The organism is Variovorax durovernensis, from assembly GCF_977011995.1.
This window is the reverse complement of record NZ_CDRNCW010000001.1, coordinates 1853117-1964499: the sequence shown is the minus strand read 5'-3', so window position 1 is coordinate 1964499 and position 111383 is coordinate 1853117. Positions and strand designations below refer to the sequence as shown.

The window sequence follows — 111383 nt, the reverse complement described above, 5'->3', positions numbered from 1 at the left end:
CCTCACATGACCACTGCCTTGCACAAAGCCCCCGCCCGTCCCTTGCTCACGCTGGCCGGCCACGGGCACACCCAGTCGGAATCCGACGCGCACGCACGCCGCTCGTTTTCCATCGACGACGCGCAAGCGAACAACACGGCGACCATGCTGGCCGTGCAGCAGCTCACCAGTGCATTCGGGCCGGCGTTCAGCCGCTTGCACGTGCGGCAGGACCTCGTCATTCCCATGTACGAAGGCAGCGCCGTGCCCACCGCCCGCTTCGACGTGACCCTGGTTTGCGAGGCCGGCATTTACCTGTTCGAGGTGAAGGGCTGGCGCAACGCGGTGGTCTACCGCAAGACATCGGCGCGTGCGCTGCCGCGCTGGTTCCTGCGCCAGCACGACCACTCGCTGGCACGCGAGGTGAAAGACCCCGCCTGGCAGTGCGGCCGCAAGACCACGCACCTGCGCAACCTGCTGCCGCCCGACCTGAGGGTGCAGTACTTCGTGCTGCTGCCCTGCGAGGGCGTCGAGCTCCAGGGCGTGATGCCGACCGCGGTGATCACACCGCAAGACCTGCCGTACATCGCCCGCGTGGCGCGCAACAACGGGCACAACGACCATGGCTATCCGCTGCTGGACGATGCCGCGATCAACCGCACGCTGCGGCTGCTGGACGGCCTGCAGGGCGACCTGACGCTCGACGACCACATGCGCAACAGCCGCGAGAAGAGCGCGCGCGTGCACGTGCGCCCCGCGCACCCCGGCGCGCTGAATCTGCAATGACACGATGAGCCGTATCCTGTTGGTGGAGGATGGGCGCGAGGCCGCGTCGGTGCTGCACGAAGAGCTGCACCATGCCGGCCATGAGATCGAGCACATCGAGGACGGCGCCGTCGCGCTGCATCGGATCCTGACCGAGCCGCCCGCACTCACGCTGCTCGACGTGGCGCTGCCGCATGTCAGCGGGCTGCAGATACTGGAGAAGGTCCGCGCGCGCAGCGACCACCCCATCATCATGCTGACGGCGCGCAGCGAAGAGGCCGACCGGCTGCGCGGCTTCGAGCTGGGCGCGGACGACTACGTGTGCAAGCCTTTTTCGCCGCGCGAGGTGGCGGTGCGCATCCACGTGGTGCTGCGCCGCTATGCGCAGCGCCAGCGCGTGACGCGTCCGGTGGTGCCGATCACCTTTGGCGCCGTGCGCGGCTGCGCGATCCTCGACGGGCACTACCTGCCGCTGACGCGCCGCGAATCGCTGCTGCTGCGCGCGCTGTCGCAGGAGCCTGGGCGCGTGCTCACCCGCTCGAAGCTGCTGGAAGCAGCCTTCCCCGAGGCACTGGACGTGAACGAGCGCGTGGTCGACACGCACATCAAGAACCTGCGCAAGAAGCTCGCCACCGTCTCGGCGGCGCACGACTGGATCCGCTCGGTCTATGGCGTCGGCTTCGCATGGGAATCCCGCACCCGGCAGGACGCCTGAACCACACCGGCTTCCTGGAACGCTCTTGCTCATGAAATCACGCTGGCGCGGCTGGCCGCTGCCGTCGATGGCGCTTTCGCTCATGCTCTTGCTGCACGCCCGCAGCGCCGCCGCGCAGGAAAGCTGGATCGACGCCCCCATGACGCTGCGGCGCACGCCGCAGCTGACAGAAAGCATCCCGCCAGCCGAACGCGGCGTGCGACCGAGCCTGGTGGACGGCGACCGCCTCTCCGGCCGGCCCGACCTCGAGGTGGTGGTGGAAGGCGACGCCTCGCTGCGGCGCGGCGAAACCCGCATCACCGCCGACCGGCTCACCTACCAGCCGCCCGGCGACCTGGCCACGGCCACCGGCAACGTGCACCTGAACCAGGCCGGCAATGTGTACGAAGGCCCGGAGCTGCAACTGAAGGTCGAGAGCTTCGAGGGCTTCTTCAATCATGTGCGCTACACGCTGCTGGAGACCGGCGCGCACGGCGACGCCGAGCGCATCGACTTCGTGGACCCGAACGTGTCGGTGGCGCGGCATGCCACCTACACCACCTGCCTGCGTGAGAACTATGCCGGCTGGGTGCCAGCGTGGATGCTGAGCGCCGTGACGCTGACCACCGACAACCAGACCAACCTGGCCACCGCCACAGACGCGCAGATCAGCTTCCTGGGCGTGACCACGCCTTCGCTGCCGTCGGTGAGCTTTCCGCTGAACAACGCACGCCAGAGCGGCCTGCTGCCGCCGGTGATCGGCTTCGACACCACCAACGGCTTCGAGTACCTGCAGCCGTACTACTGGAACATCGCGCCCAACCGCGACCTCACGCTCTACCCCGAGATCATGAGCAACCGCGGCGTGAACCTGGGCACCGAGTTCCGCTATCTCGAGAAAGACTACAGCGGCCAGATCCGCATCGACGAGATGCCCTCCGACAGCCTGCGCGACCGCAACCGATGGGGCCTGTGGGCCAGGCACGACCAGAAGCCGGACCCCAAGCCTTTCGGACTCGATTCGCTGAGCACCTCGTTCAACATCAACCGCGTGAGCGACGACGACTACTGGCGCGACTTCTCGCACACGCCCACGCTGACCTCGCGCCAGCTCACGAACGAGGCCGACCTCAACTGGACCAAGGGCGACTGGAGCGGGCAGGCGCGCACCCTGTCCTACCAGACGCTGCAGTACGCGGCCTCGCCGATCACGCCGTCATACAACCGGGTGCCGCAGGTCACGGCCAACTACACCAAGTACGACTGGCACGGGCTGGACGTGTCGGGCACGCTGGACTACACGCGCTTCCAGGTCGACTCGGCCTATGCGCCCACGCTCAACGGCATCAAGCAGCCCGACGGCGAGCGCGTGGTGGGCAACCTGCAGATCAGCCGGCCATGGGTCACGCCGGGCGGCTACGTGATCCCGAAGCTGCTGCTGCACACGGCCTCGTACCAGCTCGCATCGCCGCTGGCAGATGGCCGCACCAGCATCACCAGCGTGGTGCCGACCGTGAGCCTGGACAGCGGCCTGGTGTTCGAGCGCGACGCCAGCCTCTTCGGCAGCGCCTGGCGCCAGACGCTCGAGCCCCGCGCGTTCTACGTGCACACGCCCTACCGCGACCAGAGCCAGCTGCCGGTGTACGACACGGCCGCCAACGACATCAGCTTTGCCACGCTCTACACGGAGAACGCGTTCTCGGGCAACGACCGCGTGTCGGACACCAACACGCTCACCACCGGCGTGACCACGCGACTGATCGATCCGGTCACCGGCGCGGAGTCGGCGCGCTTCGGCATCGCGCAGCGCTTTCGCTTCAGCGACCAGAACGTCACGCTGCCGGGCGGTACGGCCGTGACCGATCACTCGGGTGACTTCATCTTCGGCGGGCAGGTGCACTGGAACCCGAAGTGGAGCATCGACGGCCTGGCGCAATACAACATGGACACGGGCAAGTCGACGCGCGACGCGCTCACGCTGCGCTACACGCCGGCGCAGTACCACACGCTCACCGCGGCCTTCCGCTACCAGGCGGACAGCACCGCCACGGCGAACGACGGCACGAAGACGGTCGACTTCAACTGGCAGTGGCCGCTGAGCGACCTGACGGGCGGGCTGATGGGGGGCAAGTCGGCCGGGGACCCGGGGCGCTGGTATGCGGTGGGCCGGTTGAGCTACAGCCTGCACGACCGTGCGTTGTCGGACAGCCTGGTGGGCGCGGAGTACAACGCCTGCTGTTGGGTGGGCCGCATCGTGCTCGAGCGGCTGGTGACGGGGCGTGCCACGCCGGACACGCGGCTGATGTTCCAGATCCAGTTCAATGGCTTCGGCAACATCGGCTCCAACCCGACCAGCACGTTGCTGCAGAACATCCAGGGCTATCAGCCGCTGAACCAGTCTACGCAGCAGCCTAGCCGGTTCACCAACTACGACTGAGGGCTCTTGTTTGGGCTCTTGTTCAGGGCGCGTTCGATCAACCGGTGCTCTGAACGATCACGACGGCGGGGTGCCTTGCGCAGCGAAATAAAGGAGGAGGGGCGCAGCCCCGGGGGACATTCGCGGAGCAAGGTACCCCGTCGGCGTGAGCGCGCCCCGGACCACCCGCCCAAGAAACAGCAATCAGGGCAGCAGTTCGAACTTCAGGTCAGCAAGCGGCATGACCTTTTCTTCGCGCACCATCTTGTACTCGGTGTTCGGACCCAGCCACTTGGCCCAGATGCGGTCGAGCTCGCCCGACTTCTCCAGCGCATAGAGCGCACCGTTCACCTTGGCCAGCAGCGCCGGCTCATCCTTCTTCATGCCGATGCCGATGGGCTGGAGCACCATCGGGTCCTTGATCATCTTCAGCGCCACGCCTTCGGTCTTCGACTGGTTGACCAGCTTGGTGATGGTCATGGTGTTGGCCACCATGCCGACCGACTTGTTCTGCTGCACCGCCATGAAGGCCGAGCCCGTGTCCTGGAAAGTGACCGGGTCGGAGCCGTTCATCTTGATCGACATCTCCGAAGTGGAGCCCTTGGTCGAGCTCAGGCGCTTGCCCTTGAAATCGGCCTTGGTCGTGCCGGGGTCGGAGGCCTTCACGGCCAGCATCTCCTTGGCCACGTAGTACGGGTCGCTGAACTGGATCTGCTCGCCGCGGCTCTTGGTGTAGGCCAGGTTGGCAATGGTCACGTCGACGCGGCCGAGCTTGACTTCGGGCACGCGCGCTTCCACCGACAGCGGCGTGACCTTGGCGGTGAGACCCAGTTCCTTCGCCACGGCGTTGCACAGGTCGACGTCGTGGCCCACCATCTCGCGCGTCTTGGGGTCGGGCGCGGCGAACGGGGGCACGTCTGCGAAGGTGCCGCACTTGAGCTCCTTGCGCTGGCTGATGTCGCTCCACTGGTCGGCGTGCGCGAGCAGCGAGGCCGCGCTGAGACAGGTGCCGAGAATGGCAAGGCGGAAGACGGTCTTGTTCGACATGGTGAGCTCCTGGGAGATTGCGAAAAGTGAACGACGGGGAATGGACTCAGTGCGCGCGCAAATCCGACAGGAAGCGCTGCGCACGCGGATGCTGCGGACTGCGGAAAAAGGTCTCGGGGTCGGCCTTCTCCAGGATTCGGCCCGCATCCATGAACCAGATGCGGTCGGCCACCTCGCGGGCGAAGTTCATCTCGTGGGTGACGCACATCATGGTCATGCCGTCATTGGCAAGCCCGCGCATCACCGACAGCACCTCGCCGACCATCTCGGGGTCGAGCGCGCTGGTGGGTTCGTCGAAGAGCATGGCCGGCGGCTCCATGGCCAGAGCGCGGGCAATGGCCACGCGCTGCTGCTGGCCACCCGACAGCTGCGCCGGGTATGCACCCGCCTTGTTCGACAGGCCCACGCGTTCGAGCAACTGCCCGGCCTTGGCCTTGGCGTCGGCACGCTTCACGCCGAGCACGCGCATCGGCGACAACATGATGTTCTCCAGCACCGACAGGTGCGGGAACAGGTTGAAGCTCTGGAACACGAAACCGATGCGGCTGCGCAGCTTGTTCAGCGCACCACTGCCCATGGGCGCATGGATGTCGTGGCCGTCGAACAGCAACTGGCCCGACTTCACTTCTTCCAGCCGGTTCACCGTGCGGATCAGCGTGGACTTGCCGGAGCCGGATGGCCCGCAGACCACCACGACCTCGCCCTTCTTCACCTCGGCATTGATGTCGGCCAGCGCCTGGTAGTCGCCGTACCACTTGTTGATTTCGGAAAACAGGATCATGGTGTCGTCCTTGACGGCCGCGGGCCGCCCTGCGGGGTGTGGAACGGGCGCGGTCATGATTGCGTCGCCACGGGGGTCGGGAGCGGCACCTCGTCTTCGGCGGCCTTCACCGGCGCGGCGCCGAGCCGCTTGTGCGCGATGCGCCGCTCCAGCCATTGCGCCAGTTGCGTGAGGCTGAAGCACACGACGTAATACGTCAGCGCCAGGATGAAGAACACCTGGAACGGCTTGGTCAGCAGCTGGTTGTTGATCTGGTTGGCCGCGAAGGTGAGTTCCTGCACGTTGATCACGTAGCCCAGCGTGGTCTCCTTGATGGTGGAGATGAACTGGCTCAGCATGCTCGGCAGCATGTTGTAGAGCGCCTGCGGCAGGATCACGAACCACATGGTGCCCAGGTGGCTGTGGCCGAGCGCACGCGCCGCCTCGCTCTGCCCCTTGGGCAGCGAGAGAATGCCGGCGCGCACCACCTCAGACAGGTAGGCGCCTTCGTAGATCACCAGCGTGCACAGCATGGTGGTGAAGCCCGACACCTCGCGCCCGATGAGGATAGGCACAAGAAAGTAGACCCACAAAATCACCATGAGCAGCGGCACGCCGCGCACCACGTACACCAGCACGGTGGCGGGCCAGCGCAGCAGCCGCCAGGGCGACAGCCGCGCCAGCGCCAGCAGCACCGACAGCGGAAAGGCCAGCACGATGCCCAGCACCGAAAGAATCAGGGTGGCGACGATGCCGCCGAGCGGGCCGGTGGGATACTGGCCGACCAGCAGCAGAAGCCAGTTGTCGCGAAGAATTTCGTAGACGCTGTACATCGCTTGCCTCGCTTACCTTGCACCGACGATGCGGTAGCGCCGCGACAGCCAGCCGCCCACGGCCATGATGAGCAGCGAGCACACCAGGTACAGCACGGTGGCCACGCTGTAGGCCTCGAAGGTGCGAAAGCTCTGGCTCTCGATTTCCTTCACCGCATGCGTGAGCTCGGCCACGCCGATGGCCATGGCCAGGCTGCTGTTCTTGAAGAGCGACACGCTGTGGTTCACCAGCGCCGGTACCGCGTTGCGGATGGCCTGCGGCAGCATCACGAATCGCATGGAGCCGATGTAGCCGTGGCCGAGCGCACGTGCGGCCTCGGCCTGTCCGGCCGGAATGGCGCGCAGGCCCGAGCGCATGTCTTCGCTGAAGTAGGCAGCCTGGCACAGCCCGAGTGCGACGATGGACAGCCACCTCTCGGCGTTGTTGACCGACAGCCAGCCCTGCAGCGCATCTGGCAGCAGGCTGAAGATGCCGAAGTACCAGAACATGAGCTGCACCAGCGTGGGCACGTTGCGGTGATAGGAAACATAGCCGGCCACCACGCGCTCGGCGATGCGGTTCGGCGTGAGCCGCACCACCAGCAGCACCACGGCCATGGCCATGGCCAGCAGCCAGGAGCCGGCCGCGATCTTCAGCGTCTCCAGCAGGCCGTGCAGCAGCATGGCGCCGAACTCCGGCTTCAGCAGGATCGCCAGCAGGTCGAAGTCCTTCATGCGCTGTTCCTTTGTTGCTTGGCGTGCATCGGCCGGTGGCTCAGTCGCGCGGGGTTTCCGGCCGCGTGGTCGACAGGCCGCCCGGCACTTGCAGCGTGGGCGTGATTTCCATGTGGCCCACGTTCACCGCGATGGGCGCGGCAATGGCGAAGGCGATGGCGTTGGCGATGTCTTCGGCCTGCGGCAGTTCGAAGCCTTCGACGAAGCGCTTGTAGGTGTCTTCGGAGTCGCCGTGCACGTGCGCGAAGATGTCGGTCGCCACGCGCCCCGGGCAGATTTCAGTAACGCGCACGCGCTTGCCGAAGCAGTCGATGCGCAACTGGCGCGACAGCATGCTCACCGCCGCCTTGGTCGCGTGGTAGGTGCTGTTGCCGCCGAAGTTGTAGGCCGCGGCAATGGAGCTGATATTGACCACGTGCCCGCGATCGCGCGCCACCATGCCGGGCACCACGAGCCGGCAAAGGTGCAGCACGGCGCGCAGGTTGACGTCCACCAGCAGGTCGATGCCTTCGGCGTCGGCCTTGAGGATGGAACCGGGGCGGTCGACGCCGGCGTTGTTGACCAGCACGTCGAACTCGACTTCCTTCGCAAGCTGGGTGATGCCCGCGAGGTCGCTCACGTCGATGGCGTGCGGAATGCAGCCGGTGCGCGCGGCCAGGTCGGCCAGCTTGTCGGCGCTGCGTGCCAGCGCATGGACCTTCAGGCCTTCCTTGCTGAGGCGTTCGACGACGGCGGCGCCGATGCCCGAGGAGGCTCCGGTCACCAGCGCGGTCTTGTAGTCGGAAAAAGGCATGTCGGGTTCTTTCGTTGAGTGGCAGATGACTGCCTGGAATTCACTGTAGCCAGCGCCTGCAGACGGCGCCAAGACGGATTGACTGTGGAGCGATAAGCCCCCCTTATGTCGCCCGCGATCCGTGCATATGACTAAGGGTTAGCACCATGTTCGTGCCCCGATGCATCAGATCGTTTGCCTGGAGATGGGCACCACGCGCCCCGCCTGCTCCACCACGCCACGCACGGCGCGGGCCAGGTCCACGGCGCCGGGCGTGTCGCCGTGCAGCAGGATGGAATGCACCCGCATCGCGATCTTCTTGCCGGTGCTGCTGGTGACGGTGCCTTCCTCCAGAAGCTGCCGCACCCGCGCCAGAACCGCGTCGCGCTCGTGGATGACCGCGCCGGGCAGCTTGCGCGGCACCAGCAGGCCGTCGTCGCCGCAGGCGCGGTCGGCCAGGAAGGTGGTGCGCACGCGCAGGCCGCAGCGTTCGGCCGCGTCTTCGATGGCGCGGCTGGCGGAGGTGCTGATGGTGAGCGAGGGATCGAAATCGGCCACGGCACGCACCAGCGGCTCGGCCAGCGAGGCATCGGCCGCGGCCATGTTGCCGAGCGCGCCGTGGAAGCTCATGTGCGTCATGCGGTGGCCGGCGGTGCGCGCCATGCCTTCCAGGGCGCTGAGCTGATAGAGCACGTACGCCACCAGTTCCTTGGTCTCGATCTGCATCTGCCGGCGGCCGAAGCCCATCAGGTCGGGAAAGCCCACGTGCGCACCGACGTCGACGCCGCGCTGGCGCGCCATGCGCACGGTGCGGTCCATGATGACGGGGTCGCCGGCGTGGAAGCCGCAGGCGACGTTGGCGGAGGAAACGATGTCGAGCAGGGCTTCGTCCTCGCCCATGCGCCAGGGGCCGAAGCCTTCGCCGAGGTCCGCGTTCAGGTCGATGTCCATCGTGAATCCTTGTCTCGAGCGTCAGAGGGGGTGCAGGTCGAACAGTTGGGCGCCGTAGCCGACTGCGAGGCCGTCGGCCGCGTGGATGCTGTCGACGATGCCGGCTTGCGGTGCGGTCACGGGCAGCAGCAGCGGGCCGATCTTCAGCAGCCCGATGGTCTGGCCGACTTCGACGCGCAGGCCGATGCGGACCATCGGTACAGCAGCCAGTGGATGGCTTTGCAGGAATACGCCGAGCGAAGGGGCGCGGATCGACAGGATTTCGGGTTCGGCTTCTTCATCCGGCAGTTCGATGATTTCGTCGCCCTGCCGGCCAAGGCGCAGGGTGCCGTTTGGCGTGCGAAGTTCGAGCAGGCCGATGTCTGTGTTGGCCAGCCAGGCGGCTAGCTGGGAGGCGCGCAGTGCTGTGTCCTGCATTTTTCAGGCCTTCGCTTTTTGGTGCTCTTGTTCGGGGTGGTGCGCAGGCCGGGGGACATTCGCGGAGCAAGCTACCCCGTCGGCGTGATCGCGCCCCGAACGACAACAACGCTCAAACACGAGGAGCCCCCCGATGAAGAGCCACCACACGCGCCACCTTGTCGAGCCACGCACGCACTTCGTCGAGCGCGGCCAGCGCCTCGTCCCATGTGGTTTCGATGAAGCGCATGCGGCTGCCGATGGGTGCCTGGCCGAGGCGCCACATGTCGGCCTCGATCACGGTGCCGAACTTGGGGTAGCCGCCGGAGGGTTGGGCGTCGCGCATCTGGATGATGGGTTGGCCGCTGTGCGGTACCTGGATGACGCCGGGCACGATGCCGTGCGAGCGCAGCTCCATCGGGGCGATTGGGCGCAGCGCCTCGCCTTCGAGGCGGTAGCCGTAGCGGTCGCTTTGTGGCGTGATCTTCCATTCGCCGGACCAGAAGGCCTCTCTCGAAGCGGGCTCGAAGGCCATGTATTCGGCTGCGGGCAGCACCCGCACGGCGGCCACGCCGTCGCGCGCCAGCGGCAGTGCGAGCGCGGGTGGCACGAGGCCGAAGCCGGTGCGGCAGGCGGTGCCGGCTCCGGCGGCGCGAAGCACGTCGCCGCGTTGCAGCGCGCGTCCTTCATGCCCGCCGAATGCGCCGCGCAACTGGGTGCTGCGCGAGCCCAGCACCTCCGGAACGTCGATGCCACCTGCCACGCACAGCACGGCACGGCTGCCGCGTTGCGCGCCGCCTTGCGGCAGGCCGAGCGTGAGCACCTGGCCGGCGCGTGCCTGGTGCACCCACCAGGGAAGCAGGGGCTGTTCGTCGAGCCTGGCGGCGCAGTCGACGCCGGTCAGCGCGAAGGCGCAGTCCTCGCCGAAACGCACCTTGAACGGGAACACCGGCACCTCGATGGCTGCCGCGCCCAGCGCATTGCCCAGCAGCAGGTTGCCGGCGGCCAGCGCCAGGTTGTCCATGGCGCCCGAGGTGCCCACACCCCAGCGCAGGCTGCCGGTGCGGCCCAGGTCCTGCACGGTGGCGAGCGCGGCGGACGAAAGGATTTCGATCATCGGACGATGCCCTCCACGCGGAAACGGATCATGTCGCCCGGCTGCAGCATTGCGGGCGGGTCTTGCGCGGGGTCGAAGAACACCATCGACGTGCTGCCGATGGTGTTCCAGCCGCTGGGGCCGGCCGAGGCCGACACGCCCGTCTGCGCGCCGCCGATCGACACCGCGCCGCCCGGAATGCTCAGCACCGGCACCTTGCGCCGCGGCGTGGCGATGCGCGGGTCCATGCCGCCCAGGTAGCAGTAGCCGGGATGGCTGCCGAGCGCGTACACCGGATAGAGCGGCGCGCTGTGCAGCTCGACGATGGCCTCGATGCTCAGGCCCGTGTGCGCCATCACGTCGGCCATGTGCGGGCCGCCCTCGCCGCCGTAGACCACGGGGAGTTCGACCACGCGGCCTTCGCGCGGCACGGCGGTGGCCGCGTTCCAGGCCTCGCACAGGCGCTCGCACAGCGCATCGAGATGGCGCGGCGCGCGCGTGAAGGTGAGCATCAGGTTGTTCATGCCCGGCACGGCCTCGCGCACTTCGGGCCAGCTCTCGGCTTCATGCGCCAGCGCCCAGATGCGCTGCTGCGACGGCAGGTTCATGTCGCCGGGCGCTTCGAACAGCAACGCCGTGGTGCCCAGAAGGCTGATGGACGGTTCGGTACGGGATGCCTGTGCGCTCACGCCGCGCTCCTTTGCTGCAGCCAGCGTTCGAGGTGATGGATGTCGACACCGCCGGCGGCAAAGCCGTCGTCCTGCAGAAGCGCGCGGTGCAGCGGCACGTTGGTGGCAATGCCTTCCACGCGCGTCTCGGCCAGCGCCAGGCGCATGCGGTCGAGTGCATCGGCACGGGTATCTCCGTGCACGATGAGCTTGGCGATCATCGAGTCGTAGTACGGCGGCACGCGGTAGCCGGCGCCGACGTGCGAATCGACGCGCACGCCGAAGCCGCCGGGCACCTGCCAGCCGGTGATGCGGCCCGGCGCGGGCGCGAAGGTGTCGGGGTTCTCGGCATTGATGCGGCACTCGATGGCGTGGCCCTGGCAGCGCACGTCGGCCTGCGCCAGCGACAGGCGCTCGCCGAGCGCCATGCGCAACTGCTGCTGCACGATGTCGATGCCGGTGGTCATCTCGGTCACCGGGTGTTCCACCTGCAGGCGGGTGTTCATCTCGATGAAATAGAAGGCACCCTTTTCGTACAGGAACTCGAAGGTGCCCACGCCGCAGTAGCCGATCTGCCGGCACGCGGCCGCGCAGCGCTCGCCCACCTCGGCCATCAGTGCGTCGTCGATGCCGGGCGCGGGCGCCTCTTCGATCACCTTCTGGTGGCGCCGCTGAAGCGAGCAGTCGCGGCTGCCCAGCCACACCGCGTTGCCGTGGCTGTCGGCCAGCACCTGGATCTCGACATGGCGCGGATGCAGCAGGAATTTCTCGATGTAGACCTCGGGGTTGCCGAAAGCCTGGCGCGCTTCCTCGCGCGTGAGGGCCATGGCGTCGAGCAGCACGGCTTCTTCGTGCACCACGCGCATGCCGCGCCCGCCGCCACCGCCTGCCGCCTTCACGATCACCGGATAGCCGATGTCGCGCGCCAGGGCCAGCACGGCGGCCGGGTCGTCCGGCAGCGGCTCGTCGGGGCCGGGCACGCAGGGCACGCCGGCCTTGCGCATCGCGCGCTTGGCCGAGACCTTGTCGCCCATGGTGCGGATGCACGCGGCGCTGGGCCCGACGAACACGAGGCCGGCCTGCTCGACACGATCCGCGAAGCCCGCGTTCTCCGAGAGAAAACCATAGCCCGGATGGATCGCCTGCGCGCCGCTCACTTCGGCGGCGAACAGGATGGCCGATTGGTTCAGGTAGCTCAGGCCCGGCGCGGCAGGCCCGATGCACAGCGCCTGGTCGGCCTGCGCGACGTACATGGCGTCGCGGTCCGCCTCGGAATGCACGGCCACCGTGCGCAGGCCCAGGCCCCGGCAGGCGCGCTGGATGCGCAGGGCGATCTCGCCCCGGTTGGCAATGAGCACGGTGTCGAACATTGCGCGGGCCTCCTCAGTCGAAGCGGAACAGGGGCTGGCCTGCTTCCACTTCCTGGCCCGATTGCACGAGCACCTGCAGCACGGTGCCTGTGCGGTCGGCGCGGACCTCGTTGAACATCTTCATCGCCTCGATCACGCACAAAAGCTGGCCGGCTTCCACGGCCTGAGCCGGTTGCACGAAGGGCGGCTCGCCAGGCGCGGGCTGAAGGTGCACCACGCCGAACAGCGGCGCAAGGCACTCGGCACTGGCACCCGCCGGTGCCGCTGTTTCTTCCAGCGCTTGCCGTGGCGCCTTGCGTATGCCGGACGGGCTTCGTGCAGCGGGCGCGGCGGATGCGGCCCCCAGCGCGGCCAGCTTCACCAGCCGCAGCGTGCTGCCGTTCTCGCTGTACTCCAGTTCCGCCAGGTCCGATGCGGTCAAAGCGTCGATGAGCGTCTTGATCTGTTCCTGCTTCATGCCGATGGCTGTGGTGGCCGACGCGTTCCGCGAACGCGTGACGGCATGCATGAAAGGTAACGGGCCGCGAGCCTGAAGCCAAAGACGGAATGGCTGTGCCGGGATAAGGGCGCCTTATGACGCCCGGCTCAAGACAGTGCGGCGATCTCGGGTTCGGGCGTCGATGCGACGGTATTGGCCAGGTCGGCCACGAGTTCGAGCAGGATGTCCTTCACCGCCTGCGCGGGCTCCGACAGCGGCAGGTGGTCGGACTGGCACAGCGCCAGCGGCGCCTCGATGACCGGGTCGACGATGGGGAATTGCCAGGCGCCGCAGCTCGCGACCACCTCGCGCGCCATCGACGCCGGCAGGATGGTGGCGCCCAGCCCGTCGGCAATGGCCGCCGTGAGGGTGAAGGCGGATTCGATCTCCGCCACCACGCGCGGCACCATGCCCGCGCGCACGAAGGCCGCATCGACCAGCTTGCGCACCACGTTGTAGGGGCGCGGCAGGAAGAGCTCGATGTCGCGCAGGTCGGCCAGCTTCACCGGCTGCGAGGGCGCCGGCATCGACGCCGGCCCGACCAGGAACAGCGGCTCCTTGAGCAGCGGCAGGAAGGTCAGCCCGTGGATGGCCTTGTCGCCGTACAGCACGGCCAGGTCCATGCGGCCGTTCATGATGAGTTCGCTCAGCGTGGTGCCGTAGTTCTCGTTCAGGTAAAGCAGGATGCCCGGGTGCCGAGCGCGCACGGTGCGCAGCAGCGGCAGAGAGAGCGCCGAAGCGGCCGTGCCGGGCGCGAGCCCCACGGAAACCTGGCCGGAGAGCCCTTCGCCGGCAGCCTCCATGTCGACGCGGGCCTGTTCGCACTGGCGCAGGATGATCTGCGCGTGGCGGTACAGCACCTTGCCGGCCTCGGTGGGCGTCACCCCGCGCTTGGTGCGCACGAGCAATTGCTGGCGCACTTCGCCCTCGAGCGTGGCCAGTTGCTGGCTCAGCGCGGGCTGGGCAATGAAAAGGACCTCGGCCGCCTGTGTCAGGCTGCCGATGTCCACGATCTTCACGAAATATTTGAGGCGTCGCAGGTTCACGCCTTGTCCCCAAGCAAAAGCCAAGCCTAGCATCGCGGTCGCGCGGCGGATATCGGGGCTCACCATGAGTCATAAGCTGCGCCTATACGACCAGTGCAATCTCGTCTTGGCCTGGCGAGGTCGATGTGCGTACCGTTCGGTCCATGCCATCTCCAACCCAGGAAGCCGCGTGACCACCTCCCGCATTGCCGCCCGCGTGCGGCGCATCAAGCCCTCGCCCAGCACCTCGGCCGCCGACCGCGCCAACGAACTGCGCAGGCAGGGCAAGTCGATCGTCAACCTCGTGGTGGGCGAGCCCGACTTCGACACGCCGCTCCACATCCGCCAGGCCGCGGCCGCGGCCATCGAGCGCGGCGCCACCCGCTACACGCTGATGGCGGGCACGGTGGAACTGCGCGAAGCCATCGTCGCCAAGCTGGAGCGCGAGAACGGCCTGCGCTACGCGATGAACGAGATCATCGCCACCAGCGGCGCCAAGAGCGCCATCTACAACGCTTTCGCGATCACGCTGGAGCCGGGCGACGAGGTGATCATTCCCGCGCCCTATTGGGTGTCGTACCCCGACATGGTGCTGGCCTGCGAGGGCACGCCCGTCACCGTGGCCTGCCCCGAGGCGAACGGCTTCAAGCTGACGCCGGCCCAGCTCGAGGCCGCCATCACGCCGCGCACGCGCTGGCTGCTGATCAATTCGCCGAGCAACCCGACCGGCGCGAGCTACACCGCCGCCGAATACCGCGCGCTGGCCGAAGTGCTGGAACGCCATCCGCACGTGATGGTGATGACCGACGAGATCTACGAGCACATCCGCTTCGGCGGCGAGCCGCTGCCGCACATCCTTTCGGTGGCGCCGGCCCTGCGCGATCGCACGCTGATAGTGAACGGAGTCTCCAAGACCTATGCGATGACCGGCTGGCGCATCGGCTATGCGGCCGGGCCCGTGGACCTGATCAAGGCGCTGGACACGCTGCTGTCGCAGTCCACCGGCAACTGCTGCTCGGTGAGCCAGGCTGCGGCCGCCGCCGCGCTGAACGGCGACCAGAGCTTCGTGGCCGAGAGCGTGGCCGTGTACAGGCAGCGCCGCGACCGCACGCTGGCGCTCGTCAACGACATTCCCGGCCTGAGCTGCGCCACGCCGCCCGGCGCTTTCTACCTGTACATCAACTGCGGCGGCCTCATCGGCAAGACCACGCCCGAAGGCAAGCGCCTGAACGAGGACGGCGACGTAGTGATGTACCTGCTCGAAAGCGAAGGCGTGGCCGTGGTCGCGGGAACCGCGTACGGCCTGTCGCCCTACTTCCGTCTTTCCATAGCCACGTCGATCGAGACGCTGGAAGAAGGCTGCAAGCGCATCGCGCGTGCCGTGGCCGCACTGCGCTGAAGCGCACCGAAGAACTCACGAGGACCAGTCATGCCTTACAAAGCCATCCGCAAGAACCCGTCGGCCCCGCAAGTGGCGCCGGCCATCCTCGCCGCGCTGCAAGACATCCCGGTGGCCGCGCTCAGCGACAACCTGCACCGCAACATCGGCAGCGTCGGCCTGCAGCCGTACCACCGCCCCGGGCACAAGACCATGGCGGGCACGGCCGTCACCGTGAAGACGCGCGGCGGCGACAACCTCACGCCGATGCGCGCCTTCGAGTTCTGCCGGCCCGGCGACGTGCTGGTGATCGATGCGGGCGGCGACATCACGAACGCCGTGATCGGCGGCATCCTGTCGTTCTATACCGCGACCATCGGGACCGCGGGCCTGGTGCTCGACGGCGCCATCCGCGACGTGGCCGAGATCCGCGAGCGCGACTACCCGGTGTACGCGCGCGGCGTGAACCATCGCGGCCCCTACAAGGACGGCCCCGGCGAGATCAACGTGCCGGTGTCGGTCGGCGGCATGGTCGTGAACCCGGGCGACATCGTGGTGGGCGACCAGGACGGACTGCTGGCCTTCTCGCCCGACGAGGCCGAATTGCTGATCGAGAAGGCCCGCGCGCACCTGGAGACGGAAGCGCGCACGATCCAGGCGATGAAGGAAGGCCGCTGGGACCGCTCCTTCCTCGACGCGCTGGAAGCTCGCTGCGCCAATTGAAGCGGTCAGGCGCCTGAGGCACCTTCGCTGACCAGCGCCCACAGCGCCTCGGCCACCGGCGCCATGTGCGCCTGCTGGCGATACAGCCGGATGTCCACCGGCACGCGCCATCCGCCCGCGCCGGCATCGACCAGCGTGCCGCTGCGCAGGTCGTCGGCCACCAGGCTCATCGGCAGCCATGCGAGGCCACGGCCTTCGAGCGCCATGGTGCGCAGCAGCGCGGCATGGTGGGCCGTGAAGACGATCGACAGCGACGCGGCGAAGTCCTTGCCGAACTCGCTGCCCTGCATGGCCCGCATGATCCGGCCCAGCCCCGAAGCATCGCTGTAGGCCAGCACGGAAGGCGACTGGCCTGCGCCCAGCGCATGCAGCGGCGCACCGTTCGCATCGGGTGTGCTCACAGGCACCAACACGTCTTCGCTCAATCGTTGAACCGGATACCCGGTGTCGTCGAGCCGCCCCGGCGCACCCGCGTGCCCGTGGCACAGCACGAACTGCACGCGGCGCTGCAGCATCAGGTCTTCGCAGGCGTACGAGCTGTCGGAGATGGTCTGGATGGGCCCCATGCTCAGGCGCGACTCCACGCCGGCGAGCCAGCGCGGAAAGAAGGTCAGCGACAGCACGTGCGTGGCGGCGAAGCTCAGGCTTGCCGCGTCGAGATCGTGCGCGGCGCGGGCCTTGATGCGGGCGGCCTCCAGATCGGCCAACACCTCCTGCAGCAGCGGCTGGAAGCGCTTGCCCGCCGCCGTGAGCGCCGTGGGGTGCGCGCTGCGGTCGAACAGGTCGACGCCCACCCACTCCTCCAGTGAACGGATGTGGCGGCTGAACGCCGGCTGCGCAATGGAGCGCGCCTGCGCGGCGCGCGAGAAATTGCCGGACTCGGCCAGGGCCAGGAAATCTTCCAGCCATTCCAGGTCGAGCGGTCGGTTGCCAGGGCCCATGCGCAGCGCGGTTGAATAGTTGTATGCGATTCGAGTATTGGACGGCTCGTCCTCCGCCGGCAAAAGATGCACCCATTCCTGCACCTTGAACCACAACGGAGACACAGCATGCCTTCCATCGCGAATTATCGCGGGATCATTCCCGCCATTTCCTGCCCCTTCACGGCCGACCACCGCATCGACGAGCCGGCGCTGCGCAAGCTGGCCTCATGGCTCGCCGGCCATGACGGCGTGGTGGCGATCATGACCAACGGCCACACCGGCGAAGTGTTCTCGCTCACGCCTTCGGAGCGCGCCGAGGTGACGCGCATCGTGGCCGACGAGCTGCGCGGCCGCATGCCGGTGATTTCGTCGATCGTGTGCGAAGGCCTGGCCGAGGCCGCCGAGCATGCGCGCGCCGCACAGGCCGCCGGCGCGGTGGCGCTCGACGTGATGCCGCCGCATCACTGGCTGCGCTTCGGATTCACGCCCGGCCATGCGCTGCAGTACTTCGAGGCCATCCACCGTGCCGCGCCGGAGCTGGACCTGGTCTGCCACGTGTACCCGGCATGGACGCGCGCCTCTTACTCGTCGCAGCTGCTGGCCGAGCTGGCGCGCCTGCCCTACCTGCAGGCCTTCAAGGTGGGCCAGCGCGACATGAACAAATACGCCCGCGACATCCAGGCGATCCGCGAAGCCGATGCGTCGAAGGCCATCCTGACCTGCCACGACGAATACCTGCTGGCCTCGATGGTGCAGGGCGTGGACGGCGCGCTGGTCGGCTTCGCGACCTTCATTCCGCAACTGATCATCGACCTGTGGAACGCGGTGAAGGCCGGCGACCTGAAGAAGGCAATGGCAGTGCAGGCGCTCATCACGCCGCTGAAAGACGCGGTGTACGGCGGCGGCGAGCCGACCGGCGAGGCGCATGCGCGCATGAAGGGCGGCATGTTCCTGGCCGGCGTGCTCGAAAACGCCACCGTGCGCCCGCCGACCGAAGCGCCGAACGCGCGCGAGATGGACGCGCTGCGCGCGGCCGTCGAGCAGGCCGGGCTGTCGAAGCGCTGAGCCCACGGGGCCGCGACACCCGCGATGCCCCGATGAAGAACCACAAGGAGACAAGAGACATGCAACGCAACCATTTCCTGCGGGCCACGCTGGCCGCCCTCGCGCTGGCCGCGGCGTCCACCGCCGGCCTCGCCCAGACCTGGCCGAGCCGCCCGGTGCGCATGGTGATTCCGTTTCCGCCGGGGGGCACGCTCGACACCATCGGCCGCCTGCTTGCGCAGAAGCTCGGCGAGCAGACGGGTCAGACCTTCATCGTGGAGAACCGCGCCGGCGGCAACGGCATCATCGGCGCCGACGTGGTGTCGAAGGCACCGGCCGACGGCTACACGCTGCTGTTCAACGCATCGACCTTCACCACCGCGCCGATGACCATGAAGGCCGTGCCCTACGAGGTGACGCGCGACTTCACGCCGGTGGCACTGGTGGCCAAGGCGCCGCTGTCGGTGGCGGTCAACAAGAACCTGCCGGTGACGGACGTGAAGTCGCTCATCGCGTACGCCAAGGCGCACCCCGGCAAGATGACCTTCGCAGTGGGCTCCATCGGCTCGGCCGGCCACCTGTCGACCGAGCTGCTCAAGCGCGCGGGCGGCGGGCTCGACTACCTGATCGTGCCGTACAAGGGCACGGCGCCTGCGTTCCAGGACCTGATCGGCGGGCAGATCGACGGTTTCATCGACCCCATCCTCGGGTCTCTGCAGTACCACAAGAGCGGCATGGTGAAGGTGATTGCCGTGACCTCGGCCACGCGCGCCACCAGCCTGCCGAACGTGCCCACGGTGGGCGAGAGCATTCCGGGCTACGAGTTCTACAGCTGGTACGGCCTGTGGGGGCCGGCGAAGCTGCCCGCGGCCATCACGCAGCGGCTGAATGCCGAGGTCAACAAGGCGCTGGGCACCGACATGCGCGAGACGCTGGGTGCGCAGGGCCTGCTGCTGACACCGGGCAGCGTCGAGGAGTTCGCGAAGTTCCAGGCCGAGGACATGGCGCGCTCGAAGAAGATCATCGTGGAGGGCAACATCCATGTCGAATGAAGCTGCCCCGCATGCAGTGGTGACGGGCAGCAGCGGCGGCATCGGCCGAGCCATCGCGTCACATCTGCTGGAGGCGGGCTGGCGCGTGAGCGGCGTCGACCTCGCCGAGCCGACGCTGTCTCACGCGGGCTTCATGCATGTAGCCGTCGACCTGTGCGATGCCGACGCCATCGCGCGCGCGGCAGCTGCGCTCCAGGACGCCGATGCGCTGGTGCATGCGGCCGGCGTGCTGCGCGTAGGCCCGCTGGGCTCGCTCGACCACGCGGGCGGCGAGCTGATGTGGCGGCTGCACGTGGATGCGGCCACGCGGCTGGCCGACGCGCTGGTGCCCGCGATGGCCGCGCGCGGCAAGGGCCGCGTCGTATTCGTCGGCAGCCGCGTCGCGCAGGGCCTGCCCGGTCGCGGGCAGTACGCAGCGACCAAGGCCGCGTTGATCGCGCTGGCGCGCAGCTGGGCGGCCGAGGTCGCTGCGCAGGGCGTGACCGTCAACGTGGTGTCGCCTGGCGCGACGCAGACATCGATGCTGCAGGACCCGGCACGCGCCGGCAGCGCGCCGCGCATGCCGCCCATCGGCCGGCTGATCCAGCCGGAGGAAATCGCGGCGCTCGTGGGCTTTCTTCTTTCGCCGCCGGCGGCGGCCATCACGGGGCAGGACGTCGCCATCTGCGGCGGTTCGTCTCTGCACCGCTGAATCTTTCTTCCTTTTCCCATCCACCCAGACCGATCATGAAAATCGTCAACATCCTCGAGTCCACGCGTCCCATCAAGTCGGACATCCGCAATGCCTACATCGACTTCTCGAAGATGACCCTGAGCCTGGTGGCCGTGGTCACCGACGTGATCCGCGACGGCAAGCCGGTCATCGGCTATGGCTTCAATTCGAACGGCCGCTACGGCCAGGGCGGGCTGATCCGCGAGCGCTTCCTGCCGCGCCTGCTCGAAGCGGAGCCCGCGTCGCTGCTCGACGAGACGGGCGAGAACCTCGATCCGCACAAGATCTGGGCCCGCATGATGATCAACGAGAAGCCCGGCGGCCACGGCGAACGTTCAGTGGCCGTGGGCACCATCGACATGGCCGTGTGGGACGCCACCGCCAAGATCGCGGGCAAGCCGCTTTACCAGCTGCTGGCCGAGCGCTACGGCACCGGCACACCGAACCCGCGCGTGTTCGTCTACGCGGCGGGCGGCTACTACTACCCCGGCAAGGGCGTGGAAGGCCTGCAGCGCGAGATGACCAGCTACCTGGAGCGCGGCTACTCGGTGGTGAAGATGAAGATCGGCGGCGCCACGCTGGCCGAAGACTGCGAGCGCATCGAGTCGGTGCTGAAGATCCTCGGCCCCGGCCAGCAACTGGCGGTGGACGCCAACGGCCGCTTCGACCTGAAGACCGCCATCGACTACGGCCGTGCGCTGTCGCGGTACCCGCTGTTCTGGTACGAGGAAGCCGGCGACCCGCTCGACTACGAACTGCAGGCCAAGCTCGGCGAGGTATATGCCGGCCCCATGGCCACGGGCGAGAACCTGTTCTCGATGCAGGACGCGCGCAACCTGATCCGCCACGGCGGCATGCGGCCCGACCGCGACTGGCTGCAGTTCGACTGCGCGCTGAGCTACGGGCTGGTGGAGTACCTGCGCACGCTCGACATGCTGAAAGAGCACGGCTGGTCGGCATCGCGCTGCATTCCGCACGGCGGCCACCAGATGTCGCTGGCCATCGCGGCGGGCCTGGGCCTCGGCGGCAACGAGAGCTACCCGGACCTGTTCCAGCCCTACGGCGGCTTCCCAGATGGCGTGAAGGTCGACAACGGCTATGTCACTCTGCCGCCGCTGCCGGGCATCGGCTTCGAGGGCAAGGCCGACCTGATTGCGGAAATGCGGGCGCTGGCTGCATAGGCCCCGCGGGCGCGAGGGCGCCGGGTTTGCGCGATATGCTGTGAGGCCTGCCGCCCGCTCGTCCGGTCGGCCAGCCATCGAGATATATCGCAAAAATCCAAGGACTTGTTTCGAAAGCAACAAGTTGCAAGCCCCTATGAAGATAGCTACGTGGAACGTCAACTCCCTCACCGCACGCCTGCAGCACGTGCTCGACTGGCTCATCGCCAACCCGGTCGACGTGCTGTGCCTGCAGGAACTCAAGATGACCGACGACAAGTTCCCGCTCGAGGTGCTCAAGTCGGCCGGCTATGAAGCGGCCGTGTTCGGCCAGAAAACCTACAACGGCGTCGCCATCCTGAGCCTCTCGCCGGCGCGCGACGTGGTGAAGAACATCGGCGGCTTCACCGACGACCAGTCGCGCGTGATCGCGGCCACGGTCGAAACGCCCTCGGGCCCGCTGCGCGTGGTCAACGGCTATTTCGTGAACGGCCAGGCGCCGGGCAGCGACAAGTTCGAATACAAGATGAAGTGGCTCGACGCGCTGCGCGACTGGCTGCGCCAGGAGATGGTGACCAACCCAAACCTCGTGCTGCTGGGCGACTTCAACATCACGCCGGAAGACCGCGACAGCTTCGACCCGGTGGGCCTGAAGGAAACCATCCATCACACGACCGAGGAGCGCAACCACTTCAAGGCGCTGCTCGACCTGGGCCTGACGGACAGCTTCCGCATGTTCGAGCAGCCCGAGAAGAGCTACTCGTGGTGGGACTACCGCATGCTGGGCTACCAGAAGAACCGCGGCCTGCGCATCGACCACATCCTGGTGAGCGAGCCGCTGGTGCCGCGCGTGAAGGGCTGCATGGTCGACCGCGTGCCGCGCAAATGGGAAAAGCCGAGCGACCACGCGCCCGTGGTGCTGGACCTCGACCAGAGCGCCTGAACCGATGAACGCGGGCGCGGGAATCGAAGCAAGCGCGGCGGGCCGGGCCTGCCGCTGTCTTGTCATTGCCGCGGCAGCCTTCGCGCTGGCGTCGTGCTCGCTGTTCAAGCCAGCGGACAAGGCCGAAGAAGGCGGCAAGAGCACGCCGACGGCGCCCACCGACGAGGCCGCGCCCGGCAGCCGCGACGTGCCCACGGTGCGGCTCATCACCGCGCAGACGCCAGCCGTGCGGGCCTACCGCAAGATCGGCGCGCAGCACATCTACAAGGCCTACGCCAACCGCATCTACAAGGGAAAGATCCCGCCGCTGGTGTATGCCGTGGTGGTGGTCGAGACCGACATAGACGCAAGCGGCAAGGTGGTCAACGTGACCTTCAGCCGCACGCCGAGCCATGCGCCGGAAGTGGCGCCGATGATCGCGGAGCTCATCAAGGCGACGTCGCCGCTGCCGAGCCCGGGCAAGCTCGGCGGGCACACCTATGTCGACACCTGGCTCTGGGACAAGAGCGGCAAGTTCCAGATCGACTCGCTGACGCTGGGCCAGCGCAGCAGGTAACAGGCAACCGGGCAGAGGCAAAGAAAAAGGCCCTGAGGGGCCTTCTTCATTCGATACCGAGTTCCTGGATCTTCCGGGTGATGGTGTTGCGGCCGATACCCAGCTTCTGCGCGGCCTCGATGCGCCGCCCACGCGTGTTGGCCAGCGCGGTGAGGATGAGCCTGGACTCGAAGCGGCGCGAGAGCACGTCCCACACGTCGGTACGGCCGGCAGCCAGCAGGGCCTGGGCCTCGACCTCGAGGCCGCTTTCCCAGCTGCTCACCAGCGCGGGGCTTTCGACGGCTTCGGAGTGAACATGTGCGACGGCAGGCGCATCGCCGACAACCGACGGCGCCGCCAGCGGGCTAGCGACTGCCGGGGCCTGCAAAGCCGCTTCCGGCGCTGCGTGCGCCTCGCCCGCCGCAGTGCCCACCGCCATCACTTCGGGCGGCAGGTCCTTGGCCTCGATCAACTGGGCCGGCGCCATCACCGTCAGCCAGTGGCAGATGTTCTCGAGCTGGCGCACGTTGCCGGGGAAGCTGAACGCCGCGAGCTTGGTCAGCGCCGCATCGGAAATGCGCTTGGGCTCCACGCCGAGCTGACGTGCACTCACCTGCAGGAAGTGGCGCGTGAGCGCGGGCACGTCTTCGCCGCGTTCGCGCAGTGCCGGCAGGCGCAGGCGGATCACGTTGAGGCGGTGGAACAAGTCTTCGCGGAAGCCGCCGAGCTTGACGCGCTGCTCCAGGTCCTGGTGGGTTGCGGCGATGACGCGCACATTGGCCTTCACCGAGTTGTGGCCGCCCACGCGGTAGAAATGGCCGTCGCTCAGCACGCGCAGCAGGCGCGTCTGCAGGTCGAAAGGCATGTCGCCGATTTCGTCGAGGAAGAGCGTGCCGCCCTCGGCCTGCTCGAAGCGGCCGCGGCGCATGGTCTGCGCGCCGGTGAAGGCGCCGCGCTCGTGACCGAAGAGTTCGCTCTCGAGCAGGTCCTTGGGAATGGCTGCGGTGTTGATAGCCACGAAGGGGCCGTTGGCGCGCGGCGAATGCTTGTGCAGCGCACGCGCCACCAGTTCCTTGCCCGAACCCGATTCGCCGGTTATGAGCACCGTGACGTTGCTCTGCGAGAGCCGGCCGATGGCGCGGAACACGTCCTGCATCGCAGGGGCCTGTCCGAGCATTTCGGGCGCGGCGACCATGCGTTCCTCGGCCACTTCCTCGCGCTGGCTTTCGTCGACGGCACGGCGGATGAGCTCGACCGCGCGGGGCAGGTCGAAGGGCTTGGGCAGGTATTCGAAGGCGCCGCCCTGGAACGCCGAGACGGCGCTGTCGAGGTCGGAGAACGCCGTCATGATGATGACGGGCAAGCCCGGGTGCTTGGCCTTGATCTTGTCGAGCAGGTCGAGCCCGGAACCGCCGGGCATGCGGATGTCGCTCACCAGGACTTGCGGGCCCTGCTGTTCGTCGTCGGCGGCTTGCTCGAGTGCGGCGAGCACCTCGCGCGTGTTGGTGAAACTGCGCGTGGGCAAGTCTTCGCGCAGCAGAGCCTTCTCGAGCACGAAGCGAATCGATTGGTCGTCATCAACTATCCAGATCGGCTTCATGCATCTCCTCTGTTGCCGGTGGCTGCGCTAGGGCAGCGGTATCAATATCTTGAAATCGGTTCGGCCCGGGACGCTGTCGCACTCGATCACGCCGTGATGCTGTTGCACAAAAGTTTGCGCGAGCGTCAATCCCAGCCCGGTCCCGCCTTCCCTGCCCGATACGAGCGGATAGAAGATGCGGTCCTTGATCGTGTCCGGCACACCCGGTCCATTGTCGATTACATGCAATTCCAGTGCCAATCGATACCACTGCTTGTTGAAAATCACCTGACGAGCCACGCGGGTTTTGAAAGTGATCTGCGCATCGCCCGCCGCGCGGCGCTCGGCCAGGGCCTGTGCGGCGTTGTGGACGATGTTGAGCGTGGCCTGGATGAGCTGCTCGCGGTCGCCGCGGAATTCGGGAATGGAAACGTCGAAGTCGCGCTCGATGTGCAGGTCGCGCGGGAACTCCGCGAGGATGACGGAGCGCACGCGCTCGCACACTTCGTGGATGTTGACGTCGCCCACCACGTGAGGACGGCGGTGCGGCGCCAGCAGGCGGTCGACCAGCGTCTGCAGCCGGTCGGCCTCGTGGATGATGACCTGGGTGTATTCGATGAGGTCGCGCGACTCGACCTCCATCTGCAGCAGCTGCGCCGCGCCGCGAATGCCGCCCAGCGGATTCTTGATCTCATGCGCGAGGTTGCGGATGAGTTCCTTGTTCGCCTGCGCCTGGTCGATGAGGCGCTCTTCGCGGTCCTGCCGCACCTGCTGCTCGAGCGGCGACATCTCTATGATGAGCTCGCCCTTCTTGTCGCCCTGCGCGAGCGTGACCTGCACGGGCATGAGCTCGTGGTTGACGCGGCGCAGGAAGGCCTCGTAGCGCAGCGTTGCAAAGTCGTTGCTGCTCGCGCCGTCGATGGCGGTGCGCAGCACCTGCGGCTCATGAAAGCACGCGCCGAACTGCGAGCCTTCCAGCGTGCGGCGCGAGGTGCCGAGTGCGTCTTCGAGGCCTGCGTTGGCAAACAGCACGGAGCCGTTGCTGTTGACCACCGCGATCAGGGTGGACAGCAGGTCGAAGGACTGGAAGCGCGGATTGGCGCCGGTCGCCTTCTTCCCGAATGCCATAGAGGTTTCTTGCTTGCGCTTGCTGGTTATTGCTGCCGGGGCGGCAGCCGGTTGATTTCGCGGCGGATGCCTGCGATGTCGCTCTCGTTGCGCGCGATCTCGGCCTTCATGTCGGCCACGCGGTCGAGGTACTTCTGGTAGTTGCGGCCTTCGCTGCCTTGCTTCTCGGGCTCGCCGTTGTTGTAGTCCTTCAGCAGCTCGGCCTGGCGGGCCTCGGCCTTCTTCAGCTCGGACTCGAGCACGGAGCGGGCCTCGCCGTCGCGGGCGCGCTGGTCGACGCCTTCGACACGCGGGCTGCCGGCCGGCGCGCGCGCCGCCGTGGAAGCGCCCGACGACGATGCCGATCCGCCCCCCGAAGCCCGGGTGCCCTGCACCACCGTGACGTTGCCGCCTTCGAGGACCTTGCAGCCCTTTTGCTGGGCCACGGTCGCGTTGTTCGTGTATTCGTTGCCGCAGCGCCAGACGCGTTCCTGCGCAACCGCCGGCAACGCGATCAGGAGTGAACCGGCCAGTAAAAAGAGAGAAGCTGTCTTCATGTGTATCTATGGAGGCGCGACAAAGGCGCATTTTCATGCAATTCGACGCACCCGGAGCCCTGATGTTCCGCCCCAAGGAAAAAGGACGGCCGAGGCCGTCCTTTTGACTTACATGCCTGTGAAGGCTGTTTGCTCGTCGATCAGAGCGAGTAGTACATGTCGAACTCGACGGGGTGCGTCGCCATGCGGAAGCGCGTGACTTCCTGCATCTTCAGTTCGATGTACGCGTCGATGTACGCGTCGGTGAACACGCCGCCCTTGGTCAGGAACGCACGGTCCTTGTCCAGGTATTCCAGGGCCTGGTCGAGGCTGTGGCAGACGGTCGGGATCAGCGCGTCTTCTTCCGGCGGCAGGTGGTACAGGTCCTTGCTGGCGGCTTCGCCCGGATGGATCTTGTTTTCCACGCCGTCCAGGCCGGCCATCAGCAGCGCGGCGAAGCCCAGGTACGGGTTCATCAGCGGATCGGGGAAGCGCGCTTCGACGCGGCGGCCCTTCGGGTTGGCCACGAACGGGATGCGGATCGAGGCCGAGCGGTTCTTGGCCGAGTAGGCCAGCTTCACCGGGGCTTCGAAGCCGGGCACCAGGCGCTTGTAGCTGTTGGTGCCGGGGTTCGTGATGGCGTTCAGGGCACGGGCGTGCTTGATGATGCCGCCGATGTAGTGCAGCGCGAAGTCCGACAGGCCCGCGTAGCCGTCGCCTGCGAACAGGTTCTTGCCGTCCTTCCAGACCGACTGGTGCACGTGCATGCCGGAGCCGTTGTCGCCGACGATGGGCTTGGGCATGAAGGTGGCGGTCTTGCCGTAGGCGTGGGCCACGTTGTGGATCACGTACTTCTGCAGCTGGACCCAGTCGGCGCGCTGCACGAGCGTGCTGAACTTGGTGCCGAGTTCCATCTGGCCGGCGTTGGCCACTTCATGGTGATGCACTTCGACCGGGATGCCGAGCGATTCGAGCACCAGGCACATTTCCGAGCGCATGTCCTGGAAGCTGTCGACCGGGGGAACCGGGAAGTAGCCGCCCTTGACCGCGGGACGATGGCCGGTGTTGCCGTGCTCATATTCCTTGTCGGTATTCCACGAGGCTTCTTCGGACTCGATCTTCACGAAGCAGCCCGACATGTCGTTCTTCCAGCGGACGCCGTCGAACACGAAGAATTCGGGTTCCGGACCGAAGAAGGCGGTGTCGCCCAGGCCCGAAGCCTTCATGTACGCCTCGGCGCGCTTGGCGAGCGAACGCGGATCGCGCTCGTAGGCCTTGCCGTCGGCGGGGTCGATCACGTCGCAGGTCAGGATCAGCGTCGTTTCTTCGAAGAAGGGGTCGATGTTGGCGGTGTTGGGGTCGGGCATGAGCTGCATGTCCGAGGCTTCGATACCCTTCCAGCCGGCGATGGACGAGCCGTCGAATGCGTGGCCCGAGGTGAATTTGTCTTCATCGAAGGCCGAGACCGGCACGGTCACGTGCTGCTCTTTGCCGCGGGTGTCGGTGAAGCGGAAGTCGACGAACTTGACCTCGTTTTCCTTGACGAGCTTGAGTACATCGGCGACGGTCTTTGCCATCAGTTTCTCCTGAGTTGGATGGTGGTTAGGAATACAGGGACGAGGGATGCAGTTTCTGTGCCATTGTCACCTCACTGGATGAGGCCTTGTTCACCAAAGCGAACCACAAATAGCCAAGAAATATCACCAACTTGGTGCAATAGGAATTAACGCACCAATTCGGGGCCGAGCTTGGCATCAAAGGTGTGCAGGCCTTCGATCAGCTGGGCATAGGCGGCATCGAGCCGGCCAGGGTCGCCCTTCACGCCCAGCTCGATGTGCCGCCCGTATTGGGGGTGGTCGACGCTGGGCAGGCTGAATACCTTGACTCCGGCATGCGTGTCTTCGATGGCCTGCATCAGCGGGGTCAGGGTGGCCTCCATGGCACCGAAAACGATCACCGACTTCTCGGCGACCGCGTTGCGGGTGAACAGGTCGGCATAGCGGGCGTCGAGCACGGACTCGATCATCGGCCAGGCCATGACCGGGAAGCCCGGCACGAAGTGCACGTCGCCGACGCTGAAGCCGGGGATCTTGTTGTACGGGTTGAGGATGAGCGTGGCGCCCTGCGGGAACACGCCCATGTTGAGCCGATGCACGTTGTCGGAGCGGTCGGGCTCGTAGGGCACGCCCTGCTCGCGCGCGGTGTCCTGCATGCGCTCGCGGATCAGCAGCTCGGCCTCGGGGTGCAGCGCCAGCGGCACGCGCAGGGCCTTGGCGGCGCATTGGCGAGTGTGGTCGTCGGGCGTGGCGCCGATGCCGCCGGTCGAGAAGACGACGTCGCCCGAAGCGAAGGCCCGCTCGAGCGCGGCGGTGATGCGCGCGGGCTCGTCGCCCACGTATTCGGCCCAGCTGAGCTGCAGGCCGCGTGCGGCGAGCAGTTCGATGACCTTGGCCATGTGCTTGTCGGCCCGCTTGCCGGAGAGGATCTCGTCGCCGACGACGATGAGACCGAATGCGCGTGTCATGGTGAACCCCATTGAGAAAGAGCGGCCCTGTTGGCTTCCGCGGCCTCGAGGGCCGGGGCGCCGCCCGCGCCCGATGCCGCAGCGGCCACCGCGCGCTGGGCACGCAGTTGCGCGAGCGCGTCGAGGCAGTAGTGCGCGAACCAGAGCGCCGAAAAGGCAAAGACCAGTGTGTAGATCCAGATGGCGATCGGCACCAGCACGAAGAAGGCGGCGGCGAACAGCAGGCCCGAGGCCCAGACGATGCTCGGCGCCGCGCCCAGGTAGCCGCACAGCACGCCCACGCACAGCAGCGGCAGCCGGTGCGTGCGCAGCAGGGTGGCGCGCTCCTCGGGGCTGGCATGCTCGGCCAGCGCGTCGAAGCTCATGACGCGGTAGGTTAGCCAGCCCCAGATGAGCGGCGGCAAGATGAGCACGAGTGGTGGAATGAGCCACAGCGGCATCGAAACCACGAGGGCGACCAGCGCCAGGATGGTGACTGCGAGCGATCGGGCCACGCTGCCGAAGAAAGAGGCGCCCTTCTTCTGCTCCAGCGAGGGAAAGCGGCGCTCGCCCACCAGCCGGGTCAGCGCGGGGGCCATGAAACCGGCCACGATGAGCAGCGAGACCACCACGATCAGCGGCGTGGCGGCAAACACCACGACCAGCGGCGCCAGCATGGCCGTCACGTCGCCCGAGAAAAGCCGGCCGATCCAGGCCCAGAAGCTGGCCAGCAGCGGCCACGCATCGAGCGCGCCGCGCGTCCAGGCCACGGCAGCTTCCCAGTAGAAATAGCCGAGCCCCGCGGTGAGCACCACCATCAACGCCAGGGGCAGCAGCGACAGCACGATCACGCGCGGCAGCATGCAATAGGCGACCGCGCGCCAGAAGGAGTCGAGGAGCAGGCGCATGAGGCAGCGAGGATAACGCCTGGGACGGCGCCGTCAGGGGCCGGTGACCCTCAAGCGCGCCCGACCATTCGCTTCAGGCCGAGCCACTGCTGTGCCCAGAACCCCCGGCCGTACTCGCGCACGCGGCCGTCGGCGCCGGGCTCCACCTGGTCGCGGATGCCGGTGGGGTCGTAGCGGTTCTCGAAGTTGGCGGTGCCGAACATCATGTCCCACCACGGCAGCAGCACGCCGAAGTTATGGCCGCCGAGCGTGCTCCTGCCGTTCGATTCGTGGCCCAGCCCGATGCTGTGGTGCAGCCGGTGGAAACGCGGGCTGATCCACAGCCGCTCGCCGATGGCGCCGAAGCTCAGCCGCAGGTTGGCGTGCTGAAGGCTCTCGCTGAGCTGGGTGAAGGCCACGAAGGCGATGAACTGCCCCGGCGCCACGCCGATGAGTTGCGCCACGATGACGATGAGCGTGTCGTGGACGATGTCGTCGAGCAGGTGATTGCGGTCGTCGCTCCACATCGTCATCTGGCGCTGCGAGTGGTGCAGCGAATGCAGGCCCCACCACCAGTTGAACTGGTGCTGGCCGCGGTGGATCCAGTAGCCGACGAAGTCGAGCACCACGAGGTAGATCGCGAAAGCGATCACCGGCACGTCGGTCACGCCGGGCCACACCTCGTCGAGGTGCAGGGTGCCCCACCCCGCCGTGCGCAGGCTGCCCATGGCGTCGTCGAAGAAAGGCTGCAGCGTGAAGAAGATCGCCAGCCGGAACAGGCCGAGCCGGTGGATCAGCGTGTAGAGCACGTCGATGCGAATGGCGTGGCGGTCGACCACGGGCTCCACCGAGCGCCAGCGCTGCAGCGGCCCGATGATCGCGATCAGCACCAGGATCTGGATGACCCCGACCAGCAGCCAGCCGGTGGCATCGAAAGCGTCCTCGGTCCAGCCGCCGAGGCCGACGGCAAACACCAGCGGCTGCACTACGGCCTCGAAGAACCAGCCCTGGAGGGCGGAAAAAGCGTCAGTCAGCCAATCGATCATGGCGCGAACTCAGGAGTGGGATGCGATCCAGGCGCGGTAGTCCGGATGCTGGCGCAGCGTTTGGAAACAGAAACCCTTGGCCTTGAGGCCGACGATCAGCGGCTCGAGGTTGGCCGGCGCCCACGGGTCCTTGCGCGACCAGATGCCCAGGTGCGCGAGCAGGATGTCGCCGGGGCGGATGGTGTCGAGCGCCTGCGTGAGCAGCTTCGCGTTGCTGAACTTCTCGCTCGGCAGTTCGTCGCCGAGGAAGCCGGCGGGCGCCCAGCCGACGTACTTGTAGCCGCAGCCCTCGGCTGCCGCCAGCAGCGCGGGCGAGGTCTTGCCGCCCGGCGCGCGGTACAGCGGCAGCGGCTTCTTGCCGGTGATGGCAGCCAGCCGGTCGGACGACTTGCGAATGTTGGCGCAGTACTCGGCCGCGCTCCAGGTCGATTCCTTGCCGTTCTGCGGGCCGGCCGAGGGCTTGATGCGGAAGCTCGGCGGCGTGCCCTTGACGTCGGCGCGCCAGTAGGCGTGGTCGTAGGTGTGGGAGCCGAATTCGTTGCCTTCGGCCGCCCTCGCCTTCCACCAGGGCGCCCAGTGGTCGTCGAGGCTGTCGCCGTCGGTCTGGGTGCGCTCGGCGGCGGCGAAGAAGGTGACGCGCACGTTCTGCCGCTTGAGCACGTCGGCCACCAGCGGGGCGATGCCCATGTGGCCGGTGTCGAAGGTCAGGTAGACGGGCTTTTCGCAAGTGGCGGCCTGCTGCTGCGCCCAGGCGCCCGGCACCACCGTGCCGCAGGCCAGCGCCAGCAGCACGGCCGCGCTGGCGCGCCTACGTGCGCTTGCCATGGTCCAGCGTCCAGACGCCGTGCGGGGAGCGTCCCACATTGACCTGCCGCACGACCTTCTGGGCGACGAGGTCGACCACGGTGAGCTTCTTGGCCCAGCGCGAGGTCACGTACAGCGTCTTGCCGTCGGCCGACACGTCCATGCAGTCGGGGCCGCCGGGCACGGCATAGCTGGCCACGACCTTGAGCGTCGCCAGGTCGATGCGGCTGATGGTGTTGGCCACGCGGTTGCTCACGAAAACGGTCTTGCCGTCGCCGGCCGAGCGGAAGGCGTGGGCGCCTTTGCCGGTGGGGATCTTGCCGACCAGCTTGGGCTGCGCGCCCTCCACGTCGAACACCTGCACGCCGTCGCCGCCGGTCAGGCCCACGAGCAGCGTCTTGTCGTTGTGGATGCCGAAGATGTCGGCGGGCATCGGGCCGGTGGTGGTGCGCCATTTGATGGCCTGAGTGGGCAGGTCGACGGCGATCATCTCGTCGCTGTCCTGCATCGTCACGTAGGCGATGGTGCTGGTGTTGTCGATCCAGATGTGGCTGGGCGTCTTGCCGGTGGCGATGCGCTTGGCCAGCTTGAGGTCCTTGCCGTCCCAGCGGTAGACGTCCACGTGGTTCAGGCGGTTGCCCGCCGTGACGAACCACTTCATGTCGCGCGAGAACTGCAGCTGGTACGGATCGATGATGCCGTAGACCACCCGCTGCACCTCGGCCGTGCGGGGGTTGAGGAAGGTCAGCGAGTCGCCAGCCGAATTGGCCACGATGACCGACTTCTCGTCGGGCGTCATGTAGATGTGGTGCGGCTCCTTGCCGGTGGTGATGCGTTGTTTTTCGCTCCAGTCGACCGGGTTGATCACGCTCACGCTGGCATCCAGCGAGTTGAGCACGAAGATCGGGGGAGGCTCTGCTGGCGCGGCGGCGGCGGTGTGTGCCGCCAGGGCCGTCATGCAGGAAAACAGGAAGGCCGCGATGCGGCCGTTCGGGCGGGCAGGAAGTCGCAAGGGAAGGTTCCGAGAGAGAGCTGGCGATCTTAACGGTCGAGCATTAAGACTGGCTGACCTGGAAGCCCGTCTTTCTCCCTGCGGCCCGCGCCTGTTACCTGGAAAGTTTGGCGGGCTTGGCCGGCGCACGCAGCGCGGCGACCTGCTCGGCGGTGAGCCAGCGCCACTGCCCAGGCGCCAGGTCTTCCGGCAGCGCGAGGTCGCCGATGCGCGAGCGGTGCAGCCCCTCGACCCGGTTGCCGACCGCTGCCAGCATGCGCTTGACCTGGTGGTACTTGCCCTCGGTGAGGGTGAGGCGCAGGTGCAGCGGGCTGTCGGACTCGCAGGCGGCGGCGCGCACGGGCTTCGGGTCGTCGTCGAGCACCACGCCGGCCAGCAGCTTCGCGATCTGCGCCTCGTCCACGGGATGCTTGGCCGTGACCTCGTAGACCTTGGGCACGTGGTGCTTGGGCGAGCCCATCTTGTGGATGAACTGGCCGTCGTCGGTCAGGAGCAGCAGGCCGGTGGTGTCCTGGTCGAGCCGGCCGATGGCCTGCACGCCCTGCACCGCCCCCTTGTTGGGGCGCAGGCGCAGTGGCGACGGCAGCAGCGTGTAGATGCTCGGGTATGTCGAGGGCTTCTGCGAGCACTCGGTGCCGGCCGGCTTGTGCAGCATCAGGTAGGCCTTCTCGTGATAGGCCCAAGCGGTGCCCTGGACCGTGTAGAGAAGCCCCTCGGGGTCGAGATCGGCGAACGGGTCGGTCACCGCCTGGCCGCCGACGGTCACGTGGCCTTGCTGGACCAGCCCCGCGCACACGCGGCGCGTGCCGAAGCCCTGGGTGTAGAGGATGTCTTGCAGGTGCATGAAAAATGAAAAAAGCGGCCGCGCCGACAAGGGCGCGACCGCCTTCAAGTGTGCCGCAGGATCAGTAGCCCGCTGCCAGGCCGGTGTTGCGGCGGGGGTCGTTGGCGCCGTAGAAGCGGTTGTTGCCGACCGGCTTGCCGCCCAGGGACGGCGCGCCGACGATGATGGCCGCAAGGTGGTTGGCCGGCTGCGGCACGCCCAGGTTGTGGCCCATGTCGGTAAGGATCTTGCGGGTGTCGGGGCTCAGCGCATAGGTTTCGACGTTGGTGACGTCGGGCAGCCACTGCTGGTGGAAGCGCGGGGCGTCGACGGCTTCCTGCACGGTCATGCCGTAGTCGATGGCGTTGATCATGGTCAGCATCACCGCCGTGATGATGCGGCTGCCGCCCGGGGTGCCGACCACCATCACGGGCTTGCCGTCCTTGGTCACGATGGTCGGGCTCATCGAGCTCAACGGGCGCTTGCCCGGCTCGATCTTGTTGGCCTCCCCCTGCACCAGGCCGTACAGGTTGGGCACGCCCACCTTCGAGGTGAAGTCGTCCATCTCGTCGTTCAGCAGCACGCCGGTCTTGGCGGCGGTGATCTTGGCGCCGAACCAGTCGTTCAGCGTGTAGGTCACCGAGACCGCGTTGCCCCACTTGTCGGCGATCGAGTAGTGGGTGGTGTTGCTGCCTTCATGCGGCGCGACCCCGGGCTTGATGTCCTTCGAGATGCCGGCCTTCTTGGGGTCGATGACGGCGCGGATCTTCTCGGCGTAGCCCTTGTCGAGCAGGCGCTCGAGCGGGTTCTTCACGAAGTCCGGGTCGCCCAGGTAGCTGTTGCGGTCCACGTAGGCGTGGCGCATGGCTTCGATCTGGTAGTGCACGGCCTGTGCCGAGTGGTAGCCCAGGTCCTTGAGCGGATAGCCCTCGAGGATGTTGAGCATCTCGCAGATGATCACGCCGCCAGAACTCGGCGGGGGCGCCGACACGACGTGGTAGCCGCGGTAGTCGCACTCCACCGGCGGGAGTTCGCGCGTCTTGTACTGGTCGAGGTCGGCCTGCGTGATCAGGCCCTTGCCGCCCTGGCTGGACGCCACGATGGCATTGCCGACCCAGCCCTTGTAGAAGCCGTCGGCGCCCTTGGCGCTGATCTCGCGCAGCGTCTTGGCCAGGTCTTTCTGCACCAGCTTGTCGCCCACCTTGTAGGGCTCGCCCTTGTTCAGGAAGATGGCGGCCGAAGCCGGGTCTTCCTTGAAGTCGGCCGTGGCGGTGCCGAGCAGGTCGATGTCGCCCTGCTCCAGCGCGAAGCCCTTCTCGGCCAGCTGGATCGACGGGGCGAGCAGTTCGCCGCGCTTCATGGTGCCGTACTTCTCGCGCGCGTATTCCATGCCCGAGACACTTCCCGGCACGCCCACGGCGAGGTGGCCCTTGGTGCTCAGGCCCTTGATGACGTTGCCGTCCTTGTCGAGGTACATATTCGCCGTCGCGGCCAGCGGCGCCTTCTCGCGGAAGTCGAGGAAGGTCTTGCGGCCGTCCGCCAGCTGAACGGTCATGAAGCCGCCGCCGCCGAGGTTGCCCGCTGCCGGGTACACCACGGCCAGCGCGTAGCCCACGGCCACCGCCGCGTCGACGGCATTGCCGCCACGCTTGAGCACGTCGACGCCGACCTTGCTTGCCAGGTGCTGCGCACTCACGACCATGCCGTTCTCGGCCGCGACAGGCGCCACCGATGCGGCATTCGACGCGCCGGCCGCCGCCAGCGCGAGCACTGCCGTGACGGCGGCGCGCAGCTTCGGGGTCCAGTGGATTTTTTGCATGTAGGAGTCTCCTCTGTAGGTGCTGTGTTGAAGAAAAACGGTGATGCGCCGGTCAATCCGTGAGCAAAGCCTTGCGCCGCAAGGCATCGAGCGCCAGCTCGACCTGCTGGCGGGCGAACGCCTTGACTGCCGACGGGTCGGTCAGCGGCTTGTCGTCCTTGACGAAGCGAAGGCGGCCGCAACGCACCTCGGCTTCGAGATGCTCGGCCAGCGCGTCGTGCGAGTTCGTGCCGTCGAGCAGCGGCAGCAGGCTGCGTTCGAGCAGCGTGAGCACCACGGGCTCATGCCACTGGTTGCAGGCGTTGGCGTTCGCACCTGCCGCCGGGGCCAGGCCGGGTGCGCTGCGCACGGCGGGCAATGCCTTCGGCAGGCCGGGCACCGAGGCCGCAGCAGGCACCGGCGTGAGACGAAAGCGCAGCGCGCCGAGGATCAGCAGTTCCTCGAGCATCGACATGACGGCGTGATCGACCGCTGCGGCAGGCTGGCCGACGAGCCGGGCTGCGTCGGCAATCAGCGTCTCCACGGGCATCGACGCCGGGTACGCCGCCTCGAGCAAGCGCGCGACGGCCTTGTGAACGGGCAGCCGCAGCGTGACCTTCAGGCCGCGAATCGCGTTGCAGGGCTGCTCGCTGGCATCGAGCACGAACTCGCCGCCGCCTTCGGCGGTGAACAGGCCGGCGACTTCGAGGGCGCGAATGCGCGCGGGGTCCAGCCGGTAGCGGATGTCCTTGGCGCGCGCCTGCCCCACCAGCAGGGTCTGCCTGAAGGTGCGGTTGACCAGGAAATCGAGGTACTGCTCCATCAGCACCTGGCTGCCGCCGCATTCCCGCAGCAGCGGGTCGCGCACCTTGTCGCCGTAGTTCTGCACGAACATGGTCGAGGGCTCGGCGTCGCACAGATAGGCCAGCCCACGAGCTTCGGCACGCGCGACGAACTCCTTGAAGTAGCACGGCGCGTTGCAGGGCTCCAGGAACTCGTGCAGCAGGTAAGAGCTGTTGGCGCTGCGCACGATAGGCATCGTCTCTTCGAGCGTTTTCTTGAGCACGCTGTCGGCGCGGGCCGACTCTTCGAGGAATTCAAGCATGCCGCGCGCATAGGCGAGCTTTTCGTCCGGCGTGTCGCGCGGGCCGCCGCGCAGGATCATTGCGTCGCGCACGATCTCGCGGGCCTTCCAGCCGGGGTACACGTTGTAGCTGACATAGGCCACGCCCTTGGGCGCCAGGTTCTCGGCGCAGATGCGCAGGATCGCGTCCTGCACCGGGCCCGGTACCCAGCTGTAGACGCCGTGGCAGACGATGTAGTCGAACTGGCCGAACGAGGCGTCGATCTCCGCGATGTCGAAGGCCTTGAGTTCGATGTTCGACAGCCCTGCCCGGGCAATGGCCGCCGCGCCCTGCGCCACCTGCACGGTGGACAGGTCCACGCCGACCGCACGCGCGCCCGGATGGCGCGCAGCGAAGGGAATCAGGTTGCCGCCGGCAGCGCAGCCCAGCTCGAGCACGCGGGCTTCGGCGGGCGGCGGGGTATCGAGCCCGAACAGGAACGCCAGCGCTTCAAGATGCTCCATGGCCGACTGAGGAAACGGGTGCGAGTCATAAGGCACCGCGTCGTAGTAGCGGGTCAGCGTGGAGGTCAGGGAATCCGACACGAGCATTCTTGTGATGTAGCAGCGGCCGACGACTATAGCCCCGGGTCCGGGCAAAAAAAACCCAGCCGGAGGGCTGGGCGTGAAAAAGCCTATCTGCTGGCATGCATCAAGGCCCCGCACAGGTTGACCGGCGGGGACGGTTTACCCGTCAAGGAGAAAGTGGAGGCCGACGCATGCGAGCGGCAATCTGAAGAGCGGCAGGCATGTTTGGCATGCCAGCAGTTTACTGTATATAAATACAGCATTCGATGAGAAATGCCGACCATGCCAGAAGCCGAAGCACCCATCGAGCGTTCGGCCGCTCCGACGGCCATTCCGGACACCTCTATCTGGATCGCAACACCAGCTCAGCTGTCGCCGGGTCTTAGAATGGCCCGATGAATTGGCGCACACTGCTTCCGCTTGTCCTGGTCCTCGCCGGCTGCTCGACCCCTCCCAACGAGGTCACGCAAGTGCGCCCCGGCGTGCTGCGTGCCGTGACTTACGTGCAGGCATCGGACTACTGTGACGTCAAGGGGCAGTCGCCGCGCTGGCTTGGCAAGGCACCTGCAGAACAGGGCGTCTTGTTCGAGTGCAACTGACGGCCTTCGCCGATCAGTCCTCCGCCATCTGGTTCATTCGCCGAACCAGAACATCAGCCAGCTTCCGATAGCGGCAAGCATGGTCATCAGGGCCGCAAGATCGAACTGGCGGGAAAGCGCCAACAAGCGCAAACGACGAGTGCTGTTCAGCATTGATCAAGACCCTCGCGTCATGGACGCTCCCCTCGTCGAAGAGTGCGCTTCCGCCGGTCGTTCGTCAATCCGAAGATAGTTTGCGCTTGCGTGATAAGTGGGCCGGGTAATCCCTGACCGAGCACCGGCGTGTCAGTCGGCCTGCAAGCGCTCCGCCACCTGTTGCTTGCCAAACTCGCGCACTGAGGCCAGGCGCTCCAGTTGAGCTGCGCGCGGCCGGGCCTTGCCTTGTTCCCAGTGGTAGATCGTCTGGCCCGACACACCGACGAGCTTGCCGTACGAGGCTGCAGACAGTCCCAGCTTGCTGCGATGCGAAGCCAGGCGCCCCGGGCTGAAGCGCCGCTTGGGACCCGCTTCGACAGCCTCGTCAGCATCGCGAACCGCGGCACGCTTGCCGGAACCGTTGGCGACGTTGCGCAGTTCCTTTTCCAAGCCATTCACCTGGCGGCGCAAAGCGGCGATCAATGCCCTGTGGTGTACAGAAGCCTTCTTCAGCGTCTCGATTTCCGCTCGAACCTCTTTACGGGCCACGCGCGAGATTTCGGCTTTAAGGATGGATGCAATGTTTGGCATAGCGCGATTGTGCCTAGCTCGTTCAGGGGAATGAAGAACGCACGCTAACCCAGGTCGGAGCGCTTGCAATCGAACACCGCGCCCGGCTCGACAGCCCGCAGCGCAGGCACCTTGCCCACGAAGGTCACGCCGGCGCCAATCAGACGCCACTCTCCGGCCTTGAACAGCCTGAATAGATGCGTGACTTCGGTACCGACACTGGGGATGGCGTTGAACACATAAACGGGTTCGCCGGACTGGGTCTCCTCCATGCTCAGAAGTTCGGCTCTCATCTTCCCCATCGTCTCCGTGTCCTTCGTCCTTGAACGCACGATGTCCATGTTGACGGTACGAGAGTGCTCGTCGATGGCGATCCTGCGGATCCAGTGCGAAGGCGCCGATGCAGTGGCAGGCCCGGGAACGCATGTGATCGTTCCCGCAGCGCATGCACCCGCTGTCGTGAGCAATAGCGCCTGAAGGGCTAGCCGGCCTGGTTTGATCGTCGTTGGCATCAGTTCGACTCTAACCTTGCGGCAGCGTGCGTGCGGCGCCTCAGCCGCCACCTTTACCGTTATCGCCTCGCTTCGCGGCCCATTCGACAGCCATGGCCTTCGCGCGCTCGAGTGCCTCGAGCACGCTGTGCCCCGCGGTCGGGTCGATCTTCAGCATGCGGATGTCGTCGTCTGGCGGCGCCCTGTAGCGGAGCACGGCCTGAAAGGAACCGGAGGGAAGCTTTTCCGCGCTGCACAGGAAGGTCCAGCCCGCATGTGGAAATTCGAGCATCTCATCCATGGCAACCGCCTTGATCGAAGGCTTGCCGGCCATGGAGGGCGCTACCGAGGTTCTTGGTGCTTTGCATTCTGGTCCCCTTGTCTTGAATTCGGACAAGCCAAGCTACAGCGCACACCGTACCGCGCGATGTAGGAGGCAACCGCCGCAGACGCAGGCATGTGGCTCGCTCTCGCACCAACGAAAAATGCCCCGCTGGGCGGGGCATTTCGGTTCGGGCACTTGGCGGTGCTGTCTACACAGACTGCCAGGGGCCTCGTTCTGCATCCGCGGCCGCGAAGCCGCTGCAATGCATCAATTACTTCTTCTTGGCAGCCACGGCCTTCTTGGCGGGGGCGGCAGCCTTCTTGGCAGCGGGCTTTGCAGCAGGCTTGGCAGCCTTCGCAGCCGGCTTGGCGGCCACGGCCTTGCTGTCGGCCTTGCGCTTCGCAGCCTTCGGGTCCACGGCGGCCTTGAAGGCGGCGCCCGGCACGAACTTCGGCACCTTCTGTGCGGCGATCTTGATCTTGGTGCCGGCGCTGGGGTTGAAGCCCGAGCGTGCGGCGCGCGCCACTTGCTTGAAAGTGCCGAAGCCGACGATCTGCACGGCGTCATCCTTCTTCACGGCAGCAACGATCGTGCTGGTGATGGTCTCGAGGACGCGCGCGGCTTCCGCCTTGCTGAGGTTGTGGGCGGTAGCGATTTTTTCGACGAGTTCGATGCGGTTCAAGTGAGTTCCTAGTAAGTTAATTTCGCCATGTTGCCTATGGCGGCGCAGCAACGAATACAAGCTGCAAGCGGGGCGGAGTTTATTCGACTGGGAGAGGGCCTATGTAACTCAGCCGCATAAAGTGGTGTCGAAGGGCCTCTCCCAGAGGGAATGAGCCCTCGCTCCCGAGAGGTTTTTTCCTCGACAGAGCATCCTGGCCATCGCAACCAGGCCACCTAAGTCGATGCCGAGTTAAGGTGCTATTCAAAGTTGGGATGAAAGCCGATGCCTTGTCGCCCACTGATGCGATCGATCGAGGCGATTGCGCATCAATAGCTTGCTGGGAAATTGGAGGAGGCACCCGTTGCTGATCACATGGATCAACGAAGTGCAGGTTCCGAAAAGACAAAAGGGTTAGCAGACTCTCATCTGCTAACCCTCGTCGGAACTGGCGGAGTGGACGGGACTCGAACCCGCGACCCCCGGCGTGACAGGCCGGTATTCTAACCAACTGAACTACCACTCCTGGTAGACAACGTTCACTCGTTTTACCGAGCCAAGTGTTGCCACTTGTGCCTGCTTCACTTGCGTGAAACTGGCGACCCTACGGGGATTCGAACCCCGGTAGCCACCGTGAAAGGGTGGTGTCCTAGGCCTCTAGACGATAGGGTCAAAACCTTAGGAACCGTGCTGCGATCAGCACTTATCTTCAACTCTCTCGACACTTAATGGTGGAGGTAAACGGGATCGAACCGATGACCTCTTGCATGCCATGCAAGCGCTCTCCCAGCTGAGCTATACCCCCGTGTGGGTGTCGAGCCTCGAATTATAGCCCGTTTTTCAGGCCTTTCTCAATCTTTCGATAACTTTTTCTCTGGAAAAAATCTCTAGGACTGAATCGAGGGACGGTGTTTGCGACGTTCCCATCACAAGCACACGTACTGGCATCGCTAACACTGGCATTTTCATGCTGTGTGCTGCGAGCACTTCCTTGATCATAGCCGAGATTGAGGCCTTATCCCAGGTCGCAGTTATCAATTTTTCTGCGAGTGCTGCAATCGCGGGTTTAACGGCCTCGGTGATGTGCTGTGCACGGTCCTCTTCAGTCACCGAAATGTCTGTGTAGAAGGCAGCAGCCCAGTTGGCAAGTGCCACCGTGGTGTCGCAACGATCTTTGAAGAGAGCGCAGATGGCGGGCAGGCGTTCGTCGGCAACGACGCCCTTCTTCTGCAGCTGCGCCGCGACGAGCGGTGCGAGCTCTTCGCCAGTCTTGGCCTTGATGTATTGAGCGTTAACCCAGGCGAGCTTGGCAGCATCCCACTGCGCGGGGCTCTTCGACAAGTGCGAGCCGTCGAACCAGCTCACCATTTGCTCGCGCGTGAAGAGCTCGTCGTCGCCGTGGCTCCAGCCGAGGCGCGCGAGGTAGTTGAGCATTGCCTCGGGCAGGTAGCCGTTGTCTTCGTAAGCAGTGACGCTCACTGCGCCGCGGCGCTTGGAAAGCTTCTGCCCATCGTCGCCCAGAATCACCGGCACATGGCCGAACTGTGGCAACGGTGCACCGAGCGCACGGAAGATGTTGATCTGCCACGGCGTGTTGTTGATGTGCTCGTCACCGCGGAACACGTGCGTGATGTTCATGTCCCAGTCGTCCACCACCACCGCGAAGTTGTAGGTGGGCACACCGTCGGGCCGCAGGATGATCAGGTCGTCGATCTCGCGGTTGTTGATGGTGATCTCGCCCTTGACGAGGTCGTTCCACGTCACGTCGCCTTCGGGCGGGTTGCAGAAGCGCACCACGGGCGGCACGCCTTCGGGCACGGGCGGCAGCACCTTGCCTGGCTCGGGGCGCCAGCGGCGGTCGTACAGCGTCTTCTCGCCGCGTGCGCGCTGTGCCTCGCGCATTTCGTCGAGTTCGGCCGGCGTGCAATAGCAGTGGTAGGCCGTGCCGGCCGCAAGCATCTGCGCGATCACTTCGCGGTAGCGCTCCAGGCGCTGCATCTGGTAGACCGGGCCTTCGTCGTATTCGAGGCCGAGCCAGTGCATCGACGCGAGGATCTGGTCGGTCGAGTCCTGCGTGGAGCGGGCCACGTCGGTGTCCTCGATGCGCAGCACGAACTCGCCGCCGTAGTGGCGTGCATAGGCCCACGAATAGAGCGCGGTGCGGGCCGTGCCCAGGTGAAGAAAACCCGTGGGGGACGGTGCGATGCGGGTGCGTACTTTGCCGGTCATTTCGTTATCGTGGATTCAGTGTGCTCAGGCCGCGTGTGAGGTCGGCCTTGATGTCCTCGGCATGCTCGAGGCCGACCGCAAGGCGGATCAGCCCCTGGCCGATGCCGGCAGCCTGGCGCTGCGCCTCGGTCAGGCGTCCGTGCGAGGTGGTGCCGGGATGCGTGATGATGGTCTTCACGTCGCCCAGGTTGGTGGCGACGCTCACCACGCGGGTGCTGTTGATGACATGGAACGCATTGGCGCGCGCGGTCTCGGGCGTGTCGCCGACCACGTCGAACGACACCACCGCCCCGCCCTGCCCCGACTGCTGCTGCATGGCCAGCTCATGCTGCGCATGCGAAGGCAGGCCCGGGTAGTACACGCGCGCAATGCCCGGCTGCTTCTCTAGCCACTGCGCAATGTCCAGCGCGTTGGCGCAGTGCGCCTTCATGCGCACGCCAAGCGTCTCGATGCCCTTGAGCACGACCCACGCATTGAACGGCGCAAGCGCCATGCCGGCTGTGCGCACCACGGGACCGAACACGTCGACGATGAGCTTCGAAGGACCGCAGATCGCGCCCGCCATCACGCGGCCCTGCCCGTCGAGGTGCTTGGTGCCCGAATGGATGACGAGGTCGGCGCCCAGCGCCGCCGGACGCTGCAGGATCGGCGTGCAAAAGCAGTTGTCGACCGCCAGCAGCGCGCCTGCCGCGTGCGCCACGTCGGCCAGCGCGCGGATGTCGCAGACCTCGGTCAGCGGATTGGTCGGCGTTTCGGCGAACAGCAGCTTCGTGTTGGGCTTGACGGCCGCGCGCCATTCGGCCACGTCGGTCTGCGAGACGAAGGTGGTCTCCACGCCGAACTTGGCGAACTCCTTACCGAACAGGTTCAGCGTGGAGCCGAACACCGAGCGCGAGCAGATCACATGATCGCCGGCCTTCAGCAGGCCCATGCACATCATGAGGATCGCCCCCATGCCGGTCGATGCGCCGATTGCCGCCTCGGTGCCTTCGAGCGCCGCGATGCGCTGCTCGAAACTGGTCACCGTCGGGTTCGAGGTGCGCGAATAGGTGAAGCCCGGCTCGGTACCCGCAAAGCGGCGCATCGAGGTCTCGGCATCTGGCTGCACGAAGCCGCTGGTCAGGAACAGCGCGTCGGAATGCTCGCCGTACTGGCTCGGCGCGAGGCCGGTGCGCAGCGCGAGCGTGTCGGGATGCAGCCCGGGCGGCAGGGGTCTTTCGTCGGTCACTTCGTCGACTCTTATTCGCTGTGGTTGGGAAGCGCGAGGCGCGAAGAATCTTCTTCGGTCTCTTCGATGCGCGGCCGGTTGCCGTTCATGCGCGAGATGGCTTCAGTGTCGATGTCGCCAGTCACGTACACGCCGTCGAAGCAGGAGGCATCGAAGCCGTCGAGCTTGCCGTTGAGCGAACCGATGGCGCGCTTCATGGCGTCGACGTCCTGGTAGATCAGCGCGTCGCAGCCGATGAGTTCGCGGATTTCTTCGACGGTGCGGTCGTGCGCCACCAGCTCGCCCTTGGTCGGCATGTCGATGCCGTAGACGTTGGGGTAGCGCACCGGCGGCGCGGCGCTGGCCAGGTAGACCTTGCGGGCGCCGGCATCGCGGGCCATCTGCACGATTTCGCGGCTGGTGGTGCCGCGCACGATGGAGTCGTCGACCAGCAGCACGTTGCGGCCCTTGAACTCGCTGGCGATCACGTTGAGCTTCTGGCGCACCGACTTCTTGCGCACGCCCTGCCCCGGCATGATGAAGGTGCGGCCCACGTAGCGGTTCTTCACGAAGCCTTCGCGGTATGGCACGCCCAGCAGGTGCGCGAGTTGCGTGGCGCTCGGGCGGCTCGATTCGGGGATCGGGATGATCACGTCGATCTGGTTCGGCGGCACGGTCGAGACCACGCGCTTGGCCAGCGTCTCGCCGAGGTTCAGGCGAGCCTGGTACACCGAGATGCCGTCGAGCACCGAGTCAGGGCGCGCGAGGTACACGAATTCGAAGATGCAGGGGTTCAGCGTGGGCGTTTCGGCGCACTGCATCGAATGCACGTTGCCTTCGAGGTCGATGAACACGGCCTCGCCGGGCGCGATGTCGCGCTCGAACACATGGCCGGAGCCTTCCAGTGCAACCGATTCGCTGGCCACCATCACCGCGCCATCGGCGCTGCGGCCCATGCACAGCGGGCGGATGCCGTAGGGGTCGCGGAAGGCGAGCAGGCCGTGGCCGGCAATCAGCGACACCACGGCGTACGAGCCGCGCAGGCGCTTGTGCATGTTCTTGACCGCGGCGAACACTTCGGCCGGGTGCAACGGCACGCCGCGCGACGAGCGCTCGATCTCGTGGGCCAGCACGTTGAGCAGCACTTCGGAGTCGCTCTCGGTGTTGGTGTGGCGGTGGTCGGTGGAGAACAGCTCCGAACGCAGCGCATGCGCGTTGGTCAGGTTGCCGTTGTGCACCAGCACGATGCCGAAGGGCGCATTCACGTAGAAGGGCTGAGCCTCTTCCTCGCTGTAGGCGTTGCCGGCGGTCGGGTAGCGCACCTGGCCCAGGCCGACGTTGCCCGGCAGCGCGCGCATGTTGCGCGTGCGGAACACGTCGCGCACCATGCCCTTGGCCTTGTGCATGAAGAACTTGCGTTCGAGCAAGGTCACGATGCCTGCCGCGTCCTGGCCGCGATGCTGCAGGAGCAGCAGCGCGTCATAGAGCAGCTGGTTGACGGGTGCGTTGCTGACAACGCCGACGATTCCACACATGAACGATTCCTCTCAGGGCAGGTAGCTTGCCAACTTTTCAGGCAGCGAGGGCTTGAGACCCTGCAATGCCGCATCGAGAACAATGGCGCTGCGCGATTCGTGCCACCAGGCACTGTCGCTCAACACCAGCAAATGAACAACGACCGCCAGCACGAGCAGGGCCACCGCCCCCCGTGCCGCACCGAACGCTGCTCCCAAAATACGGTCCACCGGCCGCAGTCCCACGACCGTGATCAGCTTGCGCGTGAGCGAGGCCACCAGGCCCACGCCGAACGCCACCGCCACGAACACCAGCACGAAGGCCAGCGGATAGCGCCAGGCGGCCTGCGGGTCTCCGAACGGCAACCATGCCGCCACGCCTGAAGCCAGCCACTGGGCGGCTATGAAGGCGGCCACCCAGCCGATCAGCGATATCACCTCGAACACCAGCCCGCGCATCAGGCCAAGCAGCATCGACACACCGATTAGCGCAACGGCGATCCAGTCGAACAAGGCCACGGCAACCGGGAAAGATTCTTACAACGTGAGGATGGCGGCCGACAAAGACAAGCCCTTGACCTTCTCGGCGGCGCGGTCGGCCTCGGCACGCGAGGCAAAGGGACCGACACGCACACGCGTGCGTTCGCCGTCGGCCGTCTTCGCCACGTGCACATAGGTCTTGAGACCGGCCCGCTCGAGCTTCTGGCGCACTTCGCGCGCCTTGTCGGCATCGGCGAACGCGCCGACCTGCACCACGAAGCGGCCAACGGCCTCGTCGGCAGCAGCGGGCTTGGACGTGGCGGCAGCGGCGGCCGTGATCGGCTTGCCTTCGAGCAGCGCGCGGGCACGGGCGCCGTCGTCGACGGTGGCTGCCGGCTTGGGCTTGGCTTCGGGCTTGGATTCCGGCTTCGGCTTCGGCTCGGGTTTGGGTTCCGGCTTGTGCTCTGCCGGCTTGGGTTCGGGTTTGGGCTCCGGCTTGGGTTCGGGCTTGCGCTCTGGAACCGATGCGGGCGGCGGCGTGCTAGCGGCCGGCTTGCCGGGATCGATTTCGGTGCCGTCGGCGGTCTCGGTGATCATGCCGCCGGCCGAAGAAGCCGAAGCAACGCGCGACGAGCCGCTGTCGGGCGCGGCCGGGGCCGTGCTGACGGCCGGTGCCGGCGTGGCGGGCACCGGCAGCGGCTTGACCTTGTTGCGGTCGGGAATCTCGATGGGGATGTCTACCGACACCGGCCGCGGCTGCGTGTCGAAAAGCAGCGGGAAACCGATGACGCCGAGCAGCACCAGCACGGCCGCGCCGAGCAGCCGGTGGCGCGCACGCCGACGCATGGTTTCGACACTTTCCGCCGGCGCGGCGGCGGGGGCGCTGCGTCCTTCGTTGCCTTGCGGGCCGCGCGTGCGGAACTTGAAAAACGCCATGAAGTTCGATCCCTGGAGGAGTGCAGCGAGGTGATGCCCGAAGGTGCCGATGGGTGTGTGTACAGCCCGGCGATCAGCCGCCTGGCAGCAGGTGTTTGGCTTGCAGCCGGGGGGTGCCGTTTTCGAGCACGCCACCCACGGTGAAGAACGATCCGAAGACGACGATTCTATCAGCGGGCCCCGCCTGCTCGATGGCTGCGCGCAACGCGTCCATCGGGCCCGCGTGCACGCTGCCCGAGGCGTCGGCACGGGTGTTCTGCGCCTGCCAGGCAGCGAGAAGATCTGCCGCCTTGGCGGCGCGCGGCGTGGGCAGGTCGGTGAAGTACCAGCGGTCGATCAGTGGGCCGATGCGCGCGAGGATCGGCGCCAGGTCCTTGTCGGCCATGACGCCGAACACGCCGTGCGTGGTGGGATAGAAGCCCATCGCGTCGAGGTTCTCGGCCAGCGCGGCCACGGCGTGGGCGTTGTGGGCCACGTCGAGCACCAGCGCGGGCTCGCCCGGCACGATCTGGAAGCGGCCCGGCAGCTCGACCATGGCCAGCCCGTTGCGCACCGCCTGTGCCGTGATCGGCAGCTGCGGCCGCAGAGCCTCGAGCGCCGCGAGCACCCCGGCGGCGTTGATGAGCTGGTTGGCGCCGCGCAGAGCCGGGTAAGCCAGCCCGCTGTAGCGCCGGCCACGGCCCGACCAGCCCCACTGCTGCTTGTCGCCGGACACATTGAAGTCGGTGCCGAAGCGCCAGAGGTCGGCACCGATGGCGCTGGCGTGGTCGATCACGCTCTGCGGCGGCATAGGGTCGCTCACGATGACCGGCTTGCCCGCGCGCATGATGCCGGCCTTCTCGAAGCCGATGCTTTCGCGGTCGGGGCCGAGGTATTCCATGTGGTCGAGGTCGATGCTTGTGATGACCGCGCAGTCGGTGTCGATGATGTTGACTGCGTCGAGCCGCCCGCCCAGGCCGACCTCGAGGATCGCCACGTCGGGCTTTTCCTCGATCATGCAATGCAGGATGCCCAGCGTGGTGAACTCGAAGTAGGTCAGCGGCATGTCGCCGCGCACCTTTTCCACCACTTCGAAGCTTGCTATCAGTTTGGAAGCATCGACCGCCTCGCCCTTGAGCCGAAGGCGCTCTTCGAAGCGCACCAGGTGCGGCGATGTGAAGACCGCCGTGCGGTAACCCGCGTGCGTGAGGATCGACTCGAGCATCGCGCAGGTCGACCCCTTGCCGTTGGTGCCCGCCACGGTGATGACGGGGCAACCGAAGCGCAGGCCGAGGCGCTGCGCCATTTCTTTGGCGCGCTCGAGCCCGAGCTCGATGTTCTTGGGATGCAGTTGCTCGGCGCGGGCGAGCCAGTCGTTAAGGGTTTCCATGGAGGCCGGGATTGTCGCCGACCCGCGTGCCGGGGCATCATCGCGGCCATGACAACCCTATACGGCATTCCGAACTGCGACACCGTCAAGCGCGCCCGCGCCTGGCTCGACGAACATGGCGTGGCCTATACCTTCCACGATTTCAAGAAACAGGGCGTGCCCGAAGCCGAACTCGACCAATGGCTGAAGAAGCCGGGCTGGGAGGCCCTGGTCAACCGCAAGGGCACCACCTGGCGCAAGCTGGACGAAGCCACGCGCGAAGGCGTGACCGACGCCGCCTCCGCCCGCCCGGTGCTGCTGGCCAACCCCAGCCTCATCAAGCGGCCGGTGGTCGACTGGGGCCCGAAAAAGCCCGTTACCACGGGCTTCGACGCCGATGCCTGGGCTGCTGTGAAGGCCGTGTAAATGCCGGAACCCGCCTCGCGGCGGGTCGTCCAACCGGCATCCGCAGGAGAGACCATCATGAACAGACACGTTTTTCGCACCCTTGCCGGCATCTCGATGGCTGGCGCGCTGGCGGCTGGCACGGGCCTCGTGCACGCCCAGCAACAGCAAGGCCAGGTCGTCCAGGCACGCGTGATTTCCGCCACGCCGATCCGCGAAACGACTGGTAGCGATGTCAGCTACAACGTTACCTACGAGTACAACGGCCAGCAGTACACCACCCGCATGAATACCCGGCCCGGCGCGACCATCGCGGTCCAGGCGTCCTCCTACGGCGTGACTTCGCCGGTGGCGCCGCAGGGACAGGTCCAGGCCTATCCGGTCGAGGCCAGCGGCAGCGGCGGCTCTCCTTGGGACAACGTCGTGCCTGAACCCGGCGTGGTGGTCGGCGCGGGCGGCCCGCCGCCCGTGTATGTGCAGCCGGCTCCCGTCTACGCGGCACCGGTGTATGTCGACCCCTTCTATGGCTACGGCTATCCCTACGCCTACCCGCCGGTCGGCATTTCGCTGAACCTCGGCTATTCCCGCGGCTGGGGCGGCGGCTACCACCGCGGCGGCTGGGGCGGTTTCCGCGGCGGCTGGCACCGCTGAGCGGGCGGGGCCCGTCGAGCCCCTAAAATCGAGGACTTTTCCAACCCTTGACGGGTGCGCCGCTGGTGCGGTGCGTCCTCGATTCGCCGATCGCTCCCGCGCCGGCGCCACCCAATGACGACGACTACCGACACAATCAACAGCGCCGCAGTGGCCACCAAGGCCAATGTGTACTTCGACGGCAAATGCGTGAGCCACAACCTCACGCTGGCGGACGGCACCAAGAAGTCGGTCGGCGTGATCCTGCCGTCCACCCTCACCTTCAATACCGGTGCGCCTGAAATCATGGAAGGCACCGGCGGAAGCTGCGAATACCAGCTCGCGGGCACCAGCGAATGGATTGCCTCGGGCCCCGGCCAGAAGTTCAGCGTGCCCGGCAACTCCAGCTTCCAGATCCGCGTAACTGGCGAGCCCTACAGCTACATCTGCCATTTCGGCTGAACCGGGACCTGACATGTCGACCATTCTCCAAAACGTACCCGCCGGCCAGAAGGTCGGCATCGCCTTCTCGGGCGGCCTGGACACCAGCGCTGCGCTGCACTGGATGCGCAACAAGGGCGCCATTCCCTACGCCTACACCGCCAACCTCGGCCAGCCCGACGAGCCCGACTACGACGAGATCCCGCGCAAGGCGATGCTCTACGGCGCCGAGAACGCCCGCCTGATCGACTGCCGCGTGCAGCTGGCCAACGAAGGCATCGCCGCCCTGCAGGCCGGCGCCTTCCACGTCACCACCGCCGGCGTGACCTACTTCAACACCACGCCGCTGGGCCGCGCCGTCACCGGCACGATGCTGGTGTCGGCCATGAAGGAAGACGACGTCAACATCTGGGGCGACGGCAGCACCTACAAGGGCAACGACATCGAGCGCTTCTACCGCTACGGCCTGCTGACCAACCCCAACCTCAAGATCTACAAGCCCTGGCTCGACCAGGTCTTCATCGACGAGCTGGGCGGCCGCGCCGAAATGTCGGCATTCATGCAGAAGGCCGGCTTCGCCTACAAGATGTCGGCCGAGAAGGCCTACTCGACCGACTCCAACATGCTCGGCGCCACGCACGAGGCCAAGGACCTCGAGCACCTGAACAGCGGCATCCAGATCGTGCAGCCCATCATGGGCGTGGCCTTCTGGAAAGACGAAGTCGAGGTCAAGCGCGAGACCGTCTCGGTGCGCTTCGAAGAAGGCGTGCCCGTCGCGCTGAACGGCGTGCGCTATTCGAACCTGGTCGATCTCATCCTCGAAGCCAACCGCATCGGCGGCCGCCACGGGCTGGGCATGAGCGACCAGATCGAGAACCGCATCATCGAGGCGAAGAGCCGCGGCATCTACGAGGCTCCCGGCCTGGCGCTGCTGTTCATCGCCTACGAGCGCCTCGTCACCGGCATCCACAACGAAGACACCATCGAGCAGTACCGCGACAACGGCCGCAAGCTCGGCCGCCTGCTCTACCAGGGCCGCTGGTTCGACCCGCAGGCCATCATGCTGCGCGAGACTGCACAGCGCTGGGTGGCTCGCGCCATCACCGGCGAAGTGACCGTCGAGCTGCGCCGCGGCAACGACTACTCGATCATGAACACCGAGTCGGCCAACCTCACGTACAAGCCCGAGCGCCTGAGCATGGAAAAGGTCGAGGGCGCGTTCACGCCGCTGGACCGCATCGGCCAGCTGACGATGCGCAACCTCGACATCGCAGACACGCGCGAGAAGCTCGGCATCTACACGCGGGTCGGCCTGCTGTCGCCGAACGAAGGCGCATCGCTGCCGAAGCTGGCCAACGACGGCGACGCGAGCTGATCGCCGGTCTCTGCCTCGCCTCGATGGGAGGCAGAAACGACGACGGGCCCCTCGGGGCCCGTTTTCATTGGTACAAGGGATTCAATCCCCGCCGCCACCTCCACCGCAGCCGCCGCCACAGCCCCCGCCGCCGTCGGACGAGCCCCCGCCATCGCTGGAGCCACCATCGCCGCTGCTGCTCGACTCGCTGCCGCCGAAGCCGCCGGCATCGCCCGAGCTGCCGCCATCCGACGAGGACGATTCCCCGAAGCTCGTGCCGCAATGGGCGTCGGAGCCGATGTGCCGCTCGACCGCCCGGCAGTCGGGCACGTAGTGGAAACCACCGTCGATGGCGAACTTGACGTCCAGCGCAAACAGCAACGGCAGGCGCGCCGGCTTGCGCGGATCGATGCTCTCCTCCTTGCAGGCCCAGTACCAGGTGCGGCGCAGTCCGTCGTTGCGCTTGGGGTCGCGGCCCAGCACCTCGGCCGGGCTGTGATGCAGCATGCCGCCGAAGGCCGCGTTGCACCAGTTCTGGTAGCCCTGTGTATGCAGGATGAACTCGTGCCAGGCCGTATCGACCACCTTCGAAGGCATGGCCACGAACTTGCGGTCGCTGCGAAGGTGCGCCATGAAGAACTGGCGCAGGCCGCGCAGCACCAGTTCGGCGTCGCGCCGGCTGAGCTGCGGATGCGCCTGGCACAGCTTGCCGACAAGAAAAGGCGGCAGCCGCGCTTCGCGGATGAACTGGCGCCGCAGGCTGGTTTCGAGGAACCTGAGCACCGCCGCGAACAGCAGCGCCACCACGATCACCGCCACCACCGAGCCCCAACGGCGCGAGCCCAGGAACAACGCGAGCAGCGCAACGACCGGCACCGCACGGCGAGCCCACACCAGTGCGGCAATGCGCCGGCGGTAGTTCAGTTGAAGAAAGTCGAGATCCATGCCCGCGGGCTCAGACCACCACGGGCTCCGGCTCCAGCCGGATGCCGAATCGCTCGTACACGCTGGTCTGGATGGCCTTGGCGAGCGTCATCACCTCGCCGCCGGTCACTGGGTTCTCGGTGCCGCCGCGGTTGACCAGCACCAGCGCCTGCTTCTCGTACACGCCCGCATTGCCGACCGACTTGCCCTTCCAGCCGCAGGCGTCGATGAGCCAGCCGGCCGCCAGCTTGATGCTGCCGTCGTCCATAGGGTAGTGAACGATCTTGGGGTCGCGCGCGATGATGTCGGCGCACTGCTCGGGCGTGACGGTCGGGTTCTTGAAGAAGCTGCCGGCGTTGCCCAAAACGCGCCAGTCGGGCAGCTTGGCGCGGCGGATGGCGCAGATCCATTCGAAGATGTCGAGCGCGCTCGGCGTGAAATTGCCGGTTTCCTCCATCTTGCGCTCCAGGTCGAGGTAGCCGACCACGGCTTTCCACGGCTTGGGCAGCCTGAAGCGCACCCGGGTGATCACCGCCCTGCCCGCCAGCCCGAAGTCGTTGGGGCCGCTGCGCGCATGCTTGAACACCGAATCGCGGTAGCCGAAGGCGCATTGGGCGGCGTCCAGCGTGAAGCTGCGGCCGGTTTCAAGGTCATAGGCATCGAGCGACTCGAAGCGGTCTTGCAATTCGACGCCATAGGCGCCGATGTTCTGCACCGGCGAGCCGCCCACGGTGCCCGGGATCAGCGCCAGGTTCTCGAGCCCCGGGTAGCCGCTGCGCACCATCCACTCGACCGCGTCGTGCCAGATTTCGCCCGCACCGGCCTCGACGATCCAGGCGCGCGGGGTTTCTTCCACCAGCCGCAGGCCCTTGATCTCGACCTTCAGCACCAGCGGCTTGACGTCGCCCGTGAGCACGATGTTGCTGCCGCCGCCCAGCACGAAACGGGGCGCGTCGCGCCACTGCGCATCGGCGCGCAGCGCGGCCAGGTCGGCCTCGCCGGTGATGCGCGCAAGATGCTGCGCGCGTGCGACGATGCCAAAGCTGTTGTAGGGCTGCAGCGGGACGTTGGACTCCACGATCATGGGAGAATTGTCGCATCCAGCATCAGTGAATTCAGGAGAGAGTCAATGCCGTCCTTCGATACCGTCTGCGAGCCCAATCTGCCCGAAGTGAAGAACGCGGTCGAAAACACCGCCAAGGAGATCGCGACGCGCTTCGACTTCAAGGGCACGGCCGCCGCGGTCGAGCTCAAGGACAAGGAGATCACCATGATCGGCGACGCCGAGTTCCAACTCGTGCAGGTGGAAGACATCCTGCGCAGCAAGCTCACCAAGCGCAGCGTCGACGTGCGGTTCCTCGACAAGGGCGACGTCCAGAAGATGGGCGGCGACAAGGTCAAGCAGGTCATCAAGGTCAAGAGCGGCATCGAGAGCGAGCAGGCCAAGAAGATCACCCGCATCGTCAAGGACAGCAAGCTCAAGGTGCAGGCCGCGATCCAGGGCGACGCGGTGCGCATCACCGGCGCCAAGCGCGACGACCTGCAGGCGGCCATGGCCCTCATCAAGAAGGACGTGCCCGACATGCCGCTCACGTTCAACAACTTCAGAGACTGACGTACTCCCCCAGGCTTGCCCACTTCGTGTGGCCGCCACCCCCTCGCCGGGGGCAATACCGGCGGCCCGGCAAAGCCGGTTCCGCGGTATTCCTGGTCTATTCAAGTCGAACAACCGACGCTGGAGCAGCAAGCCCCGTATGAAAAACCTCGTCGTTGCAGCGCAGCTCTTCATTGCAGCCGCCGTGGCGCACGCCGCCGGTTCGGTCACCCTGACCGGCACCATCGGCAGCCGCGCGATCCTGATCGTGAACGGCGCCCCGCCCAAGACCGTGGCGGTCGGCGAGACTTTCCAGGGCGTGAAGCTCGTTTCGCTGCAGTCCGAGCAGGCGGTGGTCGAACTCGACGGCAAGCGCGTCAACCTGCGCATGGACACGCCGGTGAGCATCGGCGGCGGCGGAGGTGGCTCGGGCGGCGGCAACCGCGTCGTACTGTCGGCCGACAGCCGCGGGCACTTCATGACGCAGGGCGCCATCAACGGGCGGGCCGTCACATTCATGCTCGACACGGGCGCGACCAACGTGGCCATGTCGGCGGCCGATGCGCAACGCATCGGGCTGGACTACAGCAAGGGACAGCCGGTGCAGATCGGCACCGCCAACGGCACGACTTCGGGCTACCGGCTGCGGCTGCAGTCGGTGCGCGTGGGCGACGTCGAGGTGTACGACATCGACGCCGTGGTCTCGCAGCAGTCGATGCCCTTCGTGCTGCTGGGCAACAGCTTCATCAACCGCTTCTCCATGCGGCGCGACGCGGACCAGATGGTCCTCGAAAAACGGTACTGATTGCTCGCCCCCAGACTGCGCGCACTTCGTGTCGCTTCGCCACACCCCTACCGGGGGCGGCCCCCTTGAGAAGACCCGGGCCGATCAGGCTTGCGCGGCGGTGACGACGATCTCGATCTTGTAAGCAGCATTGGCCATCTTGGCCTGCACGGTCGCGCGCGGCGGCGTGTTCCCGGCTGGAATCCAGGCGTCCCACACCTCGTTCATGGCCGTGATGTCGCCGATGTCGGCCAGGAAGATCTGCGTCATGAGAATGCGCGACTTGTCGCTGCCGGCCTCGGCCAGCAGGCGGTCGACCATGCCAAGCACCTGCGCGGTCTGGCCTCGGATGTCCTGCGTGGTGTCGTCGGGCACCTGGCCCGCGAGGTAGATGGTGCCGTTGTGCACGGCGGTTTCGGAGAGGCGCGGGCCGACGTGGAAGCGGGTGATGGAAGCCATGGTTTTCTTTCAGTCTTTCTTTTTCTTGGAGCCGAGCTTCGACTCCGTGCCGGCCGCGAGCCGGCGGATGTTTTCGCGGTGCCGCCAGATCAGCAGCAGACTCATGACGATGAGGGCGACCAGCACCGTGCGGTCGAGCGGCCAGGCAATGCCGCCGCCGATCAGATAGTAGGCCGGCGCGAAGAATGCCGCCACCAGCGACGACAGCGACGAATAGCGGAAGAAGATCGCGATGATCAGCCAGGTGGCGCCGGTGGCCAGCCCCAGCCAGGGCGCGATGCCCATCAGCACGCCGGCCGCCGTGGCCACGCCCTTGCCACCCTGGAAGCCGAAGAACACGGGGTAGAGATGGCCCAGGAAGGCTGCGAGGCCCGCCAGCGCGGCAACGCCCGCCCCCAGCCCCCATTGCGCGCCGAACTGGTGAATGAGGAACACCGGCACCCAGCCCTTGAGCGCGTCCAGCAGCAGCGTGGCCAGTGCCGCGCCCTTGTTGCCCGAGCGCAGCACGTTGGTGGCGCCGGGGTTCTTGCTGCCGTAGCTGCGCGGATCGGCCATGCCGAGCGTCTTGCTCACGATGACCGCGAAGGACAGCGAGCCGATCAGGTACGACGCCACGATGGCAATGATGGAAGGCAAGGTGAAACTCAAGACGGCTCTCCGCGGGGGATGGTTGTTGTTCTGTTCGGCGCCGGCTATTCTGCCAGCGCACATTGCACGGGTTTGGCGCCCAGCAGGTCCACGCACACCCGCGGATCGATGCCGATCAGGTAGCCGCGCCGCCCGCCGTTGAGCACGATCCTCGGCAGCTCGAGGATGGCCGCCTCCACATACACCGGCATCTCGCGCCGCGTGCCGAACGGCGAGGTGCCGCCCACCATGTAGCCGCTGTGGCGCTGCGCCACCTCGGGCTTGCAGGGCTCGACCGACTTGGCGCCGATCTGCCGCGCGAGGTTCTTGGTCGACACCGTGCGGTTGCCGTGCATCAGCACGATCAGCGGCTTGGCGTCCTGGTCCTGCATGACCAGCGTCTTGATGACGGTGAACGGGTCGAGCCCGAGCATCTCGGCACCCCGCTGTGCGCCGCCGTGCTCGACGTATTCGTAAGGGTGCTCGGTAAAGGCGATCTTGTGCGCGCGCAGCAACTGGGTGGCGGGCGTCTCGGAGGTATGGGTGCTTTTCTTGGCCATCTCGGTGGCAATTGCGGGTTCAGGATCGCTTCAGAAAACTTGGTGTTCCACGACAAGAATTTGCCGTGTCACATCGAATCCCGGTCCAACCATGCAGCATACGTCAGCCCCGGTGTCCAAGGCTTCGTTCCGTCTCGGGCGTTGATGCACCGCCCCACCCTGATTGCGCTCGTGCTGGCCGTGGTGGCGATGCACGCAGCGGTGCTCTGGCTGCTGCTGGGCGCAACGCAGCCGCACAGGCGCGCGGCCGAGGCGGCACGGCGTGTGGTGATGGAAGTGGTGCAGGTCGCGCAGCCCGTCTTGAAGGCCGAACCGCCGGCGCCGCAAAAGGAAGCTGCGCCGCGCGCCCCGGCTCGGGCAGCTCGTGCAATCGCAAGGCGCGCACCCCAGCCCGCGCGAGGCAATGCCATCACGGCACCCGCCGCGCCAGCCATGGCCGACGAGGCAGCCCGAGCCGCGAGCCCCGTACCAGCCAGGCCGCTGATCCTTCATTCGGAAAGCACCCGCCGCGCCCTGCGCGACATCGGCCGCGAGCGCTCCTTCGCCGATCGCGCCGGGCAAGAGCTCAACGGCAATCCACGCTCCGCCTTCGACTCCCGGCTGAGCGCGGAGGTCGCCGGCTCGGCGCGCCGCGACTGCATGAAGGGCCAGTTCAAGGGCAACAGCATGGGCCTCTTGAGCCTGCCAGCCCTCGCGCTTGCCGCCGCCCAGGGCGACTGCGGCCGCTGACCCCGGCCAGCGTCAGGCCGCGGGGTCGCGAATCTCCCAGCGGATCTTGTCGATCTCGGCCAGGATTTCGGGCGACAGCGTGGTGCCGTACGCGTCCAGGTCTTCGTCCAGCTGCGCCACCGACGTCACGCCGATGATCGTGCTCGCCACCTGCCACTTGGTGTAGCAGAAGGCCAGCGCCAGTTGCGTCGGCGTCAGGCCGTTGTCGCGTGCCAGCTGGTTGTAGCGCTTGGCCGCGCGCAGCGAATCGGGCCGGCCCCAGCGTTGCTTGCGCACCGACTCGTAGCTCGAGATGCGCGCGCCCTTGGGCGCATCCGGCCCTTCGATGCCGCTCTGGTCGTACTTGCCCGTCAGCAGGCCGAAGGCCAGCGGCGAATACGCCAGCAGCGACACGTTCAGCCGGTGCATGGTCTCGTCCAGCGCGTTCTCGTGGCCGCGGCTGATGAGGCTGTACACGTTCTGCACCGTCGCCACGCGCGGCAGCCCGTGCTGCTCGGCCAGCCGCACGAATTCGTGCACGCCGTAGGGCGTTTCGTTCGACAGGCCGATGGCGCGCACCTTGCCGGCCTTCACCAGCTTGCCCAGCGCTTCGAGCTGCTCGAGGATCGGCGTCTTCGAGCTTTCCTTGGCCGGGTCGTAGTAGATGTTGCCGAACAGCGGCACATGGCGCTCCGGCCAATGGATCTGGTACAGGTCGATGACGTCCGTCTTCAGGCGCTTCAGGCTCGCGTTGCACGAAGCCTCGATGTCCGCGGCCGTCATGCCGGTGCCTTCGCGCACCCAGGGCATGCCGCGCGACGGGCCGGCCACCTTGGTCGCCACCACCAGCTTCTCGCGCGCGCCGGGGTTGGCGGCGAACCAGTTGCCGATGATGGTTTCGGTGACGCTGTAGGTTTCCTTGCGCGTGGGCACGGAGTACATCTCGGCGGTGTCGATGAAGTCGACGCCGCGCTCGAGCGAGCGGCTCAGGATGGCGTGCGAAGTGGGTTCGTCGACCTGTTCGCCGAAGGTCATCGTGCCGAGGCAGATCGGGGTGACGTGCAGGTCGCTTTGACCGAGTTGGATCTTTTTCATGCGCGGGATGCTACCGCCCCGCCTCACAACCCGCTGGCCGCCGCGCCAAAACCCGAGCATTCCGCGCCCGCGCGCTATCCTGTGCCGGACTGCGTCAGCACAAAGGCCTCTTTATCATCGACGCCCATGTACCAAGCCCTCCGCCCCTCCCGCAGCGAATTCGTGCCCGTGCGCAACCTCAGCTACCACGTGCGCCTGTGGGGCCAGCCCTCCGACGCGCGCCCTCCATTGGTGCTGGTGCATGGCTGGATGGACGTGGCGGCGTCCTGGCAGTTCGTAGTCGATGCGATGGAAGAAGACCGCTTCATCATCGCGCCCGACTGGCGCGGCTTCGGCCTGACCGATGGCGGCGGCGTCGACAACTACTGGCTCGCCGACTACCTGGCCGACCTCGAATGGCTGCTCGACCACTACGCCGGCGAAGGCCCGGATGGAGAAGGCGCCAGGCAGATCGACCTCGTCGGCCACAGCATGGGCGGCAACGTCGTCATGCACTACGCGGGCGTGCGGCCGCAGCGCATTCGCCGCCTGGTCAACCTCGAAGGCTTCGGCATGCCCGCGCGCAAGCCAGAGGAAGCGCCCGCGCGCTACGGCCAGTGGATCGACGAACTCAAGCGCCTGCACCGCGGCGAGATGGCGCTGGCCGGCTATTCGGCAGTGGACGGCGTGGCCCGACGCCTCATGAAGACCAACCCGCGCCTCACCCCCGACAAGGCCAACTGGCTCGCCGGCCACTGGTCGGTGAACCATGCGCAGCCCGACGGCAGCGAGCGCTGGCAGATCCTGGGCGAGGCGGCGCACAAGATCGTCAACGCGCACATCTTCCGCGTGGACGAGACGCTGGCGCTGTACGCCCGCATCACCGCGCCGCTGCTCATGGTCGAGGCCTCCGACGACAGCCTGCACGGCTGGTGGAAGAACCGCTACACGCTCGACGAATTCCATGAGCGGCTGAAGTCCGTGCCCGTCGCGCGCATCGAGCGGCTGGAGGACGCGGGCCACATGCTGCACCACGACCAGCCGCAGCGCGTGGCGCGGATGATCGAGGAATTCCTGGCGGACTGAGCCGGCTGCTCAGCCGCGGCGCGGCTCGCTGTCCAGGCTCGCCATCTGCGCCGCCGCATAGCGGTCGCCGGCGGCAGCCCCCTTGGGCACCGCGCGCTCGATGGCCGCCAGATCGTCGGCCGTGAGCCGCACGCTCGACGCGCCCAGCGCCTCGTCGAGCCGCGTGCGCTGCCGCGCGCCGATCAGCGGCACGATGTCATCGCCCTGCGCCGCCACCCACGCGATGGCAATCTGTGCCACCGTCACGCCCTTGGCATCGGCGATCTTGCGCAGCGCATCGACCAGCGTCAGGTTGCGGTCCGCGTTCTCGCCCTGGAAGCGCGGGCTGTGCGCGCGGAAGTCCTTGGCGCCCGCGCTGTCCTTCGTCCAGTGCCCGCTGATCAGGCCGCGCGAAAGCACGCCGTAGGCGGTGATGGCAATGCCCAGCTCGCGGCAGGTCGCGAGGATGTCGTCCTCGATGCCGCGCGAGATCAGCGAGTACTCGATCTGCAGGTCGCAGATCGGGTGCACCGCCGCCGCCTTGCGAATCGTCTGCGAGCCCACTTCAGACAACCCGATGTGGCGCACGTAGCCAGCTTTCACCAGGTCGGCGATGGCACCGATGGTGTCTTCGATGGGCACGTTAGCATCGAGCCGCGCGGGGCGGTACACGTCGATGTGGTCCACGCCCAGCCTCTGCAGCGAGTAGGTGGCGAAGTTCTTCACCGCCGCGGGCCGCGCGTCGTAGCCGACCCAGCCGCCGGCCGGGTCGCGCATGGCGCCGAACTTCACGCTCAGCAGCGCCGCGTCGCGCTGCGAACCCTTCAGGCCCTTCAGCGCTTCGCCGATCAGCATCTCGTTGTGGCCGCTGCCGTAGAAGTCGCCGGTGTCCAGCAGGGTGATGCCCGCGTCCATGGCGGCGTGGATGGTGGCGATGCTTTCCGCGCGGTCGGACGGGCCGTACATGCCCGACATGCCCATGCAGCCGAGCCCGAAGGCGGAGACTTGCGGGCCGGTGGCATCGAGTTGGAGTGTGTTCATGGTGACGATCCTTTCAGAGGGGCCGCACACGGTTGCGAGCGGCATGGGAGGTAGTCTGGAAGGAAACGCCCCGTTCGATAATCCGTCCGCCTCCGCACGGGTTGTGCGAAAAAAAGCACAATCGGGCCATGACCGAACCCGATCTCTCGGACTTGGGCGCCTTCGTGGCGGTGACGCGGGCGCGCGGCTTTCGCGGTGCCGCGGCGTTGCGCGGCGTGTCGCCCTCCTCGCTCAGCGAGGCCATGCGCAGGCTGGAAGCGCAGCTCGGCGTGCGGCTGCTGAACCGCACCACGCGCAGCGTCACGCCTACCGAAGCGGGCCAGCGCCTGCTCGACCGCATCTCGCCCGCGCTCGACGACATTGCCGGCGCGCTCGACACGCTCAACAGTTTTCGCGACAGCCCCACAGGCACGCTGCGGCTGAACGTGCCGACCATCGTGGCGCAGCGCGTGCTGCCGCCGCTGGCCAGCAGCTTCCTGCACGCGCACCCGGGCATCACGCTGGAAGTGACGACCAACGACACCTTCATCGACGTGCTCGCGGCGGGCTTCGACGCCGGCATCCGCTATGACGAGAGCATTGCCCGCGACATGATCGCCGTGCCGCTGGGCCCGCGCACGCAGCGCTTCGTGGCCGCCGCATCGCCCGGCTACCTGGCGAAGCACGGCGCGCCCAGGCACCCGACCGACCTGCTGAAGCACGCCTGCATCGCCCACCGCTTCCAGAGCGGCGTGCTCGCGGCCTGGGGCTTCGTGCGCAAAGGCAAGGCGGTGAAGATCACGCCGACCGGCCCGCTGGTCGCGTCGATGCTCAGCCTCGAACTGCACGCCGCCGAAGCCGGGCTGGGCCTGATCTACACCTTCGACGAATACCTGCGCCCCTCCATCGACCGCGGCACGCTGGTGCCGGTGCTCGAAGACTGGTGGCAGAGCTTCTCGGGGCCGTTCCTGTATTACCCGAGCCGCACGCACATGCCCGCGCCGCTGCGGGCCTTCGTGGATTTCCTCAAGCGTGAAGGCCAGCCCGGCTGACGGATATTTGGCTAGCGGATAACCAAGCACGCGAATCTTCGTTCGCACGGCGGGCGGCGCGACCTAGAGTGCCCAGCTCTCTTGTTTGCTCCCCGGAGTTGCCTGTCATGCGTTTTCCCTTGCGCGCGCCCTCGCTGGCACGCTGGTCCGCCTCGCTGCTCGGCAGCCTTGCGCTGGGCCTGTTCATCCACGTATCGGCCCAGGCTGCGGACCTGCGCGTGGGCTTCATGCCCGGCCCGTATCGCGACGCCTTCACCAACGGCATCGAGCCCCAGTTGAAGAAGCTGGGCTACACCGTCAAGTACGTCGAGTTCAGCCAGGGCGTGCAGCCCAACGACGCTGTGGAGCGCGGCCAGATCGACGCCAACATCTTCCAGCACACGCTGTACCTCAACGCCACCAACAAGCAGCAGGGCTTCGACCTGGTGCCCGTCGTGCATGTGCCGACGCCGCCCATGGGCCTGTATTCGCAGCGCCACAAGTCGCTCGACGCGGTGCCTGACGGTGCCACCGTCACGCTGCCTTCGGACCCGGTGAACGCAGCGCGCGCGCTCAACATCCTTGCGGCCATCGGCTGGGTCACGCTCAAGCCGGGCGTGAGCCCGATCGCGGTGTCGGAGCGCGACATAGCGACCAATCCCAAGCGCCTGAAGCTGGTGCCGCTCGAAGCCGCCCAAGCCCCGCGCTCGCTGGCCGATGCCGACATTGCCGCCGTGCAGGGCAACTTCGCGGTGGCCTCGGGGCTGAAGCTCACAGAGGCGCTCAAGCTCGAGGACATGACGCTGCCCTACGTGAACGTGGTGGCCGTCAAGCGCAGCAACGAGAACGCCAAGTTCGCGAAAGACATCGCCGCGGCCTACCAGTCGCCCGAGTTCCAGCGCTTCTTCAAGGCCAACCCGACCTGGGCCGGCTACCGCCTGCCCGACTACTTCGCCCAATGAGCGCTTCGACCCCCCGCCCCCGGCCGCGCCAACTGCACCTGAACGTCAACATCCTGCACTCGGGCTTCGTGCCCTCGGCCTGGCGCCTGCCGGAGAGCGACCCATGGGCCTTTTCGGACATCAAGCACTACATCCGCACCGCGCAGATCGCCGAGGCGGCCAAGCTAGACGCGGTGTTCCTCGCGGACAACGCGGCCATCGTCGACCAGATCCACTTTCGCCCTATCACCGCGCTGGAGCCCACGGTGCTGCTGGCCTGCGTGGCCGCCGCCACCACGCACATCGGCCTGATCGCCACTGCCTCTACCAGCTACAACGAGCCCTACAACATCGCCCGCCGCTTCGCCACGCTCGACCATGTGAGCGGCGGCCGCGCGGGCTGGAACGTGGTGACGACGGCCGACCTGCCGTCGGCGCGCAACTTCGGCCTCGACGCCGTGCCCGACCATGCGAAGCGCTATGCGCGCGCCTCGGAGTTCACCGACATCGTGAAGGCGCTGTGGGACAGCTGGGAAGACGACGCCTTCGTCGGCAACAAGGCCACGGGCAGCTTCATCGACACGGCCAAGGTGCATGCCATCGCGCACCGGGGCGAGCATTTCGCGGTGCAGGGTCCGCTGAACCTGCCGCGCCCGCCGCAGGGGCACCCGGTGCTGGTGCAGGCCGGCGCCTCGGCCGACGGTCGCGAGATGGCGTCGCGCCACGCGGAGGCCGTGTTCTCGGCCTCGCAGTCGTTCGAGGAGTCGCTGGCGTATGCGCGCGCATTGAAGACACGCGCCGCCGAACTGGGCCGCGGCCCCGACGCGGTGAAGGTGCTCGCGGGCCTGACCACCATCGTCGGCGGCACCGAAGCCGAGGCTCTGCGCCGCCGCGACGAACTGGTCGACCTGATTCCGTGGGACTACAGCCTGACGCGCATCGCGGGCACGCTGGGCATCACGCCCGACCGCCTGAAGCTCGACGAGCGCCTGCCCGACGACCTGCCGCTGCCCGCCAATGGCAACGGCAACCACACTTTTTTCAATGCCGTGGTGGCTGCCGGCCGCACGCACGGCTACACGGTGCGCCAGCTGATCCGCGAACTGGCGGGCGGCGGCGGGCACCGCGTGATCGTCGGTACGCCGGAGCAGATTGCAGACGACATCGAACGCTGGCTCAAGGCCGGGGCGGCCGACGGGTTCAACCTGATGCCCGATGCGCTTCCGCACGGGTTGCAGGGCTTTGTCGACGGCGTGGTGCCGATCCTGCAGAAGCGCGGAATCTTCCGCAAAGACTACGAGGGGCGTACGTTGCGCGATCACCTCGGGTTGGCGCGGCCTGGTGGACGGGCTGTGCAGCGGTTGGCTGCGTAGCGTTTTTTCTCGGGGTGCGATCACGCCGGCGGGGTGCCCTGTGCACAGGACACCGGGTGCTCCCCGCAGCGAAATAAAGGAGGAGGCCGCAGGCCGGGGGACATTCGCGGAGGGGAGTACCCGGTGGCCTGCGCACGCACCCCGAACAAAGAACTCACTCCTCGTCAGCGTCGTTCCCAGTCAAAGACAGAACTTCTTCGACGAAAGCCTCGAACAGCGGCAAGGAAGCAGGCAGGCCCTCAAGCGACTCAGCCTCCCCCGCATCGAAAAAATGCGGCTTGCCAGTGGGAATGGCTGCCCACTCGCCAGCTTCCAGCAGCAGCCCTAAGTAGCCATCAGCGGTGGGCACATAGAACAGCCCCGCGCTGTCCAGCACACGCTGCCCCTTTTTCTTGCCGCGCCCCCAACTCACGCCCTGCCCCGCCAGGTGCTCGGTGATCCAGCCGTCGCACACATGCGTGTCGCGCCAGCTTCCTTGGGCATCGAATACGGCCAGAACGGGCATGGGGAGCGTCCTTCGTCAGATGGGAGGAAAGAAAGGCTTACTGCAGGAAGCTGGGCTTGGCGTAGCCCTGGAACTTGCTGTCGACCACCGCCTTGAACTCCTTCGAGCGGTAGGCTTCGGCGATGTCCTTGGCCCACTGCGTGTTCTTGTCGGCGGTCTTCACGGCCACCACATTCAGGTAGTAGTCGGGCGTCTTCTCCAGCACCACGGCCTCGGTGAGCTTCAGGCCCGACGAGATCGCGAAGTTGCCGTTGACGATCGCGTATTCGGTGTCACCCAGCGAGCGTGGCAGCTGTGCAGCCTCGAGCGGAATGAACTTCAGCTTCTTCGGGTTCTCGGCCACGTCTTTTTCAGACGCGCGCAGCGGGTCGATGCCGGCCTTGATGGTGATCAGCTTGTTCTGCTCCAGCAGCACCAGCGCACGGGCCAGGTTGCTCGGGTCGTTCGGCAGCGTCACGCGGTCGCCTTCCTTCACGTCGGCCAGCGTCTTGCGCTTGGTCGAGTACACGCCCATGGGCGCGATCGGGCCCTGCACGAGTTCGGTGATGTCGAGCTTCTGGTCGGCCGCGAACTTCTTCAGGTAGACCTGATGCTGGAAGAAGTTGGCGTCGAGCGAACCCTGGGCCAGCGCCAGGTTGGGCTGCACGTAGTCGTTGAACTCCACCAGCTTGACCTTGTAGCCCTTCTTTTCGAGGATCGGCACGATGCCGGCCTTGAGCTGGTCGGCGTTGGAACCGGCAGTGCCGCCGATCACCAGGTTCTTCTTGGCGGGGTCTTGCGCATGGGCCTGCAGCGAGAGGCCACCCAACGACAGCGCGGCCAGGGACAGGGCGAGAACGGAACGGCGCAGGAAAACGGTCTTCATGAGATAGAGAAAGCTAGCTAGGGAAAAGAAAGAATCAACGCTTGTCGAGCCTGCTTGCCGTGGTGTTGCCCACGAACTGCAGGATCTGTACCAGCACCACGAGCAGCGCCACGGTGAGCACCATCACGTCGGTCTGGAAACGGTAGTAGCCGTAGCGGATGGCCAGGTCGCCGATGCCGCCGCCGCCCACCACGCCGGCCACCGCCGAGTAAGACAGGAAGCTCACGGCCAGCACGGTCAGCGCCAGCACCAGGCCCGAACGAGCCTCCACCAGCAGCACGCGCCAGACGATCTGCAGTTCGGTCGCGCCCATGGCGTGGGCCGCCTCGATCACGCCGCGCGGCACTTCGCGCAGGCACTGGTCGACCAGACGCGCCAGATAGGGAATGGCCGCGAACGACAGCGGCACCGCGGCCGCCAGCGGTCCGATCGAGGTGCCCGCGATCACCCGCGTGAACGGCACCAGCGCCACCAGCAGGATGATGAAAGGGAACGAGCGCACCGTGTTCACCAGCCAGTTGAGCACCAGGAACGCCGGCTTGTTCTCCAGCGACTGGCCCGGGCCCAGCAGGAACAGCAGGATGCCCAGCGGCCCGCCGATGAGCACCGCCGCCGTGAGGCCGATGGCCAGCATCATGAAAGTCTGGCCGGTGGCGACCCACAGCTCGGGGAGGATGGGGGCGATGTTCTCAAACATAAGCGGGCTCCTTGGCGGCCACGGCCGCTGCGGCGCGGTCTTGCTGTTGCTGGGCCTGCTGTTGTTCGCGCACGTCGCGTTCGCGCCGGCGCACCAGTTCGTCGATCTCGCGGCCCAGCGCGGTCTTGCGCTCTTCGTTCGGCGCCTCTTCAACGGCGAACTGCTCGATGAGGCGGCCCTTTTCGAGGATGGCCACGTTGCGGCACAGCACCTCGACCACCGAGAGCTCGTGCGTCACGATCACGATGGTCACGCCGATCTTCTGGTTGATGTCGCGCAGCGTCTCCAGCAGCGAGCGCGTGGTTTCGGAGTCGAGCGCCGAGGTGGGCTCGTCGCACAGCAGCACCTGCGGGCGCGGCGCCAGCGCGCGTGCGATGGCCACGCGCTGCTTCTGGCCGCCCGACAGTTGCGCCGGATAGGTGTCGATCTTCTCGGCCAGGCCCACCAGGGCCAGGCATTCGCGCACGCGCGCATCGATTTCGGCCTTGGAGTGGCGGCCGTGGATCTTCAGCGGGAAGGCCACGTTGTCGAACACCGTGGCGTTCTGCAGCAGGTTGAACTGCTGGAAGATCATGCCGATGTTCTGGCGCGTGTCGCGCAGTTCGCTGCGCGAAAGCGTGGTGAGGTCGCGCCCGCCCACGAAGACCTGGCCCGCGTCGGGCCGCTCCAGCAGGTTGATCAGGCGCAGCAGCGTCGACTTGCCAGCGCCGCTCTTGCCGATCAGGCCGAACACGTCGCCCTGCTGGATTTCGAGCGACAGCGAATGCACGGCGTCGAACACCTCGCCGCTGGGCAGTGCAAAGGACTTCTGCACGGATTGGAGTCGGATGACGGGTGCCGCGCTGGCGCGGCCCGCATCGGGCGAAGGATGGCTCATTGGGAAGAAGCGCGGCCAGCGAGGGCGCCGGACACGAAGGTTCGCGAAAAAGGTGCCGAGTATGAAAACAAAAGCGGCAAAAGGGAACGAAGAAAAAGGATGCTGGTTATATCGCATACGGCATAAGGAAACCTCGATGCGCGCCATACACGCCATATCGATATGCCTATTGGTTCGTTCCCAATTCCTTGCTGCAGTGCCACATTCGCGCCTTCATTTTTTCGATTCCGCACTGTCATGCATTCCACTTTCCGTCGCCGCAGCCTCTTCATCGCCACGCTGGCCGCAGCCGTTTTCAGCGGCAGCGCCGCGCTGGCCCAGGACAAGAACAACATCAAGGTCGGTGTTTCCGTCGGCAACGGCGAGCAGATCTTCGAGGTGGTCAAGAAGGTCGCCGCCAAGGACGGGCTGAACATCCAGGTCGTGGTGTTCAACGACTACCAGCTGCCCAACGCGGCGCTGGCCTCGGGCGACCTGGACGCCAACGCCTTCCAGCACCAGCCCTTCCTGGACAACCAGATCAAGGCGCGCGGCTTCGACCTGGTGCCGGTGGGCCTGACCATCACCGCGCCGCTGGGCTTCTACTCGCGCAAGATCAAGTCGGTCGACCAGCTGGCGGACGGGGCCTCGGTCGGCATCCAGAACGACCCGTCGAACGGCAACCGCGCACTGTTGCTGCTGCAGCAGGCCGGCCTCATCACCCTCAAGCCCGAGGCCGTGAAGAACAACAACGCCACCCCGCTGGACGTGGTGACCAACCCCAAGAAGCTGAAGCTGGTGGCGCTGGACGCCGCCCAGCTGCCGCGTTCGCTCGACGACCTGGCCATTGCCGCCATCAACAACGATTACGCGGAGAAGGCCGGCCTGTCGTTCAACAAGGACGCCGTGATCAAGGAATCGCCCAAGAGCCCTTACGCCAACCTGATCGCCGTGCGCCGCGCCGACAAGGACAAGCCCTGGGCCAAGCGCCTGGTGGCCGCCTACCAGTCGCCTGAGGTGAAGAGCTTCATCGAGACGCAGTTCAAGGGGTCGCTGATTCCGGCGTTCTGAGTTTGACTTTCTCCCTCCCCCGCTGGGGGAGGGCCGGGGTGGGGGCAAGCGGTGCATCCATCGGGCGCCCTGCCCGCCCCCATCCCGGCCTTCCCCCAGCGCGGGAAGGAGCAATACGGGGCCACTGCCGGGCGGTTTACCGGAGCATGAGAAAATGTCCGGTTTCCCCCGAACACAGTCAGGACACCCCATGGACGCAGAACAGATCAACCAAATCGGCGCAATGCTCGCGGACCTGAGCGCCCGCACGGTCGATTTACGGAGGTATCTTTGACTACGATGCAAAAGCTGAACGACTGAGGACAGTCAACGCATCGCTCGAAGACCCGAACGTCTGGAACGACCCGAAGAAGGCCCAGGAGCTGGGCAAAGAGAAGAAGTCGCTCGACGACGTGGTCGTCACGCTCGACCGTCTCACCAACGGGCTGTCGGACAACACCGAACTCTTCGAAATGTCGAAGGAAGAAGGCGACATGGACGGCCTGCAGTCCATCGCCGATGACGCCGCCGCGCTCGAAGCCGACATCAAGCAGCTCGAATTCCGCCGGATGTTCAACAACCCGGCCGACCCGCTCAACGCCTTCATCGACATCCAGGCCGGCGCCGGTGGCACCGAGGCCTGCGACTGGGCCAGCATGCTGCTGCGCCAGTACCTGAAGTACGCCGAGCGCAAGGGCTTCAAGACGCAGATCGAAGACGAAACGCCCGGCGACACCGCCGGCATCAAGGGCGCGACCATCAAGGTCGAGGGCGACTACGCCTTCGGCCTGCTGCGCACCGAGACCGGCGTGCACCGCCTGGTGCGCAAGTCGCCGTTCGACTCGTCGGGCGGTCGCCACACCAGCTTTGCCAGCATCTTCGTGTACCCGGAAATCGACGATTCCATCGAGATCGAGATCAACCCGGCCGACGTGCGCACCGACACCTTCCGCGCCAGCGGCGCCGGCGGCCAGCACATCAACAAGACCGACTCGGCCGTGCGCCTGACGCACATTCCGACCGGCATCGTGGTGCAGTGCCAGGACGGCCGCAGCCAGCACAGCAACCGCGACGTGGCGTGGAAGCGCCTGCGCTCGCGCCTGTACGACCACGAGATGCGCAAGCGCCAGGAAGAGCAGCAGAAGCTGGAAGACAGCAAGACCGACGTGGGCTGGGGCCACCAGATCCGCAGCTACGTGCTGGACAACAGCCGCATCAAGGACTTGCGCACCAACGTCGAAGTCTCGGCCACCCAGAAGGTGCTGGACGGCGACCTCGACGTGTTCATCGAAGCCTCTCTCAAGCAAGGCGTGTAACCCCGATGAGCCTGAAAAGCCTGACGGACGGTGGCAAGGTCGAAGCCTTCATCTTCGACATGGACGGCACCATGATCGACTCCATGCCCTGGCATGCGCGGTCGTGGGTCGAATTTGCGCAGAACCACGGCGTGAAGCTCGACGTGAGCGAGATCCTCGCGCGCACCACCGGCCGCACGGGCACGGAGAGCATGCGCGAGCTGTTCGAGCGCGAGCTGTCCGATGCCGAGTGCTTGGGCCTGGTGCACGAGAAGGAAGAGATCTACCGCGCCCTGTTCCACGACAACTTCACCGAGGTGGCGGGTTTCACCGCCTTCGCCAAGGCAGCGGTTGCGCGCGGGCTCAAGGTGGCGGTCGGTACGGCCGGCGACAAGCACAACATCGAGTTCGCGATGTCGCGGCTGAAGATGGACCCGCTGCCGCTGGCCATCGTGGGCGGCGACGAAGGCTTCAGCGGCAAGCCCACGCCCGCCATCTTTCTCGAAGCTGCGCGCCGCATCGGCGTGGCGCCGGAGCGCTGCATCGTGTTCGAAGACGCGCCCTTCGGCATCGAGGCCGCGCGCCGCGGCGGCATGCGTGCCGTGGCCGTGTGCAGCACCCATACCGCCGCCGAGCTGGCCGGCCCCCACGTGATCGCCGCCGTTCGCGACTACAACGAACTCGCCCATTCAAATTTTCTGGAGACCCTCGATGCTGCAGCGTGACGCCCAAGGGCAACCCATTGCCATTCGCCGCGAAGACTATGCCGCTCCGGCCTACTGGATCGACACCGTCGACCTGACCTTCGACCTCGACCCCGCCAAGACCCGCGTGCTCAACCGCATGCAGATGCGCCGCAACCCCGAGGTGCCGGTGCAGCCGCTGCGCCTGGACGGCGACGAGCTGAACCTGGCGCGCGTGCTGGTCAACGGCCAGGGCGCGTCGTTCCGCATGGAGGGCGAACAGCTCGTCATCGACGGCCTGCCCGATGCCTTCGAGCTCGAGATCTTCACCACCTGCTGCCCCATCAAGAACACCAAGCTGATGGGCCTGTTCGTGAGCGAAGACACCTTCTTCACGCAGTGCGAGGCCGAGGGCTTCCGCCGCATCACCTATTTCCTCGACCGTCCGGACGTGATGGCGAGCTACACCGTCACCCTGCGCGCCGCCAAGGCCGCCTACCCGGTGCTGCTGTCGAACGGCAACCTGGTCGAACAGGGCGAGTTGCCCGAAGGCCGCCACTTTGCCAAGTGGGTCGACCCGTTCAAGAAACCCAGCTACCTGTTCGCCCTGGTGGCGGGCAAACTGGTGGCACGCGAGCAGCGCATCAAGGCGCGCAGCGGCAAGGAACACCTGCTGCAGGTGTACGTGCGCGCCGGCGACCTCGACAAGACCGAGCACGCGATGAACTCGCTCATCAACTCGGTGCTGTGGGACGAAGCCCGCTTCGGCCTGCCGCTGGACCTGGACCGCTTCATGATCGTCGCCACCAGCGACTTCAACATGGGCGCCATGGAAAACAAGGGCCTGAACATCTTCAACACGAAGTACGTTCTGGCCAACCAGGCCACCGCCACCGACGCCGACTACAGCAACATCGAAAGCGTGGTCGGCCACGAGTACTTCCACAACTGGAGCGGCGACCGCGTGACCTGCCGCGACTGGTTCCAGCTCTCGCTGAAGGAAGGCCTCACCGTCTTCCGCGACCAGGAATTCAGCCAGGACCTGTGCGCCGACGCCTCGGCCCGAGCCGTGAAGCGCATCGAAGACGTTCGCGTGCTGCGCACCGCCCAGTTCCCCGAAGACGCCGGCCCCATGGCCCACCCGGTGCGGCCCGACAGCTACATCGAAATCAGCAACTTCTACACCGTCACCATTTATGAAAAGGGTGCCGAGGTAGTGCGCATGATGCAGACGCTGGTCGGCCGCAAGGGCTTCGAGAAGGGCATCACGCTCTACTTCGAGCGCCATGACGGCCAGGCCGTGACCTGCGACGACTTCGCGCAGGCCATTGCCGACGCCAACCCCGATTCGGAGCTGTCCCGCCTGCTGCCCCAGTTCAAGCGCTGGTACAGCCAGGCCGGCACGCCGCGCCTTGCGGCCCACGGCGTGTACGACCCGGCAAACCGCAGCTACACCCTGAGCGTGGTGCAGAGCTGCCCGCCCACCCCCGGCCAGCCGACCAAGGAACCCTTCGTCATTCCGCTGAACGTGGGCCTGCTCGACGCCAACGGCCGCGAACTGCCGCTGCAGCTCGAAGGCGAAAGCGAAGTAACCCGCGGCACGCGCACCCTGGTGCTGTCGCGCGCCGGCGAGCAGATCACTTTCGTGGGGCTGGACGCCGAGCCCGTGCCTTCCATATTGCGCGGCTTCAGCGCGCCGGTGATCCTCGACTTCGAGTACACCGACGCCCAGCTGCTCACCCTGCTGGCCAACGACCCCGACCCGTTCAACCGCTGGGAAGCCGGCCAGCGCCTGGGCCTGCGCGCCGCGCTGCAGGGCATTGCCGCCCTGGCCACCGACACCACGCCGGTGCTGAACGACGCCTACATCGACGCCATGCGCAGCGTGCTGCGCAATCCGCAGCTCGACGCCGCCTTCAAGGAACTGGTGCTCACGCTGCCGTCGGAAACCTACATTGCCGAGCAGCTCGAAGTGGTCGACCCCCAGCGCGTGCACCTGGTGCGCGAAGCCATGCGCGCCCAGCTGGCCACCGCCCTCTTCGCCGACTGGCAACAGGCCTACGAAGACAACCACGACACCGGCGCCTACAGCCCCGACCCGACCTCGTCGGGCCGCCGCGCGCTGGCCGGCATGGCGCTCAACTTCCTGTGCCTGGCGGCGCGCGCCTCTGGCGACGTGGTGTGGCCGGGCAAGACGCTGCAGCGCTTCAAGGACGCGGGCAACATGACCGACCGCTTCAACGCGCTCAACGCGCTGGTGTCGTCGGGTCACACCCTGGCGGCGCAGGCACTTGCGCGCTTCCACGCCATCTTCAAGGACGAGGCACTGGTCATCGACAAGTGGTTCTCCCTGCAGGCCGGCGCCAGCGACCGCGGCGGCGACATCCTGCCGCTGGTCAAGCAGCTGATGAAGCACCCCGACTTCTCGCTGAAGAACCCCAACCGCGCACGCAGCGTGATCTTCAGCTACTGCAGCGCCAACCCTGGCGCCTTCCACCGCCCCGATGCGGCCGGCTACGTGTTCTGGAGCGAACGCGTCATCGAGCTGGACGCCATCAACCCGCAGGTGGCCGCACGCCTGGCGCGCTCGCTCGACCGCTGGAGCAAGCTGGCCGAGCCGTACCGCAGCGCCGCGCGCGAAGCCATTGCCCGCGTGGCCGCAAAGCCCGACCTGAGCAAGGACACCCATGAAGTGGTGACGCGCGCTCTTGCAGGCAACTGAAGAAGAACCCCGAACCCGGAAGACACATGGCTCAAAAGATTTCCCTCACCCGCTACCTCGTCGAACAACAGCGCGCCGACGGCCTCATTCCCGGCCAGTTGCGCCTGCTGCTCGAAGTGGTCGCCCGTGCCTGCAAGAGCATCAGCCAGGCCGTCAACAAGGGCGCGCTGGGCGGCGTGCTCGGCACGGCCGAGAGCGAGAACGTGCAGGGCGAGATCCAGAAGAAGCTGGACATCATCGCCAACGAAGTGCTGATCGAGGCCAACGAATGGGGCGGCCACCTCGCGGCCATGGCCAGCGAGGAAATGGAATCCATCCACGTGGTGCCCAACCGCTACCCGCAGGGCGAATACCTGCTCATGTTCGACCCGCTGGACGGCAGCAGCAACATCGACGTGAACGTGAGCATCGGCACCATCTTCAGCGTGCTGAAGAAGCCCGACGACCACCCCGGCGTGCAGGAAAGCGACTTCCTGCAGCCCGGCACCCAACAGGTGGCCGCCGGCTACTGCATCTACGGCCCGCAAACCACCCTGGTGCTGACCGTGGGCAACGGCGTGGCCATGTTCACGCTCGACCGCGAGCAAGGCAGCTTCGTGCTGACGCAGGAAGACATCCAGATTCCGGCCGACACCAAGGAATTTGCCATCAACATGAGCAACATGCGCCACTGGGACGAGCCCGTGAAGCGCTACATCGACGAATGCCTGGCCGGCAAGGAAGGCCCGCGCGGCAAGGACTTCAACATGCGCTGGATTGCCAGCATGGTGGCCGACGTGCACCGCATCCTGATGCGCGGCGGCGTCTTCATGTACCCGTGGGACAAGCGCGAGCCCGAAAAGGCCGGCAAGCTGCGCCTGATGTACGAGGCCAACCCCATGAGCTGGCTGGTCGAGCAGGCCGGCGGCGCCGCGACCAACGGCAAGCAGCGCATTCTTGACCTGCAGCCCACGAAACTACACGAGCGCGTGAGCGTTATGTTGGGTTCCAGAAACGAAGTTGAGCGCCTGACGAAGTACCACGCAGAGAAAGCCTGATTTTTTGTCTATAATCTGAGGCTTCGCCGGTGTAGCTCAGTCGGTAGAGCAGCTCATTCGTAATGAGAAGGTCGGGTGTTCGATTCATCTCTCCGGCACCAAATAGAAAGCCCCTGATTCGTAAGGATCAGGGGTTTTTTGCCTTTTTGATCCGTCGTCCCCGTCAAGAGCCCCGTCCGCCGAAGCGGGACCCGCAGCCCTTTTTTTCAGCGCTCCGCTTCATAAGCATGAGTCGCGCAGCCAGGAAGATCTGCTGCCGCCATACCCGCTGCAGGCGAGGGGCATTTTTGAGCAACGGCATGCATGGCACTGGTGCGACGTGATTACCTCCCAGCATGCGGGACAACACTGTCGCACTTGCAGCAGCCCTGAACAAAAATCCTTATTCTTAGCGGAGGCAATCGAGCTGCCTCAGCCTTCGACACCCCTGCATCAGGGGATGTTCTTGTCCTCTTTCCAAAAAAAATAACTACGTAATCATGGTTGAGACGATGTGATGCCGTGGGATGCTCTTGGCTTTCGACCCATAGCGCGTCTTTGCGATCGCAAGCACCTCCATTTCCGAAGAAGCAAGCACCTTCAGGCAAGGCTTGACAGGTAAATCGACCCGAACCTCTACATGACGCAGTACAAATTCATAGACCTCTTCTCTGGTTGCGGCGGTCTATCCCTGGGGTTTTCCATGGCTGGCCTGGAAGGGCAATTCGCCGTGGAAAAGGATTCAATGGCATTCGATACCTTTTCTGAGAATTTCCTTGGCTGTTGAGTTCCATGGAATCCTGACCCGCGATTTCCATCGAATATTGACCCACCCTCTTTGCGAGCCAGCCGGCTCACGGTGTGGATAAGTTCTTGGCTTTCTCCTTTTTAGGTTGGACTGCTTGAACGGGTTGAGCCGAGCTGTGCTTGAAGCGGAAGCTGTCGTTTCCGGTCTCCAGAATATGGCAGTGATGCGTGAGCCGGTCCAGCAACGCCGTCGTCATCTTCGCGTCGCCGAAGACGCTGGCCCACTCGCTGAAGCTCAAGTTGGTTGTGATCACCACGCTCGTGCGTTCGTAGAGTTTGGACAGCAGATGGAACAACAGCGCGCCACCTGATGCGCTGAACGGCAGGTAGCCCAGTTCATCGAGCACCACCATGTCCGCGTACATCAGTCGGTGCGCGATGTGGCCGGGATTGCCACTGGCCTTCTCTTGCTCGAGTGCGTTGACCAGTTCTACCGTCGAGAAGAAGCGCACCCGGCGGTGTTGGTGCTCGATGGCCTGCACGCCCAGCGCCGTGGCGATGTGGGTCTTGCCGGTGCCCGGACCGCCCACGAGCACCACGTTCTGCGCATCGTCCATGAACTCGCATCGGTGTAGCTGACGCACCAGCGCCTCGTTGACCTCGCTGTTGGCGAAGTCGAAGCCAGCGAGATCGCGATAGGCTGGGAAGCGAGCGAGCTTCAACTGGTAGGCCACCGAGCGTACCTCCCGCTCGGCTGTCTCTGCCTTTAGCAACTGCGAGAGCATCGGTTGGGCCGCCTCGAAGGCCGGCGATCCCTGCTCGGCCAGCTCCGCGACGGCCTGGGCCATGCCGTGCATCTTGAGTTCGCGCAGCATGATCACGATGGCGCCGCTGGCAGGGTCATGTCGCATGGCGCACCTCCTGGCTACTCGACTTGGAGTTCAGCGGCCCGCGCAGGCCGCCAGCAGCGCTGGCACGCCCCCGGAGCGTGTCGTAGCGCAGCACATCGGCCTTCGGCTCGTTCATCAGGCGCAGTGCCTGCGGTGCCGTGACAGGCGCCGGCGCAATGGGCTTGGCATCGAGCAGTCGGTGCAGCACATTCAGCACATGAGTCTTGCTGGCCACGCCGGCTTCCAGCGCCAGTTCGACCGCGGTCAGCACTGCCTGCTCGTCGTGGTGCAGCACCAGCGCCAGGATCTCCACCATCTCGCGGTCTCCGCCTGGCTGCTTCAGCAGCGCGGCCTGCAGCCGCCGGAAGCCCTGCGGCAGCTCGCTGAAGGGCGCTCCGTTCCTGAGCGCTCCTGGCTTGCGTTGCAGCACTGCCAGGTAGTGCCTCCAGTCGTAGACGGTCTGACCTGCGGTGTCGTGGCGACGGTCAATGATGCGCGTGTGCTCGCACACGATCTGGCCCTCGGCCGCCACGACGAGGCGTTCGGCGTACACGCGCAGGCTCACTGGCCGGTTCGCGTAGGAGGCCGGAACGCTGTAACGGTTGCGCTCGAAGTGCACCAGGCAGGTGGGCGAGACGCGCTTGGTGTGTTCCACGAAACCATCGAAGGGTCTGGGGATCTGCAACAGTAGTGGCCGTTCCTGCGCCCAGACATCGGCTACGGTCCCTGGCAGCTTGCCGTGGACGATCTCGCCCCACAGCGCCTTGCAGCGGTCCTCCAGCCAGTCGTTGAGCAGCGCCAGCGTGGCGAACGCCGGCACAGGTTGCCACAACCGGTGGCGCGCATCACGCACGTTCTTCTCGACCTGGCCCTTCTCCCAGCCCGAGGCCGGGTTGCAGAACTCGGCCTCGAACAGGTAGTGACTGACCATGGCGCTGAAGCGCGCGTTGATGTCGCGCTCCTTGCCGCGGCGTACCTTGTCCACGGCGGTCTTCATGTTGTCGTAGATGCCGCGCCGAGGCACGCCCCCGAGTACCTCGAAGGCCCGGTTGTGCGCATCGAACAGCATCTCGTGGGTCTGCAACAGGTAGGCGCGCACGATGAACGCACGGCTGTGGCTGAGCTTGAAGTGCGCCACCTGCAGCTTGGTGCGTTCACCAGCGATGACGGCCCAGTCCTCGCTCCAGTCGAACTGGAATGCCTCGCCGGGACCGAAGGCCAGAGGCACGAAGGTGCCGCGCCCGGTCGTCTGCTGGACCTCGTGGAGATGCGCATGCCACGCTCGTGCAAAGGCCGCCACGCGGTTGTAGGAGCCCTGGTAGCCCAGCGCCACCAGATCGGCGTGCATCTGCTTGAGCGTGCGCCGCTGCTTGCGTGACTTAGACGCCTCGCTCTTGAGCCAGCCGCCGAGCTTCTCGGCGAACGCGTCGAGCTTGCTCGGGCTGATGCGCTTCGCGTAGCTGGGCGCCGCCTCGCCCTCGCGAAGGTACTTGCGGATGGTGTTGCGAGACAAGCCCGTGCGCCGGGCTATCTCTCGGATGGACAGTTGCTCTCGCAGTGCCCAACGCCTGATGACACTCAGTGTCGCCACGTCAATCACTCCTGTGCTCCTGCTGCTAAAAGCAGCAGGTTAGGGTTATCACGTGGGTCAGATTTAGATGGAAATCACCGGGCCAAGTGGGTCACTTCTGGATGGAAATCAACAGCGAGGGCCCTTGAGGATGTCTCGGACCTACTTGCAGCAAAGCCTGTGGTCAGCCTAGTCGTGTCCAGTGCCGGCGGTGCTACCGACGCTTGTAACGAAGGGTTGACTGTTTGGTGTTCTCAGCGATTCGGCAGCGGGCAAAAAACTACTTCCAGGCAAGGTGTTGGCCCACGAATCTTGGAGGTCTTCGATACCCGCCCCCCTAGCTCGCGTCCCGATCAGGCTGCTATCGCCAACCTCTCCGAGGACACAGGCAACCATGTGCGCTGGTTCGAAGGGCAGCCGCCGGGAACCCAGCCCGACCTTGGAATCATCGCTCAGTTGGACTCTGCCCAGCCCGAGTCCACGGAGGTCGGGATGCGATCTCCCCTCGGTTTCGGGGGGTTGATCCGGCACAGGGTTCGGCGCCAATTGCACGGGGCTTTCCTGAGCGAGTCACGACAAGGATTGCTCATGCCGCCCTCAGGTGATGTATTCGCCGACAAGGTTTCTGGCTGCATGGTCGCATTGGAGGGCGGTCAAGACGAAAAGATCGGGCTTCAATTCGCACCGAACGTGCATGCAATCTCAAGCATGCTCGAAGAAAAAAAGGCAGGTTTTGTCGCGGTGTCTTCATCCGCAATCGACCCTGCCTGCTTCCTTGGAGGTTGGATCAAGGGAACCTATCTATGGGACTACGACCTGCCGGCCTACTCGCATCGCGCCGGTGACACCAGCGGTTACTACCTACTTTCCCAAGTAAGAGACGCTGACCGTGAGGCTCTGGGTAGGGTCCTCGAGCCGTTGCCCGGATGCAAGGATCTTTCTGCCCCACAGGTCGAGCAGATTCTCCTTGAAGTCGCGAGGCGCGGCATTCCTACCGTACGCGGCCTCTCAGGTGACGACACCGGGGCGACCGGCGACCTAGGCTTGTTCCTAGCAGTGAGGCTGCTGCAAGACCAGTTCCGGGTATCTGGCAACGTCGACAGCTTGCTGCCGGTGCTTGCCGGCTCGCCAGACGACGCGTCTATCGCCCTCATCATTCCGGTCGATCCCTTCCGAGGCTATCTTGCCGACCTTGCCCGGTCGCTGGGCAAGGAACGAAAGGATGCATCGCTCTCACGCCCAGATCTCCTGGTCATTGGCATCCACGCCAGTGAAACCCAGGTCCGACTTCACCTCACGCCAATAGAAGTGAAGTGCAGACAAGGCAGTACGTTCAGCCCAAACGATGCAAGGGAAGCGCTTGCCCAGGCCAAGTCGCTATCTTCACTACTTAAAGGCATCAAGGAGCGCGCGACCAAATCCGTCGCCTGGCGACTCGCGTATCAGCACCTGTTGCTATCGATGATCGGATTCGGCTTGCGCGTCTACAGTCAACACGAACTCGTCGCCAAACAGGCCGGGCGATGGGCGGGCTATCACGAGCGCATCGCTTCGGCGATCCTCGACCCTGATGCCTCGATTACCGTCGACGCCAACGGCCGGCTTGTGGTTATGGATGGCTCATCGAATAGCGAGCCACGTGATCACGATGGCGACGGCTTCCCAGAGAGCGTCTTCATTTCGCCAAAGGATGCGGGTCGAATGGTCGCAGGCAATGCGCAAGATTTCTATGATGCTGTGCGCGCCAAGATTGGGAGATGGCAACTGCTTCCGCTGCCGGGCCAAGCGAAAGAGGTCGAGGATTCAGGCGAGAGTTCCGTGTCTTCCCCAGTCAACCTCGATGCTGGGACTGACAAGACTGCAGGCTTGCCTCCGCAAGAGCTGACCACAGCCAACGTGGCGGCCGCGGCATCGATCAGTTCCTCCTCACCGATCGAACTCTCAGACATCGTTTCGGCCCCCGCCATAGCAGAAGCCGCAAGCGGAATCATTCTCTCGGTTGGCCGAACGGTCGATGGCTTCGAACCCCGACCGCTGTCTCTAAACATCTCGGATACACAGCTCAACCAGCTCAACATCGGGGTGGTTGGCGACCTGGGAACAGGCAAGACCCAGTTGCTAAAGTCATTGATCTTCCAGATTGCCGTAGCACGCAAGCAAAACCGTGGCATCAAGCCCAGGCTACTGATATTCGATTACAAGAAGGACTACAGCAGCCCGGACTTCGTGCAGGCAACCGGTGCACGAGTAGTCAAGCCGACACGCTTGCCGCTTAACCTCTTCGACACCGCCTCTATGGGTGAGTCTGTTGCACCGTGGTTGGATAGGTTCCGCTTCTTTACCGATGTCCTCGACAAGGTTTACTCGGGTATCGGACCGGTACAGCGCGACAAGCTCAAGGGCGCGGTTCGCAATACTTACGAAACTTGCTCTGCCCAAGGGCGACAGCCAACAATCTACGACATTCATGGGGAATACCGCGAACTGCTAGGTGGGAAGTCGGATTCGCCGATGGCGATCATCGACGATCTGGTGGACATGGAAGTCTTCGAGAAAGACCCATCCAAGACCAAACCCTTCGACGAATTCTTCGATGGGATCGTCGTGATATCGCTCGATGCGATGGGGCAGGACGATCGAAGCAAGAATATGTTGGTCGCCATCATGCTGAATATGTTCTACGAGAACATGCTCAAGACGCCCAAGCGTCCCTTTGTAGGCATCGCCCCGCAGTTGCGCGTGATCGATTCCTACCTGCTTGTCGACGAAGCCGACAACATCATGCGATATGAGTTCGACGTTCTACGCAAGCTATTGCTCCAAGGTCGTGAGTTTGGAGCCGGAGTGATTTTGGCTTCGCAGTACCTGAGGCACTTCAAGGCCGGTGCCACCGACTACAGGGAACCGCTTCTAACGTGGTTTATCCACAAGGTGCCAAACGCGACGGCAGCAGAATTGGGTGCACTTGGCTTCACTTCAGATCTCGGGGAACTGTCCGATCGTGTCAAGACACTGCCAAACCACCATTGCCTATACAAGTCATTTGACGTCGCGGGCGAGGTCATTCGTGGCCTTCCGTTCTATGAGCTAGAAAAGCACACTCCCGAAAATGGGTAGCTTCGAGGAGCAGGCATGGTTGACTTTCTTTCCCCCAAGGAACGCTCGGAAAGGATGTCGCGAATAACGAGCAGAGATACCCAGCCCGAGCTTGCACTGCGTAGGGTCTTGCACGGGTTGGGTTTTCGCTACCGGCTACACGGATCGGGCTTGCCGGGCAAGCCCGATCTTGTGCTCCCGCGGTACAAGACCGTGGTCTTCGTTCATGGTTGCTTCTGGCACCGGCATGCCGATTGCAACATCGCCACCACGCCCAAGAGCAATACACCGTTCTGGGTCGAGAAGTTCCAGAGGAACGTGTCACGCGATGCCCGCGTGACAAAGGCACTGGAAGAAGCTGGCTGGAAAGTCCTTGTTGCATGGGAATGCGAAGTAGGTTCAGCCGCCAAAGCCAAGGCCACGGGCGAAAAGCTAGCAATGCTGATCCGCGACCAACATTGAAGTCGGCCGATGCCAAGAAACACTCATGCTTCTTTCGCTATTTCCTCAAACAACCGCGCAGCACTACTTGCCAGATCCGCTGCAATCCACATGATGTTGTCCCGATGCTTCGCCCCAATCGCGTCGAACCATTCGCTGCAATCCCCATAGCAGCAACTCAGCAGAGATTGCAATTGGGTCAACTTGTTCTCAAGAATGCCTGACGCGTCCTGAGGTTGCCCCTGAAAAGTGGAGTTCTTAACCCTTGTTGAAAATACCGACAAGGAGTTCAGAGATGAGTGACAAGCAGGTGCGTGCGCAGTACACGCGAGAGTTCAAGCAGGAGGCTGTTCGGCAGGTCCGCTCGGGTCAGGCGATTGCGGTGGTGGCCAAGGTACTGGGCATCCCCAAAGCGAGCCTGGGCAACTGGGTGCGGCTGTCAGCCAAGGGAGAATTGGACGGTGCGGGCGGTGGTGACAAGAGCATCCAAGTCTCGCCCGAGCAGATGGAGATAGCCCGGTTGCGTGCAGAGAATGCTCGCCTTCGCATGGAGCGCGACATCGCAAAAAAAGCCGCGGCGTACTTCGCGCAGGACACGCTGCGAGGTACGCCTGGATTCACCAAATGAGAAAGCTGTACCCGGTGAATGTGTCCTGCGGGGTGCTGGAGGTCAGCGCCAGCGGGTACTTCAACTGGCTGCGCCGGCGTGATTCTGGCCACGGTAGACCTGCCAGGCGTCACAGCGACGAAGCCCTGCTGGCGTACATGCGCGCCATCCACGCCGAGGTGAAGGGGGAATACGGTTGGCCACGCATGCACAAGGAACTGCTGGCCCGGGGCATCCGAGTGGGCAAAGACCGGGTGCGCAAACTCATGCAGCAGCACGGCATCAGGGCCAAGACCAAACGCAAGTTCGTGGTGACCACCGATAGCCGCCACAGCCTGCCGGTGGCGCCCGACTTGGTACAGCGGCGCTTCAACCCCGAGGCGCCCAACCAGCTCTGGAGTGGCGATATCACCTACATCCAAACCGACGAGGGCTGGCTTTACCTGGCTGCGGTCATCGACCTGTTCAACCGTCAGGTGGTGGGTTGGAGCCTGCAGCCGCACATGCAGGCCAGCCTGGTCAAGGACGCGCTGGCCATGGCGTGGTGGCGCCGCAGGCCGCCTCCTGGGGTGATATTCCACAGCGACCGGGGCAGCCAGTATTGCAGCCATGAGTTCCAAGATGCCTTGAAGGGCTGGGGCATGCGTTCATCGATGAGCCGCAAAGGCAACTGCTGGGATAACGCACCGACCGAGAGCTTCTGGGGCCGGCTGAAAACAGCCAGCGTGCATGGGCACAAATTCGCTACCCGTGAGCAGGCCAGGCAGGCGGTGATGGACTGGATGGCCTTCTACAATCACCGCAGGCTGCATTCATCGCTGGACTACCTCAGCCCGATGCAGTACGAGCAGCGCTGGTACGAGGCACAGCGTAAAAAGGCCGCGTGAATCGTGGGTTAAGAGCTACACGAAACAGGGGCAAGGTCATCCTGCTGGTGAGTTGCGTCGTCGGATACGGGCGAGTTTTTCCCGGCGATAATTCGATCAGCCACTTGATGTGCTCCTTACCAAAGATCTGCACGTTGATTGGTCAGACGGCCATGGTGTTAGCGCACCTTGGCCGTCGCCTTTTGTGCCTCACATCGACATCGCTGCGGTGTGCATCGATGTCCCGCCGTGAGGCGCGGCGGACCTTCAAATGTATGGGAGAAGCGCGCTGGCGGACGGCTCCATGCAGTGAACAAATTGGGGATCGCGTCGACTTGAGCGCATCACCGTGATCGCTGCTGCGTTCGACGATGCGGAAGCTCAGGTCTTGATCTGCCTGCTCTTCGCACGACCGAGCGCACGTCGCAGCGCCTTGTAGTCGGGATCAACCGTAATAGTCCGACGAAGGCCGTCCTTGCCTGACGCGCTGGCTGCGGGAAGCATCTGACCCGAATCGCAGACCCGCTTGTAGGTGTGCGCTAAATGGAGATGGTGCACACCATGAAGAGTGAGCAAGACGCAGGGAAGGCGAGCCGGCGACATCACGACCGAGCGTTCAAACATGAGCTCGTACAACAAAGCTTGGAGCCGGGCGCGTCCGTGTCGGCGATCGCGCTGCACGGCGGCGTCAACGCCAACATGCTGTTCAAGTGGCGCAGGGAGCATCTTCGGGCTGCTGGCGGCGCGTCGGCGGCTGTACTGTTGCCGGTGACTGTCGCGCCGGCGGCCGAGGTCATGACGGTTCCCGCGTCAGGCGAGCATGCTGTGGCGCCACCGAGGTCGGCTCTGCGCAGCGGCGTTATTGAGTTGGAGTTCGCCGGCGCCCAGTTGCGCTTGCGCGGGCCGGTCGACGAAGACAGCCTGCGCCGTGTCCTGCGCGCGCTGCGCCAGAGCGAATGATCGGCCCGCGCGCTGGCACTCGGGTGTGGCTGGCCGCCGGTGTGACGGACATGCGCTGCGGCATGGACACGCTGGCGGCGAAGGTACAGACCGCGCTGAGCGAGGACCCGTACGGCGGTCATGTCTTCGTCTTCCGCGGTCGCCGAGGCGATCTCGTCAAGCTGCTGTGGAGTGACGGCGATGGCATGTGCCTGCTGGCCAAGCGGTTGGAGCGTGGCCGCTTCATCTGGCCGCAGGCAGAAACGGGCTCGATCTCGCTGAGCGCTGCACAGCTGTCGATGCTGCTCGAAGGCATCGACTGGCGACGGCCCGAGCGTACCTGGCAGCCGCGCGCGGCAGCATAGGCGGCCTTCTGCAGTTGACAGGGCAACTCCCGCTGTGGAAATGGGTGACGACAGGCACAGTCGCACCCCATGACCTCCGAGGAACTGCTGGTTGCCAACGCCGCTCTTAGCGGCGAGGTACAGCGCTCGCAAGAGGCATTGAAGATTGCACTGCTGACCGTCGAGAAGCTCAAGGTGGAGGTGGCTTACCTGCGGCGCATGAAGTACGGGCGCTCCAGCGAACAGCTCGAGCACGCGCAGCTTGAGCTCGTGGGCGGTCAACTCGCGCAGCCGGCGGTGCCCGCTGAAGGCGCCGATCATCCCTCCAACGTCACGTCCATCGAGCAGGCTCGCAAGAAGCGGCAGAAGCGACAGCGCACCGGTGTACGGGACTTGCCGGATCACCTGCCACGGCGCACTGTGGTGCACACTCCGCAAAGCGGTTGCAACTGCGAAGCCTGTGGCCGCGGCCTTCGCGAGATCGGACAGGACGTCTCGGAGATACTCGACTACGAGCCGGGCACCTTCCACGTCGTGCGCCACGTTCGCCCCAAGCTCGCTTGCGCGGCCTGCAGCACGATCATGCAGGCACCGGCGCCGAGTCGGCCGATCGACCGCTGCATGGCCGGCACCGGCCTGCTCACGCATGTGCTGGTGAGCAAGTACTGCGACCACACGCCCCTGTACCGGCTGTGCCAGATCTACAGCCGTGAAGGCGTCGAACTGCAGCGCTCGACCCTGGCGGACTGGGTAGCGCAGGCGGCACGCCTGCTGAGCCCGCTGGCCGAAGCGATCGGCCGCTACGTGGTGGCGGCCGATAAGGTCCACGGCGACGACACGCCGATCCGCGTGCTCGGCGGTGCGGGCGCCAAGGCCCGCACCGGGCGCCTGTGGGTGTACGTGAGGGATGACCGCCCCAGCGGCGACACAGCGCCGCCGGCGGTGTGGTTCCAATACTCGGTGAACCGCAAGGGCGAACACCCCGTTCGTCACCTGAGGCACTTCAAGGGAATCCTGCAAGCGGATGCCTTCGCTGGCTACCACCCGCTGTACGAAGACGGCCGTGTGGTCGAGGCGGCTTGCTGGAGCCATGCACGCCGCAAGGTGTGGGACATCCACGAGCGTCAGCACAAGCTGGCCGGAACGCTGGCGCACCAGGCGTTACAGCGCATCGGCAAGGTGTTCGGCGTCGAGGCCGACATCCGCGGCAAGACGCCGGATGAGCGAATGCGGGTTCGCCAGGAGCACACTGGTCCCATGCTGGATGAATTGAGGGAGTGGTTCAACACAACGCTAGCGCAGGTCTCGGCAAAGTCGCCGATGGCGCTGGCGATCGGGTACTCGCTGAGCAACTGGACGGCGCTGACGCGCTTCGTTGACGACGGCCGCATCGAGGCGCACAACAACGCTGCCGAGCGCGCGCTGCGCGGCGTCGCTATCGGACGCAAGAACTATCTGCACCTCGGCTCCGACGCCGGCGGCAGCAGCGCTGCAGTGATCTACACGCTGATCGGCTGCGCCAAGCTCAACGGAATTGACCCACAGGCCTACCTGCGACACGTGCTCGAGCGCATTGCTGACCACCCGAGCAACCGCATCGACGAGCTACTGCCGTGGGCCGTCGCCGGTGAGCTCGTCAAGGCTACGCCCACGACATCAGCGACGGCAGACAAGCTCGCGGCCTGAGCGTTGCCGCTGGCAAAATTGCCGACATGCGTGTCGAGCAGATCAAAGACCTTCCCATGGCCACCAGCGCCGAGCTGTACCAGCTCAGCTGGGTCATCGAGCAACTCATGGCCGACCCCCGACGCATCGTGCAAGCGCGCTCGCAGCTGCACATGGGCCAACTGGTGCAGTACTGGGACTGGGGCACTGGCAAACTGCGCAGGGCCCGCATCGTGGCCATGAAAGACCGCCAAGCCACGCTGGTCGACGAGCAGAGCAAAGAGCGCCTGAACGTGCTGTATGCGGCCATCGTGCCGGCGGAGGAACAGCCGAATGCTTCGGATGCCAGATCAGCGTCAGCGGCGCCTGCGGCGCCGCTGAGGCCGCCGCCGGAGATCAACAGGAAGGAGGACTTCCGTGTCGGCCAGCGCGTCAGCTTCGTCGACCAAAGCCTCAAACGTCAGGTCGGAGAGATCAAGCGCCTCAACCAGCGCACAGCCACCGTTCACTGCGACGGCCGGGCCTGGCGCGTGGGCTTCGGCCTGCTCCAGCACGTGGCCGACATCACGCCATAAAGCACCCGGCCGTCAACGACGGCCTTGAGCGGACTATTACGATCAACCGCCCTTAGTGCCTCAGGCATCTTCTCTGCAATGGCAATCAGCGTCTTCGCGGCGCCCGTCGGCTCGCGACGCCCCTGCTCCCATTGCTGCAAGGTACGCACCGAGACGCCCAGCAGTTGCGCAAACCCGGCTTGCGACAAGCCCGCGTTCTCACGCGCGGCAACGACCGGCGTGTAGACCTTGCGCGTCTTGCCCGCGCCCATCCCGCGTGCAGACTGAACAAGCAAGGCCTCGAAGTCCTGGCTCGCTTCGAAGGCGGCCAGTTTGGCATCACCTATTGGCTTTTTCTGCGGCATCGCGCAACTCCTTCAAGGTTTCGCCAGAGATCGAATCGAGGTTCACCGCCGGACTTCTGGACGAGATCGCCAGCGTCAGGGTTCTCAGAGATGTAGGCTGCGAATTCACCGCGCTCGTCCTCTGTCCAATAATTCGGCCATAGCTTCTAGAAAAGTTGGTGTTCTAACGACGGTTAGCATGCGCCAAGTCGTACGCCACTGACGTACAGTCTACGCTTGCACGATCGTGAGGCCTGTCACGAATCCGGCATCAGAAATTCGCCATGCAAAACACGCCTTTCGCTTCAATCCTGTGTTCGTTAGCCTTCGCACTCTGTGCTTCGCTCGCGACCGCCAAGCCCCTCCCCTATGAGCCAGCCGTCGTCACGCTCCAAGGCACGCTGCTCTCCGCTGACGGCATGAAGCCCGAGGGGGAGAAGCTCAAGTTCCCGGCGATACGGCTCACCGAGCCCATCTCCATGCCGGAAGACGAGCCGCGCGATTGGCCTGCCGAGAAAAACGTGGTGCTACTGCACATGGCGCTCGACGAAAAGAACATGGCTGCGTTCAAGCGCCTCAAGGGCAAGACGGTCGAGGTCACCGGCCGACTCTTCCATTCGGACAATGGCAACCATCAGACGAGCGTGCTGATCTTTCCGGTGTCGATCTCGCCCATCAAGTAGCCCGAAAAGGCCCGCCGATTCGACGAAGTAGAGGTCGAGCCTTCGGCACCTTATCGCGGCATCCGCTTCGCCAGTTCGGCGCAGGTCAGGTCCAGGCCGTCGGCGTGCGTTGCCAACGGCACGCCAAGCGACTTTTCCAAGCTCCTGAGCCAATGGAAGAAGCCGACGGTATGCACTTCGTCGGCCTCGGTCATCTCGAAAATCCCGTTGCTCGCATGCGATCGCTGAACGAGCTCGATGAGCGAGACGAACGACGCCAGATCCTCCGCGATGTCGGCAGTGTCCAGCGCGCGTATATCGCGGATCAGGCTCAGCTCTTCCTGCATCGGCATCACGGTCGGCCGCGTTGCCCAATGTGCCAACAGCTTTCCGGGGGTCATCGCGGTCATGGGCCTACAGGCTCTCGAAGAAGTAGGCCAGCACTGTGTCGTCGGCGAATCCCTTGTCGAACATTTCGTCCGAAAGAGACCGCGCGGCATCATCGAAGGAAATCTGGTCGAACTTCCGGTCTTGCAGCATCTTCACGAATGGTGCGCACAGTTCGGCAAGCGCCGCGTGGTCGACGGCAAGCTGCCTCACACCGTCGCTCATGACGTACGGCAAGACCACGAAAACGCGCAGGTCGAAGCGGACATGGAAGCGGGCCTGCATTTCCTTGCTGAACTCGCAATCGATCAGGTGCGAGTACCGATCGTTGGCGGGGCCGTGGCCTGTAGCGTGCGCCTTGGCTGCATTGAAGGCGTGGAGTACTTCGTCGAGTTCGTGAGCGGGCGCATCGGGCAGCGGCTCGAAGTCTCTTGCGGCGGCGAAGGCTTGGAGTTTCTGGACGGTCGGCGTCATGGCAAGTGCAGGGGCCGCTCAAACGATCTCGGCGAACAGGCTCTCGAGCACGTTCGCCGGCACTCCGTCGAGCTGCGTGGTGCAGCCCGGTGCAGGTAGAAAGAAATACGCGTGCGCCACTTCCTGCAAACCCTTCGCCGCAAGCACGGCACGGCCCTTGTCTATCGAAGCCCTCGCCGCTTCGGGCAACCTCGCCGGATCGATCGGGTGATTGACATTGGCTCGATCAACCATGCCCCACTTCCTGTCGAAGCAGTAGACGGCAAACAGCAGCGCCTTCGACGAGATGTAGAAGCGAACTTCGAATTCGAAGTGCTTCTTCAACACCGCGTCCCAGCCCGACAGCTTGCACGTCAGCGACTGTGCGTGGTTGTAATTCATGTCGTCGTCCAGAACGAACGCAACGCCCAAACCGTTCGACAGCGCAGATCCCAGGCCGGCGACCAAACGAGCGTGGTCATGCACAGAGCCGCCGGGCCGTGCTATCGCATCCAGGATGAACGGTGGAAGCATCGACAGCTGCGTGTTCTTCAAGGGGCTCTTCTCCGGCCTCAGTCGCAGAACGCCGCAAGCCCCATGCCCTGTTCTGCGGCACGATCAAGAACCCCCCGGATCGCGTTGAACGCGGCGATCTGCCCGCGATGAGCGCCAAGTGCCCCGGTGTTCGCGTCGAACACACGCTGCATCGTCACGACCTGCTCGGGGCACAGCAGGGAGTCATCGAAGTAGCTGAGCTTTGCGCCCGCCTGCCCGCATTGATCGAACACAACGGCCAAGGAGCGATGTGCATCGAAGTCGATGGAGCCCGCATGCACCAACCCGCGCGGGTCCTTGGGCATGGTGCTGCATGAAGATGGGACGAGGTAGATGTCGAGCATGGGTGCATCGGGGCCACGCTCGGCGTCGCTACCTCGATTATTCGTTTTTCAAGCCGCTGCCGGCTGCATATCTGGTAGAGAAGTCCTGGTATATCTCGGCGATTTCCGGGTTGCCGTTGTCCTTGCAGATCAACAACAACTTCGCCAAGGCATCCGGCAGATCCAGAGTTACCAGCAACTCAGCCAATCGCCTGTACAGAAACTCGTCGTCGCTCGAAAGGTACTTGTGAAGCCGGCGATCCAGCGAGCTCTTTATTGTTTTCCTGCTCTGGAGAAAGTGAGAGGAATACTGCAGAAGCACGGCCCTTGCGATGATGAGATTGTCGATATTTCCGTCCACTGCGATGTCCATGACTACGGGAGCAATCTCGGCTAACTCCAGATCGCTCAACCCGGGGGCATCGTCCTTCAGGAACCTGAGCGCGGCGGCCTGCTCCGAAATGGTGTTCAGGGCCAGCAGTATGGTTTTCTTGAAGTCAACGTGCTTTTTGAAATTGAATCGACTGACAAGAAGAGAGTTTTCCGCCTCCTTCACGAGGCGCCACTCGTCAGGAAAAGCATCCGGATCATTCATTTTTTTCCTGCATGCTGCCAAGGCAGAGATTCGAACAAAGCCTGGAATTCTGTAAACGGCATATCGCGGGTCGGGAACACCGTCGCATGCCCCGGTCCGCGGGGAGAGTTCGGAATTACATCGGAGCCGTCCCGCACTATATCGATTCCGCTCGGCATCTTTGTTCCTTCCGGGATCTCGTGGTAGTGCCCGCTCAACGGCGATTTTGTCGGGTCAACGGTGGTCGATGCCCCCTCCGGGAATTGCTTTCCGGCCTGCGACTTGACCATGCCGTCGGCATCTACCGCAATGTCTTTTCCCGGTCTCGGCGCTCTGGGCTTGCTGGCGTTGCCGAAGGCGCAGTATGAAAGCCCCAGCGGATCAATCCACCGGCTTGGGTTGGGCGCGTATTGATGAAGGTTCGAGCCCCCCATCAATCCGATCGGGTCGGGTCCGATAAACCGCCCGATGTCCGGGTCGTAGAACCGGAAGGTGTTGTAGTGCAGCCCCGTGTCCCTATCCAGGTACTGGCCCTGGAAGCGCAGGTTCTGCGTGATGGCGTCAGTGACTTCCTCGGCCGTGCTGACTAGCTGGCCGTTCAGCGACGCGACTTCCCAGCGCTCGGCGACGGTGGCCCCCCAGGTGCGATAGCTCGCGCGCCAGCACAGGTTGCCGTCGCTGTTGCTCAACTCCTCCGGCAAGCCGACGGGGTTGTTGTGGAAGTGGAAGACTTGGGCGACCGAGGCGCCGTGAAGGGGCTCGGCCTTCGCATCGAGCCGCGCCACCGGCACGTGGCTGCCCGCGTCGTACACATAGCTCACCACCTGCGAGCCCCTGCGCTCCTCGATCAGCCGCATCCCCTCCCAGACGAACCGCGTGCTGCCGAATGCATCGTGCTTGGCCACGCGCCGCCCCATCGCGTCGTAGTCGAAGCGCGTGAGCTGCGTGGTGGCTTCGGGCGTACCCGGGCGCCGGGTGGTGTGCACGGCCACGAGGCGGCTTTCCTCGTCCCACTCGAAGCGCTGTTCGGTATGCCGGCCCGCCCTCTTGCGCACCAGCCGGCCATGACCGTCGTAGCTGTAGCGCTTGTCCTCGAACACGCGCACGAGGTTGTCGCGCACGTAGCCGGGCGCTGTCGATGATGCGTCGAGCAGATTGCCCGCGGGGTCGTAGGCGAAGCGTTCGCTGTTGGCGGCAGCCGCGCTGTGCGCGGTCTGCTCGATGCGCCCGGTAGCGTCGTATCTGTGCGCTGTGGTGCCCTGCAGCGAATGCCGGCTCTGCCGCAGCTCGCCCACGGGGTCGTAGCTGTATTCCTTCATCAGCCCATCGAGCACGCGAGCGCCGGGGGTGCCGGCGCTGTCGATGGCCTGGCGCCAGCTCGGGTCTTGGGTGGTGAAGGCCGCGTCCAGCCCGCCGGCCCGGCACCACGACGCGGCGCGTCGGCCCAGCGGGTCGAGCGCGAAGCGGGTGTGCAGCGCGCCCTGGCTGCGCGCCACTTCGCGGTGCAGGTCGTCGCGCTCTATATCGCTGATGAGTTGATGCACCTCGGGTGCGTCGCCGTGCTGTTGCGACAGGTTGACCTGGTGCAGGTGGCCCGAGCCGTAGTACAGGTAGTTCAGCGCGCGCTGCACGCCTGGCTGCGACGCGGTGGCGGGCAGCACAGTCTGCGTGCGGTTGCCGAGTTCATCGTGTGTGTGGCGCAGGGTATGCGTTTCGCCGGTGAGCTCGTCGATGGCGGTCTCTTCGATCAGCCGGCCGAGCTTGTCGTAGGCGAACACGGTGCGGTGCAGCGCGCGCGCTTCGCCGCCGGTGCCGGGTTGCGGCGCCTCCAGCTTGACCGCCTCGGTCAGCCGGTCCAGCTGGTCGTAGCTGTAGCGGTAGTGGTGGCTCCCGGTGCGCTTTCCGACGAGGCGGCCCACGGCGTCGCGCAGCAGTTCGGTGCGCAGGGGCCGGCTCGCGGCGGGCCGTGGCCCGGTGCCGTCGTGCAGCGCGAGGTCTTCGTCGCCGATGCCGGGCACATGGGTGATGCACACCGGCCAGCCGTCGGCGTCGTATTCGACCTGCACGCGCGTGCCGCCCACGCGGCGCTCTTCCACCACGCGGTCGGCGGCGTCGCGCAGGAACTCGAAGTGCAGGCCGTTCTCGTTGACCAGCGACTGCAGGCGCTGGGCGCTGTCGTAGTGCCATGCGATGCGACGCCCCTCGGCGTCCTGCCGCGTCAGCGGCTGGCCGCGCAGGCCGAGTGCGAATTGCGTGCTGCGGCTCAGCGCATCGGTGGCGGCCACGATGCGGCCGGCCGCGTCCCGGCGGAACGACTGGTGGCTCTGGTCGGGCAGCGACATCGACAGCAGCCGACCCATGGCGTCGTGGGTCAAACGGGTGCGCTGGCCTGCGGCATCGGTCACGGTCTGCAGGTGGCCCCAGCCGTCGTACGCATAGCGCGTGGTCTTGCCGGAGCAGTCGGTCAGGCAGAGCAGTTGCGCGCACTCGTTCCAGGCCATGCGGTTGGTGCCGCCCTTGGCGTCGGTGACGACGATGGGCAGGCCCCGCCTGTCGTAGGCGTACTCGGTGGTGTGGCCCAGCGGGTCGGTCTCGCGCACCAGGTTGCCCTGGTCGCTGTAGGCATAGGTCCAGGTGCTGCCGTCCGCCAGGGTCTCGCGCCAGGGCTCGCCGAATTCGGTCCAGCCGGTGCTCCGGGTGCGGCCCAGCGCATCGGTGCGGCTGCTCATGAAGCCCATGGGGTCGTAGGTGCAGCGCGTGGTGGCGCCGCCGGGCTCGGTGATGGCGACGAGCTGGCGCAGATCGTTGTACTCCGCATGCCACTGGCGGCCCGCCGCGTCGATGTAGTCGGTGATCTGGTGGTCGGCATTCCAGTGCCAGGCGAACTCGCGGCCGAGCTGGTCGACGACCAGTGTCTCGCCCAACGCCAGTACATCGTCCGCGGGTAGCGGCATGCGGCGCACGGTGTAGCTTTCGCCGTCGTTGGTCCAGTGGCGGGCCACGTGCGCGTCGCCGGCCGAGCCGCGCCATTCGTAGTGGCACTCCAGCCCTGCCGCGTCGGCGTGGAAGCTCATGAGGCCCTGGGCGTCGTAGCCGAAGCGGCGCACCACCGCGCCGTTGCGGTCGGTGACGTCGAGCAGGCGGCCTTCGGCGTCGTGCCTGTATGCCACCAGCACGCCCGGCAGCTCGCCGGACGCACCCGCGGCCAGGCGCACCGCGCCCAGCCGGGGGCTCTCGCCCGCGTAGTCGAGCGCCAGCAGGCGTCCGGTGCTGTCGGTCAGCTCTGTCAGCCGGCCCAGCGCGTCGTGACGCAGGTCGATGAAGTTGCCGTTGCGGTCTTCCAGCCGCGCGAGCTTCAGCGTCTGCGCGTGCAGCCCGCCTTCGGCCGGCGGCTCGAACATGAAGAACAGCCCGCCCGGCACGTGAATGAAGTAGTGGCCGCCTTCTGTGCGGCACAGGTCCAGGCCGTCGCGCAGGCTGTACTGGCGGGTGCCGGGCTCGATGTCAGGCAGCACCATCGGACGGCCCTGCTCGTCGATGAGCGTCACGGTGGACTGACCGGCGTCGTCGTTGCCCAGCCGCAGCTCCATCGCATAGGGCAGGCTCCAGCCCTGCCCCAGCGCGCCGTTGCGGCGAAGGTCGTGGCTGCTGTAGAAGCGCTGCCATGCAATGGGCAGCGGGCCAGGCAGGCTGAAGTCGAGCTCGCTCTCTCCGCCCAGGAACTTGCCGCCCGTGGCCGCATGCACCGGGTTGCCGAAGGAGCTGACCATGCCGTGGATGCCCATGCCCAGCCCCACCGCGCCTTCGATCAGGCAAGGCAGCGCGTTCTTGCCCTGCCGCGCGAGCTTGGGCAGGCAGCGCAGGCCGCGGTAGATCATGACCAGGTTGAACACGGTCACCAGCACCTTCGAGATGAGCGGCACCTCGTCGGCCACATCGCGCACGCGTGCGGTCGGCCCGCCGATGAAGACGGTGGGCGAGCCTTCGCTCACCTTGGCGCCGCACTCGGTGTGGTCATCCTTGCGGGAGGCGACACCCATGTTGACGAACACGGTCTCCGCGCCTTCGGCAAGAAGGATCTGCGGCGAGTCTTTCTTGCAGCTCACGGTGTCCATCGGCATCTCGGGCGAGGCTCGCGCGGCGCCTATGGCCTTGCTGTCCATGAACACGTCCGACGAGCCGCTGGTGATCATGCCGGTCACGGTAAGGGTCTCGGGCACCAGCGCATCGGCGATCGACTCCCCCAGGCTCGCGCCGAAGTAGCCGCCGGCCATGCGTGCGCCCACCACCACCGCGCCAGCCACCAGCGGCCCCGCGAGCCCCCCGGTGCCGACCACAGCGGCAGCGGCAACGCCCGCCGCGAAGCCCACGGCAATGCCGCCGATCAGCCCACCCGCGAACTTGGCCCAGAAGCGCGCGTGCGCGTTGGTGTGGGCAATGGGGTCGTGCAGCCGGGCGGCGGGTTTACCGGCCATGGGTCGTCGTGGCCATCAAGGTGTCAGGCCCTGGGCTGAAAACTCTCGAGCGTGCGCTGCCACAGCGCAAGCGCATCGGCATCGAAGGGCACGGGGCTGCTGGCCGTGAGAATGAGCACGGCCTTGCCCACAGGGTCCTGCGGCAGCAGGAACACGGCCTGGCGCTGGTACAACGCCTGCCCGTTCTGCCTGAACTGCGTGGCAAGCTCGATGGCTCGCAGGCTTGCGATGGCCGGGCCCACGGCAATGTCGGTGCGCGACACCTCCTTCAGCTGGCTCACCTGGCGCGTCAGGTCGTTCATCTGCCGCGCGACGAACTGCGCCAGGTTCTCCTCCTCGCGCAGCGCGTCGCGGCTCACGATGAGCGTGGTGCCCGAGCCGTCGGGCATGGCCAGCACGTTCATCGAGCGGTCGATGCGCCCGTCGTCGGGCACGTCGAAACGGCCTTCCTGGATGTGGTACTTCATCAGGCTGCTTTCTTGCGGGGTGTTCTATGCGGGGTCGAAGGCCGCGAACGCCAGGCAGTCGGGGTTGCGCTCGGTGAAGCCGAACGACAAACGACCCCAGCCGAGCGTGACCGTGTAGCTCGTCGATTCATCGAGCGAACGCCCGCGCGGCACGTCGGTAAGTTCCAGCGCGGCGTAGTGCTGGCGCACTTCGGCCATCGGAACGCAGCGCCCCTTCAGCTCCAGCACCAGAAAGCCCTGGCTCGCGTCTTCTCGCTTGATGCGCAGGTCGATGCGCGCAAGCTCGGTGCCATCCGCAAGGCGCACCGGCGTACCTTCGAAGAACTGGAACACGCCGCCGCCCGCGGCATGCGTGTCGCTCAGGGTGGTCGACAGCGTGCGTCCGACCTTCTGCGTGGAGAACGGCAGCTGCGCCGCCAGCGCATCGATGACCTGCCAGAGCGTCATGGCCGTGGCTTGTTGATTCATGGGTTCAGTGCTTGCCGGCATATTTCTTGTCGTAGGAGTTGCCGTAGTACTGCGTGTACTGCTCGCCGGTGGTCGATGTGGTGAGCGTGCCGTAGTACTTGCCGGCCGCGGCCCTGGCGGCCTCCCTGGTGCCACCCTTCACCATGCCGTTGTAGGCATTGTTGAAGGCTTCCACATTCGCGGGATTCGCGCCCTGGAGGATGTCGACCTTGGCCGCGCGCCACACTTCACGCTGCACCTGGATCTGGTTGAGCGCGGCCTCGCCCTCGGAGCTGAGCATGCTCTTGACGAACGCGGTCTTGGAGGACATGTTGGGCTTGAAACGGTATGAATAGACCGCGTGCCCGACCTCGTGCGACAGCGAGGCGGCAGTCTTGTACGGGTCGCCCGCGGAGTCGCCGTCGATCACGATCTTCCTGACACCCGGGCTGGTGTTGGCATACGAGCCCCCACCCGCAGCGCCGTAGCTGATGCTCCATTTCTCGCCCTGCAGGAACTTGATCTGCCTCTGCAACGTGGGCGACCTCGCCGCGATGGCGTCGACGCCTTTGCCGAGGCCGGTGGTGACATAGCCCCGCGGCGCGGCCGCGGGCACGGCATGCTCGGAGGCCGCTGCCGACGTGTCAGCGGCCGCGGGCGCCACGGGCACGCCGTCTTCCACCACGGCTTCGTCGCTCTGGCTGCCGATGGGCGCATCGCAGTTCAAGAAGATCTTGCTGCCGCGCTGGTCGAGCTCGCCCGTGAAGTTGACGAGGCCCTTCACGCCGTTGATGTTCACCGTGCCGTCGGCCAGCAGCACGATGGACGACTTGCCGCAGATCAGCGAGATGCTGGTCTTGCCGGTGACGAACACGTCCTGGTCGGCCGCCTGGATCACGACCGACTTGCGGCCGGTGATGTTGGCATTGCTGTCGGTGGAAGTGATGGAGGCGTCGGTCTTCGACACCAGGTTGACGGCGCCCGCACTGGCGTGCGAGACGATGTCGCCGCCCGACACCACGTTGACCTGCCCGCCCTCGCTCACCTGCGTGAGCATGCCGCCGGTGACGAGCTGCGTGAGCTGCGCGCCGGTGGTCAGCGTCATGGCCGAGGTAGCGCGCATCGACACGCTCTGCCCCGAGCTCAGCACGATGGGCTTGGGGCTGATCATGGTCTGCCCCTCGGGGCTGACGATGGACACCACGGGCTTGTCGATCTTGCGCGAGAGGTCGAGCATCTGCTGCGCGTCGGCCATGGCCGGGTCGGGGTTGTCGGAAACGCCCGCTTCCGGCGTGCCGCCGGTGGCCAGCGCCGCCACCGCCTGCGAAACGCCGCCCGCGGCTTGCACGCCCTGCACCAGCCCCATCAGCGTCTGGTTCTTGCCCTGCGCCATCGCGCCCACCAGTGCCTTGGTGGCCGCTATGGCCTGGCCCGACGCCTGCATCAACGCGTTGCTCTGCGCCAGCGTGGCGCCCATGTGCTCGTGGCCGTCTGGGTTGTCGCGCGAGACGCGCTGCGCATAGTCCTGCGTGTAGGTCGTCAGCAGCAGGCCCTTGTCCGCGCGGATGGAACCCCATTCGTTGGTGCGCAGCTCGAAGCCGTAGCTGCGCTGCACGCCTGAGCCCTGGTTCATCAGGTAGCCCATGTGCAGGTGGGTGTTGCCGTGGTCGGTCGACAGCTCGATGTGCTCGGTGCCGCGGCTGTCCTCGAAGCGCAACATGTGCTTGCCGCCGCCGCCCTTGCTCCAGTGGGTCTGGAAGCCGGTCTGGGTCTTGTGGCGCGGCAGCTCCCACGGCGGCATCTGTGCGGCGTTGTAGACGCAGCCGGTGACGATGGGGTAGTCGGGGTCGCCGTTGAGAAAGTCGACGATCACCTCCTGCCCGATGCGCGGTATGTACATGGCGCCGTAGTTGCTGCCAGCCCAGGTCTGCGACACACGGATCCAGCACGACGAGTTCTCGTCGCGCCGGCCATAGCGGTCCCAGTGGAACTGCACCTTGATGCGGCCGTACTCGTCGGTGTGGATCTCTTCGCCCGCGGGGCCGACCACCACCGCGGTCTGCGGCCCGGTGGTGCGCGGCCTGGGCGTGACGCGCTCGGGGCGGTAGGGAGCGCTGTCGGGCAGCACATCGAAGGTCTGGCGGTAGCTGGTGCTGCTGGTCGATTCGCTGTAGGCCGCGTCCGCCGCACCGACCACGCGCAGCGCGTTCTCCTGGAAGTCGTAGCTCACGGCCTCTATCAGATAGCGGCGGTTGTCTTCGGCGTTCGGGTGGCGCGCCAGCTCGAACAGGTAGCCCGGTGCCATATGGCGCAGGTTGCCCTCAGCGCTCACCAGTTCGCGCCGGCCGGCGAGCTGCTCCAGCCGCAGGCGCGCGTAGTTCTCGCCGTCGCCAAGCTCGGTGTAGCCGCCGGGCCAGTCGTAGATCTCGAAGTTGTCGCGACTGTGGCCGGCCGGCTGCTGGCGCACGGTGTCGATCTCGGCGTTGGGCTTCTTGAAGTCGTAGTCGTCGGCAGCGAAGTTGCCCGAAGCAATGTCTTCCGCATGGCTCCAGCTGTCGATGAAGTCCTGCTCGAGGATCTGCGCCGCCAGCACGCCGGCGTGATACGGCACCTTCACCGGGCCGTTGGGCAGCGGTGTGTGCGAATCAGGGCCGTCGCACAGCACCAGCTGATGACTGCCCTGCACGTGCGAGAAGAAGTAGTAGATGCCCTCCTGCTCCATCAGCCGGCTGACGAAGTTGAAGTCGCTCTCCGAGTACTGCACGCAGTAGTCCCAGGTACGGTAGTTGCCGCTCAGGCGCGCGTCGATGGCGAAGCCGTAGGGCGCGAGCACCTCCTGCAATATCTGCGGCGCCGTCTTGAACTGGAAGATCTTGAAGTCGGAGCGCCGCGTGGCGTACCACAGCCACGGGCGCAGCGTGGCCTCGTACACGCACATGTCGCCATCGTCCTTGCCCACATAGGCAAAGCACGTGACCTGCCCGCTCAGGAAGCGCTTGCCGGCGCCGCCGAGCTCGGTGGCAAGGTTCACCTCGATGCTCATGTCCTCGCCAAGCATGCGCTTGGGCTGGATGTTGGGCATGTCGCTGATGAGCCGCACGCGATGCTCGAACAATGCGGAAATGCGCTCCTGTCCCGCCATCGAGCGGAACTTCAGGCGCTCGCCCAACGCGCTGTGGGCGATGAAGCTGCGGGTCATTCGTGGAAAGCTCCCTGGTCAACGCACCCGGAAATGGGAACTCATGCTTCCTTGTTTTCCTTGATGTTCCAGCCCAGCACCGTCTCGGCGCCCTTGCCGCCCTTGTCGGTCTGCTCCCAGTACTGCTGCTTCACCTTCGCGGCCTGGAAGGCGTACTGCACGAACACCGCGTCGGAGCCCTGCTCGGCGGTGTACTGCACCGAGGTGACCAGCACCTCTTCGAGCGTGATGCGCGTGTATTCGATCTGCGAGCCACCGGCCTTGCACACCGACACCTCGACCTTGCTCAGGTGCTTGCCACTCGCGCAGTTCTTCAGCACCGACGGTGCTGCCTTGTCGATGCGCGCGAGCACCTGCAGGTCGTTGAAGCTGGCCTTGCCAACCCCGCCGCCGCCGCCGCTGACCATGTTTCCTGGCTGCGTTGCGCCCCACGCAAACGACTTGATGTCGCTCCACTCCTTGTGGTTCGAATCTTTCGATTCGCCGTTCGCGCCCTCGACGCGCATGAACATGTCTACTGCCATGAGATCAACTCCCTCAGAAATTGCGTGCCCATGCAGGGCACCGTGGAACCAGCCGCCCTGCCCTTGCAGCAGGACGGCAGCGAATCACAACCCGATGGCGCCGGCGCTGGTGACACAGCGGGATCGGCTCATCTGTCAGGCACAACGCTTTCGCATTACATCGCGCCTTCGAATCCATTCGTGCCCACTGCCCATGCGATCAAATCGAAACAGTGTCGCAAAGATGCAATGAGCCAAATGGTTTTCGAGGTGCAGTCGTCCGCACCGCATCGCATTTGCAAGGCTCACACCTTAAGCGAGGCCCCCGCGCCCGGCCAGTGCCAAACGGCATGCGCAGAAAGAACTACAGGCACTGCGCGGGGTGGTCGTCCACCAGGCAAGAGACGAAAAAAATGCTCTCTCATCGACCCGAAAGCCAATCGCTCACCAGTGCAGGCACTACATCCGTAGCCTTGCCCTGCAGGAAAGTGAAGCCATGCGGCACGGCCTCCATGTCCAGCGCGACCAGCACCTTCTGCGCCGAGCGGTCCGCATAGCGCACCAGCGATGCGGCAGGGTTCACGGTGAGAGACGTGCCCACTACCAGCACGCGCGCCGCGCTTTCCACATGTGCCTCTGCTGCCTCGAAGTTCTCGACGGATTCGCCAAACCACACGATGTCGGGCCGCAGTTGCGTACCGTCTTCGCAGCGCTGCCCCAACGCGATCGGATCGCCGTCGACACGGTAGCGCTTCGGCTGTGCACCGGAAGAGCCGCGCACATACGCAAGCTGGCCGTGCAGGTGCACCACGTTGCGCGAACCCGCGCGCTCGTGGAGCGCATCGACGTTCTGCGTGACGATGACCACTTCATACGCCTGCTCGAGCGATGCGATGGCGATGTGCGCTGCGTTAGGTTGTGCCTGCCATGCCTTTTGCCGGCGCTCGTTGTAGAAGGCGAGCACCGCCTCGGGGTGCTTCTGCCAGCCTTCGGGGCTGGCCAGTTCCTGCCAGGCATAGGTGTTCCACAAGCCCTTGGCGTCCCGGAATGTCGGCAGGCCGCTTTCTGCGCTCACGCCGGAGCCGGAGAGGACAACGATTTTTTCGGGCCGGATATCGGATCTCATTTTTCTCTTTCGCTGGTTTGGATCAGAAAGACGCAAGTGCAGCACGCAAACCGGCCGAGGACAACTTTTTCAGTGCAATTCGAAGCTGTCCGCTTCGCTATATTCGCGCCGTTCCAGCGACCGCCATTCATCCATTCCTGCGATGCAATGCGCGGTGGAACCCTATCAATTGCGAGGAGGACCGGATCCATGAAACGCCTCTATCTTCAACGCACGCTGCCACCCATTGCCGCCGCCTTGTTGAGCCTGGCGGCCGGCACGACGCCGGCGGCAGAACCCATCAAGAAGCCAAGTGCCGCCGAATACAAGAAGCTGGCGCCGGCGGCCAAGGACATCGGCGGGCAGCAGCGACAGGAAGGACATCGCCGCGCTGCTCAAGTAGGCAGTCTATTCATTCATCGACTGGATTGAGAACGTTGCGGGAATGGAGGCGCGATCCGGAGTCGAACCGGACTGTGCGGATTTGCAATCCGCTGCATTGCCGCTTTGCTATCGCGCCGAACAAGACAGCTGTTGCAGAAAAACTGGCAGACCCTCAAGGATTCGAACCTTGGATGCCGGGATCAAAACCCGGTGCCTTGGACCACTAGGCGAAGGGCCGGTAAGGGATGGCGCGCGCGGAAGGATTCGAACCTTCAACCGTTGGGTTTGGAGTCCAGTGCTCTGCCAGTTGAGCTACACACGCGTGGAAAAGTGAAGAAAAAAGAGATGGTCTGGGTGGCAGGATTTGAACCTGCAGCCTCCTGCTTCCAAGGCAGGCCGTCTACCAGATTGACAGTACACCCAGAAAAATCAGAGAAAGAAAATTGGTGCCCCAGGGGAGACTCGAACTCCCAGAATTCCGCTTCTAAGGCGGACACGTCTACCAATTGCGTCACCAGGGCTGAATGAAAAATGATGTGAGGCGACGATCCGTTCCAGTGGCCGGTCTCGCTTCGGTGCTTGCGAATTTTTTAATGAGCATTCACGGCGGCCGAAGCCCGGTGTCATGCAGCACGATCGCTGCTTGAGAAATGAGTGAAAAGAAAAACAATGAGGCCCGGAACCTTGCGGTGTCCGGGCCTCTTTTCGAGAGAGCTTGGGAGGTCTGCGCCTACGCGCTTCCTCCACCCGGTTGCATCTGATCCTCGCAATCGCACGGCCACAGATTGGCCTGCGGGTTCTGCATCGGATACAGGGACTGCTCGAGTTGCTGCTGCGACGGCAGCAGGCCAAAGCCGAGGCCAGCACGCGACGCGACACGCACGAACACGTTCCCTGATGCGGGGCAAGTGCTGTAGATGCGGATCTGTGCGGCTTTCACGATGGGTGTCCTGTTGGTGTCGAGTGGGTTTGGACTGTAAATAGTCTTTACACAATCGTCAACAACCTTGAGCAAAAAAATTTTCAAGTACCGTTGCGGCAACGCATTCCTTCCCCTTCATCTACAGGAGCCCACATGGCGTCTTCGTCTCTCGCTGCACATCCGCACTACGACCGCCTGATCTCCGCCGCACGCGGCCTGCCGCCGTTGCGCGTCGCGGTGGTTCATCCGGCCAATGCCGTGTCGCTCGAAGCAGCCTTCTCGTCAGCCGCCCTGGGCCTCATCGCGCCCACGCTGGTTGGTCCGCGCGCAAAGATAGAAGCGGCGGCGCAAGAGGTCGGCATCGATCTCTCGAACACCACGATCGTCGATGCGCCGCACAGCCATGCCGCGGCCGATGCAGCGGTCGCGATGGCCTTGCGCGGCGAGGTCGATGCATTGATGAAGGGCAGCCTGCACACCGACGAACTGATGGGCGCGGTGGTGCGCCGCGAAGGCGGCCTGCGCACCTCGCGCCGCATCAGCCATTGCTTCGTGATGGACGTGCCGGGCCATGTGCAGCCGCTGATCATTTCGGACGCGGCCATCAACATCGCGCCCACGCTCGAAGAGAAAGTCGACATCGTGCAGAACGCGATCGATCTTGCGCACGCACTGCATATGCCCGCGGTGCGCGTGGCGATACTGTCCGCCACGGAGACGGTCAACGCGAAGGTGCCGTCGACGCTCGATGCGGCCGTGCTGTGCAAGATGGCCGACCGAGGCCAGATCAGCGGCGCGGTGCTCGACGGCCCGCTGGCCATGGACAACGCCATCGATGCCGAGGCCGCGCGCATCAAGGGCATCAACTCGCCGGTGGCGGGCCGCGCCAATGTGCTGATCGTGCCCGACCTCGATGCCGGCAACATGCTCGCGAAGAGCCTGACTTTTCTCGGCGGTGCCTATGCGGCCGGCATCGTGCTGGGCACCAAGGTGCCGGTGATCCTCACGAGCCGGGCCGATTCCGAATCTGCCCGGCTCGCCTCCTGCGCGGTCGCCTCCATGCTTGCCAAGGCAGGCCGCGACAAGCTCATCAAGGCGGTCGGCTGAACGACGACAGTCAGCGCGCGCCGGCCACGATCGCAATGCCGCGGATCTGGCCCGCGCCCGATGCGGACGCCGGCTTCGCATAGCGCGCCGGCGCAAAGCGATGCAGCAACTCCGCCTCACGCACTTGTGCGGCTTCGAGGTTCGCGAGCTTGACGTGCCCGAAGCCGCGAATCGACATCGGCAGCGCGGCAATGCGCGCGGCCAGCGCCTGGTTGTCGGCTGACAGCTCCGATGACATCGCATCGAACAGCCCGTCGAAATGCGCGATCAACTCACGCTCGGCACGCCGCTCGCCTGTACGGCCGAAGGGGTCGAACGCGGTGCCGCGCAGCCGCTTGCCGTGCGCGAGCCATCGCATCGCGGGCAGCATCCAGCTGCCGATGCGGATCTTGGCGGGCGCTCGCCCGTGCGCGCCGCGTGCCACCACCGGCGGCGCCATGTGGAATTCGAGCTTCAGCTCGCCTTCGAACTGCTCCGAGAGCTTCTTGAGAAACGCACCGTCGGTGTAGAGCCGCGCCACCTCGTACTCGTCCTTGTAGCTCATGAGCTTCAGCAGGCTGCGCGCGGCATTTCGCGTGAAGGGCAGGCTTGCATCACCACCCTGCAATGCGGCCTCGCGTGCCTGCAGGCTGCGGATGCGCGTTTCGAAGCGATCCGCCCATGCGGCGTTCTGGTAGCCGGTTAAATGGCGGCGCGCATCGGCGATCAGCATGTCGAGCGGGTGCTCATCGGCCTGCGATGACTGCGCATCTGCAGGCGCGGCGCGCAGTTGGTCGAGCGCCGCAGGGTCTCCGGCCGCCAGCCGCCCCAGCGAAAACGCCGATTGATTCGCGGCCACTGCCACGCCGTTGAGCTCGATCGCATGCATCAGCGCCTCCAGGCTCAGCGGCACCAGCCCGCGCTGCCATGCGTAGCCGGTCGCCACGATGTTCGCCGCCAGCGTGTCGCCGAGGAACTCTTCCGCCAGGCTCTGCGCATCGAAGGTCTCGACCTGCTCTTCGCCCGCCACGAAGCGCATCTTCTCCAGCAGCAGGTCCACGTGCAGATCCGCATCCGGGTTGCGCAGCGACTCGGCCACCGGAATCTCGTGGATGTTCGCGAGCACCCGCGTGCGACCGTGCCGCACGGTCTGCAGCGCATCGGCCGATGCGCCCACCACCACGTCGCAGGCCAGGATGGCATCGGCCTGTTGCGTGTCGATGCGCACCTGGTGCAGCCGCTCGCGCGAATCGGCCAGCCGCACGAAGCTCAGCACCGAGCCGCCCTTCTGCGCGAAGCCCATGAAGTCGAGCACGCTGGCGGCCTTGCCTTCCAGGTGCGCGGCCATAGCAATGACCGCGCCGACCGTCACCACGCCGGTGCCGCCCACGCCAGTCACAAGCAGGTCGTAGGGCGCACTCCATGCGTGCGCGGCCGGATGCGGCAAGGCACCCACGCGATGCAGGAACGCATCGCGTCCCGCCGCCAGTGCACCGCTCTTGCGGCGCAGCTTGCCGCCCGTAACGCCAACAAAGCTGGGGCAGAAGCCCTTGGCGCAGGAGTAGTCCTTGTTGCAGCTGGTCTGGTCGATCTTGCGCTTGCGGCCCATCGGGGTTTCTTGCGGCAGCACCGCCACGCAGTTGCTCTGCACGGTGCAGTCGCCGCAGCCTTCGCACACCGCCTCGTTGATGAACAGGCGCTCGGGCGGATCGGCGAGCTCGCCCTTCTTGCGGCGGCGGCGTTTCTCGGCGGCGCAGGTCTGTTCGTAGATGAGCACCGTCACGCCCTGCATCTCGCGCAGGCGGCGCTGCACGTCGTCGAGCGCGGCGCGGTCGTGGAACTCGGTGCCTTGCGGAAAGCGCCCTTTGATGTCGTCGTACTTGCCGATCGCATCGCTCACCACCACCACCTTGCTCACGCCTTCCGATTCCACCTGCCGCGCGATGGCATCCACGCTGATGACGCCATCCACGGGCTGGCCACCCGTCATCGCGACCGCATCGTTGAACAGGATCTTGTAGGTGAGCGTGGCCTTGGCCGCCACGGCCTGCCGGATGGCGAGGTAGCCCGAGTGGTAGTAGGTGCCGTCGCCCAGGTTCTGGAACACGTGCGGCGTCCTGGTGAACATGGCGTGCGAGATCCAGTCGACGCCCTCCCCGCCCATCTGGATCAGCCCCGCCGTGCTGCGGTCCATCCAGTTGGCCATGAAATGGCAGCCGATGCCCGCGCGCGCGGTGGAGCCTTCGGGCACCTTGGTGCTGGTGTTGTGCGGGCAGCCGGCGCAGAAATACGGCACGCGCTTCACTGCATCGCTCGCGTTGCCCAGCAGTTCGGGCGGCGTGAAGTCGCGCACATGCTGCAGGTGGTCGCCCAGGTCGTGGTTGTCGGGAAAGTGCACCGCCAGCCAGTGCGCGACCAGCTCGATGAGCCTCGACGGCCGCAGCTCGCCGAGCGCCGACACCAGCGGCTGGCCGTCGCGGTCGTGCTTGCCCACGAGCACGGGGCGCGCATCGGGCGGTGCGTTGTAGAAGATGTCGCGCAACTGCGTCTCGACGACGGCGCCCTTCTCCTCGACGATGAGAATTTCCTCGAGCCCCTTCGCAAAGGCCTTGATGCGCGTCTGCTCGATGGGAAAGCTCAGGCCGATCTTGTAGAGCCGCACGCCGGCGCGGGCCAGTTGCTCCGGCGAGAGTTCGAGCCGGCGCAGCACTTCCATCAGGTCATGGTGCGCCTTGCCGCAGGTGACGATGCCCACCTTGGCGTGCTCGCTCACGATCACGTCGCGGTCGATGCTGTTGCGCCTGGTGAAGGCGGCCACGGCCGCGAGCTTGTCTTCGAGCCGCGATTCGATGCGCAGCGACGGCAGGTCGGGCCAGCGGTAGTGCAGGCCGTCCGCCGGCGCGCTGTGGCCGGTGGCGGCACGCACGGTGTCGGCGTCTTCCCAGGCCTCGACGCGCGCGTTGACCACGTCCAGGTCCACCGTGCCCGCGCTCTCGACCACTTCCGACAGCGCCGCCATGCCGACCCACGCGCCCGAATAGCGCGACAGCTCATAGCCGTACAGGCCGAACTCCAGATACTCGGCCACGCAGGAGGGCTGCATGACCGGCATGCGCCAGGCCATGAAGGCATGGTCGCTCTGGTGCGGCATCGACGACGACACGCAGCCGTGGTCATCGCCCGCCACCACCAGCACGCCGCCGTGCGGCGACGAGCCATACGCATTGCCGTGCTTGAGCGCATCGCCCGCGCGGTCCACGCCAGGGCCCTTGCCGTACCACATGGCGAACACGCCATCGACGGTGCGCTCGGGGTCTGACTCGACACGCTGCGTGCCCAGCACCTGCGTGGCCGCAAGCTCTTCGTTCACGGCAGGCACGAAGCGGATGCCGGTCTGCTTGAAGCGCTCGCCCGCCTTCCAGATGGCCTGGTCGACCATGCCCAGCGGCGAGCCGCGGTAGCCGCTGACGAAGCCCTGGGTATGCAGGCCGCGCGCCGCGTCGCGCCAGCCCTGCATCACCAGCACGCGGATCAGCGCCTGGGTGCCGGTGATGAAGACCGAGCCCGAGGGGGCCCAGAGGTTGTCGGAAAGCTGGTAGCCGGGCCGCCTGAGCGCGGTCGCGTTGTGTGGGGCGTTCATGCCCGGAATTGTTCTGCCGCGCTCCGGGGAAGTGCTTCTTCAATGCACTAGCGAAGACCCTTGTTTGGAGAAGAAACCACTTCAAAAAAGCACAAAAATCTTTTCTTGTTCTTCGATTGTCCAAATCCCGAGAAAGTCCGACGCTTCAAGCTCAGTCCTGCTTGCGCATCGCAAAGAAGCCGCCCGCCACCAGGATGAACGCCCCGATGATCACCTTCTGCCAGGTGCTGGGCACGCCGGCCATGATGAGCACGTTGTTGATCAGCGTGACCAGCACCACGCCCAGCAGCGTGCCGCCCACCGTGCCGCTGCCGCCGGTGATGCGCGCGCCGCCCAGGATCACGGCGGCGATCACGTCCAGCTCGTTGCCCACCAGGTCGAACGGGTTCGCCAGCCGCGTGCTCGACACGTGCACGATGCCCGCCAGCCCCGACAGGAAGCCCGCGTACGCGAACACGAAGACATGCACTGTGCGCAGGTTGTAGCCAAGCCGCTCCGCGATCGGGAGGCTGCCGCCGATGGCGTACACCGCGCGCCCGATCAGCGTGCGGTTCAGCAGCCACCATGTCAGCACCGCCGCGAAGGCGAGCACCAGCACGGTCGCGGGCAGCACCGCGTGCAGGCCCTGCGGCGTGTCGAAGCGCCAGAGCGCCAGCTTGCCGAAGGCGTCCATGGGCGCCGGCACGTTCATGAAGAACACGGTGCCCACGAAGGTCAGCAGAATGCCCCGGTACAGGTACTGCGTGCCGATGGTCACGATCAGCGAAGGCGCCTTGAGCCAGTGCACCAGCAGCCCGTTGAGCACCCCCAGCAGCGCGCCGCTCGCGGCACCGGCGATCAGCAGCAGCGCGATGGGCGCTTCCGGAAAGTAGTTCAGCACCAGCTTGGTGATGCTGTACATGGTGAGCGCGGCAATGGCCGCGAACGACACGTCGATGCCGCCGGCCGCCAGCACGATCAGCACGCCCAGCGCGAACAGACCCAGCACCGTGCAGGCGCGCACGATGTCGAACAGCACGGGCAGCTGGAAGAAGCTCGGGTTGATGGCGCCGACCGCCAGGCTCGCCAGCACGATCAACGCCAGCGTGAAGACCGAGGGGCGCTGCGCGAGCCAGCCGCGCAGAGAGACCCGCGCCTCTGGCGGGGGCGGGGCCGATTCCGGCGTGGCCGGCGCGGAATGCGCTTGCATGGTGGAAGCCGTCATGAGAATGCGGGGGAAGGTGTGTCTGAAACCAGCGCGTGATAGAGATCGCTCTCGGCGAGCCCCGGCGCGTCGAAGTCGTTGGCGATGCGGCCCTTGCGCATCAGCAGGATGCGGTCGCAGTTCTGCAGCAGCTCCTGCAGGTCGTCGCTCACCAGGATCACGCCCAGCCCCTGCTCGGCCAGCCGCTGCACGATGCGGTAGATGGTGTCCTTGGAGCCCACGTCCACGCCAACGGTGGGGCCGTGCAGGATCAGCACGCGCGGCCCGATGGCCAGCCAGCGCCCGATGAGCACGCGCTGCTGGTTGCCGCCCGACAGCGACTGCACCGGCCGGTCCACGTCGGGCGTGGCGATCTGCAGATCGGCCACGGTGCGCTCAGCCAGCGCCTGGCACTGCCGCGCGTCGAGCGCGCCGAAGCGCCCCCGCAGGCGGTCGAGCACTGCGGTGACGATGTTGTCGCGAATCGGCTTGTCGAGGAACAGGCCCTCGCTCAGGCGGTCTTCGGGCACGTAGCCGATGCCCTGGCGGATGCCGTCGGTGGGCGTCTTCAGCGCGATCTCCCGTTCGTCGAGCAGAACGCGCCCGCGGTCGGCGGCCTGAACGCCTGCCAGCGCCAGCGCCAGCTCGTTGCGGCCGGAGTCGAGCAGCCCGGTCACGCCGAGGATCTCTCCCTTGCGCAGCGTGAAGCTCACGTCGCTGAACTGCTTGCCGCGGCCCAGCGATTCCACCTTCAGCAGCTCTTCGCCGCCGTGCGAGCCGTGGCGGTAGCGCTCGCCGTCGAGGTGCTTGCCGGTCATCCAGTGTGCGAGTTCGGCCTTGGTGAAGTCACGGATCGGGCCCTGCGCCACCTTCGTGCCGTCGCGGAAAACGATGGCCTGGCCGCCCATGGCGATGCACTCGTCGAGCTTGTGGCTCACGAACAGCACGGCCACGCCCTGCTCCCGCAGCGCCTCCACCACGTGGACGAGGTTGTCCACTTCTTTCTGCGTGAGCGAGGTGGTGGGTTCGTCCATGATGACCATGCGCGCGCGCGTGGCCACTGCACGCGCGATGGCCACGAGTTGCCGCGTGGCAATGGGCATTTCGTCCACGCGCCGCGCAAGGAACGCCGCATCGGTCGGCAGCTTCACCGCCTGCAGCGCACGTGCGGCCGTGGCCGCCAGCGCCTTGCGGTCGAAGCGCCGCGCCAGCCTGCCGCCGGTGGCGACAAGCTGCTCGCTGAGCGCGACGTTCTCGGCCACGGTCATGTTCGGCAGCAGCGACAGGTCCTGGTAGACCGTCTCGATGCCCAGCGCGAGCGCCTGCAGCGGCGACAGCGATTCGTACGGCCTGCCATCGATCACGATGCGGCCCTGGCTCGGGGGCTGCGCGCCCGAGATGATCTTGATCAGCGTGCTCTTGCCGCAGCCGTTTTCGCCGAGCAGGTGGTAGATCTCGCCGGCCTCGATCGTCAGGTCGATGCCGCGCAGCGCGTGCACGCCCGCGAAGCGCTTGTGCACGTCCTGCACCTCGAGAAAGACGCGGCGCCCCGCCGGCGCGGCCGGGGCGTGGGTAGAGGGCGCTGCAAGGGTCATGGCTCGCAGGCTCAGAAGGCGTACTTCTTGTAGTTCTGCTTGTCGACCTCGACCCAGGCCTGGCCCGTGACGACGATGCCGACGCCCGGCCCCTTCTTCACCGAAACCTTGTTGTAGCCCGGCACGCCCATGTCGGTGCCCTCGGTGATGGTCTTGCCGTCGAGCAGCATCTTGGCCGCCTTGTTCATGACGAGGCCGGCGTCCTTCGGATCCCAGAAGGCGATGCCGCCGACCGCGCCCGACTCCAGGAACTTGGCCGCTTCGCTGGGCAGGCCGGTGCCGAACACGCAGACCTTGCCCTGCAGGCCGGCCTCTTCCACCGCGCGGCCGATGCCCAGCACGTCCAGCGAGGACGAGCCCTGGAAGCCCTTCAGGTCCGGATACTTGCGCAGCATTTCTTTGGCCTTGCCGTAGGCCTTCTCCGCGTCGTTGAGCGATTCGTTCTTGGCGTCGACCAGCTGCATCTTGGGGTACTTCTTCGCGTTCGCCGCGCCGCCGTCGGCCCACTGCACCTGCGACTGGCTGCCCAGCGAGCCGACCAGCGAAGTCCACTTGCCCTGCTGGCCCATGCAGGCGGCCAGGCGCTCGTTGATGCGCGCGCCGTAGGCCGTGTTGTCGAAGGCCTCGATGTCGACCATGGTGTTCTTCTGGTTGTCGGCCTCGTGCGTGACGACCTTGATGCCGCGCTCCATCGCGCGCTTGAGCACCGGCTCCAGCGTGGGCGGGTCCATCGACACGACCGCGATGGCGTCGACCTTCTTGGCCACCAGGTCTTCCACCAGGCGCTGCTGTTGCGCGGCGTCCGACTGGGCCGGGCCGATCTGGCGCGTGGCGACGCCCGGCGTGCTCGCGCCGAACTCCTTCACGCCCACTTCCATGCGGTTGAACCAGCTGATGCCGGTGATCTTCACCACGGTGACGATGTCCTGCGGCTTGCCCTGCGCATGAAGCGCCGACGCGAAAGCCACGGTGCCCAGTGCCAGCACGGAGCAGGCGATCTTGGTTTTCTTCAGCATGTTCGTTTGTCTCCTAGCCCTCGGTGGTTCTCTGCGTCGCGCCAGGAGGGGGCTGATGCGGCGGTGCGCTGGTGCGCGAAACGGAAATGAAGCTGCGCAGGTCGCTCAGGCTCAAGCGTGCCGATGCCAGGAAGAACAGCAGCAGCAGGCCCCAGGCGCAATCGCGGAAGAAGTTGGAAATGCCCAGCAGGTTGAAGGTGCTCGACAGCAGCTGCAGCGCCACGGCCGAGAAGAACAGGCACACCATGCGCCCGTAGCCGCCCTGCGGCCGCACGCCCGCCATCACCGTGATGAGGATGGCAATCAGAAGGTAGGAATTGCCGTAGTCCGACTTCACGCTGGCCGTGCGGGCCGCGATGATCACGCCCGCCACCGCCGCCAGCACGCCGCACAGCGCATACGTGGCAATCAGCATGCGGCCTTGCGGAATGCCCGCGTAGCGCGCCGCCTTGGCATTGGTGCCCAGCAGGAAGAGCCGGATGCCGAACGGGCTCTGCTTGAGCAGCCAGCCGATGGCCAGCAGCATCACCACGAAGATCGCGAACGGAATCGGCACGCCCAGCACCGTCTCGTTGCCGATGGCCGAGAGCGGCTCCGCATTGCCCACGCGCAGGCTGGAGCCCCCGGTAAGCACCACCGCCAGGCCGGTGTAGACCAGTTGCGTGCCCAGCGTGCAGAGAATGGGCGTGAGGCCGACGCGCGCGATCAGCACACCGTTGAGCAGCCCGCCCGCAAGCCCCACCGCTATCGCAATGGCCGCGAAGGCGCTGGTGTAGAGCCACGGCGAGGCATCGGGCTGCACCAGCATCGGTGCCAGCGTGGCAGCCACCACGCCCGAGAGGTTGGCCAGCGCCACGCCGGAGAGGTCGATGCCGCCGTTGCCGGAGATCATCGACAGCGCAACGCCCATGGCGAGCAGGCCGAGTTCGGGCAGTTGGCCGCCCATCGACTGGAAGTTGTAGACGTCGAGGAAGTCGCCCTTTGAAAGCACGGTGGCGACCACGAGGATCGCGACGTTGATGCCGACCAGGAAGTTGAGCTCGCGGTCCGAGAACCTGAATTTCACGAAAGACTCCTTTTGCGGTTCGCGGTTCAGGCTGCCGCCCGGCCCAGCAGCGCATCGACCTCGGCGCGCGTGGGCATCGACGGCGCGGTGCCCGCGCGCGTGACCGAAATGGCCGCCACGGCGGAGCCGAAACGCGCGGCCTCCAGCGGCGACGCGCCTTCGGCCAGCGCGGCCGCGAAGCCGCCGTTGAAGGCATCGCCCGCGCCGGCCGTTTCCTTCACCGCGCCGGCATGGAACACGGGCAGGTGCACCGACTGGTTCGCGCTGTGCAGCAGCGCGCCCTTGTCTCCGAGCGTGATGAGCGCGCAGCCCACCCCCTTGGCAAGAAAGAAGTCGCCCGCCCGGCGCGCGTCCTCGATGGTCTCGACGGCAATGCCGCTGAGCGCGGCGGCTTCATGCTCGTTCGGCGTGATGTAGTCGCACAGCGGGTACACGGCATCGTCGAAGGGCAGAGCGGGCGCGGGGTTGAACACCGTTACCGTGCCTGCCGCACGCGCGAGTTCCAGGCCGCGCTGCGCGGCGCCGGCGGGCTGCTCGAGTTGCGTGACGAACACGCGCGCGCCGCGGATGGCATCGGCGGCGGCATCCACGTCGTCGGTATCGATGAGCGCCGCCGCGCCGGGCACCACGATGATGGCGTTGGCGCCCGTGACCTCGTGCACGTAGATGAAAGCCGCGCCGGTCGGCTGCGTCGTCACCTGCGGCACGCGCGGCGTGATGCCTTCCTGCTCCCACAGTGCGAGCGCGTTGGCGCCGAAGGAGTCCTGTCCGAGCTTGGAGATGAAGGTCACCTGCGCGCCTGCGCGCGCCGCCGCCACCGACTGGTTCGAGCCCTTGCCGCCGGGGCCCATGGCAAAGCCGGAGCCGGCGATGGTCTGGCCGACGCCCGGAAGGTCGGCCGCGCGGAAGGCGAGGTCCGCCACGAAGATGCCGAGCACTGCCACGCCGTGCTGCTGCGAGGAAAAGGCGTTCATCGCTATTCAGGCCTCGGGGGCGAGCACGCCCTTCTTGAACACGAAGCAGCCGTAGAAGCGGCGCTCGCCGGTGGCGATCACGCAGTACGCGCGGCGCGCGGCCTCGTAGAAGGCGAAGCGCTCGATGGAGCCCATCGGCCGTGGACGCCCTTCGGCCGCATCGATCTCGCGCTGCATTTCCAGCTGCACCGGCGGGATCTCGCTCGGCTGGCCCATGATTTCCATGCGCCGCGCCGGATCGTCCACCGCGTTGTCCAGCGGCAGCACCGAAAGAATGGCGCGCGCCGCTTCGGTGGTGCCCACGCCGTCGATGCGCAGCAGCCGGCCCAGCGTGGTCTGGCGTGCGACCGAGTCGGCCGGGAAATTGGCGTCGCACAGCACCAGTTCGTCGCCATGGCCCATGGCGCGCAGGGCGTAGAGCACGTCGGCGTTGAGCAGCGGATGAATGGACTTCAGCATGCGGTCTGTCTCCTCGAAATGGAACGGCTGTCGCGATTGCGATCTTAGGTAAAGAAAACGTTTGCGCAAACGTTTGCTATTTGGGGATTTCCCTTGGTTCGTGTGGCGCGCACAACGGCCGCTCGCTCATTCGCCATAGGGAATCCAGATGTTCTTGACCTGCGTGGCATGCCGCAGGAACGCGGGGCCCTCGGCCGAGGCCGGGTCATGCCAGTCGGTGGAAAGGCCGTGGTCGGCCAGCGTGCGCTTGAGGTTGCCGACCGACAGCAGTTCGGCATCGCGCGACAGTTCCTTCGCACCGAAAACCCACAGCGCATCGACGTCGTCGTGCTCGGCCAGCGTGCGCGCGAGGCTCGCGGCCGGGCCGGTCACGAGGTTGACGACGCCGGCCGGCAGGTCGGAAGTCTCCAGCACCTGATAGAAGTCGGTGGCGACCAGCGCGTGCTTCTCGCCGGGCACGATCACCGTGCGGTTGCCCATGGCCATGAGGGGCGCGAGCAGGCTCACGAAGGACAGCAGCGGCGCCTCGTCGGGACACACCACGCCCACCACGCCGATCGCCTCGACCGTGGCCAGCGCCACGCCGCGCAGCGGCGGCACATGCACCGCGCCCTCGTATTTGTCGGCCCAGGCGCCGTAGGCGAACAGGCGGCCCACCGATGCGTCGACCTCGGCCTGCGCAGCTGCCGCGGCAACACCGGTCAGGCTCGCGATGCGCGCGGCAAACTCGCCGGCGCGGGCCGAGAGGTTTTCCGCGAGGTAATAAAGCGCCTGCGCGCGGCGATGCGGCGTCGCGCTCGACCAGCTCGCCGCGGCGCGCGCCGCGGCCACCGCGTTGCGGATGTCCTTGCGGTTGCCCGCACCCACTTCGCCGGCACGCTGTCCGCTGGCTGCGAAGACCGGGCGCGACAGTTCGCCGTCGGGCCGCACCTGCTTGCCGCCGATGAAGAGCTTGGCGGTGCGGTCGATGGCGGGCAACGCGGGGGAAGACCCGTTCCCGGTCTTCGTTGCAGCTTCGTTCGCCGCCACGGCGGCGACCACATCTGCGGAGCGCGGCTTGCGCTGCGCCCAGGCACGCGGCTTCAGGTATTCGTAGCAACCTTCTCTTCCGCCCTCGCGGCCGTAGCCTGATTCGCGGTAGCCGCCGAAGCCCACGCCCGCGTCGAACAGGTTGGTCGCGTTGACCCACACCACGCCTGCGTGCAGCTGTGGCGCGATGCCCAGCGCGAGGCCGATGGTCTCGCTCCACACGCTGGCGGCGAGGCCGTAGCGGGTGTTGTTGGCCAGCGCGACGGCTTCGTCGGGCGTGCGGAAAGTCATCGTCACCATCACGGGCCCGAAGATCTCCTCGGTCGCCACGGTGGATGCGGGCTGCACGCCCGTCAGCAGCGTCGGCGGAAAGAAGCTCCCGCCCGGCGGCAGCGCGCCCGGCGCCTGGTAGCAGCTCGCGCCTTCGCGCACGCCGGCGGCCACCAGCGAGCGCACGCGTTCGAGCTGCGTGGGGTCGATGAGGCTGCCCATGTCGATCGCCTTGTCCAGCGGCAATCCCACCCGCAAGGTCTGCATGCGGCGCTTGAGGCGCGCGATGAAGTCGTTCGCGATGCCTTCCTGCAGCAGCAGCCGCGAACCGGCGCAGCACACCTGGCCCTGGTTGAACCAGATGGCGTCGACCACGCCTTCGACGGCGGCATCAATGTCCGCGTCGTCGAACACGATGAAGGGCGATTTGCCGCCCAACTCCAGCGTGAGCGACTTGCCCGTACCCGCCGTCGCGGCGCGGATCAGCCGCCCTACTTCCGTCGAGCCGGTGAAGGCGATCTTGTCCACGCCCTCGTGCGCGACCAGCGCCGCGCCCGTGGCACCGTCGCCCGTCACCACGTTGAGCACACCGCGCGGCAGGCCTGCCTGTGCCGCCAGTTCAGCGAAGAGCAAGGCGCTCAGCGGCGTGAGCTCGGCCGGCTTCAGCACCACGGTGTTGCCCAGCGCCAGCGCGGGAGCGATCTTCCACGCGAGCATCAGCAGCGGGAAGTTCCACGGAATGATCTGGCCGACCACGCCCAGCGGCACCTGGTCGGCGAACTCGCGCTCCTGCAGCTGCGCCCAGCCGGCATGGTGATAGAAGTGGCGCGCGGCCAGCGGCACGTCGAGGTCGCGCGCCTCGCGGATCGGCTTGCCGTTGTCCAGCGCCTCGACCACCGCGAGCAGGCGCGCATGGCGCTGCACCATGCGCGCCAGTGCGTACAGATGCCGTGCGCGGCCATGGCCGCCGAGGGCATGCCAGCCGGGCTGCGCGGCGCGCGCCGCCGCCACGGCGGCATCCACGTCCTTCGCGGAGCCTTGCGCAATGCGCGCCAGGCGCTGGCCGGTGGCCGGCTCGGCCGTGTCGAAGTGCACGCCGTCCGAAGCAGGCGTGAAGCGCCCGTCGATGAAGTGGCCGAAGCCTTCGGCATGGCGCGCGAGCCATTCGCGTGCGTCGGTGTCGCTCTCGGGC

General features: G+C 65.9%; 109 protein-coding genes and 9 tRNA genes (1 of these 118 cut by a window edge). 40 read left to right on the top strand and 78 right to left on the bottom strand.

The window, feature by feature from the left end; genetic code table 11:
• Positions 1–6: 6 nt before the first annotated feature.
• Genes ACWV14_RS09340 through ACWV14_RS09330 form a run of 3 tightly spaced genes read left to right on the top strand, consistent with a single transcriptional unit; the run spans position 7 to position 3875 of the window.
• Complete coding sequence (locus ACWV14_RS09340; RefSeq protein ID WP_454907230.1) at positions 7–765, top strand: nuclease-related domain-containing protein; 759 nt, start codon at positions 7–9, stop codon at positions 763–765.
• A gap of 4 nt (positions 766–769) precedes the next feature.
• On the top strand, positions 770–1459 hold the full coding sequence (locus tag ACWV14_RS09335) for a response regulator (RefSeq protein WP_454907231.1): 690 nt from the start codon (positions 770–772) through the stop codon (positions 1457–1459).
• 31 nt (positions 1460–1490) lie between these two features.
• Positions 1491–3875: an LPS-assembly protein LptD gene (locus ACWV14_RS09330; RefSeq protein WP_454907232.1), complete on the top strand. Its 2385-nt coding sequence runs from the start codon at positions 1491–1493 to the stop codon at positions 3873–3875.
• 183 nt (positions 3876–4058) lie between these two features.
• Here ACWV14_RS09330 and ACWV14_RS09325 read toward each other — a convergent pair whose 3' ends face one another.
• From ACWV14_RS09325 to nac, 12 genes are all read right to left on the bottom strand, one after another.
• The gene (locus tag ACWV14_RS09325; protein WP_454907233.1) at positions 4059–4901 is read right to left on the bottom strand and encodes an ABC transporter substrate-binding protein; all 843 of its coding nucleotides are present in this window, start codon (positions 4899–4901) and stop codon (positions 4059–4061) included.
• 46 nt (positions 4902–4947) lie between these two features.
• Positions 4948–5682, bottom strand: coding sequence for an amino acid ABC transporter ATP-binding protein (locus tag ACWV14_RS09320; protein ID WP_454907234.1), 735 nt, complete (start codon positions 5680–5682; stop codon positions 4948–4950).
• Between the two features lie 53 nt (positions 5683–5735).
• Positions 5736–6494, bottom strand: coding sequence for an amino acid ABC transporter permease (locus ACWV14_RS09315; protein ID WP_454907235.1), 759 nt, complete (start codon positions 6492–6494; stop codon positions 5736–5738).
• 12 nt (positions 6495–6506) lie between these two features.
• Entirely contained in the window at positions 6507–7208 is a 702-nt protein-coding gene (locus ACWV14_RS09310) for an amino acid ABC transporter permease (RefSeq protein ID WP_454907236.1), read from the bottom strand.
• A gap of 40 nt (positions 7209–7248) precedes the next feature.
• Positions 7249–8001, bottom strand: a complete 753-nt coding sequence (locus ACWV14_RS09305; RefSeq protein WP_454907237.1) for an SDR family oxidoreductase — start codon at positions 7999–8001, stop codon at positions 7249–7251.
• Positions 8002–8166: 165 nt separating this feature from the next.
• The gene (locus ACWV14_RS09300; RefSeq protein WP_454907238.1) at positions 8167–8931 is read right to left on the bottom strand and encodes a LamB/YcsF family protein; all 765 of its coding nucleotides are present in this window, start codon (positions 8929–8931) and stop codon (positions 8167–8169) included.
• A 21-nt stretch (positions 8932–8952) separates the two neighbouring features.
• Entirely contained in the window at positions 8953–9348 is a 396-nt protein-coding gene (locus ACWV14_RS09295; RefSeq protein ID WP_454907239.1) for an acetyl-CoA carboxylase biotin carboxyl carrier protein, read from the bottom strand.
• 112 nt (positions 9349–9460) lie between these two features.
• Entirely contained in the window at positions 9461–10444 is a 984-nt protein-coding gene (locus ACWV14_RS09290) for a 5-oxoprolinase subunit C family protein (RefSeq protein WP_454907240.1), read from the bottom strand.
• On the bottom strand, positions 10441–11112 hold the full coding sequence (pxpB, locus tag ACWV14_RS09285; RefSeq protein ID WP_454907241.1) for a 5-oxoprolinase subunit PxpB: 672 nt from the start codon (positions 11110–11112) through the stop codon (positions 10441–10443). The genes ACWV14_RS09290 and pxpB overlap by 4 nt, the downstream gene beginning before the upstream one ends.
• The gene (gene accC, locus ACWV14_RS09280; RefSeq protein WP_454907242.1) at positions 11109–12461 is read right to left on the bottom strand and encodes an acetyl-CoA carboxylase biotin carboxylase subunit; all 1353 of its coding nucleotides are present in this window, start codon (positions 12459–12461) and stop codon (positions 11109–11111) included. The genes pxpB and accC overlap by 4 nt, the downstream gene beginning before the upstream one ends.
• Before the next feature lie 13 nt (positions 12462–12474).
• Positions 12475–12918: an acetyl-CoA carboxylase biotin carboxyl carrier protein gene (locus tag ACWV14_RS09275; RefSeq protein ID WP_454907243.1), complete on the bottom strand. Its 444-nt coding sequence runs from the start codon at positions 12916–12918 to the stop codon at positions 12475–12477.
• A 128-nt stretch (positions 12919–13046) separates the two neighbouring features.
• Complete coding sequence (gene nac, locus ACWV14_RS09270) at positions 13047–13985, bottom strand: nitrogen assimilation transcriptional regulator NAC (RefSeq protein ID WP_454907244.1); 939 nt, start codon at positions 13983–13985, stop codon at positions 13047–13049.
• 169 nt (positions 13986–14154) lie between these two features.
• On the opposite strand from nac, the gene ACWV14_RS09265 reads away from it, so the two are divergent.
• Positions 14155–15363, top strand: a complete 1209-nt coding sequence (locus ACWV14_RS09265) for an aspartate transaminase (RefSeq protein ID WP_454907245.1) — start codon at positions 14155–14157, stop codon at positions 15361–15363.
• Positions 15364–15393: 30 nt separating this feature from the next.
• The gene (locus ACWV14_RS09260; protein ID WP_454907246.1) at positions 15394–16065 is read left to right on the top strand and encodes an RraA family protein; all 672 of its coding nucleotides are present in this window, start codon (positions 15394–15396) and stop codon (positions 16063–16065) included.
• 5 nt (positions 16066–16070) lie between these two features.
• Here ACWV14_RS09260 and ACWV14_RS09255 read toward each other — a convergent pair whose 3' ends face one another.
• Positions 16071–17006: a LysR family transcriptional regulator gene (locus tag ACWV14_RS09255; protein ID WP_454907840.1), complete on the bottom strand. Its 936-nt coding sequence runs from the start codon at positions 17004–17006 to the stop codon at positions 16071–16073.
• Positions 17007–17114: 108 nt separating this feature from the next.
• Between ACWV14_RS09255 and ACWV14_RS09250 the strand changes: the two genes are divergently transcribed.
• From ACWV14_RS09250 to ACWV14_RS09225, 6 genes are all read left to right on the top strand, one after another.
• On the top strand, positions 17115–18053 hold the full coding sequence (locus ACWV14_RS09250; protein ID WP_454907247.1) for a dihydrodipicolinate synthase family protein: 939 nt from the start codon (positions 17115–17117) through the stop codon (positions 18051–18053).
• A 59-nt stretch (positions 18054–18112) separates the two neighbouring features.
• On the top strand, positions 18113–19084 hold the full coding sequence (locus tag ACWV14_RS09245; RefSeq protein WP_081271320.1) for a Bug family tripartite tricarboxylate transporter substrate binding protein: 972 nt from the start codon (positions 18113–18115) through the stop codon (positions 19082–19084).
• Positions 19074–19775, top strand: coding sequence for an SDR family NAD(P)-dependent oxidoreductase (locus tag ACWV14_RS09240; RefSeq protein WP_454907248.1), 702 nt, complete (start codon positions 19074–19076; stop codon positions 19773–19775). The genes ACWV14_RS09245 and ACWV14_RS09240 overlap by 11 nt, the downstream gene beginning before the upstream one ends.
• A gap of 35 nt (positions 19776–19810) precedes the next feature.
• Positions 19811–20977 (top strand): mandelate racemase/muconate lactonizing enzyme family protein, encoded by a 1167-nt coding sequence (locus ACWV14_RS09235; protein ID WP_454907249.1) that lies wholly within the window; start codon positions 19811–19813, stop codon positions 20975–20977.
• A 136-nt stretch (positions 20978–21113) separates the two neighbouring features.
• Positions 21114–21899: an exodeoxyribonuclease III gene (xth, locus tag ACWV14_RS09230; protein WP_454907250.1), complete on the top strand. Its 786-nt coding sequence runs from the start codon at positions 21114–21116 to the stop codon at positions 21897–21899.
• Between the two features lie 4 nt (positions 21900–21903).
• Complete coding sequence (locus tag ACWV14_RS09225; protein ID WP_454907251.1) at positions 21904–22455, top strand: hypothetical protein; 552 nt, start codon at positions 21904–21906, stop codon at positions 22453–22455.
• Positions 22456–22501: 46 nt separating this feature from the next.
• Here ACWV14_RS09225 and ntrC read toward each other — a convergent pair whose 3' ends face one another.
• The 12 genes from ntrC to ACWV14_RS09165 form a co-directional block, all read right to left on the bottom strand.
• Positions 22502–24034, bottom strand: coding sequence for a nitrogen regulation protein NR(I) (gene ntrC, locus ACWV14_RS09220; RefSeq protein WP_454907252.1), 1533 nt, complete (start codon positions 24032–24034; stop codon positions 22502–22504).
• Between the two features lie 27 nt (positions 24035–24061).
• Positions 24062–25141 carry a nitrogen regulation protein NR(II) gene (gene glnL / locus ACWV14_RS09215; RefSeq protein ID WP_422085653.1) on the bottom strand — a complete coding sequence of 360 codons (1080 nt, stop codon included), beginning with the start codon at positions 25139–25141 and terminating at the stop codon, positions 24062–24064.
• A 26-nt stretch (positions 25142–25167) separates the two neighbouring features.
• On the bottom strand, positions 25168–25677 hold the full coding sequence (locus tag ACWV14_RS09210) for a hypothetical protein (protein ID WP_454907253.1): 510 nt from the start codon (positions 25675–25677) through the stop codon (positions 25168–25170).
• Between the two features lie 140 nt (positions 25678–25817).
• Positions 25818–27233, bottom strand: a complete 1416-nt coding sequence (glnA, locus tag ACWV14_RS09205) for a type I glutamate--ammonia ligase (protein ID WP_081271312.1) — start codon at positions 27231–27233, stop codon at positions 25818–25820.
• Between the two features lie 146 nt (positions 27234–27379).
• Positions 27380–28180 carry a competence/damage-inducible protein A gene (locus ACWV14_RS09200; RefSeq protein WP_422085651.1) on the bottom strand — a complete coding sequence of 267 codons (801 nt, stop codon included), beginning with the start codon at positions 28178–28180 and terminating at the stop codon, positions 27380–27382.
• Positions 28177–29067 carry an EI24 domain-containing protein gene (locus ACWV14_RS09195; RefSeq protein WP_454907254.1) on the bottom strand — a complete coding sequence of 297 codons (891 nt, stop codon included), beginning with the start codon at positions 29065–29067 and terminating at the stop codon, positions 28177–28179. Before ACWV14_RS09195 ends, ACWV14_RS09200 begins: the two co-directional genes overlap by 4 nt.
• A gap of 50 nt (positions 29068–29117) precedes the next feature.
• On the bottom strand, positions 29118–30092 hold the full coding sequence (locus tag ACWV14_RS09190; protein WP_422085649.1) for a sterol desaturase family protein: 975 nt from the start codon (positions 30090–30092) through the stop codon (positions 29118–29120).
• Positions 30093–30101: 9 nt separating this feature from the next.
• Entirely contained in the window at positions 30102–30917 is an 816-nt protein-coding gene (locus ACWV14_RS09185; RefSeq protein WP_454907255.1) for a polysaccharide deacetylase family protein, read from the bottom strand.
• A complete protein-coding gene (locus ACWV14_RS09180) occupies positions 30901–31908 on the bottom strand; it encodes a YncE family protein (protein WP_422085647.1) in 1008 nt (335 codons plus the stop codon). The genes ACWV14_RS09185 and ACWV14_RS09180 overlap by 17 nt, the downstream gene beginning before the upstream one ends.
• A gap of 94 nt (positions 31909–32002) precedes the next feature.
• Entirely contained in the window at positions 32003–32752 is a 750-nt protein-coding gene (locus tag ACWV14_RS09175) for a pseudouridine synthase (protein ID WP_454907256.1), read from the bottom strand.
• Positions 32753–32813: 61 nt separating this feature from the next.
• The gene (gene ggt / locus ACWV14_RS09170; protein ID WP_454907257.1) at positions 32814–34550 is read right to left on the bottom strand and encodes a gamma-glutamyltransferase; all 1737 of its coding nucleotides are present in this window, start codon (positions 34548–34550) and stop codon (positions 32814–32816) included.
• A 52-nt stretch (positions 34551–34602) separates the two neighbouring features.
• Positions 34603–36204, bottom strand: a complete 1602-nt coding sequence (locus ACWV14_RS09165) for a methyltransferase regulatory domain-containing protein (protein ID WP_454912705.1) — start codon at positions 36202–36204, stop codon at positions 34603–34605.
• Between the two features lie 371 nt (positions 36205–36575).
• Here ACWV14_RS09165 and ACWV14_RS09160 point away from each other — a divergent pair, with 371 nt between their 5' ends.
• Positions 36576–36779, top strand: coding sequence for a hypothetical protein (locus ACWV14_RS09160; protein ID WP_422085643.1), 204 nt, complete (start codon positions 36576–36578; stop codon positions 36777–36779).
• A 285-nt stretch (positions 36780–37064) separates the two neighbouring features.
• Here the strand turns inward: ACWV14_RS09160 and ACWV14_RS09155 are convergent, their stop codons facing one another.
• The 13 genes from ACWV14_RS09155 to folC form a co-directional block, all read right to left on the bottom strand.
• The gene (locus tag ACWV14_RS09155) at positions 37065–37505 is read right to left on the bottom strand and encodes a helix-turn-helix domain-containing protein (protein ID WP_454907259.1); all 441 of its coding nucleotides are present in this window, start codon (positions 37503–37505) and stop codon (positions 37065–37067) included.
• A 44-nt stretch (positions 37506–37549) separates the two neighbouring features.
• Entirely contained in the window at positions 37550–37996 is a 447-nt protein-coding gene (locus tag ACWV14_RS09150) for a hypothetical protein (protein ID WP_454907260.1), read from the bottom strand.
• A 40-nt stretch (positions 37997–38036) separates the two neighbouring features.
• Positions 38037–38309 (bottom strand): hypothetical protein, encoded by a 273-nt coding sequence (locus tag ACWV14_RS09145; protein WP_454907261.1) that lies wholly within the window; start codon positions 38307–38309, stop codon positions 38037–38039.
• A gap of 262 nt (positions 38310–38571) precedes the next feature.
• Positions 38572–38982, bottom strand: a complete 411-nt coding sequence (locus ACWV14_RS09140) for an HU family DNA-binding protein (RefSeq protein ID WP_081271299.1) — start codon at positions 38980–38982, stop codon at positions 38572–38574.
• 428 nt (positions 38983–39410) lie between these two features.
• Positions 39411–39487: transfer RNA gene (locus tag ACWV14_RS09135), tRNA-Asp, on the bottom strand.
• A 70-nt stretch (positions 39488–39557) separates the two neighbouring features.
• A tRNA-Glu gene (locus ACWV14_RS09130) sits at positions 39558–39633 on the bottom strand.
• A 57-nt stretch (positions 39634–39690) separates the two neighbouring features.
• Positions 39691–39766 (bottom strand) — tRNA-Ala (locus tag ACWV14_RS09125).
• Positions 39767–39801: 35 nt separating this feature from the next.
• Positions 39802–41190 carry a glutamate--tRNA ligase gene (gene gltX / locus ACWV14_RS09120; protein ID WP_454907262.1) on the bottom strand — a complete coding sequence of 463 codons (1389 nt, stop codon included), beginning with the start codon at positions 41188–41190 and terminating at the stop codon, positions 39802–39804.
• Positions 41191–41194: 4 nt separating this feature from the next.
• Positions 41195–42418 (bottom strand): O-succinylhomoserine sulfhydrylase, encoded by a 1224-nt coding sequence (locus tag ACWV14_RS09115; RefSeq protein ID WP_454907263.1) that lies wholly within the window; start codon positions 42416–42418, stop codon positions 41195–41197.
• An 11-nt stretch (positions 42419–42429) separates the two neighbouring features.
• The gene (gene purF, locus ACWV14_RS09110) at positions 42430–43932 is read right to left on the bottom strand and encodes an amidophosphoribosyltransferase (protein ID WP_422085637.1); all 1503 of its coding nucleotides are present in this window, start codon (positions 43930–43932) and stop codon (positions 42430–42432) included.
• Between the two features lie 12 nt (positions 43933–43944).
• A complete protein-coding gene (locus tag ACWV14_RS09105) occupies positions 43945–44430 on the bottom strand; it encodes a CvpA family protein (protein WP_454907264.1) in 486 nt (161 codons plus the stop codon).
• Between the two features lie 18 nt (positions 44431–44448).
• Entirely contained in the window at positions 44449–45327 is an 879-nt protein-coding gene (locus ACWV14_RS09100) for an SPOR domain-containing protein (RefSeq protein WP_454907265.1), read from the bottom strand.
• A gap of 73 nt (positions 45328–45400) precedes the next feature.
• On the bottom strand, positions 45401–46708 hold the full coding sequence (gene folC, locus ACWV14_RS09095; protein ID WP_454907841.1) for a bifunctional tetrahydrofolate synthase/dihydrofolate synthase: 1308 nt from the start codon (positions 46706–46708) through the stop codon (positions 45401–45403).
• 36 nt (positions 46709–46744) lie between these two features.
• Here folC and ACWV14_RS09090 point away from each other — a divergent pair, with 36 nt between their 5' ends.
• The 4 genes from ACWV14_RS09090 (at position 46745) to argG (ending at position 49526) form a co-directional block, all read left to right on the top strand.
• The gene (locus ACWV14_RS09090) at positions 46745–47101 is read left to right on the top strand and encodes an ArsC family reductase (protein ID WP_422085634.1); all 357 of its coding nucleotides are present in this window, start codon (positions 46745–46747) and stop codon (positions 47099–47101) included.
• Positions 47102–47158: 57 nt separating this feature from the next.
• A complete protein-coding gene (locus ACWV14_RS09085; RefSeq protein WP_454907266.1) occupies positions 47159–47731 on the top strand; it encodes a hypothetical protein in 573 nt (190 codons plus the stop codon).
• Between the two features lie 114 nt (positions 47732–47845).
• Positions 47846–48172, top strand: coding sequence for a pyrimidine/purine nucleoside phosphorylase (gene ppnP, locus ACWV14_RS09080; protein ID WP_285414690.1), 327 nt, complete (start codon positions 47846–47848; stop codon positions 48170–48172).
• A gap of 13 nt (positions 48173–48185) precedes the next feature.
• On the top strand, positions 48186–49526 hold the full coding sequence (argG, locus tag ACWV14_RS09075; RefSeq protein WP_422085631.1) for an argininosuccinate synthase: 1341 nt from the start codon (positions 48186–48188) through the stop codon (positions 49524–49526).
• 81 nt (positions 49527–49607) lie between these two features.
• Here argG and ACWV14_RS09070 read toward each other — a convergent pair whose 3' ends face one another.
• Positions 49608–50450, bottom strand: a complete 843-nt coding sequence (locus ACWV14_RS09070) for a glycine-rich domain-containing protein (protein WP_454907267.1) — start codon at positions 50448–50450, stop codon at positions 49608–49610.
• Between the two features lie 10 nt (positions 50451–50460).
• Complete coding sequence (gene murB / locus ACWV14_RS09065) at positions 50461–51513, bottom strand: UDP-N-acetylmuramate dehydrogenase (protein ID WP_454907268.1); 1053 nt, start codon at positions 51511–51513, stop codon at positions 50461–50463.
• 45 nt (positions 51514–51558) lie between these two features.
• Here murB and ACWV14_RS09060 point away from each other — a divergent pair, with 45 nt between their 5' ends.
• On the top strand, positions 51559–52044 hold the full coding sequence (locus ACWV14_RS09060; RefSeq protein WP_237675446.1) for a YajQ family cyclic di-GMP-binding protein: 486 nt from the start codon (positions 51559–51561) through the stop codon (positions 52042–52044).
• Between the two features lie 139 nt (positions 52045–52183).
• Positions 52184–52828: a retropepsin-like aspartic protease family protein gene (locus tag ACWV14_RS09055; RefSeq protein WP_454907269.1), complete on the top strand. Its 645-nt coding sequence runs from the start codon at positions 52184–52186 to the stop codon at positions 52826–52828.
• Positions 52829–52912: 84 nt separating this feature from the next.
• Here ACWV14_RS09055 and ACWV14_RS09050 read toward each other — a convergent pair whose 3' ends face one another.
• From ACWV14_RS09050 to ACWV14_RS09040, 3 genes are read right to left on the bottom strand one after another with little or no spacing between them, the layout of a single operon-like run.
• Entirely contained in the window at positions 52913–53266 is a 354-nt protein-coding gene (locus ACWV14_RS09050; RefSeq protein WP_422085626.1) for a RidA family protein, read from the bottom strand.
• Positions 53267–53275: 9 nt separating this feature from the next.
• Entirely contained in the window at positions 53276–53914 is a 639-nt protein-coding gene (gene plsY, locus ACWV14_RS09045; protein ID WP_454907270.1) for a glycerol-3-phosphate 1-O-acyltransferase PlsY, read from the bottom strand.
• 44 nt (positions 53915–53958) lie between these two features.
• Positions 53959–54453: an aminoacyl-tRNA deacylase gene (locus ACWV14_RS09040; RefSeq protein ID WP_454907271.1), complete on the bottom strand. Its 495-nt coding sequence runs from the start codon at positions 54451–54453 to the stop codon at positions 53959–53961.
• Positions 54454–54597: 144 nt separating this feature from the next.
• On the opposite strand from ACWV14_RS09040, the gene ACWV14_RS09035 reads away from it, so the two are divergent.
• Complete coding sequence (locus ACWV14_RS09035) at positions 54598–55182, top strand: hypothetical protein (protein ID WP_454907272.1); 585 nt, start codon at positions 54598–54600, stop codon at positions 55180–55182.
• Positions 55183–55194: 12 nt separating this feature from the next.
• Here the strand turns inward: ACWV14_RS09035 and ACWV14_RS09030 are convergent, their stop codons facing one another.
• On the bottom strand, positions 55195–56256 hold the full coding sequence (locus ACWV14_RS09030) for an aldo/keto reductase (RefSeq protein ID WP_454907273.1): 1062 nt from the start codon (positions 56254–56256) through the stop codon (positions 55195–55197).
• A 126-nt stretch (positions 56257–56382) separates the two neighbouring features.
• Between ACWV14_RS09030 and ACWV14_RS09025 the strand changes: the two genes are divergently transcribed.
• The gene (locus tag ACWV14_RS09025) at positions 56383–57321 is read left to right on the top strand and encodes an alpha/beta fold hydrolase (protein WP_454907274.1); all 939 of its coding nucleotides are present in this window, start codon (positions 56383–56385) and stop codon (positions 57319–57321) included.
• A 9-nt stretch (positions 57322–57330) separates the two neighbouring features.
• Here the strand turns inward: ACWV14_RS09025 and ACWV14_RS09020 are convergent, their stop codons facing one another.
• Positions 57331–58341, bottom strand: coding sequence for an aldo/keto reductase (locus ACWV14_RS09020; RefSeq protein ID WP_454907275.1), 1011 nt, complete (start codon positions 58339–58341; stop codon positions 57331–57333).
• 128 nt (positions 58342–58469) lie between these two features.
• On the opposite strand from ACWV14_RS09020, the gene ACWV14_RS09015 reads away from it, so the two are divergent.
• The 3 genes from ACWV14_RS09015 to ACWV14_RS09005 all read left to right on the top strand — a co-directional run bounded on the left by ACWV14_RS09015 (position 58470) and on the right by ACWV14_RS09005 (position 61665).
• Positions 58470–59372 carry a LysR family transcriptional regulator gene (locus tag ACWV14_RS09015; protein WP_454907276.1) on the top strand — a complete coding sequence of 301 codons (903 nt, stop codon included), beginning with the start codon at positions 58470–58472 and terminating at the stop codon, positions 59370–59372.
• Between the two features lie 107 nt (positions 59373–59479).
• The gene (locus tag ACWV14_RS09010) at positions 59480–60313 is read left to right on the top strand and encodes a MetQ/NlpA family ABC transporter substrate-binding protein (protein WP_454907277.1); all 834 of its coding nucleotides are present in this window, start codon (positions 59480–59482) and stop codon (positions 60311–60313) included.
• A complete protein-coding gene (locus ACWV14_RS09005; protein ID WP_454907278.1) occupies positions 60310–61665 on the top strand; it encodes an LLM class flavin-dependent oxidoreductase in 1356 nt (451 codons plus the stop codon). Before ACWV14_RS09010 ends, ACWV14_RS09005 begins: the two co-directional genes overlap by 4 nt.
• 154 nt (positions 61666–61819) lie before the next feature.
• Here ACWV14_RS09005 and ACWV14_RS09000 read toward each other — a convergent pair whose 3' ends face one another.
• Genes ACWV14_RS09000 through ACWV14_RS08985 form a run of 4 tightly spaced genes read right to left on the bottom strand, consistent with a single transcriptional unit; the run spans position 61820 to position 64609 of the window.
• Positions 61820–62170, bottom strand: coding sequence for a cupin domain-containing protein (locus ACWV14_RS09000; RefSeq protein WP_422085614.1), 351 nt, complete (start codon positions 62168–62170; stop codon positions 61820–61822).
• Between the two features lie 37 nt (positions 62171–62207).
• Complete coding sequence (locus tag ACWV14_RS08995) at positions 62208–63035, bottom strand: MetQ/NlpA family ABC transporter substrate-binding protein (RefSeq protein ID WP_081271274.1); 828 nt, start codon at positions 63033–63035, stop codon at positions 62208–62210.
• A gap of 34 nt (positions 63036–63069) precedes the next feature.
• Positions 63070–63732, bottom strand: coding sequence for a methionine ABC transporter permease (locus ACWV14_RS08990; RefSeq protein WP_081271273.1), 663 nt, complete (start codon positions 63730–63732; stop codon positions 63070–63072).
• Positions 63725–64609: a methionine ABC transporter ATP-binding protein gene (locus tag ACWV14_RS08985; protein ID WP_454907279.1), complete on the bottom strand. Its 885-nt coding sequence runs from the start codon at positions 64607–64609 to the stop codon at positions 63725–63727. The genes ACWV14_RS08990 and ACWV14_RS08985 overlap by 8 nt, the downstream gene beginning before the upstream one ends.
• 237 nt (positions 64610–64846) lie before the next feature.
• Between ACWV14_RS08985 and ACWV14_RS08980 the strand changes: the two genes are divergently transcribed.
• The 7 genes from ACWV14_RS08980 to ACWV14_RS08950 all read left to right on the top strand — a co-directional run bounded on the left by ACWV14_RS08980 (position 64847) and on the right by ACWV14_RS08950 (position 72141).
• Positions 64847–65659, top strand: coding sequence for a MetQ/NlpA family ABC transporter substrate-binding protein (locus ACWV14_RS08980; protein WP_422085612.1), 813 nt, complete (start codon positions 64847–64849; stop codon positions 65657–65659).
• 190 nt (positions 65660–65849) lie between these two features.
• Positions 65850–66954 (top strand): peptide chain release factor 2 gene (gene prfB / locus ACWV14_RS08975; RefSeq protein WP_106937221.1). Its coding sequence is split into 2 segments (ribosomal slippage): positions 65850–65930 and positions 65932–66954, totalling 1104 coding nucleotides; the frame shifts between segments, so codons are not numbered across the junction.
• Between the two features lie 5 nt (positions 66955–66959).
• A complete protein-coding gene (locus ACWV14_RS08970; RefSeq protein ID WP_454907280.1) occupies positions 66960–67658 on the top strand; it encodes an HAD family hydrolase in 699 nt (232 codons plus the stop codon).
• Entirely contained in the window at positions 67645–70338 is a 2694-nt protein-coding gene (pepN, locus tag ACWV14_RS08965) for an aminopeptidase N (protein ID WP_454907281.1), read from the top strand. Before ACWV14_RS08970 ends, pepN begins: the two co-directional genes overlap by 14 nt.
• A gap of 26 nt (positions 70339–70364) precedes the next feature.
• Positions 70365–71375, top strand: coding sequence for a class 1 fructose-bisphosphatase (locus ACWV14_RS08960; RefSeq protein WP_454907282.1), 1011 nt, complete (start codon positions 70365–70367; stop codon positions 71373–71375).
• 25 nt (positions 71376–71400) lie between these two features.
• Positions 71401–71476 (top strand) — tRNA-Thr (locus ACWV14_RS08955).
• 518 nt (positions 71477–71994) lie between these two features.
• Positions 71995–72141: a DNA cytosine methyltransferase gene (locus tag ACWV14_RS08950; protein WP_454907283.1), complete on the top strand. Its 147-nt coding sequence runs from the start codon at positions 71995–71997 to the stop codon at positions 72139–72141.
• Positions 72142–72208: 67 nt separating this feature from the next.
• Here ACWV14_RS08950 and istB read toward each other — a convergent pair whose 3' ends face one another.
• Complete coding sequence (gene istB / locus ACWV14_RS08945) at positions 72209–73012, bottom strand: IS21-like element helper ATPase IstB (protein WP_454901618.1); 804 nt, start codon at positions 73010–73012, stop codon at positions 72209–72211.
• Complete coding sequence (gene istA / locus ACWV14_RS08940; protein WP_454901620.1) at positions 73002–74591, bottom strand: IS21 family transposase; 1590 nt, start codon at positions 74589–74591, stop codon at positions 73002–73004. Before istA ends, istB begins: the two co-directional genes overlap by 11 nt.
• A 558-nt stretch (positions 74592–75149) precedes the next feature.
• Between istA and ACWV14_RS08935 the strand changes: the two genes are divergently transcribed.
• Positions 75150–77678 (top strand): hypothetical protein, encoded by a 2529-nt coding sequence (locus ACWV14_RS08935; RefSeq protein ID WP_454907284.1) that lies wholly within the window; start codon positions 75150–75152, stop codon positions 77676–77678.
• Between the two features lie 15 nt (positions 77679–77693).
• The gene (locus ACWV14_RS08930; protein ID WP_454907285.1) at positions 77694–78119 is read left to right on the top strand and encodes a very short patch repair endonuclease; all 426 of its coding nucleotides are present in this window, start codon (positions 77694–77696) and stop codon (positions 78117–78119) included.
• A 23-nt stretch (positions 78120–78142) separates the two neighbouring features.
• Here the strand turns inward: ACWV14_RS08930 and ACWV14_RS08925 are convergent, their stop codons facing one another.
• The gene (locus ACWV14_RS08925) at positions 78143–78292 is read right to left on the bottom strand and encodes a hypothetical protein (RefSeq protein WP_454907286.1); all 150 of its coding nucleotides are present in this window, start codon (positions 78290–78292) and stop codon (positions 78143–78145) included.
• Positions 78293–78393: 101 nt separating this feature from the next.
• Between ACWV14_RS08925 and ACWV14_RS08920 the strand changes: the two genes are divergently transcribed.
• The 5 genes from ACWV14_RS08920 to ACWV14_RS08900 all read left to right on the top strand — a co-directional run bounded on the left by ACWV14_RS08920 (position 78394) and on the right by ACWV14_RS08900 (position 83094).
• A protein-coding gene (locus tag ACWV14_RS08920) for an IS3 family transposase (protein ID WP_454902123.1) occupies positions 78394–79592 on the top strand; the annotation gives its coding sequence in 2 pieces (ribosomal slippage) (positions 78394–78661 and positions 78661–79592; 1200 coding nt in all).
• 540 nt (positions 79593–80132) lie between these two features.
• Positions 80133–80531, top strand: coding sequence for an IS66-like element accessory protein TnpA (gene tnpA, locus ACWV14_RS08915; RefSeq protein WP_454902877.1), 399 nt, complete (start codon positions 80133–80135; stop codon positions 80529–80531).
• Positions 80528–80875 carry an IS66 family insertion sequence element accessory protein TnpB gene (tnpB, locus tag ACWV14_RS08910; protein WP_116914203.1) on the top strand — a complete coding sequence of 116 codons (348 nt, stop codon included), beginning with the start codon at positions 80528–80530 and terminating at the stop codon, positions 80873–80875. Before tnpA ends, tnpB begins: the two co-directional genes overlap by 4 nt.
• Positions 80876–80959: 84 nt before the next feature.
• Positions 80960–82540, top strand: coding sequence for an IS66 family transposase (gene tnpC / locus ACWV14_RS08905; RefSeq protein ID WP_454906007.1), 1581 nt, complete (start codon positions 80960–80962; stop codon positions 82538–82540).
• A gap of 56 nt (positions 82541–82596) precedes the next feature.
• Positions 82597–83094, top strand: coding sequence for a hypothetical protein (locus tag ACWV14_RS08900; protein ID WP_435497498.1), 498 nt, complete (start codon positions 82597–82599; stop codon positions 83092–83094).
• Here ACWV14_RS08900 and ACWV14_RS08895 read toward each other — a convergent pair.
• A complete protein-coding gene (locus ACWV14_RS08895; protein ID WP_454907287.1) occupies positions 83025–83438 on the bottom strand; it encodes a helix-turn-helix domain-containing protein in 414 nt (137 codons plus the stop codon). The genes ACWV14_RS08900 and ACWV14_RS08895 overlap by 70 nt on opposite strands.
• Positions 83439–83701: 263 nt before the next feature.
• Here ACWV14_RS08895 and ACWV14_RS08890 point away from each other — a divergent pair, with 263 nt between their 5' ends.
• A complete protein-coding gene (locus tag ACWV14_RS08890; protein WP_454907288.1) occupies positions 83702–84100 on the top strand; it encodes a DUF4431 domain-containing protein in 399 nt (132 codons plus the stop codon).
• A 50-nt stretch (positions 84101–84150) separates the two neighbouring features.
• On the opposite strand, the gene ACWV14_RS08885 is transcribed toward ACWV14_RS08890, so the two are convergent.
• From ACWV14_RS08885 to ACWV14_RS08835, 11 genes are all read right to left on the bottom strand, one after another.
• Positions 84151–84489, bottom strand: a complete 339-nt coding sequence (locus tag ACWV14_RS08885; RefSeq protein WP_454907289.1) for a hypothetical protein — start codon at positions 84487–84489, stop codon at positions 84151–84153.
• A gap of 4 nt (positions 84490–84493) precedes the next feature.
• Entirely contained in the window at positions 84494–84940 is a 447-nt protein-coding gene (locus tag ACWV14_RS08880) for a hypothetical protein (protein ID WP_454907290.1), read from the bottom strand.
• 18 nt (positions 84941–84958) lie between these two features.
• Complete coding sequence (locus ACWV14_RS08875) at positions 84959–85474, bottom strand: hypothetical protein (protein ID WP_454907291.1); 516 nt, start codon at positions 85472–85474, stop codon at positions 84959–84961.
• Positions 85475–85491: 17 nt separating this feature from the next.
• Positions 85492–85818, bottom strand: coding sequence for a hypothetical protein (locus ACWV14_RS08870; RefSeq protein WP_454907292.1), 327 nt, complete (start codon positions 85816–85818; stop codon positions 85492–85494).
• A gap of 37 nt (positions 85819–85855) precedes the next feature.
• Entirely contained in the window at positions 85856–86392 is a 537-nt protein-coding gene (locus ACWV14_RS08865; protein WP_301508671.1) for a hypothetical protein, read from the bottom strand.
• Positions 86389–90846, bottom strand: coding sequence for an RHS repeat-associated core domain-containing protein (locus ACWV14_RS08860; protein ID WP_454907293.1), 4458 nt, complete (start codon positions 90844–90846; stop codon positions 86389–86391). Before ACWV14_RS08860 ends, ACWV14_RS08865 begins: the two co-directional genes overlap by 4 nt.
• Before the next feature lie 23 nt (positions 90847–90869).
• Positions 90870–91313, bottom strand: coding sequence for a DcrB-related protein (locus ACWV14_RS08855; protein WP_454907294.1), 444 nt, complete (start codon positions 91311–91313; stop codon positions 90870–90872).
• Between the two features lie 24 nt (positions 91314–91337).
• Positions 91338–91781, bottom strand: a complete 444-nt coding sequence (locus tag ACWV14_RS08850; protein ID WP_454907295.1) for a hypothetical protein — start codon at positions 91779–91781, stop codon at positions 91338–91340.
• A gap of 4 nt (positions 91782–91785) precedes the next feature.
• Complete coding sequence (locus tag ACWV14_RS08845) at positions 91786–94959, bottom strand: type VI secretion system Vgr family protein (protein WP_454907296.1); 3174 nt, start codon at positions 94957–94959, stop codon at positions 91786–91788.
• Positions 94960–95000: 41 nt separating this feature from the next.
• Positions 95001–95483: an Hcp family type VI secretion system effector gene (locus ACWV14_RS08840; protein WP_081271256.1), complete on the bottom strand. Its 483-nt coding sequence runs from the start codon at positions 95481–95483 to the stop codon at positions 95001–95003.
• A gap of 400 nt (positions 95484–95883) precedes the next feature.
• Positions 95884–96588 carry an SIR2 family NAD-dependent protein deacylase gene (locus tag ACWV14_RS08835; RefSeq protein ID WP_454907297.1) on the bottom strand — a complete coding sequence of 235 codons (705 nt, stop codon included), beginning with the start codon at positions 96586–96588 and terminating at the stop codon, positions 95884–95886.
• A gap of 189 nt (positions 96589–96777) precedes the next feature.
• On the opposite strand from ACWV14_RS08835, the gene ACWV14_RS08830 reads away from it, so the two are divergent.
• Complete coding sequence (locus ACWV14_RS08830; RefSeq protein WP_454907298.1) at positions 96778–96999, top strand: hypothetical protein; 222 nt, start codon at positions 96778–96780, stop codon at positions 96997–96999.
• A 14-nt stretch (positions 97000–97013) separates the two neighbouring features.
• Here ACWV14_RS08830 and ACWV14_RS08825 read toward each other — a convergent pair.
• The 6 genes from ACWV14_RS08825 to ACWV14_RS08800 form a co-directional block, all read right to left on the bottom strand.
• Positions 97014–97087: transfer RNA gene (locus ACWV14_RS08825), tRNA-Cys, on the bottom strand.
• Positions 97088–97113: 26 nt separating this feature from the next.
• A tRNA-Gln gene (locus ACWV14_RS08820) sits at positions 97114–97189 on the bottom strand.
• 8 nt (positions 97190–97197) lie between these two features.
• Positions 97198–97273, bottom strand: a tRNA-Trp gene (locus tag ACWV14_RS08815).
• Positions 97274–97297: 24 nt separating this feature from the next.
• Positions 97298–97375, bottom strand: a tRNA-Pro gene (locus ACWV14_RS08810).
• 20 nt (positions 97376–97395) lie between these two features.
• Positions 97396–97472, bottom strand: a tRNA-Leu gene (locus ACWV14_RS08805).
• A 209-nt stretch (positions 97473–97681) separates the two neighbouring features.
• Positions 97682–97891 carry a hypothetical protein gene (locus ACWV14_RS08800; protein WP_422085580.1) on the bottom strand — a complete coding sequence of 70 codons (210 nt, stop codon included), beginning with the start codon at positions 97889–97891 and terminating at the stop codon, positions 97682–97684.
• 135 nt (positions 97892–98026) lie between these two features.
• Between ACWV14_RS08800 and ACWV14_RS08795 the strand changes: the two genes are divergently transcribed.
• Positions 98027–98980: a phosphate acetyltransferase gene (locus ACWV14_RS08795; RefSeq protein WP_454907299.1), complete on the top strand. Its 954-nt coding sequence runs from the start codon at positions 98027–98029 to the stop codon at positions 98978–98980.
• A 10-nt stretch (positions 98981–98990) separates the two neighbouring features.
• Here ACWV14_RS08795 and ACWV14_RS08790 read toward each other — a convergent pair whose 3' ends face one another.
• From ACWV14_RS08790 to ACWV14_RS08755, 8 genes are all read right to left on the bottom strand, one after another.
• Positions 98991–102599, bottom strand: a complete 3609-nt coding sequence (locus tag ACWV14_RS08790; RefSeq protein WP_454907300.1) for an indolepyruvate ferredoxin oxidoreductase family protein — start codon at positions 102597–102599, stop codon at positions 98991–98993.
• Between the two features lie 151 nt (positions 102600–102750).
• Entirely contained in the window at positions 102751–103803 is a 1053-nt protein-coding gene (locus ACWV14_RS08785) for an ABC transporter permease (RefSeq protein ID WP_454907301.1), read from the bottom strand.
• A complete protein-coding gene (locus ACWV14_RS08780) occupies positions 103800–105377 on the bottom strand; it encodes a sugar ABC transporter ATP-binding protein (protein ID WP_454907302.1) in 1578 nt (525 codons plus the stop codon). Before ACWV14_RS08780 ends, ACWV14_RS08785 begins: the two co-directional genes overlap by 4 nt.
• Before the next feature lie 11 nt (positions 105378–105388).
• A complete protein-coding gene (locus tag ACWV14_RS08775; RefSeq protein ID WP_454907303.1) occupies positions 105389–106393 on the bottom strand; it encodes a substrate-binding domain-containing protein in 1005 nt (334 codons plus the stop codon).
• 13 nt (positions 106394–106406) lie between these two features.
• Entirely contained in the window at positions 106407–107459 is a 1053-nt protein-coding gene (locus ACWV14_RS08770; RefSeq protein ID WP_454907304.1) for an ABC transporter permease, read from the bottom strand.
• Between the two features lie 26 nt (positions 107460–107485).
• On the bottom strand, positions 107486–108433 hold the full coding sequence (locus tag ACWV14_RS08765; RefSeq protein WP_454907305.1) for a ribokinase: 948 nt from the start codon (positions 108431–108433) through the stop codon (positions 107486–107488).
• Between the two features lie 6 nt (positions 108434–108439).
• Positions 108440–108892 (bottom strand): RbsD/FucU family protein, encoded by a 453-nt coding sequence (locus ACWV14_RS08760; protein WP_454907306.1) that lies wholly within the window; start codon positions 108890–108892, stop codon positions 108440–108442.
• Between the two features lie 126 nt (positions 108893–109018).
• Positions 109019–111383 carry the 3' portion of an aldehyde dehydrogenase family protein gene (locus ACWV14_RS08755; RefSeq protein WP_454907307.1) on the bottom strand. Its footprint extends 86 nt past the window's final position, so 2365 of the gene's 2451 nt are visible here — the last part of the coding sequence; its start codon lies beyond the right edge, outside the window; it ends in the stop codon at positions 109019–109021.

Excerpts from the sequence above, each read along its gene's own strand:
- ACWV14_RS09340 (WP_454907230.1), top strand. The coding sequence starts at position 7 with ATGACCACTGCCTTGCACAAAGCCCCCGCCCGTCCCTTGCTCACGCTG.
- ACWV14_RS09335 (WP_454907231.1), top strand. The coding sequence starts at position 770 with ATGAGCCGTATCCTGTTGGTGGAGGATGGGCGCGAGGCCGCGTCGGTG.
- ACWV14_RS09330 (WP_454907232.1), top strand. The coding sequence starts at position 1,491 with ATGAAATCACGCTGGCGCGGCTGGCCGCTGCCGTCGATGGCGCTTTCG.
- ACWV14_RS09325 (WP_454907233.1), bottom strand. The coding sequence starts at position 4,901 with ATGTCGAACAAGACCGTCTTCCGCCTTGCCATTCTCGGCACCTGTCTC.
- ACWV14_RS09320 (WP_454907234.1), bottom strand. The coding sequence starts at position 5,682 with ATGATCCTGTTTTCCGAAATCAACAAGTGGTACGGCGACTACCAGGCG.
- ACWV14_RS09315 (WP_454907235.1), bottom strand. The coding sequence starts at position 6,494 with ATGTACAGCGTCTACGAAATTCTTCGCGACAACTGGCTTCTGCTGCTG.
- ACWV14_RS09310 (WP_454907236.1), bottom strand. The coding sequence starts at position 7,208 with ATGAAGGACTTCGACCTGCTGGCGATCCTGCTGAAGCCGGAGTTCGGC.
- ACWV14_RS09305 (WP_454907237.1), bottom strand. The coding sequence starts at position 8,001 with ATGCCTTTTTCCGACTACAAGACCGCGCTGGTGACCGGAGCCTCCTCG.
- ACWV14_RS09300 (WP_454907238.1), bottom strand. The coding sequence starts at position 8,931 with ATGGACATCGACCTGAACGCGGACCTCGGCGAAGGCTTCGGCCCCTGG.
- ACWV14_RS09295 (WP_454907239.1), bottom strand. The coding sequence starts at position 9,348 with ATGCAGGACACAGCACTGCGCGCCTCCCAGCTAGCCGCCTGGCTGGCC.
- ACWV14_RS09290 (WP_454907240.1), bottom strand. The coding sequence starts at position 10,444 with ATGATCGAAATCCTTTCGTCCGCCGCGCTCGCCACCGTGCAGGACCTG.
- accC (WP_454907242.1), bottom strand. The coding sequence starts at position 12,461 with ATGTTCGACACCGTGCTCATTGCCAACCGGGGCGAGATCGCCCTGCGC.
- ACWV14_RS09275 (WP_454907243.1), bottom strand. The coding sequence starts at position 12,918 with ATGAAGCAGGAACAGATCAAGACGCTCATCGACGCTTTGACCGCATCG.
- ACWV14_RS09260 (WP_454907246.1), top strand. The coding sequence starts at position 15,394 with ATGCCTTACAAAGCCATCCGCAAGAACCCGTCGGCCCCGCAAGTGGCG.
- ACWV14_RS09255 (WP_454907840.1), bottom strand. The coding sequence starts at position 17,006 with ATGGGCCCTGGCAACCGACCGCTCGACCTGGAATGGCTGGAAGATTTC.
- ACWV14_RS09250 (WP_454907247.1), top strand. The coding sequence starts at position 17,115 with ATGCCTTCCATCGCGAATTATCGCGGGATCATTCCCGCCATTTCCTGC.
- ACWV14_RS09245 (WP_081271320.1), top strand. The coding sequence starts at position 18,113 with ATGCAACGCAACCATTTCCTGCGGGCCACGCTGGCCGCCCTCGCGCTG.
- ACWV14_RS09240 (WP_454907248.1), top strand. The coding sequence starts at position 19,074 with ATGTCGAATGAAGCTGCCCCGCATGCAGTGGTGACGGGCAGCAGCGGC.
- ACWV14_RS09235 (WP_454907249.1), top strand. The coding sequence starts at position 19,811 with ATGAAAATCGTCAACATCCTCGAGTCCACGCGTCCCATCAAGTCGGAC.
- xth (WP_454907250.1), top strand. The coding sequence starts at position 21,114 with ATGAAGATAGCTACGTGGAACGTCAACTCCCTCACCGCACGCCTGCAG.
- ACWV14_RS09225 (WP_454907251.1), top strand. The coding sequence starts at position 21,904 with ATGAACGCGGGCGCGGGAATCGAAGCAAGCGCGGCGGGCCGGGCCTGC.
- ntrC (WP_454907252.1), bottom strand. The coding sequence starts at position 24,034 with ATGAAGCCGATCTGGATAGTTGATGACGACCAATCGATTCGCTTCGTG.
- glnL (WP_422085653.1), bottom strand. The coding sequence starts at position 25,141 with ATGGCATTCGGGAAGAAGGCGACCGGCGCCAATCCGCGCTTCCAGTCC.
- ACWV14_RS09210 (WP_454907253.1), bottom strand. The coding sequence starts at position 25,677 with ATGAAGACAGCTTCTCTCTTTTTACTGGCCGGTTCACTCCTGATCGCG.
- glnA (WP_081271312.1), bottom strand. The coding sequence starts at position 27,233 with ATGGCAAAGACCGTCGCCGATGTACTCAAGCTCGTCAAGGAAAACGAG.
- ACWV14_RS09200 (WP_422085651.1), bottom strand. The coding sequence starts at position 28,180 with ATGACACGCGCATTCGGTCTCATCGTCGTCGGCGACGAGATCCTCTCC.
- ACWV14_RS09195 (WP_454907254.1), bottom strand. The coding sequence starts at position 29,067 with ATGCGCCTGCTCCTCGACTCCTTCTGGCGCGCGGTCGCCTATTGCATG.
- ACWV14_RS09190 (WP_422085649.1), bottom strand. The coding sequence starts at position 30,092 with ATGATCGATTGGCTGACTGACGCTTTTTCCGCCCTCCAGGGCTGGTTC.
- ACWV14_RS09185 (WP_454907255.1), bottom strand. The coding sequence starts at position 30,917 with ATGGCAAGCGCACGTAGGCGCGCCAGCGCGGCCGTGCTGCTGGCGCTG.
- ACWV14_RS09175 (WP_454907256.1), bottom strand. The coding sequence starts at position 32,752 with ATGCACCTGCAAGACATCCTCTACACCCAGGGCTTCGGCACGCGCCGC.
- ggt (WP_454907257.1), bottom strand. The coding sequence starts at position 34,550 with ATGCAAAAAATCCACTGGACCCCGAAGCTGCGCGCCGCCGTCACGGCA.
- ACWV14_RS09165 (WP_454912705.1), bottom strand. The coding sequence starts at position 36,204 with ATGCTCGTGTCGGATTCCCTGACCTCCACGCTGACCCGCTACTACGAC.
- ACWV14_RS09160 (WP_422085643.1), top strand. The coding sequence starts at position 36,576 with ATGAATTGGCGCACACTGCTTCCGCTTGTCCTGGTCCTCGCCGGCTGC.
- ACWV14_RS09155 (WP_454907259.1), bottom strand. The coding sequence starts at position 37,505 with ATGCCAAACATTGCATCCATCCTTAAAGCCGAAATCTCGCGCGTGGCC.
- ACWV14_RS09150 (WP_454907260.1), bottom strand. The coding sequence starts at position 37,996 with ATGCCAACGACGATCAAACCAGGCCGGCTAGCCCTTCAGGCGCTATTG.
- ACWV14_RS09145 (WP_454907261.1), bottom strand. The coding sequence starts at position 38,309 with ATGGCCGGCAAGCCTTCGATCAAGGCGGTTGCCATGGATGAGATGCTC.
- gltX (WP_454907262.1), bottom strand. The coding sequence starts at position 41,190 with ATGACCGGCAAAGTACGCACCCGCATCGCACCGTCCCCCACGGGTTTT.
- purF (WP_422085637.1), bottom strand. The coding sequence starts at position 43,932 with ATGTGTGGAATCGTCGGCGTTGTCAGCAACGCACCCGTCAACCAGCTG.
- ACWV14_RS09100 (WP_454907265.1), bottom strand. The coding sequence starts at position 45,327 with ATGGCGTTTTTCAAGTTCCGCACGCGCGGCCCGCAAGGCAACGAAGGA.
- ACWV14_RS09090 (WP_422085634.1), top strand. The coding sequence starts at position 46,745 with ATGACAACCCTATACGGCATTCCGAACTGCGACACCGTCAAGCGCGCC.
- ACWV14_RS09085 (WP_454907266.1), top strand. The coding sequence starts at position 47,159 with ATGAACAGACACGTTTTTCGCACCCTTGCCGGCATCTCGATGGCTGGC.
- ppnP (WP_285414690.1), top strand. The coding sequence starts at position 47,846 with ATGACGACGACTACCGACACAATCAACAGCGCCGCAGTGGCCACCAAG.
- argG (WP_422085631.1), top strand. The coding sequence starts at position 48,186 with ATGTCGACCATTCTCCAAAACGTACCCGCCGGCCAGAAGGTCGGCATC.
- ACWV14_RS09070 (WP_454907267.1), bottom strand. The coding sequence starts at position 50,450 with ATGGATCTCGACTTTCTTCAACTGAACTACCGCCGGCGCATTGCCGCA.
- murB (WP_454907268.1), bottom strand. The coding sequence starts at position 51,513 with ATGATCGTGGAGTCCAACGTCCCGCTGCAGCCCTACAACAGCTTTGGC.
- ACWV14_RS09060 (WP_237675446.1), top strand. The coding sequence starts at position 51,559 with ATGCCGTCCTTCGATACCGTCTGCGAGCCCAATCTGCCCGAAGTGAAG.
- ACWV14_RS09055 (WP_454907269.1), top strand. The coding sequence starts at position 52,184 with ATGAAAAACCTCGTCGTTGCAGCGCAGCTCTTCATTGCAGCCGCCGTG.
- ACWV14_RS09050 (WP_422085626.1), bottom strand. The coding sequence starts at position 53,266 with ATGGCTTCCATCACCCGCTTCCACGTCGGCCCGCGCCTCTCCGAAACC.
- ACWV14_RS09040 (WP_454907271.1), bottom strand. The coding sequence starts at position 54,453 with ATGGCCAAGAAAAGCACCCATACCTCCGAGACGCCCGCCACCCAGTTG.
- ACWV14_RS09035 (WP_454907272.1), top strand. The coding sequence starts at position 54,598 with ATGCACCGCCCCACCCTGATTGCGCTCGTGCTGGCCGTGGTGGCGATG.
- ACWV14_RS09030 (WP_454907273.1), bottom strand. The coding sequence starts at position 56,256 with ATGAAAAAGATCCAACTCGGTCAAAGCGACCTGCACGTCACCCCGATC.
- ACWV14_RS09025 (WP_454907274.1), top strand. The coding sequence starts at position 56,383 with ATGTACCAAGCCCTCCGCCCCTCCCGCAGCGAATTCGTGCCCGTGCGC.
- ACWV14_RS09020 (WP_454907275.1), bottom strand. The coding sequence starts at position 58,341 with ATGAACACACTCCAACTCGATGCCACCGGCCCGCAAGTCTCCGCCTTC.
- ACWV14_RS09015 (WP_454907276.1), top strand. The coding sequence starts at position 58,470 with ATGACCGAACCCGATCTCTCGGACTTGGGCGCCTTCGTGGCGGTGACG.
- ACWV14_RS09010 (WP_454907277.1), top strand. The coding sequence starts at position 59,480 with ATGCGTTTTCCCTTGCGCGCGCCCTCGCTGGCACGCTGGTCCGCCTCG.
- ACWV14_RS09005 (WP_454907278.1), top strand. The coding sequence starts at position 60,310 with ATGAGCGCTTCGACCCCCCGCCCCCGGCCGCGCCAACTGCACCTGAAC.
- ACWV14_RS09000 (WP_422085614.1), bottom strand. The coding sequence starts at position 62,170 with ATGCCCGTTCTGGCCGTATTCGATGCCCAAGGAAGCTGGCGCGACACG.
- ACWV14_RS08995 (WP_081271274.1), bottom strand. The coding sequence starts at position 63,035 with ATGAAGACCGTTTTCCTGCGCCGTTCCGTTCTCGCCCTGTCCCTGGCC.
- ACWV14_RS08990 (WP_081271273.1), bottom strand. The coding sequence starts at position 63,732 with ATGTTTGAGAACATCGCCCCCATCCTCCCCGAGCTGTGGGTCGCCACC.
- ACWV14_RS08985 (WP_454907279.1), bottom strand. The coding sequence starts at position 64,609 with ATGAGCCATCCTTCGCCCGATGCGGGCCGCGCCAGCGCGGCACCCGTC.
- ACWV14_RS08980 (WP_422085612.1), top strand. The coding sequence starts at position 64,847 with ATGCATTCCACTTTCCGTCGCCGCAGCCTCTTCATCGCCACGCTGGCC.
- ACWV14_RS08970 (WP_454907280.1), top strand. The coding sequence starts at position 66,960 with ATGAGCCTGAAAAGCCTGACGGACGGTGGCAAGGTCGAAGCCTTCATC.
- pepN (WP_454907281.1), top strand. The coding sequence starts at position 67,645 with ATGCTGCAGCGTGACGCCCAAGGGCAACCCATTGCCATTCGCCGCGAA.
- ACWV14_RS08960 (WP_454907282.1), top strand. The coding sequence starts at position 70,365 with ATGGCTCAAAAGATTTCCCTCACCCGCTACCTCGTCGAACAACAGCGC.
- ACWV14_RS08950 (WP_454907283.1), top strand. The coding sequence starts at position 71,995 with ATGACGCAGTACAAATTCATAGACCTCTTCTCTGGTTGCGGCGGTCTA.
- istB (WP_454901618.1), bottom strand. The coding sequence starts at position 73,012 with ATGCGACATGACCCTGCCAGCGGCGCCATCGTGATCATGCTGCGCGAA.
- ACWV14_RS08935 (WP_454907284.1), top strand. The coding sequence starts at position 75,150 with ATGCCGCCCTCAGGTGATGTATTCGCCGACAAGGTTTCTGGCTGCATG.
- ACWV14_RS08930 (WP_454907285.1), top strand. The coding sequence starts at position 77,694 with ATGGTTGACTTTCTTTCCCCCAAGGAACGCTCGGAAAGGATGTCGCGA.
- tnpA (WP_454902877.1), top strand. The coding sequence starts at position 80,133 with ATGAAGAGTGAGCAAGACGCAGGGAAGGCGAGCCGGCGACATCACGAC.
- tnpB (WP_116914203.1), top strand. The coding sequence starts at position 80,528 with ATGATCGGCCCGCGCGCTGGCACTCGGGTGTGGCTGGCCGCCGGTGTG.
- ACWV14_RS08900 (WP_435497498.1), top strand. The coding sequence starts at position 82,597 with ATGGCCACCAGCGCCGAGCTGTACCAGCTCAGCTGGGTCATCGAGCAA.
- ACWV14_RS08895 (WP_454907287.1), bottom strand. The coding sequence starts at position 83,438 with ATGCCGCAGAAAAAGCCAATAGGTGATGCCAAACTGGCCGCCTTCGAA.
- ACWV14_RS08890 (WP_454907288.1), top strand. The coding sequence starts at position 83,702 with ATGCAAAACACGCCTTTCGCTTCAATCCTGTGTTCGTTAGCCTTCGCA.
- ACWV14_RS08885 (WP_454907289.1), bottom strand. The coding sequence starts at position 84,489 with ATGACCGCGATGACCCCCGGAAAGCTGTTGGCACATTGGGCAACGCGG.
- ACWV14_RS08880 (WP_454907290.1), bottom strand. The coding sequence starts at position 84,940 with ATGACGCCGACCGTCCAGAAACTCCAAGCCTTCGCCGCCGCAAGAGAC.
- ACWV14_RS08870 (WP_454907292.1), bottom strand. The coding sequence starts at position 85,818 with ATGCTCGACATCTACCTCGTCCCATCTTCATGCAGCACCATGCCCAAG.
- ACWV14_RS08865 (WP_301508671.1), bottom strand. The coding sequence starts at position 86,392 with ATGAATGATCCGGATGCTTTTCCTGACGAGTGGCGCCTCGTGAAGGAG.
- ACWV14_RS08860 (WP_454907293.1), bottom strand. The coding sequence starts at position 90,846 with ATGGCCGGTAAACCCGCCGCCCGGCTGCACGACCCCATTGCCCACACC.
- ACWV14_RS08855 (WP_454907294.1), bottom strand. The coding sequence starts at position 91,313 with ATGAAGTACCACATCCAGGAAGGCCGTTTCGACGTGCCCGACGACGGG.
- ACWV14_RS08850 (WP_454907295.1), bottom strand. The coding sequence starts at position 91,781 with ATGAATCAACAAGCCACGGCCATGACGCTCTGGCAGGTCATCGATGCG.
- ACWV14_RS08845 (WP_454907296.1), bottom strand. The coding sequence starts at position 94,959 with ATGACCCGCAGCTTCATCGCCCACAGCGCGTTGGGCGAGCGCCTGAAG.
- ACWV14_RS08840 (WP_081271256.1), bottom strand. The coding sequence starts at position 95,483 with ATGGCAGTAGACATGTTCATGCGCGTCGAGGGCGCGAACGGCGAATCG.
- ACWV14_RS08835 (WP_454907297.1), bottom strand. The coding sequence starts at position 96,588 with ATGAGATCCGATATCCGGCCCGAAAAAATCGTTGTCCTCTCCGGCTCC.
- ACWV14_RS08830 (WP_454907298.1), top strand. The coding sequence starts at position 96,778 with ATGAAACGCCTCTATCTTCAACGCACGCTGCCACCCATTGCCGCCGCC.
- ACWV14_RS08795 (WP_454907299.1), top strand. The coding sequence starts at position 98,027 with ATGGCGTCTTCGTCTCTCGCTGCACATCCGCACTACGACCGCCTGATC.
- ACWV14_RS08790 (WP_454907300.1), bottom strand. The coding sequence starts at position 102,599 with ATGAACGCCCCACACAACGCGACCGCGCTCAGGCGGCCCGGCTACCAG.
- ACWV14_RS08785 (WP_454907301.1), bottom strand. The coding sequence starts at position 103,803 with ATGACGGCTTCCACCATGCAAGCGCATTCCGCGCCGGCCACGCCGGAA.
- ACWV14_RS08780 (WP_454907302.1), bottom strand. The coding sequence starts at position 105,377 with ATGACCCTTGCAGCGCCCTCTACCCACGCCCCGGCCGCGCCGGCGGGG.
- ACWV14_RS08775 (WP_454907303.1), bottom strand. The coding sequence starts at position 106,393 with ATGCTGAAGAAAACCAAGATCGCCTGCTCCGTGCTGGCACTGGGCACC.
- ACWV14_RS08765 (WP_454907305.1), bottom strand. The coding sequence starts at position 108,433 with ATGAACGCCTTTTCCTCGCAGCAGCACGGCGTGGCAGTGCTCGGCATC.
- ACWV14_RS08760 (WP_454907306.1), bottom strand. The coding sequence starts at position 108,892 with ATGCTGAAGTCCATTCATCCGCTGCTCAACGCCGACGTGCTCTACGCC.